The 108,941-nt window shown below is 70.1% G+C and carries 116 protein-coding genes and 1 tRNA gene (2 of these 117 only partly in view); 60 read left to right on the plus strand and 57 right to left on the minus strand.

Translation table 11 applies throughout. The features are described from left to right. From DVK07_RS04895 to DVK07_RS04905, 3 genes are all read left to right on the plus strand, one after another. Positions 1–628, plus strand: partial view of an RNA-guided endonuclease TnpB family protein gene (locus DVK07_RS04895; protein ID WP_121596019.1) — the final stretch only. The gene continues 635 nt to the left of window position 1, outside the view; only the last 628 of its 1,263 coding nucleotides appear in the window; its start codon lies beyond the left edge, outside the window; the stop codon is at positions 626–628. 125 nt (positions 629–753) lie between these two features. Next, positions 754–1,020: an AbrB/MazE/SpoVT family DNA-binding domain-containing protein gene (locus DVK07_RS04900; RefSeq protein WP_121596020.1), complete on the plus strand. Its 267-nt coding sequence runs from the start codon at positions 754–756 to the stop codon at positions 1,018–1,020. Positions 1,021–1,023: 3 nt separating this feature from the next. Further along, positions 1,024–1,377: a type II toxin-antitoxin system PemK/MazF family toxin gene (locus tag DVK07_RS04905; RefSeq protein WP_049908936.1), complete on the plus strand. Its 354-nt coding sequence runs from the start codon at positions 1,024–1,026 to the stop codon at positions 1,375–1,377. Here DVK07_RS04905 and DVK07_RS04910 read toward each other — a convergent pair. The 5 genes from DVK07_RS04910 to DVK07_RS04930 form a co-directional block, all read right to left on the minus strand. Then, positions 1,374–1,667: a chorismate mutase gene (locus tag DVK07_RS04910; RefSeq protein WP_004596730.1), complete on the minus strand. Its 294-nt coding sequence runs from the start codon at positions 1,665–1,667 to the stop codon at positions 1,374–1,376. The genes DVK07_RS04905 and DVK07_RS04910 overlap by 4 nt on opposite strands. 41 nt (positions 1,668–1,708) lie before the next feature. Further along, positions 1,709–2,608, minus strand: coding sequence for a shikimate kinase (locus tag DVK07_RS04915; RefSeq protein ID WP_121596021.1), 900 nt, complete (start codon positions 2,606–2,608; stop codon positions 1,709–1,711). A 92-nt stretch (positions 2,609–2,700) separates the two neighbouring features. After that, entirely contained in the window at positions 2,701–3,339 is a 639-nt protein-coding gene (locus tag DVK07_RS04920; protein ID WP_199719418.1) for a hypothetical protein, read from the minus strand. Beyond that, entirely contained in the window at positions 3,336–3,797 is a 462-nt protein-coding gene (locus tag DVK07_RS04925) for a hypothetical protein (protein WP_121596022.1), read from the minus strand. The genes DVK07_RS04920 and DVK07_RS04925 overlap by 4 nt, the downstream gene beginning before the upstream one ends. Then, positions 3,794–5,161: a hypothetical protein gene (locus DVK07_RS04930; RefSeq protein WP_121596023.1), complete on the minus strand. Its 1,368-nt coding sequence runs from the start codon at positions 5,159–5,161 to the stop codon at positions 3,794–3,796. Before DVK07_RS04930 ends, DVK07_RS04925 begins: the two co-directional genes overlap by 4 nt. Positions 5,162–5,339: 178 nt before the next feature. Here DVK07_RS04930 and DVK07_RS04935 point away from each other — a divergent pair, with 178 nt between their 5' ends. The 4 genes from DVK07_RS04935 to DVK07_RS04950 all read left to right on the plus strand — a co-directional run bounded on the left by DVK07_RS04935 (position 5,340) and on the right by DVK07_RS04950 (position 6,640). Continuing rightward, on the plus strand, positions 5,340–5,798 hold the full coding sequence (locus DVK07_RS04935) for a DUF5796 family protein (RefSeq protein WP_017344187.1): 459 nt from the start codon (positions 5,340–5,342) through the stop codon (positions 5,796–5,798). Between the two features lie 19 nt (positions 5,799–5,817). Continuing rightward, entirely contained in the window at positions 5,818–6,057 is a 240-nt protein-coding gene (locus tag DVK07_RS04940; protein ID WP_121596024.1) for a hypothetical protein, read from the plus strand. 81 nt (positions 6,058–6,138) lie between these two features. Then, on the plus strand, positions 6,139–6,510 hold the full coding sequence (locus DVK07_RS04945; protein WP_121596025.1) for a ferredoxin: 372 nt from the start codon (positions 6,139–6,141) through the stop codon (positions 6,508–6,510). A 45-nt stretch (positions 6,511–6,555) separates the two neighbouring features. After that, a tRNA-Leu gene (locus DVK07_RS04950) sits at positions 6,556–6,640 on the plus strand. A gap of 806 nt (positions 6,641–7,446) precedes the next feature. Here the strand turns inward: DVK07_RS04950 and DVK07_RS04955 are convergent. Next, positions 7,447–7,902 carry a MoaD/ThiS family protein gene (locus DVK07_RS04955; RefSeq protein ID WP_121596026.1) on the minus strand — a complete coding sequence of 152 codons (456 nt, stop codon included), beginning with the start codon at positions 7,900–7,902 and terminating at the stop codon, positions 7,447–7,449. A gap of 147 nt (positions 7,903–8,049) precedes the next feature. On the opposite strand from DVK07_RS04955, the gene DVK07_RS04960 reads away from it, so the two are divergent. Further along, positions 8,050–10,338, plus strand: coding sequence for a nitric-oxide reductase large subunit (locus DVK07_RS04960; protein ID WP_121596027.1), 2,289 nt, complete (start codon positions 8,050–8,052; stop codon positions 10,336–10,338). 134 nt (positions 10,339–10,472) lie between these two features. Here the strand turns inward: DVK07_RS04960 and DVK07_RS04965 are convergent, their stop codons facing one another. The 4 genes from DVK07_RS04965 to DVK07_RS04980 all read right to left on the minus strand — a co-directional run bounded on the left by DVK07_RS04965 (position 10,473) and on the right by DVK07_RS04980 (position 14,166). Continuing rightward, positions 10,473–11,918, minus strand: coding sequence for a S8 family serine peptidase (locus tag DVK07_RS04965; RefSeq protein WP_121596028.1), 1,446 nt, complete (start codon positions 11,916–11,918; stop codon positions 10,473–10,475). A 52-nt stretch (positions 11,919–11,970) separates the two neighbouring features. Beyond that, complete coding sequence (locus DVK07_RS04970) at positions 11,971–12,882, minus strand: 1,4-dihydroxy-2-naphthoyl-CoA synthase (protein ID WP_121596029.1); 912 nt, start codon at positions 12,880–12,882, stop codon at positions 11,971–11,973. A 163-nt stretch (positions 12,883–13,045) separates the two neighbouring features. Continuing rightward, complete coding sequence (locus tag DVK07_RS04975; protein WP_004596760.1) at positions 13,046–13,285, minus strand: hypothetical protein; 240 nt, start codon at positions 13,283–13,285, stop codon at positions 13,046–13,048. 107 nt (positions 13,286–13,392) lie between these two features. Continuing rightward, positions 13,393–14,166, minus strand: a complete 774-nt coding sequence (locus DVK07_RS04980; protein ID WP_121596030.1) for a GTP cyclohydrolase III — start codon at positions 14,164–14,166, stop codon at positions 13,393–13,395. A gap of 155 nt (positions 14,167–14,321) precedes the next feature. Here DVK07_RS04980 and DVK07_RS04985 point away from each other — a divergent pair, with 155 nt between their 5' ends. From DVK07_RS04985 to DVK07_RS05020, 8 genes are all read left to right on the plus strand, one after another. After that, a complete protein-coding gene (locus tag DVK07_RS04985) occupies positions 14,322–15,101 on the plus strand; it encodes an HAD-IIA family hydrolase (RefSeq protein ID WP_121596031.1) in 780 nt (259 codons plus the stop codon). A 275-nt stretch (positions 15,102–15,376) separates the two neighbouring features. Beyond that, positions 15,377–16,711 carry a DUF92 domain-containing protein gene (locus DVK07_RS04990; RefSeq protein WP_121596032.1) on the plus strand — a complete coding sequence of 445 codons (1,335 nt, stop codon included), beginning with the start codon at positions 15,377–15,379 and terminating at the stop codon, positions 16,709–16,711. A gap of 1 nt (position 16,712) precedes the next feature. Next, on the plus strand, positions 16,713–17,150 hold the full coding sequence (locus DVK07_RS04995; RefSeq protein WP_121596033.1) for an N-acetyltransferase: 438 nt from the start codon (positions 16,713–16,715) through the stop codon (positions 17,148–17,150). A 70-nt stretch (positions 17,151–17,220) separates the two neighbouring features. Beyond that, entirely contained in the window at positions 17,221–17,604 is a 384-nt protein-coding gene (hisI, locus tag DVK07_RS05000) for a phosphoribosyl-AMP cyclohydrolase (protein ID WP_017344175.1), read from the plus strand. Positions 17,605–17,607: 3 nt separating this feature from the next. Then, on the plus strand, positions 17,608–18,765 hold the full coding sequence (locus DVK07_RS05005; RefSeq protein WP_121596034.1) for a hypothetical protein: 1,158 nt from the start codon (positions 17,608–17,610) through the stop codon (positions 18,763–18,765). An 82-nt stretch (positions 18,766–18,847) separates the two neighbouring features. Continuing rightward, positions 18,848–19,246, plus strand: a complete 399-nt coding sequence (locus DVK07_RS05010; protein WP_121596035.1) for a hypothetical protein — start codon at positions 18,848–18,850, stop codon at positions 19,244–19,246. A 98-nt stretch (positions 19,247–19,344) separates the two neighbouring features. Continuing rightward, positions 19,345–19,872 (plus strand): sugar-specific transcriptional regulator TrmB, encoded by a 528-nt coding sequence (locus DVK07_RS05015; RefSeq protein WP_121596036.1) that lies wholly within the window; start codon positions 19,345–19,347, stop codon positions 19,870–19,872. A 2-nt stretch (positions 19,873–19,874) separates the two neighbouring features. Next, positions 19,875–20,312, plus strand: a complete 438-nt coding sequence (locus tag DVK07_RS05020; protein ID WP_121596037.1) for a hypothetical protein — start codon at positions 19,875–19,877, stop codon at positions 20,310–20,312. 24 nt (positions 20,313–20,336) lie between these two features. Here DVK07_RS05020 and DVK07_RS05025 read toward each other — a convergent pair whose 3' ends face one another. Next, a complete protein-coding gene (locus DVK07_RS05025; RefSeq protein ID WP_121596038.1) occupies positions 20,337–20,888 on the minus strand; it encodes a hypothetical protein in 552 nt (183 codons plus the stop codon). 155 nt (positions 20,889–21,043) lie between these two features. Between DVK07_RS05025 and DVK07_RS05030 the strand changes: the two genes are divergently transcribed. After that, the gene (locus DVK07_RS05030) at positions 21,044–23,782 is read left to right on the plus strand and encodes an AAA domain-containing protein (protein WP_121596039.1); all 2,739 of its coding nucleotides are present in this window, start codon (positions 21,044–21,046) and stop codon (positions 23,780–23,782) included. Positions 23,783–24,242: 460 nt separating this feature from the next. Here the strand turns inward: DVK07_RS05030 and DVK07_RS05035 are convergent, their stop codons facing one another. Continuing rightward, complete coding sequence (locus DVK07_RS05035) at positions 24,243–25,289, minus strand: phosphoribosylaminoimidazolesuccinocarboxamide synthase (RefSeq protein WP_121596040.1); 1,047 nt, start codon at positions 25,287–25,289, stop codon at positions 24,243–24,245. Positions 25,290–25,438: 149 nt separating this feature from the next. On the opposite strand from DVK07_RS05035, the gene DVK07_RS05040 reads away from it, so the two are divergent. After that, entirely contained in the window at positions 25,439–26,110 is a 672-nt protein-coding gene (locus DVK07_RS05040; RefSeq protein ID WP_121596041.1) for a tRNA (cytidine(56)-2'-O)-methyltransferase, read from the plus strand. Positions 26,111–26,116: 6 nt separating this feature from the next. On the opposite strand, the gene DVK07_RS05045 is transcribed toward DVK07_RS05040, so the two are convergent. Beyond that, complete coding sequence (locus tag DVK07_RS05045) at positions 26,117–27,595, minus strand: ATPase domain-containing protein (RefSeq protein ID WP_121596173.1); 1,479 nt, start codon at positions 27,593–27,595, stop codon at positions 26,117–26,119. A gap of 73 nt (positions 27,596–27,668) precedes the next feature. Between DVK07_RS05045 and DVK07_RS05050 the strand changes: the two genes are divergently transcribed. Then, positions 27,669–29,183, plus strand: coding sequence for a PAS domain-containing protein (locus tag DVK07_RS05050; RefSeq protein ID WP_121596042.1), 1,515 nt, complete (start codon positions 27,669–27,671; stop codon positions 29,181–29,183). A 28-nt stretch (positions 29,184–29,211) separates the two neighbouring features. On the opposite strand, the gene DVK07_RS05055 is transcribed toward DVK07_RS05050, so the two are convergent. Then, a complete protein-coding gene (locus tag DVK07_RS05055; RefSeq protein WP_121596043.1) occupies positions 29,212–30,177 on the minus strand; it encodes a hypothetical protein in 966 nt (321 codons plus the stop codon). Between the two features lie 146 nt (positions 30,178–30,323). Here DVK07_RS05055 and DVK07_RS05060 point away from each other — a divergent pair, with 146 nt between their 5' ends. The 5 genes from DVK07_RS05060 (at position 30,324) to DVK07_RS05080 (ending at position 34,539) form a co-directional block, all read left to right on the plus strand. Then, positions 30,324–30,848, plus strand: a complete 525-nt coding sequence (locus DVK07_RS05060; RefSeq protein WP_121596044.1) for a transcription factor — start codon at positions 30,324–30,326, stop codon at positions 30,846–30,848. Next, positions 30,848–31,543 carry a DUF2110 family protein gene (locus tag DVK07_RS05065; RefSeq protein ID WP_121596045.1) on the plus strand — a complete coding sequence of 232 codons (696 nt, stop codon included), beginning with the start codon at positions 30,848–30,850 and terminating at the stop codon, positions 31,541–31,543. Before DVK07_RS05060 ends, DVK07_RS05065 begins: the two co-directional genes overlap by 1 nt. 15 nt (positions 31,544–31,558) lie before the next feature. Beyond that, positions 31,559–32,338 (plus strand): DUF5803 family protein, encoded by a 780-nt coding sequence (locus DVK07_RS05070; RefSeq protein ID WP_121596046.1) that lies wholly within the window; start codon positions 31,559–31,561, stop codon positions 32,336–32,338. Between the two features lie 75 nt (positions 32,339–32,413). Then, a complete protein-coding gene (locus DVK07_RS05075) occupies positions 32,414–33,112 on the plus strand; it encodes a molybdopterin-binding protein (protein WP_121596047.1) in 699 nt (232 codons plus the stop codon). 272 nt (positions 33,113–33,384) lie between these two features. Continuing rightward, entirely contained in the window at positions 33,385–34,539 is a 1,155-nt protein-coding gene (locus tag DVK07_RS05080; RefSeq protein ID WP_121596048.1) for an ATP-NAD kinase family protein, read from the plus strand. 229 nt (positions 34,540–34,768) lie between these two features. Here the strand turns inward: DVK07_RS05080 and DVK07_RS05085 are convergent, their stop codons facing one another. Together DVK07_RS05085 and DVK07_RS05090 are read right to left on the minus strand one after the other, a co-directional pair. Next, positions 34,769–36,460, minus strand: coding sequence for a Na+/H+ antiporter NhaC family protein (locus DVK07_RS05085; protein ID WP_121596174.1), 1,692 nt, complete (start codon positions 36,458–36,460; stop codon positions 34,769–34,771). A 255-nt stretch (positions 36,461–36,715) separates the two neighbouring features. Further along, positions 36,716–37,366, minus strand: a complete 651-nt coding sequence (locus tag DVK07_RS05090) for a LysE family translocator (RefSeq protein WP_017344155.1) — start codon at positions 37,364–37,366, stop codon at positions 36,716–36,718. Positions 37,367–37,787: 421 nt separating this feature from the next. On the opposite strand from DVK07_RS05090, the gene DVK07_RS05100 reads away from it, so the two are divergent. Further along, complete coding sequence (locus DVK07_RS05100; protein WP_017344153.1) at positions 37,788–38,351, plus strand: maltose acetyltransferase domain-containing protein; 564 nt, start codon at positions 37,788–37,790, stop codon at positions 38,349–38,351. 3 nt (positions 38,352–38,354) lie between these two features. Here DVK07_RS05100 and prs read toward each other — a convergent pair whose 3' ends face one another. Then, positions 38,355–39,215: a ribose-phosphate diphosphokinase gene (prs, locus tag DVK07_RS05105; RefSeq protein ID WP_121596050.1), complete on the minus strand. Its 861-nt coding sequence runs from the start codon at positions 39,213–39,215 to the stop codon at positions 38,355–38,357. Between the two features lie 163 nt (positions 39,216–39,378). Here prs and DVK07_RS05110 point away from each other — a divergent pair, with 163 nt between their 5' ends. Both DVK07_RS05110 and DVK07_RS05115 read left to right on the plus strand, forming a co-directional pair. Further along, a complete protein-coding gene (locus DVK07_RS05110) occupies positions 39,379–40,035 on the plus strand; it encodes an HVO_0476 family zinc finger protein (protein ID WP_121596051.1) in 657 nt (218 codons plus the stop codon). 611 nt (positions 40,036–40,646) lie between these two features. Beyond that, complete coding sequence (locus DVK07_RS05115) at positions 40,647–40,997, plus strand: winged helix-turn-helix domain-containing protein (RefSeq protein WP_121596052.1); 351 nt, start codon at positions 40,647–40,649, stop codon at positions 40,995–40,997. 30 nt (positions 40,998–41,027) lie between these two features. Here the strand turns inward: DVK07_RS05115 and DVK07_RS05120 are convergent, their stop codons facing one another. The 6 genes from DVK07_RS05120 to DVK07_RS05145 form a co-directional block, all read right to left on the minus strand. Beyond that, positions 41,028–41,558 carry a hypothetical protein gene (locus tag DVK07_RS05120; RefSeq protein WP_121596053.1) on the minus strand — a complete coding sequence of 177 codons (531 nt, stop codon included), beginning with the start codon at positions 41,556–41,558 and terminating at the stop codon, positions 41,028–41,030. A 284-nt stretch (positions 41,559–41,842) separates the two neighbouring features. Then, complete coding sequence (locus tag DVK07_RS05125; protein WP_121596054.1) at positions 41,843–43,159, minus strand: ABC transporter ATP-binding protein; 1,317 nt, start codon at positions 43,157–43,159, stop codon at positions 41,843–41,845. Then, positions 43,156–44,241, minus strand: a complete 1,086-nt coding sequence (locus DVK07_RS05130) for an ABC transporter ATP-binding protein (RefSeq protein ID WP_121596055.1) — start codon at positions 44,239–44,241, stop codon at positions 43,156–43,158. Before DVK07_RS05130 ends, DVK07_RS05125 begins: the two co-directional genes overlap by 4 nt. Then, positions 44,241–45,320: an ABC transporter permease gene (locus DVK07_RS05135; RefSeq protein ID WP_121596056.1), complete on the minus strand. Its 1,080-nt coding sequence runs from the start codon at positions 45,318–45,320 to the stop codon at positions 44,241–44,243. Before DVK07_RS05135 ends, DVK07_RS05130 begins: the two co-directional genes overlap by 1 nt. A 2-nt stretch (positions 45,321–45,322) precedes the next feature. Next, on the minus strand, positions 45,323–46,273 hold the full coding sequence (locus tag DVK07_RS05140; RefSeq protein ID WP_121596057.1) for an ABC transporter permease: 951 nt from the start codon (positions 46,271–46,273) through the stop codon (positions 45,323–45,325). Between the two features lie 41 nt (positions 46,274–46,314). Continuing rightward, the gene (locus DVK07_RS05145) at positions 46,315–47,961 is read right to left on the minus strand and encodes an ABC transporter substrate-binding protein (protein ID WP_121596058.1); all 1,647 of its coding nucleotides are present in this window, start codon (positions 47,959–47,961) and stop codon (positions 46,315–46,317) included. A 271-nt stretch (positions 47,962–48,232) separates the two neighbouring features. Here DVK07_RS05145 and DVK07_RS05150 point away from each other — a divergent pair, with 271 nt between their 5' ends. From DVK07_RS05150 to DVK07_RS05160, 3 genes are all read left to right on the plus strand, one after another. Beyond that, positions 48,233–48,436 (plus strand): hypothetical protein, encoded by a 204-nt coding sequence (locus DVK07_RS05150; protein ID WP_121596059.1) that lies wholly within the window; start codon positions 48,233–48,235, stop codon positions 48,434–48,436. 94 nt (positions 48,437–48,530) lie between these two features. Beyond that, complete coding sequence (locus DVK07_RS05155) at positions 48,531–50,189, plus strand: gamma-glutamyltransferase family protein (RefSeq protein ID WP_121596060.1); 1,659 nt, start codon at positions 48,531–48,533, stop codon at positions 50,187–50,189. A gap of 210 nt (positions 50,190–50,399) precedes the next feature. Continuing rightward, a complete protein-coding gene (locus DVK07_RS05160; protein ID WP_199719421.1) occupies positions 50,400–51,791 on the plus strand; it encodes an ABC transporter substrate-binding protein in 1,392 nt (463 codons plus the stop codon). 137 nt (positions 51,792–51,928) lie between these two features. Here the strand turns inward: DVK07_RS05160 and DVK07_RS05165 are convergent, their stop codons facing one another. The 5 genes from DVK07_RS05165 to DVK07_RS22610 form a co-directional block, all read right to left on the minus strand. After that, positions 51,929–52,339 carry a DoxX family protein gene (locus DVK07_RS05165; RefSeq protein ID WP_121596061.1) on the minus strand — a complete coding sequence of 137 codons (411 nt, stop codon included), beginning with the start codon at positions 52,337–52,339 and terminating at the stop codon, positions 51,929–51,931. Between the two features lie 60 nt (positions 52,340–52,399). Next, positions 52,400–53,266, minus strand: a complete 867-nt coding sequence (locus DVK07_RS05170; protein ID WP_121596062.1) for a hypothetical protein — start codon at positions 53,264–53,266, stop codon at positions 52,400–52,402. 18 nt (positions 53,267–53,284) lie between these two features. Next, positions 53,285–53,878 carry a DJ-1/PfpI family protein gene (locus tag DVK07_RS05175; protein WP_121596063.1) on the minus strand — a complete coding sequence of 198 codons (594 nt, stop codon included), beginning with the start codon at positions 53,876–53,878 and terminating at the stop codon, positions 53,285–53,287. A 172-nt stretch (positions 53,879–54,050) separates the two neighbouring features. Then, positions 54,051–54,962: an acyltransferase gene (locus DVK07_RS05180; RefSeq protein WP_121596064.1), complete on the minus strand. Its 912-nt coding sequence runs from the start codon at positions 54,960–54,962 to the stop codon at positions 54,051–54,053. Between the two features lie 63 nt (positions 54,963–55,025). Continuing rightward, a complete protein-coding gene (locus DVK07_RS22610) occupies positions 55,026–55,202 on the minus strand; it encodes a hypothetical protein (protein WP_158603127.1) in 177 nt (58 codons plus the stop codon). A 145-nt stretch (positions 55,203–55,347) separates the two neighbouring features. Here DVK07_RS22610 and DVK07_RS05185 point away from each other — a divergent pair, with 145 nt between their 5' ends. The 3 genes from DVK07_RS05185 to DVK07_RS05195 all read left to right on the plus strand — a co-directional run bounded on the left by DVK07_RS05185 (position 55,348) and on the right by DVK07_RS05195 (position 57,744). Further along, positions 55,348–56,421, plus strand: coding sequence for an aldo/keto reductase (locus DVK07_RS05185; RefSeq protein ID WP_121596065.1), 1,074 nt, complete (start codon positions 55,348–55,350; stop codon positions 56,419–56,421). Between the two features lie 323 nt (positions 56,422–56,744). Beyond that, positions 56,745–57,485 carry a helix-turn-helix domain-containing protein gene (locus DVK07_RS05190; protein ID WP_121596066.1) on the plus strand — a complete coding sequence of 247 codons (741 nt, stop codon included), beginning with the start codon at positions 56,745–56,747 and terminating at the stop codon, positions 57,483–57,485. Between the two features lie 67 nt (positions 57,486–57,552). Next, on the plus strand, positions 57,553–57,744 hold the full coding sequence (locus tag DVK07_RS05195; protein ID WP_121596067.1) for a hypothetical protein: 192 nt from the start codon (positions 57,553–57,555) through the stop codon (positions 57,742–57,744). Between the two features lie 58 nt (positions 57,745–57,802). On the opposite strand, the gene DVK07_RS05200 is transcribed toward DVK07_RS05195, so the two are convergent. The 3 genes from DVK07_RS05200 to DVK07_RS05210 form a co-directional block, all read right to left on the minus strand. Continuing rightward, complete coding sequence (locus DVK07_RS05200) at positions 57,803–59,194, minus strand: M28 family peptidase (protein ID WP_121596068.1); 1,392 nt, start codon at positions 59,192–59,194, stop codon at positions 57,803–57,805. A gap of 79 nt (positions 59,195–59,273) precedes the next feature. Further along, complete coding sequence (locus DVK07_RS05205) at positions 59,274–59,981, minus strand: DUF2270 domain-containing protein (protein ID WP_121596069.1); 708 nt, start codon at positions 59,979–59,981, stop codon at positions 59,274–59,276. Between the two features lie 74 nt (positions 59,982–60,055). Further along, positions 60,056–60,391 (minus strand): hypothetical protein, encoded by a 336-nt coding sequence (locus DVK07_RS05210; RefSeq protein WP_121596070.1) that lies wholly within the window; start codon positions 60,389–60,391, stop codon positions 60,056–60,058. A gap of 125 nt (positions 60,392–60,516) precedes the next feature. Between DVK07_RS05210 and DVK07_RS05215 the strand changes: the two genes are divergently transcribed. Further along, entirely contained in the window at positions 60,517–62,400 is a 1,884-nt protein-coding gene (locus DVK07_RS05215; RefSeq protein WP_121596071.1) for an ATP-binding protein, read from the plus strand. A gap of 12 nt (positions 62,401–62,412) precedes the next feature. Here the strand turns inward: DVK07_RS05215 and DVK07_RS05220 are convergent, their stop codons facing one another. After that, the gene (locus tag DVK07_RS05220) at positions 62,413–62,823 is read right to left on the minus strand and encodes an RDD family protein (RefSeq protein ID WP_121596072.1); all 411 of its coding nucleotides are present in this window, start codon (positions 62,821–62,823) and stop codon (positions 62,413–62,415) included. A 141-nt stretch (positions 62,824–62,964) separates the two neighbouring features. Between DVK07_RS05220 and DVK07_RS05225 the strand changes: the two genes are divergently transcribed. Beyond that, a complete protein-coding gene (locus tag DVK07_RS05225; protein WP_121596073.1) occupies positions 62,965–63,420 on the plus strand; it encodes a universal stress protein in 456 nt (151 codons plus the stop codon). Positions 63,421–63,445: 25 nt separating this feature from the next. Here DVK07_RS05225 and DVK07_RS05230 read toward each other — a convergent pair whose 3' ends face one another. Continuing rightward, positions 63,446–63,733 carry a transcriptional regulator gene (locus DVK07_RS05230; protein ID WP_121596074.1) on the minus strand — a complete coding sequence of 96 codons (288 nt, stop codon included), beginning with the start codon at positions 63,731–63,733 and terminating at the stop codon, positions 63,446–63,448. Positions 63,734–63,833: 100 nt separating this feature from the next. Here DVK07_RS05230 and DVK07_RS05235 point away from each other — a divergent pair, with 100 nt between their 5' ends. Beyond that, positions 63,834–64,553 (plus strand): DUF4013 domain-containing protein, encoded by a 720-nt coding sequence (locus tag DVK07_RS05235; protein ID WP_121596075.1) that lies wholly within the window; start codon positions 63,834–63,836, stop codon positions 64,551–64,553. Between the two features lie 52 nt (positions 64,554–64,605). On the opposite strand, the gene DVK07_RS05240 is transcribed toward DVK07_RS05235, so the two are convergent. The 4 genes from DVK07_RS05240 to DVK07_RS05255 all read right to left on the minus strand — a co-directional run bounded on the left by DVK07_RS05240 (position 64,606) and on the right by DVK07_RS05255 (position 68,096). After that, positions 64,606–65,082, minus strand: coding sequence for a 50S ribosomal protein L11 (locus DVK07_RS05240; protein WP_004596863.1), 477 nt, complete (start codon positions 65,080–65,082; stop codon positions 64,606–64,608). A gap of 527 nt (positions 65,083–65,609) precedes the next feature. Continuing rightward, the gene (locus tag DVK07_RS05245) at positions 65,610–66,986 is read right to left on the minus strand and encodes an MFS transporter (RefSeq protein WP_121596076.1); all 1,377 of its coding nucleotides are present in this window, start codon (positions 66,984–66,986) and stop codon (positions 65,610–65,612) included. Beyond that, entirely contained in the window at positions 66,983–67,729 is a 747-nt protein-coding gene (locus DVK07_RS05250) for a TetR/AcrR family transcriptional regulator (RefSeq protein ID WP_121596077.1), read from the minus strand. Before DVK07_RS05250 ends, DVK07_RS05245 begins: the two co-directional genes overlap by 4 nt. A 172-nt stretch (positions 67,730–67,901) precedes the next feature. After that, complete coding sequence (locus DVK07_RS05255) at positions 67,902–68,096, minus strand: cold-shock protein (protein ID WP_004596869.1); 195 nt, start codon at positions 68,094–68,096, stop codon at positions 67,902–67,904. A 203-nt stretch (positions 68,097–68,299) separates the two neighbouring features. On the opposite strand from DVK07_RS05255, the gene sdhC reads away from it, so the two are divergent. From sdhC to DVK07_RS05285, 6 genes are all read left to right on the plus strand, one after another. Then, complete coding sequence (sdhC, locus tag DVK07_RS05260; protein ID WP_096395120.1) at positions 68,300–68,725, plus strand: succinate dehydrogenase, cytochrome b556 subunit; 426 nt, start codon at positions 68,300–68,302, stop codon at positions 68,723–68,725. Between the two features lies 1 nt (position 68,726). Next, on the plus strand, positions 68,727–69,098 hold the full coding sequence (locus tag DVK07_RS05265) for a succinate dehydrogenase hydrophobic membrane anchor subunit (protein WP_121596078.1): 372 nt from the start codon (positions 68,727–68,729) through the stop codon (positions 69,096–69,098). Positions 69,099–69,105: 7 nt separating this feature from the next. Further along, positions 69,106–69,996: a succinate dehydrogenase/fumarate reductase iron-sulfur subunit gene (locus DVK07_RS05270; protein ID WP_121596079.1), complete on the plus strand. Its 891-nt coding sequence runs from the start codon at positions 69,106–69,108 to the stop codon at positions 69,994–69,996. A 53-nt stretch (positions 69,997–70,049) separates the two neighbouring features. Then, positions 70,050–71,879, plus strand: coding sequence for an FAD-binding protein (locus DVK07_RS05275; protein WP_121596080.1), 1,830 nt, complete (start codon positions 70,050–70,052; stop codon positions 71,877–71,879). Between the two features lie 304 nt (positions 71,880–72,183). Next, positions 72,184–72,411 carry a hypothetical protein gene (locus DVK07_RS05280; protein ID WP_007345225.1) on the plus strand — a complete coding sequence of 76 codons (228 nt, stop codon included), beginning with the start codon at positions 72,184–72,186 and terminating at the stop codon, positions 72,409–72,411. 68 nt (positions 72,412–72,479) lie between these two features. Continuing rightward, entirely contained in the window at positions 72,480–73,115 is a 636-nt protein-coding gene (locus DVK07_RS05285) for a uracil-DNA glycosylase family protein (RefSeq protein WP_121596081.1), read from the plus strand. Between the two features lie 39 nt (positions 73,116–73,154). Here the strand turns inward: DVK07_RS05285 and DVK07_RS05290 are convergent, their stop codons facing one another. Continuing rightward, positions 73,155–74,330: an NAD-binding protein gene (locus tag DVK07_RS05290; protein WP_121596082.1), complete on the minus strand. Its 1,176-nt coding sequence runs from the start codon at positions 74,328–74,330 to the stop codon at positions 73,155–73,157. A gap of 136 nt (positions 74,331–74,466) precedes the next feature. Here DVK07_RS05290 and DVK07_RS05295 point away from each other — a divergent pair, with 136 nt between their 5' ends. From DVK07_RS05295 to DVK07_RS05310, 4 genes are all read left to right on the plus strand, one after another. Next, entirely contained in the window at positions 74,467–75,735 is a 1,269-nt protein-coding gene (locus tag DVK07_RS05295; protein ID WP_121596083.1) for a potassium channel family protein, read from the plus strand. After that, positions 75,732–77,045, plus strand: coding sequence for a cation:proton antiporter regulatory subunit (locus tag DVK07_RS05300; RefSeq protein WP_121596084.1), 1,314 nt, complete (start codon positions 75,732–75,734; stop codon positions 77,043–77,045). The genes DVK07_RS05295 and DVK07_RS05300 overlap by 4 nt, the downstream gene beginning before the upstream one ends. Before the next feature lie 22 nt (positions 77,046–77,067). After that, positions 77,068–77,340, plus strand: a complete 273-nt coding sequence (locus tag DVK07_RS05305) for a ubiquitin-like small modifier protein 1 (RefSeq protein ID WP_121596085.1) — start codon at positions 77,068–77,070, stop codon at positions 77,338–77,340. A 73-nt stretch (positions 77,341–77,413) separates the two neighbouring features. After that, complete coding sequence (locus DVK07_RS05310) at positions 77,414–78,511, plus strand: deoxyhypusine synthase (protein ID WP_121596086.1); 1,098 nt, start codon at positions 77,414–77,416, stop codon at positions 78,509–78,511. A 486-nt stretch (positions 78,512–78,997) separates the two neighbouring features. On the opposite strand, the gene DVK07_RS05320 is transcribed toward DVK07_RS05310, so the two are convergent. The 5 genes from DVK07_RS05320 to DVK07_RS05345 all read right to left on the minus strand — a co-directional run bounded on the left by DVK07_RS05320 (position 78,998) and on the right by DVK07_RS05345 (position 82,935). Continuing rightward, a complete protein-coding gene (locus DVK07_RS05320) occupies positions 78,998–80,032 on the minus strand; it encodes an LLM class flavin-dependent oxidoreductase (RefSeq protein ID WP_121596088.1) in 1,035 nt (344 codons plus the stop codon). A gap of 427 nt (positions 80,033–80,459) precedes the next feature. Next, on the minus strand, positions 80,460–80,636 hold the full coding sequence (locus DVK07_RS05330; RefSeq protein WP_006112801.1) for a 50S ribosomal protein L37e: 177 nt from the start codon (positions 80,634–80,636) through the stop codon (positions 80,460–80,462). After that, positions 80,633–80,875 (minus strand): LSM domain-containing protein, encoded by a 243-nt coding sequence (locus DVK07_RS05335; RefSeq protein WP_017344111.1) that lies wholly within the window; start codon positions 80,873–80,875, stop codon positions 80,633–80,635. Before DVK07_RS05335 ends, DVK07_RS05330 begins: the two co-directional genes overlap by 4 nt. An 81-nt stretch (positions 80,876–80,956) precedes the next feature. Continuing rightward, positions 80,957–82,288: a hypothetical protein gene (locus DVK07_RS05340; protein ID WP_121596090.1), complete on the minus strand. Its 1,332-nt coding sequence runs from the start codon at positions 82,286–82,288 to the stop codon at positions 80,957–80,959. After that, positions 82,285–82,935 carry a hypothetical protein gene (locus tag DVK07_RS05345; RefSeq protein WP_121596091.1) on the minus strand — a complete coding sequence of 217 codons (651 nt, stop codon included), beginning with the start codon at positions 82,933–82,935 and terminating at the stop codon, positions 82,285–82,287. Before DVK07_RS05345 ends, DVK07_RS05340 begins: the two co-directional genes overlap by 4 nt. Before the next feature lie 287 nt (positions 82,936–83,222). Here DVK07_RS05345 and DVK07_RS05350 point away from each other — a divergent pair, with 287 nt between their 5' ends. The 3 genes from DVK07_RS05350 to DVK07_RS05360 all read left to right on the plus strand — a co-directional run bounded on the left by DVK07_RS05350 (position 83,223) and on the right by DVK07_RS05360 (position 86,633). Next, positions 83,223–84,575 carry a ribonuclease J gene (locus DVK07_RS05350; protein WP_121596176.1) on the plus strand — a complete coding sequence of 451 codons (1,353 nt, stop codon included), beginning with the start codon at positions 83,223–83,225 and terminating at the stop codon, positions 84,573–84,575. Beyond that, positions 84,572–85,618, plus strand: a complete 1,047-nt coding sequence (idsA3, locus tag DVK07_RS05355; RefSeq protein ID WP_121596092.1) for a geranylfarnesyl diphosphate synthase — start codon at positions 84,572–84,574, stop codon at positions 85,616–85,618. The genes DVK07_RS05350 and idsA3 overlap by 4 nt, the downstream gene beginning before the upstream one ends. 100 nt (positions 85,619–85,718) lie before the next feature. Next, positions 85,719–86,633 (plus strand): DMT family transporter, encoded by a 915-nt coding sequence (locus tag DVK07_RS05360; RefSeq protein WP_121596093.1) that lies wholly within the window; start codon positions 85,719–85,721, stop codon positions 86,631–86,633. A gap of 59 nt (positions 86,634–86,692) precedes the next feature. On the opposite strand, the gene DVK07_RS05365 is transcribed toward DVK07_RS05360, so the two are convergent. From DVK07_RS05365 to DVK07_RS05380, 4 genes are all read right to left on the minus strand, one after another. Beyond that, on the minus strand, positions 86,693–87,742 hold the full coding sequence (locus DVK07_RS05365) for a hypothetical protein (RefSeq protein WP_121596094.1): 1,050 nt from the start codon (positions 87,740–87,742) through the stop codon (positions 86,693–86,695). Then, positions 87,739–88,833, minus strand: coding sequence for a S49 family peptidase (locus tag DVK07_RS05370; protein WP_121596095.1), 1,095 nt, complete (start codon positions 88,831–88,833; stop codon positions 87,739–87,741). Before DVK07_RS05370 ends, DVK07_RS05365 begins: the two co-directional genes overlap by 4 nt. Before the next feature lie 100 nt (positions 88,834–88,933). Next, positions 88,934–90,073 carry a hypothetical protein gene (locus DVK07_RS05375; protein WP_121596096.1) on the minus strand — a complete coding sequence of 380 codons (1,140 nt, stop codon included), beginning with the start codon at positions 90,071–90,073 and terminating at the stop codon, positions 88,934–88,936. 83 nt (positions 90,074–90,156) lie between these two features. Further along, positions 90,157–90,624, minus strand: coding sequence for a peroxiredoxin (locus tag DVK07_RS05380; protein ID WP_121596097.1), 468 nt, complete (start codon positions 90,622–90,624; stop codon positions 90,157–90,159). 74 nt (positions 90,625–90,698) lie between these two features. Here DVK07_RS05380 and DVK07_RS05385 point away from each other — a divergent pair, with 74 nt between their 5' ends. Beyond that, positions 90,699–92,750, plus strand: a complete 2,052-nt coding sequence (locus DVK07_RS05385; RefSeq protein WP_121596098.1) for a histidine kinase N-terminal 7TM domain-containing protein — start codon at positions 90,699–90,701, stop codon at positions 92,748–92,750. 6 nt (positions 92,751–92,756) lie between these two features. On the opposite strand, the gene DVK07_RS05390 is transcribed toward DVK07_RS05385, so the two are convergent. Next, positions 92,757–93,089 (minus strand): CGCGG family rSAM-modified RiPP protein, encoded by a 333-nt coding sequence (locus tag DVK07_RS05390; protein ID WP_121596099.1) that lies wholly within the window; start codon positions 93,087–93,089, stop codon positions 92,757–92,759. 130 nt (positions 93,090–93,219) lie between these two features. Here DVK07_RS05390 and DVK07_RS05395 point away from each other — a divergent pair, with 130 nt between their 5' ends. The 4 genes from DVK07_RS05395 (at position 93,220) to DVK07_RS05410 (ending at position 95,458) form a co-directional block, all read left to right on the plus strand. Further along, positions 93,220–93,456 carry a DUF2249 domain-containing protein gene (locus DVK07_RS05395; RefSeq protein ID WP_121596177.1) on the plus strand — a complete coding sequence of 79 codons (237 nt, stop codon included), beginning with the start codon at positions 93,220–93,222 and terminating at the stop codon, positions 93,454–93,456. A gap of 60 nt (positions 93,457–93,516) precedes the next feature. Beyond that, positions 93,517–94,425 (plus strand): type II methionyl aminopeptidase, encoded by a 909-nt coding sequence (gene map, locus DVK07_RS05400; RefSeq protein WP_121596100.1) that lies wholly within the window; start codon positions 93,517–93,519, stop codon positions 94,423–94,425. Further along, positions 94,425–94,976 (plus strand): HIT domain-containing protein, encoded by a 552-nt coding sequence (locus DVK07_RS05405; protein ID WP_121596101.1) that lies wholly within the window; start codon positions 94,425–94,427, stop codon positions 94,974–94,976. The genes map and DVK07_RS05405 overlap by 1 nt, the downstream gene beginning before the upstream one ends. Before the next feature lie 290 nt (positions 94,977–95,266). After that, complete coding sequence (locus DVK07_RS05410) at positions 95,267–95,458, plus strand: hypothetical protein (protein ID WP_121596102.1); 192 nt, start codon at positions 95,267–95,269, stop codon at positions 95,456–95,458. Between the two features lie 113 nt (positions 95,459–95,571). Here DVK07_RS05410 and DVK07_RS05415 read toward each other — a convergent pair whose 3' ends face one another. From DVK07_RS05415 to DVK07_RS05425, 3 genes are all read right to left on the minus strand, one after another. Next, on the minus strand, positions 95,572–96,324 hold the full coding sequence (locus DVK07_RS05415) for a phosphate ABC transporter ATP-binding protein (protein ID WP_121596103.1): 753 nt from the start codon (positions 96,322–96,324) through the stop codon (positions 95,572–95,574). A 106-nt stretch (positions 96,325–96,430) separates the two neighbouring features. After that, positions 96,431–97,144: an ABC transporter permease gene (locus DVK07_RS05420; protein ID WP_121596178.1), complete on the minus strand. Its 714-nt coding sequence runs from the start codon at positions 97,142–97,144 to the stop codon at positions 96,431–96,433. Between the two features lie 71 nt (positions 97,145–97,215). Further along, on the minus strand, positions 97,216–98,211 hold the full coding sequence (locus DVK07_RS05425) for a substrate-binding domain-containing protein (protein WP_121596104.1): 996 nt from the start codon (positions 98,209–98,211) through the stop codon (positions 97,216–97,218). Between the two features lie 104 nt (positions 98,212–98,315). On the opposite strand from DVK07_RS05425, the gene DVK07_RS05430 reads away from it, so the two are divergent. Together DVK07_RS05430 and DVK07_RS05435 are read left to right on the plus strand one after the other, a co-directional pair. Further along, the gene (locus DVK07_RS05430; protein ID WP_121596105.1) at positions 98,316–99,125 is read left to right on the plus strand and encodes an ABC transporter; all 810 of its coding nucleotides are present in this window, start codon (positions 98,316–98,318) and stop codon (positions 99,123–99,125) included. Between the two features lie 91 nt (positions 99,126–99,216). Beyond that, on the plus strand, positions 99,217–100,893 hold the full coding sequence (locus tag DVK07_RS05435) for a tryptophan--tRNA ligase (protein WP_121596106.1): 1,677 nt from the start codon (positions 99,217–99,219) through the stop codon (positions 100,891–100,893). Positions 100,894–101,369: 476 nt separating this feature from the next. Here the strand turns inward: DVK07_RS05435 and DVK07_RS05440 are convergent, their stop codons facing one another. Beyond that, a complete protein-coding gene (locus DVK07_RS05440; protein WP_121596107.1) occupies positions 101,370–101,732 on the minus strand; it encodes a DUF5518 domain-containing protein in 363 nt (120 codons plus the stop codon). A 153-nt stretch (positions 101,733–101,885) separates the two neighbouring features. Between DVK07_RS05440 and DVK07_RS05445 the strand changes: the two genes are divergently transcribed. Further along, on the plus strand, positions 101,886–103,946 hold the full coding sequence (locus DVK07_RS05445) for an ATP-binding protein (protein ID WP_121596108.1): 2,061 nt from the start codon (positions 101,886–101,888) through the stop codon (positions 103,944–103,946). A gap of 36 nt (positions 103,947–103,982) precedes the next feature. Here the strand turns inward: DVK07_RS05445 and DVK07_RS05450 are convergent, their stop codons facing one another. The 3 genes from DVK07_RS05450 to DVK07_RS05460 form a co-directional block, all read right to left on the minus strand. Beyond that, the gene (locus tag DVK07_RS05450) at positions 103,983–104,927 is read right to left on the minus strand and encodes an acetamidase/formamidase family protein (protein ID WP_121596109.1); all 945 of its coding nucleotides are present in this window, start codon (positions 104,925–104,927) and stop codon (positions 103,983–103,985) included. Positions 104,928–105,024: 97 nt separating this feature from the next. Then, positions 105,025–105,873, minus strand: coding sequence for a universal stress protein (locus tag DVK07_RS05455; protein ID WP_121596110.1), 849 nt, complete (start codon positions 105,871–105,873; stop codon positions 105,025–105,027). A 63-nt stretch (positions 105,874–105,936) separates the two neighbouring features. Further along, entirely contained in the window at positions 105,937–106,233 is a 297-nt protein-coding gene (locus tag DVK07_RS05460) for a hypothetical protein (protein WP_121596111.1), read from the minus strand. Between the two features lie 122 nt (positions 106,234–106,355). Here DVK07_RS05460 and DVK07_RS05465 point away from each other — a divergent pair, with 122 nt between their 5' ends. Both DVK07_RS05465 and DVK07_RS05470 read left to right on the plus strand, forming a co-directional pair. Continuing rightward, positions 106,356–106,601, plus strand: coding sequence for a sulfurtransferase TusA family protein (locus DVK07_RS05465; protein WP_004596950.1), 246 nt, complete (start codon positions 106,356–106,358; stop codon positions 106,599–106,601). Between the two features lie 2 nt (positions 106,602–106,603). Continuing rightward, positions 106,604–106,987 (plus strand): DsrE family protein, encoded by a 384-nt coding sequence (locus tag DVK07_RS05470; protein ID WP_004596952.1) that lies wholly within the window; start codon positions 106,604–106,606, stop codon positions 106,985–106,987. A gap of 356 nt (positions 106,988–107,343) precedes the next feature. Here DVK07_RS05470 and DVK07_RS05475 read toward each other — a convergent pair whose 3' ends face one another. Together DVK07_RS05475 and psmA are read right to left on the minus strand one after the other, a co-directional pair. After that, positions 107,344–107,742, minus strand: a complete 399-nt coding sequence (locus tag DVK07_RS05475; protein ID WP_017344090.1) for a helix-turn-helix domain-containing protein — start codon at positions 107,740–107,742, stop codon at positions 107,344–107,346. 118 nt (positions 107,743–107,860) lie between these two features. Further along, entirely contained in the window at positions 107,861–108,673 is an 813-nt protein-coding gene (gene psmA, locus DVK07_RS05480; protein WP_199719423.1) for an archaeal proteasome endopeptidase complex subunit alpha, read from the minus strand. A 231-nt stretch (positions 108,674–108,904) separates the two neighbouring features. Between psmA and DVK07_RS05485 the strand changes: the two genes are divergently transcribed. Then, a protein-coding gene (locus tag DVK07_RS05485; RefSeq protein ID WP_199719425.1) for a hypothetical protein crosses the window boundary here: on the plus strand, positions 108,905–108,941 show its 5' portion. 1,412 nt of this gene lie beyond the right edge of the window; 37 of the gene's 1,449 nt are visible here — the first part of the coding sequence; its start codon is at positions 108,905–108,907; its stop codon lies off the right edge, out of view.

The following is a 108,941-nucleotide window of genomic DNA, read 5'->3' on the forward strand; positions in this document are numbered from 1 at the left end:
CGAATCACTCGACCTCTCCGAAGAACGTGACAGGCTCGAATGGGAGCAACGGAAACTCTCCCGGAAAGAGCGTGGGTCGAACAATTGGGAGAACCAACGTCGGCGTGTCGCTGAGTGCCATCTCGCCATCAAGCGCAAGCGGAATGATTTCCTACACAAACTCTCGAACTACTACGCTCGGGAGTACGAACTGGTTGCCGTCGAAGACCTTGACGTCAAAGAGATGCTCGAATCGCCGCGAAACAGCCGCAACACGGCGTCAGCTGCGTGGACTACTTTCACCGACATGCTCGAAACGAAGTGTGAACGGGAAGGCACGCACTTCGTGGAAGTCGATCCAGATGGCACCACCAAAGAGTGCGCTCAGTGTGGCGTCGAAACCGACAAACCGCTGTGGGTTCGAGAACATTCCTGTCCTGCCTGTGGCTTCGAGGCAGACAGAGACGCAAACGCAGCGTGGAACATTCTCTCTCGCGGACTCACCGAACTAGGAGTGGGTCACTCCGAAGAAACGCCTGTGGAGACTGCGCTCCCTGCGGGAACTACCCCGGTTCCTGTAAAGCGTGTCGTGGAAGCAGGAAGCCCCTGCCTCAAGGAGCCGCCGAAAGCGGCGAGTAGGCAGGGGTAGTTCACGTAGCTGAAATCCAGTGTATCGCACCCTGAACGAAAGTTGCGCACGTCGCCGGTGGTCCCTCCCCTCTCAGCTCCTCTCCGAGCGAAAAGAATTTAGATATGAATAGGATATGAATACTCATGAGCAAGAACGAGGAACGTAAGGTCGGTGAACGAGGGCAAGTCACTCTCCCGAAAGAACTGAGAGAGAAACTGGGTATCCGCGGCGGGGACGAGGTACTGGTCCACGAAGAGGACGGGAAAATCACCATCGAAAAACCGCTGTCTCGTGAGGAACTCGCTGAGGGGTACCGACGACGCGCAGCAGAATCCGAAGCTCTCGCGGAGGAGATGGACGGCGTGTCTCGCGAGGCCGACGAGTACCTCGGTGATGTTCCCGAGTGGTAATCGATGGACGTTCGCCGCGGAGACATCGTCATCGTCGAACTTGACCCGACAGAGGGGTCCGAGCAACGAGGAACACGACCGTGTTTAGTCGTGCAAAACAACGTTGGGAACGAGAACGCGCCGACGACCATCGTCGTTCCGTTTACGACCTCGCGAGGAGACGAACTGTACCCATTCGAGGTACTCGTCTCGGCTGCCGAGTCTCCGCTCCGAGAGGACTCGGTCGCTCTCTGTAGTCAGATTCGCACGGTGTCCATCGAGCATCGTATTAATACCAGTCTCGGCTCAGTGCCGGCGTCCCGTATGGAGGAAGTCGACGAGGCGCTCGAATACAGCCTCGGTCTGAGAGAACTCTAGCGACTCTCCCGTTGCTCCACCTTGTTCAACTCGATCAGCAGCCGGAAGATCGCCTTCACCAGGTTCGCGTCCACGTCGAAGCGCTCGGCGTTCTCGCCGGCGCGCTCCATCACGCGCTCCTCCTGTCCCTCGTCGGTGGTCGGGAGGTCTCGCTCCTCCTTCACGGCCGCTACGGTGTCGGCGACGTACGTCCGGCGGGCGATCAGTTCGACTATCTCGCGGTCGATGTCCTCGATCTCGTGTCGCAGTTCGTCGAGGCTCCGGTCCTCCGCGTTGGGTGTGTCGCTCATTGGTTGGTAGTGGGGTCGGTGAGTTGTTTGGTCGCGGGCGGTCACTCGACGGCCGCGCCGTCGTTTCTGGTCGTCGTTCGCCGCAGCGCTCCGGGGCGGTCGCCCCAGGCGTCGGCGACCGCGTCGAGGTCGGTCTCGGGGTCGGCGGGGTCGGCGACGGCGACGACGCTGGGGCCGGTGCCCGACAGCGACACCGCGGTCGCGTGCGGCATCGCCTCCACCGCGGGGTCGGCGTCGAAGCCGAGCGCGGCCGAGAACGCCAGCCCGTTCACCGTCATCGCCTCGCCGTACCGCGCGTCGAGCGCGAGGTCGGCGACGAGGTCGGCCATCGGCGCCACTGCCTGACAGCGCGCCACGTCGGCGTCGGCGCTGTACGCCCGCTCGGGCGGGGTCCAGACGAGGACCTCCCAGTCGACCGCCTCGCGGCAGCGCAGTTCGTCCGCGTCGTTGTCGGTGACGGTGACGCCGCCGAGCATCGACGCGGTCGCGTCGTCGAACGCGCCCGTGACGGTGACGCCGGCCTCCCGGGCCGCGCGCACGCCGAGCCGGCAGGCCTCCAGACGGGTGACGTCGACCGCGGGGTCGCTTGCGCGGTCGCCATCGCCGACCACGAGTCCGAGCGCGTCGCAGGTCGCGAGGACGGTCGCGTTGGCGGCCGCGCTGGAGCTCTTGAGGCCGGCCGCCAGCGGCACGTCGCTGTCGGTCCGGACGCGACCGCCCTCGCCGTCGCCCCAGCGCTCGGTCGCGAGCGCGACGCAGCGCTCGATCAGGTCGGTGTCGGCGTCGGCGTCCTCGGCGATCTCTCCGTCGACGCCGTCGGCCGCGGGGTCGAGTTCGACCGTCGCGCGCGTCTCGACGTCGATGCCGAACGCCGCGCCCGTGCCGGTCGCGAGCGCGTTCAACACCGTCCCGGCGCCGAGCGCCGCCGCCCGTCCCTCCATGGGTTCACGGCTCGCGAGCGCGGACAAAGAGGTAGCGATCACGGCGAGTCTCTCCCCCGGGACCCCACCCCGATCGCGGCCCCGAACCGCTCTCAGATCGGCTCGGCGCGCCTGACCGCCGCGTCGACCGCGTACCGGTCCGGGTCGGGCCGGACGCCGGTCCGTCGGCTCGGGAAGGTGATCTCGACGGTGAATCGCCGGGGGCGCGAGCCGTCGAACCGGTCGTCGCCGGTGAATCGCTCGGTGTCGTACGCGAACCCGACCGCCTCGCGCTCGTCGGTCCCCGGGGGCGTCGCGTACGCGTCGACCCGGAACTCGACGACGCCGTACTCGAAGCGCCCCGAGTTTTCGACGGTCAAGCGAGCCCGGACGGTCGTCCGTCCCCCGCCCTCGTCCACTCCCAGGACTGTCGCGTCGGTGACGACGAGCCCCGATCCGTCGGGACCGACCTCGTCGGGGGTCGTTTCGCCGCCGCCCGCGTCGCCGTCGGACTCCCCGCCGCCGTCACCGTCTGCGTCGTCGCCGTCCGTGTCGTTACCGCTCGCGCCGTCGCCCGCCTGTCGGGCGTCGGAGCCCTCTTCCTCCGAGGTGACGAGGCAGCCGGCCAGTAGCCCGGCGGCGCCGACCGCGATGACTCCCCGCCGCGACGCGCGACGGGTCGGTCGGTCGGGGCGGTCGGCGTCGCGGGGCTCACCGTCGCGGCGCTCCACGCCCTCCTCGCGGCGGGTCATCGCATCACCGTCCCGAGAACGCCGGTGGACGCGCCGACGGCGCCCGAGACGAACGCGGTCGCGAGCGTCGGGAAGGCGGCGTCCGCGAGCCCGTGCGCCTGTGTCGCGGCGTCGCCCTGCGAGACGACGATCACCGTGACCGCGATCAGCCCGTACGCCAGCGTGCCGAGTCCCGTCCCGAGCCCGCAGGTCGTCGCCGCGGCGACCACGCCGCGGGCGCGCGACCCGACGAGGACGCCGAAGACCCCGGCCAGCGGGACGGCGGCGACGAGGACCGTTGCGGTCACCGCGAGGTACGACTGCGCGACGAACACCGGGCCGAACCGCGCGGTCTCGCCGGTCGCCGCGGTCGCGAGCGCCGCCTCCGCCCAGCCCGTCGCGGCCGCGCCAACGATACCGACGCCGGCGCCGACGAGGGCGAACGCCGCGGCCACGAGACCGATCTGGTTCGCGTTCACGCGCCGGTCACCCACCCGTGCCGTAATCGGCCGTGCCAGCCGACCCGCTCCTCCCACGCGTCGCCGGAGAAGCCGGTCGCGAGCAGGAACTCGCCCGCCCGGACGAGGTAGCCGTACTGGACGCCGGCGTGCTCGTCGAAGCCGTACCGCTCGCCCTCCGCCTCGCGGTGGTAGAACCGGTGCCAGGCGGTCAGGCCGGCGTCGGTCTCGGGCGTCGCCCCGCTGTCCGCCTCGGATCCGTTTCCGCCGTCGGACGAGTTCCCGCTAAAGTCCGAACCGGCGAGCGTCGCCTCGGGGTCGATCGGCGCGCGCCCTTCGGTCGAGCCCTCGTCGAGAACGGTCGAGAGGCGCGATTCGGCGGTCTCGGCGTCCGGGTATCGCTGGACGTGGACCGGGACGCCGTCGAGCTCGCGGGCCCAGCCCTCGAACGCCTCTCGGCGTCGGTTCCCGAGCGACGGACGGTCCGCGAACGCGACGAACAGCTCCTCGACGCGGTCTTCCGGTTGGGGGATCGGACCGAGGCGAGCGCGCAGCTCTCGCCGGCGCTCGGGGCCGAAGGCGTCGCCGTAGATCCGCGGGACCCGGTCGCGGTCGATCCCGTCGCGGTCGTACGGCCGGTGCGCGAACGTCGAGAAGCCGCGGCTCGCGACCGCGAGTTCGACGAGGGTCCCGGTCGTGACGCGCCCGCGCTCCGGGTCGTCCGGCGGAAGCGGCGCCAGCAGTCGCCGGAACAGTCGGTTGTGGATCGGGTTCCGGGAGAACTCCTCCTCGACGTAGATGGAGGTACCAATGCTGGCGAGGCCGGTGCGCATCCTGTCGAGCTCCTCCAGCGCGCGGTCGACGTCGCCCCGGGGTGCGAACTCTCGCAGCGTCTCGACGTGGCGTTCGACCCGGGCGCGGATCCGCGGGCCGGGCGAGAAGTGCGGTTCGAGGGCCTCGGCCGCGCGGGCGGCCGCGGTCTCGCCCGCGGCCGCGACCGCGTCGACCTGTGCGGCCGTGATCTCCGCCTCCTCGTCGACGGTCGCGCGGACCGACCTGACGGTCGAGACCGCGTCGGCTATCGCGTCGCGGTAGGTCGCGACCGCGTCCGGGTACTCGGTCGCGAACCACACCGCGTCGTCGACGACCGCGCGGGTCGCGTCCGCGAGCGCGGCGTTCGCCGCCGGCGGGTCGCCGTCGGTCTGCTCGGGCGGGTCGTCGGGAGGGCCGTCCTCGGGCGGGTCGCCGTCGGGGTCGTCCCCGTCGCCCGGCGCGTCGGCGCCGGCGGAGGCGTCGGGGTACTCGACGCCCTCGACGCCGAGACACCCGGCGGTCCCGACGAGGGCGGCGCCGACGCCTAGAAGCGCCCGTCGCGTCCGTTCCATGACACGCACTCCCCGCGGCAGGAACTTAAATGTGGTACGCCGATTCTCGCGGCTGAGGCCGCCCCGTCACGCACCGTCTCGGTCGGGCCGTCCGCGGGCGCTGTCCGGTGCGCTCGGGCGCACTCCGGCGCGACGGCCGAGCGCGTCCCTTTTGAGGCCGGCACTCCGAGCGTCGCGTATGTCCGCGCCAACGCGCAGCGACGTGCCGCCGACGTCGATCGGGGTCGACCTCCGGGAGGAGGGCGTCGTCGTCGAGTACCTCGACGGCCGGACGACCCTCTACCGGGGCGTCCCCGAGTCCGCCGAGGGATCGGTGACCGCCGGCCCCGGCAAGGAGACCCACGTCCTCGTCACCGACCCCACCGAGACGGAGGGCGTGATGACGTACGTGAACGACTACAAGACCGACGACGAGATCCTCGAAGAGTCCGGGGTCGGCCGCGTCATCGTCGAGGACGGCGAGCGCGACGAGGTGTTCCCGGGAGTGATCGTCGGGCGCGACGGCCAGCGCAACGAGGTCGTCGCCGATCCCGAGGTCGCCGGCGGGCGCGTGTTCGTCTTCGTCGAGGACGGCTGGACCGAGGGGAGCTACGAGATCGTCGAGGGCCCCGAGGACGGCCTCGACGCGCACCGGTGACCGCGCCGCAGTCACGGAAATGAGCCTCGCGAAACCCTGGCGCGACCTCGACCGCTCGACCGTCGGGAGCGCGCCGAACCGCTACGCGCTGTACGAACTCGGCGACGGCGACGGCGACACCGTTGGCTTCGGCACGGGCGTCCTCCGCGACGAGCTGAAGGAGGCGCTCGCGTACGGCGACGCCGCGAAGGTGCGGTGGGAGTTAGCCGACTCACCCGACCACGCCGAGCGGCTGCTCGCGGAACACACCGATGGCTGACCGACGCGTTCTCGCCCGCCTCGGTCCGAGCGGCCGAGAACGACCGACAGACGAAAGGCCCGCGACCGCCGAGGGAGCGACATGAGCGACGAGGCCGACGGCGACGAGGCCGCGACAGACGGCGGCGACGAGGTGCTTCGCGCGAGCGACATCGGCGGCGAGGGGCCGCCGATCGAGGAGAAGCCGTACAAAATCGTCTTCGAGGCGAACAAGTGCTTCGGGGCGGGGAAGTGCGCGGAGGTCGCGGACAACTGGGCGATGGACGTCGTGAGCGGGATGGCGAAGCCGGAGGCGTACTACATCGCCGAGGAGGACCTCGAGGAGAACGTCGCTGCGGCCGAGGCGTGTCCCGCGAAGAAGGACGCCGGCGTGATCCACGTCGTCGACCGGCGGACGGACGAGGAGATCGCGCCGGACCCGCACGGCGACGGGACGCTCTCGGTCGACTGGTAGGCGTTCCGAAAGGGGTTTCACCCCGCCGCCGGTAGCGGAATCCGCGCGGGGGTGGCTGAGCCTGGCCAAAAGCGGCGGACTTAAGATCCGCTCCTGTAGAGGTTCGAGGGTTCGAATCCCTTCCCCCGCATATCGCGGCGCTCACACATCGTGAGCGCCGCGTCTCGGATTAGAAGGGATTCGAACCAGGGAGCGGGAGGTGAGCGAGCGGAGCGAGCGAACGGGAGCGACCGAGGTTCGAATCCCTTCCCCCGCACTCCTGCGGCGGGCGATTCATGAGCGACAGTCGCGGCCATTTATAAATGAACGATGCGGTGGCGCGTGCCTCCGAGCGCCCAACGGGCGCGAGGAGCACGCGCGAGGGAGTCGGTGGTCCGGAGCGAAGCGGAGGACCACCGACGAGGCTGGGGAGGCGTGAGGTGCGGGGCAGTGCCGTGCGGGGCGGGACTCAAAGGGGCAGTCGGGAGGTGGGCGCAGGCGACGCAAGCACCGCAGGGAGCGGAGCGACCGAGGAGCGCAGCGAGCGTGCGCCCACCTCCCAACTGGGGCTTTGGCGGTGTTTGCCGGCGATTTCGGTCGCGTTAAGTTAGTACTCACCTAGCTGCTGTCATGCGATTTTTTGTAGTGTTCTGGAATGTTGTAGCGGATCGTGTTCTGAGGATCAACGAGAAGGAGAACTGAGAAGGCAGATCCAGTTTCTCCCGGAGTTACTACCTATCTTGAGTATATAAATCGGCTTTCCAAAACTCGCGGGATACTCTTGCCGTCTTGCGTTTCTGCTTAACTTAACGCGACCGCGATTTCTTCGCAACCATTTATAAACGAGCGACTGCCTCTTTAGAGGTGTTTGCTACCGATCTCCTCGTAACCAGTTATAAACGAACGCCGGGGGTCTGAGAATATCACCGCGACCCCGGCGACATCGATCCGTCCCGGTCAACAGCAGAACATGAACGGGTAGACCAAGGCGACGCGGTCGCCCGCCTCTAACTTCGTGTCGAAGCCGTTCTCGTTCTCGTTGAAGTGGCCGTTGACGAGGATCCGAGCGTACGCGATGGTCTGCTCGCCGACGGGGTTCTTCGACCACGTACCCGGCAGCTCCTCCGGCGTCGGCGCCCAGCCGCTGTGGGTCGCGTCGGACTCCGACTCCGCGATCAACATGTCCTGGAGCTGCGGATACTCCTCGAACAGCTCGTCTAAGAACGCGCGGAGCGTGTCGCCCGCGAAGGTGTACTCGAACTCGTACACGTCCAGTTCCGTGCGCACGTGGCCGGTACACCGCACGGTGACGGTCGTCTCCGCCTCCGTCGCGGTCGCGTCCGCGGCGTCCGGGCTCGCCTCCGTCTCCGTCTCGGCCGCGGGCGACTCGGCCATCTCGCTGGTCTGGGCCATGTGCGAGCGTACGCGGCCGTGCCGGGTAAGCCGGGTTACGAACATGTTCGCGGGGGCCCCGCCCGACGGTGACGCTTCCGGGCGTCGGGAATCCGACCGAACATGTTGCCGCTAAGCGCATAGGACGTCTCGACGGGACGTTCGCACATGCGACTCACGAGGAAGACGATAGCGAAGGTGATCGTCGCGGCGTTCCTGCTCAACCTCGTCGTGATGGGCGCCGGGGCGTGGTTCGCGTATCAGGAGGCGCCGCCGATACCCGACGAGGTCGTCGGCCCCGACGGCGAGACGGTCGTCACCGCGGCCGAGGTCCAGGACGGGAAGGCGGCGTTCCAGCAGTACGGGCTGATGAACCACGGGTCGATCCTCGGCAACGGGGCGTACTACGGCGAGGACTACACCGCCGAGACGCTGGAGCTGAAGACCGAGCACATGCGCGAGTACTACGCCGACGCCGAGTACGGCGCGGCGTACGAAGAGCTCGACTCGGGACAGCAGTCGCGGATCGACGCGCTCGTCCGCGACGAGCTCGACGCGTCGCACGACGGGAGCGACACCGTCCGGTACTCGGCCGCCGAGCTGTACGCCCACGAGCGGGTGCGCGAGACGTACGTCGAGCGCTACCACGAGGGCGACCACGACCGCGGCGTCCCGGTCGAGATGATCGAGTCCGCGGAGGGGGCGGAGGACTTCGCCGACTTCGCGCTGTGGACCGCGTGGTTCTCGCACACCGACCGGCCGAACGCCGACCACTCGTACACCAACGAGTGGCCCTACGCGCCCGGCGCCGGCAACGACGCGACCGGCTCCGCGATGATCTGGAGCGTGATCGCCATGGTGCTGCTCGTCGGCGCCGCGGGCGCCGCGATCCTCCTTTATAAATCGGTGAAGCTCCCCGAGCCCTCCTCGGAGGGAATTTCGGTGCCCGAGCCGGGCGACGTGAGCGTCTTCCCGAGCCAGCGCGCCGCGCTCCGGTTCATTCCGATCGCGGCGGGGCTGTTCTTGGCGCAGGTCCTGTTGGGCGGCCTGCTCGCGCACTTCTACATCGAGCGGGCCGGGTTCTTCGGGATCGAGCGGATCTTCGGGATACACATCCTCCAGCTGCTCCCCTTCTCCATCGCGAAGACGTGGCACATCGACCTCGGAATCTTATGGATCGCGTCGACGTGGCTCGGCGCCGGGCTGTTCCTCCCGCCGCTGCTCACCGGCCACGAGCCGAAGCGGCAGGGGACGTACGTGAGCGTCCTGCTCGGCGCGCTCGTCGTCGTCGTGGTCGGCGGGATGGGCGGCATCTGGCTCGGCGCGAACGGGTACCTCCCGGGCGAGCTCTGGTGGCTGCTCGGCAACGAGGGGCTCGAATACCTCGAGGTCGGGAAGGTGTGGCAGGCCGGCCTGCTCGCCGGGTTCGTCCTCTGGGCGATCCTCGCGATCCGGGGGCTCAAGCCGCTGCTCGACCGCGAGCCGGCCTACGGGCTCGCGCACATGATCCTCTATGCCGGCGGCTCGATCACCCTGCTGTTCGTCGCCGGCTTCATGTTCACGCCGTCGACGAACATCGCCGTCACGGAGTTCTGGCGCTGGTGGGTCGTCCACATGTGGGTGGAGGGCGCCTTCGAGTTCTTCATCGTCGCCATCATCGGGCTCACCCTCGTCTCCATGAACCTCCTGAGCCGGCGTAGCGCCGAGAAGGCGGTGATGCTCCAGGCGCTTCTCGTGATGGGGACCGGCGTCATCGGCGTCTCGCACCACTACTGGTGGATCGGGATGCCCGACTACTGGGTGCCGATCGGCAGCGTCTTCTCGACGCTGGAGCTGCTGCCGCTGATCTTCATCCTCTACGAGGCGATCGGCCAGTACCGCGCGATGCGCGAGACGGGGTTCCCGTACAAACTGCCGTTCATGTTCATCGTCGCCAGCGGGATCTGGAACTTCGTCGGGGCCGGCGTCCTCGGCTTCTTCATCAACCTCCCGCTGATCAACTACTACGAGCACGGGACGTACCTCACCGTCGGCCACGCGCACGCCGCGATGTTCGGCGCGTTCGGCTTCCTCGCGCTCGGCATGGTGACGTACATGCTCCAGCTGTCGATCGACCCCGAGCGCTGGGACGCCTCCTGGCTCCGCGCGGCGTTCTGGTGTTGGAACGCCGGGCTGGCGCTGATGGTGTTCGTCTCCGTCCTCCCGGTCGGCTTCCTCCAGCTCGACGTCGCGTTCACGGAGAGCTACGCCGCGGCGCGCGGCCTCGCGTTCTACGAGCAAGATATCGTCCAGACGCTATTCTGGGCGCGGCTCCCGGGCGACACGCTGATAATCATCGGGACGGCGGTCTACGTCGCCGACCTGGTCCGCAAGCGGTTCGTCCTCCGCGCCTCCGAGGACGACCCCAGCGTCGACGACATGGCGGTCGCCGAGGGGATCGTCGGGGACGACGACTGACGGTCCCACTCCCGTTTTCGCGAGCCGACGAGAATCAGGAGCGCGGCGGTCCCACCCGGCGCCCGTTTGCCGGCCGAGGGCGCCGCCCGACGCGCGTGGCTCGCACCGATCGCGTTAGGCTCCTCTCGGTCGCGTCACTTCCCCTTCTTTTTCTTGCTTACTTCCCGGACGAGCGCTTCGAGGTCGAGGTGCCCTGCGCCGTGATAGGTCTCTCCCTCCTCGGGGGTGCTGGCGGTCTCCCGGATGAGGGACTCGACCTCGTCGACGGAGGCGTCGGGGCGGAGCGACCGGACGAGCGCGACCGCACCGGTGACCTGTGGCGCCGCCATCGAGGTCCCGGCCTTCCAGCCGTAGGACGCCGTCTGTTCCCCGTCGGGACCGGGGACGTTGACCGTGGAGTAGACGAGGTCGTTGTAGGCGTCCGGGTTGTTCGCGAGCGCCTCCTGATCGACGTTCCCGCCGGCGGCGCTCACGTCCACGGCGGAGCCGTAGTTCGTGTAGAACGCCGGCTCGGTCGTCGGCTCCTCCAGGCGGTTCCCGGTGAGCCACTTGGCCTCGTTGTCGCTGTGCTTGCCGCCCCAGCCGTAGCCGATGGGGCCGGTCGCGCTCACGCCGAAGACGCCGTCGGCCTCCGTCGGGAGGCTGAGGATGTTCTCGGCGTCCATGTCCAGCGAGGAGTTGCCCGCGGAGTTGACGATGACGGTCCCCTGCGAGCGAACGTACTCCGCGACCTGACTGATGATCTGCTCTAAGGCGATCAGGCCCGGGTACTCGACGGTGTCGGCGACCGTGTAGCCGACGCTGTAGTTGATCGCGTCACAGCCGATCTCCGCGGCGTACTCCCAGCCGGCGAGACCGTCGCCCGCGAATCCCTCCTTCCCGGAGAACATCCGGACTGCGACGATCTCGGTGTCCGGCGCCGTGCCGAGCACGCCGCCGGCGGGACCGTCGTTGTCGTTCGTCGCGGCGATCGTGCCCGCGACGTGGGTGCCGTGATTGCCCGCGCCGTTGGGACGGAAGTCGAAACCGTCGCCGGTGATGTTCTTCGAGAGTTCCGCGTTGACGACGCCCTCCAGGTCCGGGTGGCCGTCGTACACGCCGGAGTCGACGACGGCGACGCGGGTCCCCTCGCCCGTCGTCGTGTCGTGGACGAACTTCCCGCCGCCGGGCTTGTCGGTGAGTTCGCCGCTGACCCCCTGCTCGCGCTTGTCCCACTGGTACTCGGTGTTGCTCGGCGCGCCGTCGTGGTTGTGGCTCGCCGAGTCGCCCGCGGCCGACGGTCCCTCGGACTCGACGACCGCCCCGGCCTCGTCGTCGCTGCGGTCGATCTTCACGTCCGGCGCCGTCGCCGTCGGGCTGCCGACGCGGGTCTGATCACCGCGAGCGACCAGCACGTCGGCCGCCGAGAGGTCGTGAATGATCTCCACGTCGTCCGGCACGTCGCTCCGGTCGACCTTCCTGAGGTTGATCAGGAACCGCTCGTCGTCTGTCGACGCCGACACGTTCCCCGTGCCGAACGCGAGGCCGCCGAGTGTTACGCTCGCTCCTTCGAGAAACCGCCGCCTGCTATGCTGTCGCATGGCTTACCCACAGAAGATAGACAATTTACATAATTGTTTTCATACCAGAAAATTAGTAGTGCCACGGATAGTCGCGGAACTGCGGCTCCCGACCTTCCAGGAACGCGTCGCGGCCCTCCTGAGCCTCCTCCGTCATGTACGCGAGCCGGGTCGCCTCGCCGGCGAACACCTGCTGGCCGACCATCCCGTCGTCGGCCATGTTGAACGCGTACTTCAGCATCCGCATCGCGGTCGGCGACTTCCGGGTCATCTCGTCGGCCCACTCGAGGGCCACGTCCTCCAACTCCTCGTGCGGGACGACCTCGTTGACCATCCCCATGTCGGCCGCCTCCTCGGCCGAGTATGTCTTCCCGCGGAAGAAAACCTCGCGGGCCTTCTTCTGGCCGATCTGCTTCGCGAGGTACGCCGAGCCGAACCCGCCGTCGAACGAGCCCACGTCGGGGTCGGTCTGGAGGAACTTCGCGTGCTCCTCGCTGGCGAGCGTCATGTCGCAGACGACGTGCAGCGAGTGGCCGCCGCCGACCGCCCAGCCCGGGACGACCGCGACGACGGGCTTCGGCATGAATCGGATCAGCCGCTGGACCTCGAGGATGTGGAGCCGACCGGCGCGCGCCGAGCGGACGAGGTCGTCGTCGTCGTCGCCCGCCTCGTCGTCGTCGCGGTACTCGTAGCCGGAGCCGCCCCGCACCGACTGGTCGCCGCCCGAGCAGAACGCCCAGCCGCCGTCCTTCTCCGAGGGGCCGTTCCCGGTGAGGAGGACGGTGCCGACGTCCGCCTGCTTGCGCGCGTGATCCAGCGCGGCGTACAGCTCGTCGACCGTTCCCGGTCGGAACGCGTTGCGGACCGCGGGGCGGTCGAAGGCGATCCGGACCGCGGGGACGTCGACGGCGCGGTGATAGGTGATGTCGTCGAACTCGTCGGTGACGGGCTCCCACGCGTCGGGATCGAAGATCTCCGAGACCATGCCGGCTCCTACGTCCGGCCCGCTCATAAACGGCGTCGGATCGAATGAGGAGAAACCGCCGACTCAGTCGGACGCGGCGCCGCCGCGCCGCGCGACGAGGACGGGGAGCCGATCCCAGCGTCTGGGACGGACGCCGGAGTCGCGGCTCGCCCGTCGGGACCCGTCAGTCGTTCTGCGCGTACGCACCCTTCGGGTGCCCCTTGTGCTGGAGGTTGCGGTTGTCGCGCTTCCGCGTCGCCGTCGCGGGGATGACCTCGCGGGTCGGGTCGATCTCCGACCGCGGCATCCCGGTGTAGCCGTGGTCCGGATGCTCGGAGCAGTGTGCCATCGCGTCGTGCGAGCCCTCCCACGGGCCCTCGTCACAGCCGTCCGCCGTACAGACGAACACTATCTCCTCTGACATGCTAACCGGGGGTACCCGGCCGGTGTATAAAAACCTCGCACCGAAATTATCAGATTTGGATCTTCAGTTCCGCGCCATGAGACCGACTGACTGCGCGGCCGGACCCGCTAATCGCCGGCGGCGGGCGCGCCGAACAGCTCGACGCTCGTCCCGTCGTGTCGGCAGTCTTCGAGCGCGTGTTTGGCCGCGAAGCCGGCCTCGTGGGCGGACGGGCCCCGGCCGACGCCGACCTGAAGCTCGATGTCGACGTCGTCTTGCACGTGGGCGACCGCCGACGAGAACGCCGTCTCGGGGAGGTCGGGGCAGACCGCGATGATGTTGTCCCCGCCGACGAAGAAGGAGAGCGCGCCGTGCGCCTCGCGGAGGTGGCGCATCAGCGAGCCGTACGCTCGTTCGATGTTGATGAACGTGTCGAACTCGTTGAGTCGGTCGGTGTACTTGCCGGTCGCGTTGACCACGTCGAAGTGCGCGACCTGGAGGTCCGACCGGTCGGTCTCCGAGAGGTACTCGCCGGCGAGCACCTCGGTCCGGCTCTCGTCCTGCGCGCTGCCCGCGGTCTGGAGCCGCCGGTTCGCCGCTTCGAGCGCGTCCACGGGACGCTCGGCGACGGCGGTCCCGAGGCTCACGCTGACCGGGTAGCGGTTGCCGATCGACTCCTGAAGGGTCGCGTGGGCCGCGCCGTCGACGCCGTTCGTCACCGCGATCATGTTGTCGAAGCGGGTGAAGAAGACGTAGGCGTCGCGGTGGCCGAGGAACTGGGCGACGTCGGCGAACAGCCGCGACTGGAGCGTCTGGAGGTCCATCTCCCGGCGCGGCTCCGGCGTCGTCGTCCACGGCCCGTAGTTGTCGATCTGGACGAGGGTCACCTGAGTCGTCGTCACAGTGAACACCGATACGGAACGCTGCCGCTTTACCCTTCCGTTATCCCGAAGGTGGAACCGGTACCGAGTTCGTGATCGTTCCGTCGGCGCCGGCGGCCGGCTGCCGACCCCTGCCCGGGCGCAACCCCTACGGCCGTGGCGCCCCCACTCGAGGTATGGCATACAGCGGCGCCGTCGTCGACGTCGACGGCACGGTCGTGCGCGGCGACGATCCGATCCCGGGCGCCCCGGCGGGGTACCGGCACCTCCGCGAGGCCGGGGTCGAGCCCCTGTTCGTCTCGAACAATCCGACGAAGGCGCCGCCGGCGTACGTCGACCGCCTCGGCGCGGCGGGGTACGACGTCGACGCCGACCGCGTCTTCACCGCCGGCAGCGTGACGACGCGGTACCTCCGAGAGCATCACGCCGACGACGATCTCCTCTGTGTCGCTGCCCCGGGACTGCTCGACCAGTTCGCCGAGGCCGGCCTCTCGACGACCGACGACGTCGACGCCGCGGACGCCTTGGTCGCCTCCATCGACCGCGAGTTCGACTACGACGACCTCTGTACCGCGCTGTGGGCCTTAGAGCGCGACATCCCGTTCATCGGCACCGACCCCGACGTGGTGATCCCGGCCCCCGAGCGCGACGTGCCCGGGTCGGGCGCCGTGATCAACGCGATCGCGGGCGTCGCCGAGCGCGAGCCAGACGCCGTCCTCGGCAAGCCCTCCGACACCGCGATCGAGATGGTGCGCGAGCGGCTCCCCTACCCCGCCGAGGAGTGTCTCGTCGTCGGCGACCGGCTCGACACGGACGTCGCGCTCGGGGAGCGCGCCGGGATGACGACGGTGCTCGTCCGCTCGGGCGTCACCGACGACGACGACCTCGCCGCGTCCGCGATCGACCCGGACCACGTGATCGACCACCTCGGCGAAATCGACCGCGTCGTCGGCTGAGGACCGCGCAGCGCGCCGTCGATCACGTTCGCCGTGTGGGAAACAGTTATGTACCGCCGAGTGTTCCGCTCGCACATGGGAGTGGTTGACTCACACGAGAGCCGAACCGGGGACGACGAGGAGGACCCGGAGGAGTCCGTCCGCGTGCTGGAGGGACACGCGGTCCAGTTCAACGAGTATCGGTACTGAGAGCGGCGTCGCGGGCGCTTCGGTCCGCGAGCGACCGCCCGACGGCTGTCGGGACCGTTAAGTGGTCGTCGGGGGTAGCCGGAGGTGTGATACGGAGGCTCCGACGCGCGAGCGTCTTCGCCGCGGTGGCCGCGCTCGCGGTCCTCGCGCCGTCGCTCGAGACCGCCGCCGCCGTCCCCTTCTTCGCCGTCGCCGGCGCGGCCTTCTTCGGCGTCCGCGACGGCGAGCTGTTCGAGACGCTGGCGCTGCCCGGCGACCGCGAGGCGGAGCGCCTCTACGGGCTCGTCTCCTTCGCGCTCGCCGGCGCGGGCCTCGCGCTGTTCGCCTCGCTGCCGCGCGCCCCGCTCCCGTACGAGGCGTTCGCGGCCGCGACGCTCGCGGTCGGCGTCGGCCGCCTCGGCCGGACGCTCGTCTCGCGGCGGACGACCGACGAGTTCCCGCTCGTCGCCGGCTACGTCGCCGCCGGGACGGCCGCCGCCCTCGCCGGTCAGATCGCGGTGCGGCTCCAGACCGGCGCCCCCGTCGACGCGGAGACGGTTCCCCTCCTCGTCTTCCTCGCCGCGGCGGCCGCGCTGACGGCGGCGCTCGTCCGCTCGCTCGTGTTCTCCCGGGACGCGCACATCACGACGATCCTCGTCGCGTTCGTGGTCTGGGGCTTCCTCGCTTTGGAACCGACCGTCGGCCCCCTCCTCATCGTCGTCGGCCTCGCGGTGACCGGCGCGCTCGGCTACGTCTCCTTCGCCATCGGCACCGCCTCGGTCGCCGGGATGCTCACCGGCGTCGTCTCGGCGCTGCTCGCGGTCGTCCTCGGCGGCGTCGGCTGGTTCCTCACCCTGATGTCCTTCTACGCGGTCGGCGGCCTCGCCTCGAAGTACCGGTTCGACGAGAAGGCGGCCCGGGGCGTGGCTCAGGAGAACGAGGGCGCCCGCGGCACCGGCAACGTGCTGGCGAACTCCGCGGTCGCGCTCGCGGCCGTGGTCGGCTACGCGGCCGCGCCCCACCTCGCGGTCCCGGCGGCGCCCCTCGGCTTCGCGTTCGCGGGCGCGACGGCGACCGCGATGGCCGACACACTCTCCTCGGAGATCGGCGGCCTCTTCGACGGCCCGCGGCTGGTGACGACGCTCCGCCGCGTCGAGCCCGGCACCGACGGCGCGATCACCTGGCAGGGCGAGCTGGCGGGCCTCTCCGGCGCGCTGCTCGTCGGCGCCCTCGCCGCGGGCGGGACGCCGGTCCTCGACCCGGTAACCCCGGGCGGAATCGCGGCGGGCGGCGCCGTGGTCGCCGCCGGCGTCGCCGGGATGACCGTCGACAGCCTGCTCGGCGCCCTGATCGAGGGCGACCGAGTCGGCAACCAGGCCGTGAACTTCCTCGCGACGCTCGGCGGCGCGGTCGTTGCCGTCGCGCTCTGGGCGGTGGTGTGAGATGACTCGCGAAGAACCCGACCCTCGGGTGCGCCCGGGACGACCGGCCGACGCCGACCGGATCCGCGAGCTCCAGTCGCACCTCCGCCAGCCGAGCCCGGACCTGCTGGAGTACGGGCTCGCGGTGGGCGCCGCCCGCGTGAGCGTCGCCGACGGTCGCGTCGTCGGCTACCTGCTCCCGGTGGACGCCCCGAACCAGCCGGGCGTTCACCTCGCCGAACTGGTCGTCGCGCCCGGCTTCCGGCGCGAGGGGCGCGCCCGCGGGCTCCTCCGCGCGGCCATCGCCGACGCCGACGGCCCGGTGACGCTCCAGGCGCACCCGGACAACGACGCGGCGCTCGCCCTCTACGAGTCGCTCGGCTTCGAGGTCGTCGAGCGGCGGCCGGACGCGTACGCCGACGGCGACGCGCTCGCCTTGCGGCTCGATCCGGACGCGTAGCGGTTCCCCCTCGGCCCCGCGGGCCGCCGCAGGCACAAGGACTATTCGAGCGCCACGCCTCCGGACAGCCATGAGTGACGCCGACGCGGAGGCCGAGCCGATCGACGTCGACTTCGGCGAGAGCGGGTTGGTGCCGGCGGTCGCCCAGGACGCCGACTCCGGCGAGGTGTTGATGCTCGCGTACGTCTCGCCCGAGGCGCTGGCGCGCACCCGCGAGACCGGCGAGGCCCACTACTACTCCCGGTCCCGCGAGGAGATCTGGCACAAGGGAGGTACCTCCGGCCACACCCAGTCGGTCCGGGAGGTCCGGGTCGACTGCGACGCCGACACCCTTCTGTACCTCGTCGACCAGGCTGGCGGGGCCTGCCACACCGGTCACCGCTCGTGTTTCCACCGGACGATAGACGGCGAGCACGTCGGTGAGCGCGTCTTCGACCCCGACGAGGTGTACTGACCGATGGCCGAGGCCGTCACGGAGAGCGACGGCGCCGACCCCGTCGCCGAGGCCGGCGAGGCGGCCGCGCGGCTCCGCGAGCGCTACGACGAGCTCCGCCGGATCGAGTCCCGGATCGACGGCTACGGGCGCGACCGCGTCGAGGCGGCCGCGGACGCCTACCGCCGCGCGCAGCGGGTTCTCGACCGGTTCGAGGAGGACGCGGTCGGCTCGGGCGACTTCGAGTCGTACGTCCGCTTCCGCGGCGAGTTCGGCGACGCGGTCGACGTGGACGACGGCACGCCCGCAGGCGACGCCTTCGAGGCGGCCGACGAGGCGGTCGACAAGCGCCGGCTCTCGGAGTCGGACTTCGCAGCCGCCCGCGAGGCGCTGGAGCCGGCCGGGGAGTTCGTCGACCTCTTAGAGGCGCACGACGACGCGATCGACGACTACCGGGCGGCCCGGAAGGACGCCCGCGAGGCCCGCAAGCGCCTCGACGCCCGGCTCGACGAGCTCCGCGAGATCGCGGAGATGGCCGACGCCGACCTCGGCGCCGACCTCGACCCCCTCGGCGATCCGATCGCGGCGTACGACGAGGCGGTCCGGGAGGCGTTCCGGGAGTTCTTCAAGTCGGCGTCCGCCCGCGAGGTGTTCGACTTCCTCGACCGCGCCGACGGGACCCCGTTCGTCGACGTCGACGTGCCGCCGACGGACCTCGCGGAGTACGTCGAGACGCGCGCGGCCGGCAAGGAGCCGCCTGCGACGCTGCTCGAGTACGCCGACTACACGAACTCCAAGTTGGAGCACTACGTCGACGACCCGGGGGCGCTCCGCACCGCAGTTGCGGTCCACCGGACGTACCTCGAACGCCTCGACGGCGAGCCGCTGACGCTCGACTGGCCGCCGAAGCCGGGCGACGAGCTCGCCTACGAGATCGACGAGCTGGTCCCGCTCGTCGGACGGATCGCGGACGACGAGACCGTCGCGACCCTGCGCTCCGTCCGGGAACTGGCGCGGAGCGACGAGTACGAGCGGCTCCGCCGCGCGGCCGAGGTAAGACACGAGCTCGACGACGAGGACCTGGCCCTGATCGAGCGCGGCGAGGCCGACGACCGCCTCGCCGAGGCCGAGCGGACGCGCTCGCTCGTCGACGACGTGCTGGCGGAGACGGAGCGGGAGTAGGTTCGACTCGGCGCGGTCGGTGACTGGACGCCCGCCGCTCCGGAGTGCGGATTTTTAAGCCCCGTCGCGGCCGAGCGACCGTATGACCAGATTCGACGCCGCGACCGAGGACGAGCGGCTGAAGCTGTTCGCCGACGCCGCGGCCGCGCACCGCGCGCGCTCCGGCGACGTGATGACCGTCGACGTCGACCCCGACAGCGACGACACCGAGGGCGGCGAGGTGCCGCCGTGGATCCAGCTGGCGGGCACCGAGCTCATCATGGACTGTACCGACGAGGAGTTAGACCGCCTGAAGGACCTGCTCTCCGAGTTCCCCGAGTTCCGGATCGACGAGCTCGTCAGCCCCGAGGAGGCCGAGGGGACGAACGCCGTCGTCACCGCGCGGTCGGACGCGAACCGCGTCGCGGGGTTCGTCGAGCGCGCGTTCCGCGAGGTGTACGAGCTCGACGACGAATACCGGGCGTGGGTGACGGCGATCTGACGGCGGCGGATTCGGCCGAGGAGCTGGTACGGTACCGGTAGCGCACAAATATCTGAGCAGTGCGAAGATATTTTGATAACCGGTCCGTACGCGTCGCCATGACCGACTTCGATCCCGCCCCCGATTCAGAGGCGGGCGAGTCGCGGTGGCAGGCGGGGACCGACACGTTCGGTCGCGTCTACGACGCGGTCCTCGGTCTGACGTCGCCGACGGCTTACACCGACGTGGCCGACCTCGCGGACTGCTCGCCGAACGCGGCGAAGAAGCACCTTGACCGGCTGGCGGAGATGGGCGTCGCCCGCGCGAACCGAGAGAGTCGCCCGGCGACGTACGAGCGGAACGAGGGGTACCTCGAATGGCAGGACGCGAGCCGGATCGCGGCCGACCTCTCGGTCGAGGAGATCATCGACCGGGTCGCCGAACTCGAAGCGCGGCGGTCCGAGTACGAGTCGCGGTTCGACGCGGACGACCCGAGCGCCGTCTCCGTGTTCGACGCCGCCGACCACGAGACCGTCCACGAGCGGATGGAGGCGGTGAGCGACTGGCGCCGAGCGATTCGGGACCGCCGGCTCTACGAGCTCGCGCGCCGGCTCGCGGAGAACGACGGACGCCTGATCCCCGCCTGAAGATGGATCCCTCGGAAGGCGATGCGAGGAACGGTTCGACCGGCCCGCCGGACCGACAGACGCTGCGACTGCTCGAACGGCAGTTGATCTCTGACCCACTCGTCGCCGCGACCGAGTTCGAGCCGGACCCGTACGAACCGCGGTCGCTGCGGGCGGTGCTGGACGCGGACCGATATCCCGATCCGGTGACCGCGGCCCGGGTCGACGTCCGGTGGTTCACGACGGACGATTTCTCGATCCACTACGTCGAAGACCGGGGCGACGACCGCTGGGAGTGTCGGTGGGACCGACATCCGAACGCGCACGACGCTCGGGTCCACTTCCACGAGCCGCCGACCGGCGCCGAGGTGTCGCCCCTCGATCTACCGTCGCTCCACCCCCTCGAAGTGTACTCGACGGCGTTCGAAGCGATCGAACGGCGGGTCGAATCGCTGTGGTGAGGGAGGGACGCCGGATTTGGTAACTTAGTGGAAGCCGCGGTCGACGTCGTCCTCGTCGATCAGGTCGTCGAGCTCGCTCGTGAGCAGCTCCTCGGCCTCGTCGAAGGTGTCCGAGAGTTCGTCGAGCTCGTCGGGGCGGCCGTCGAACTCGTACTCCATCGGGCCGAACGCGGGCGACTCGACGGCCTCCATCACGTCCTCGAAGAGGTGGTCGGGGTCGGTGGGCGCCTCGGCGTGGACCTTCAGCGTCTCCGTGAGCCGCGTCGCCATCTCCTCGGCGTGGTCCTCGTCTTCCGGCGCCGACTGAACCGCGAACCGCCCGTCGCTGTCGGCGTCGGGGAGGAGCGGGTCGAGCTCGTCGTCGACCTTGCGGGCGACCTGTGCGCCGACGCCGCGCAGGTCGCGGGGGTTCTTCGCGTACGTCTTCAGGTGGTAGAGGCCGACGCTCGGGTGGCCGAAGTAGAGGTCCTCGCCGAGGCCGCCCTCGCGGGAGCCGGCGACCGCGCGCCAGCCGTCGGGGTCGGTCGAGTCGCTCGCGACGTCCGCGAGGATGTCGTCCCAGTCTCGTACGCGCATGTCGGTCCACTATTTATAAGTGAACCCGCTTGAGCGTGTCGGTGCCGGCGGGGCGGGCGGCGGCGGTGCCGCCGCGCCACGCGCACCGCCGCCGCCCGCCCCGCGCCGACCGCGACCACCGACAGCGTTTTTCGGTGCCGCCGCCGAGCGGGGACGTGAACGTTCGCGGGCCGATCGTCTCCGTCGGGGAGGCGCGGACGGTGTCGACGTCGTACGGCGAGCGCGACCTCCGCGAGGTGCGGGTCCGGCCCGACCGCGGCGCGGGCGACCCGGTCGACGTGACGCTGTGGGGGAAGTGGACGGAGACCGCGGAACACGCGGAGCCGGGGATGGAGCTGCTCGTCACCGACCCGGAAGAAGACGAGTACCGCGGCGAGACGGGGTACGCGACGACCGACGAGTCGTGGGTCGTCCTCCAGCCCGACTTCCTCGTCGACGTGACCGGGATCCGCTCGTGGGTCCAGTGTCCGCGGATGTACTATTTAAATAAGCTCTCCGGGATCCCGCTCAACTACCCGGTCGTCAAGGGGACCATCGTCCACGAGGTGTTCGGGGACTTGCTCCGCGGGATGGAGTTAGAGGAGTCCGTGGAGGACCGCGTCGCCGAGGCGGGGCTCGAACTCGGGCTCCTCGGCTACGAGACGGAGGAGGTGGAAGACGAGGTGCGGCGCAACGCCGCCGCGGTCGAGGGGTGGCTCGCGCAGGGCACCCTGAGCGACGAGGACACGTGGCGCTCGGAGTTCTCGCTCATCTCGCCGACGTTCGGTTTAAAAGGGCGGGCCGACGCGCTCCGGCGCGGCACCCCCGTCGAGCTGAAGACCGGGAAGAACACCAAGCGGGAGCCGCGCTTCCACGACAAGGTCCAGGCCGCCTGCTACGCGCTCATGCTCGACGAGCGCGGCGTCGACCCCGACATCGGCACGCTGCTGTACACGAAGAACACCGCCCTCGATCGCAACGAGGAGTCGGGCGACCTCGCGCCCGCCAAGGAGTTCACGGTCGGGCGGGGCTTCCTTGAGTTCGTCGTGCGCGAGCGCAACGCCCTCGCGGCGATGGAGTGGCGCGCGCTCAACGACCCCGGCGAGCGTCCCACGGTGCCGACGGGGTACGAGGCGGACGCGACCTGCAGCTACTGCTTCGAGCAGGACGCCTGTATGGTCGTCTCCGGGCGGCTCGACCAGGAGTCGAAGGCGGGCCAGATCGGGACGCCGGTGCCCGACGCCGAGCGCGACTACTTCGACCGCTTCTACGTCGCCCTCGAAGAGGAGCGCCGCGAGACCCACGCCGAGTACCGGAAGCTGTGGGAGCAGACGCCCGAGGAGCGCGCCGCGGACGACCGCGCGCTGATCGACCTCGAACCGGTCGCGCAGACCGAGATCGACGACGCCCGCTGGGAGCTGCGCGCGCGGAAGCCCGGCGACGCCGTCTCGAAGCTCCGCGAGGGCGACGTGGCGCTCGCGAGCGACGGCGACCCGGTCTCCGGTCACGCCGAGCTCGGGCGGATCACCGAACTCGGGAAAGGCGAGGTCGTCGTCGAGACGGACGAGCCGGTCGAGCTGCGGCGGCTCGACGTCTACCCCTCCGAGATCTCGGTCGACCGCTCGCTCACCGCGCTCCACGACGCGGTCCTGAAGGGCGACCCCGACCGCAAGGACGTGATCTTCGGCCGCCGGGAACCCGAGTTCCGGGACCAAGCCGAGCGACCGCCGGGCAGCCCCGGGAGTGGCGACTCGAACGACCCGGAGGACTCGGACGACTCGGACGCCTACATCGACAACAACGACGCCCAGAACGAGGCGGTCGAACTCGCGGTCGACGCCGAGGACCTCGCGCTGATCCACGGCCCGCCCGGCACCGGGAAGACGTACACCATCGCCCGGACGATCCGGGCCTTGGTCGCCGAGGGGAACCGGGTGCTCCTCTCGGCGTTCACGAACCGCGCGGTCGACAACGCCCTCGAAGCGCTGCGCGACCAGGGGTTCGAAGAGGTGCTGCGCGTCGGCACCGAGACCGGCGTCCGCGACGACATGCGGGACGTGCGGCTCGTCCAGCGCGGCGAGCCGAACGCGAAGGCCGCGGAGCTGCGGGACGCGCCGGTCGTCGCCGCCACCACCGCGGCCTGCGGCTCCCGCGTCATGCGCGAGTGCGAGTTCGACGTGGCCCTCGTCGACGAGGCCTCGCAGCTCACGGAGCCGGGGACCCACGCCGCGATCAACCTCGCCGACCGGTTCGTCCTCGTCGGCGACCACGAGCAGCTTCCGCCGGTCGTCCGCGCGGAGAACGACCTTCAGACCTCGCTGTTCCAGCGCCTCATCGAGACGTACCCCGACGCGAGCGTCATGCTCGACCGCCAGTACCGGATGAGCCAGCGCATCCAGGCGTTCGCCTCCGCGGAGTTCTACGACGGCGCGCTCCGCCCCGCCACGCCCGAGGTGGCCGGGCAGACCCTCCACGACCTCGGCGTCGACCCCGACGCGCTCGCGCCCGAGCTGACGGGCGGCGTGGGGTTCGTCGATCCCGACGGCGAGCGCGACGGGAACCGGAACGTCCGCGAGGCCGAGCGCGTCGCCGCGGTTGTCGACGCCTACGTCGCCGCGGGCGTCGACCCGGAGGACATCGGCGTCATCGCCCCGTTCCGCGCGCAGGTCGCGGAGGTCGGGCGCCGGACCGACGTGACGGTCGACACCGTCGACCGCTTCCAGGGCTCCTCGAAGGAGGTCATCCTCGTCTCGTTCGTCGCGACCGGCGACCTCGACGGCCCCATCTTCGAGGACCACCGCCGGATAAACGTCGCGCTCACCCGGGCGAAGAAGCAGCTGACGCTCGTCGGCGACGCCGACGCGCTCGGCTCCGACCCGTTCTACGCGCGGATGCTCGACTGGGCGCGGCGGTGAGACGGGCCTCAAGCTGACTCGTTCACACTCGTGAGCAACAGCCCAGACCGCTTATAAATCGATGCGGTGGCGCGTGCCTGCGAGGCCGCGGAGCGGCCGAGCAGCACCGCGCGAGGGAGTCAGTCGCCGGAGCGAAGCGGAGGCGACTGACGAGGCTGGGGAGGTGTGAGGTGCGGTGCGGTCGCGGTCGGGTGGGACTCAAAGGGGCAGTCGCGCGGGCGCCGTAGGCGAGGCAAGCACTGGAAGGAGCGAGCAACGCGAGCGACTGAAGCGCGCAGCGAGCGTACGGCGCCCGCGCGACTGGGGCTTTGGCGGTGTTCACAGTCGATCCGTCATCAGTTGTTTATAAGTGAACGTATGGGGCATTAGACGTGTTTTCCGCCAATTCGTCATCAGCCTTTTATAAGCAAGCGTCGGAGAATTTGGCGGCGTTCGCTGCGGCGCCAGCGGTCGCGTTCTTTTATAAGTCGTCGGCCGCGTCCAGCGCCGCCTCGATCCCCGGAACGTCGAACCACTCGCGGTCGGTGTACGCGTTCGTCCCGGCCGCGTACAGGTCCGAGACGGCCTCGACGACCGCCGTCGGAAGCGGCTCGGGCTCGCGGTCGCAGAGCTCGCGCCAGTCGTCGATGTCGCGGCCCGCGACCGACTCCTTCGCCTCCTTCACGGCGTCGACCCAGTCGGGGTCGTTCGCCTTGTACCACTGGCGGACGACCTCCTTCGAGATGCCGCGACCACCGTACGAAAATCGGTTCTCGTCGAAGGTGCCGACCACGTCCGCGACCCGGAGCTCGCCGTCGACGTAGAGGCACTCGATCTTCCCGTCCTCGTGGACGAATCCGGTCGCCTCGGCGCGCTCGGTGACGACGCGGTTCACGTCGAGCGCGAGCGATTCGAGGGCGTCGACATCCGCGACCCCCGCGATCTCGTCGGCCTCGGCGCGGGTCAGGTACCGGTCCTGCTGCTCGTACTTCGTCGAGAACTCCACGACCGGCTCCGGGAGGTCGGCCGGCTCGTCGGGCCAGTCGCCGTCGGGCCCGCCGAGGTCGTCGAGGCCGAAGTCGGCGGGCTCTCTGCGGCGCCGCAGACTCGACCCGACCGGAACCCGGTTGCGGAAGACGACCTCCAGCGGAACGAGGTAGTTCTCCCCGCCCGCGGCGTGGAACGCGTCGTAGTCGTAGCCGGCGTGGGGGCCCTCGTACGGGAGGTCCGGCACCTGCGTCAGGTCGATGGCCATCTCCGTCGGCGGGGCGCCCGCCTCGTCGAGCGGCACGACATCCCCGGAGTCGGCGTCCGCGACCCCTCGGTAGTGGGTCGGGACCCCCTCGCGCTCCAGCAGTTCGAAGTTGAACGCGCCCATGGTACAGAGGCTCGCGCCCTTGTTCGGGATCGCGTCGGGCATCTGCCCCCAGTCGAACACCGAGTAGGCGTCCGTGAAGACGAACCGCCCCCGACCGAGGCCCTCGGCGGTCGCCGGCTCGTCGACGCGGAACTCCTTGACGCTCGTCATGGCGGATACCGCGACCGCCTCCCACAAGAAGGTTTCAGTTACGTGGTCACCTCGGGGCACCTCGATCCGATTCGATCCACGAGTACGGATCAACACGACCGCGCCCTCGCATCGAAAGCGACACCCGGCTCGCCCGCCCAGCCCGAGGCATGAACGATGCGCGCGAGGTCGTCGTCCTCCGGTACGGCCACCGTCCGGGGCGCGACGACCGCATGACGACGCACGTCGGGCTGACGGCGCGGGCGCTCGGTGCCGACCGGGTGATCTTCCCCGACAACGCCGGCCAGTCGGCGGAGACCGTCCGCGACATCACCGACCGGTTCGGCGGCCCGTTCGCGGTCGAACTCCGGGACGACCAGAAGGCGATCGTCCGAAACTGGAACGGCGTCGTCGTCCACCTCACGATGTACGGCGAGCGCGTCCAAGACGTCGAGGCGGACGTTCGCGAGGCCGTCGGCCTCGACGAGCCCGAGGTGGTCGGGGAGGCGTCGCCGCCGCGCGACCTCCTCGTCGTGGTCGGCGGCGAGAAGGTGCCGTGGGCGCTGTACGAGCGCGCCGACTTCAACGTGGGCGTGACGAACCAGCCGCACTCCGAGGTCGCCGGGCTCGCCGTCTTCCTCGACCGCCTGTTCGAGGGCGCGGAACTCGACCGCGAGTGGGCGGACGCCGACCGCCGCGTGGTCCCGGAGGCGACCGGCAAGACGGTGGTCGACGCGGACGGAGGGCCAGCGGAGGGGAACGGGGACGGTGCCGGGGAGGGGCCGGCGGAGGAGAAGGGAGACGAATCCGAGGGGGCAGGCGGGACGGCCGACCGAGACTGAAGCGCGCTACTCCCCGTCGTTCCGGTCCGCCTCCCGGTCGACGACCTCCGGCGTGCCGCTCAGGATGCCGCGGAACCCGGACATCGGCTCGCCGACGGTGATCCCGTGTTCCGTAATCGCGAACTCGCGGATCGTGCGCTCGAAGTCGCTCGTCCGCTTCTTGAGGACGCCGATCGCCTTCCGGATCTCGCCGTCGACCTCGAGGTGGCGGAGGAAGAGGATGTTGTCGGCGAGGTAGCTGACGTTCTCCATCGTCGCGTGGAACTCGCCCGTGACGTTCCGGGTCTCGTCGACGAAGATCCCCGTCACGCCCGCGTTCTTGAGGTAGCGGCCGAGCGCGTGTATCTGCTGGATCATCTGATCGCCCTCGCCGCGAAGCGTCAGCCGGTAGCCGGCGATGCCGTCGACCATGACGATGTCGGCGCCTTCCGCCTCGACCTCGTCGCGGACCATCCGCGCGAACTCCTGTGGCGACCGCTCTAACGCCTCCACCTCGACCACTTCGAGGGTCCCCCGCTCCATCATCTGGTCCACCGGGATGTTGACGGCCCGCGACCGGGCGAGGAACGTCTCTTTCGTCTCCTCGAACAGGTAGATGACGGAGCGCTCGCCCCGCCCCGCGGCCTCCTTCATGAACTGCGTACTGAGAGTCGTCTTGCCCACGCCGGTCGGCCCGCTCACGATGCTGACGGTGCCGCGCTCTATCCCGCCGTGGAGCAGCTCGTCGACCTCCGGGATGCCGGAGGAGATCTGCTCGAACTCGCCGTCGTCCCCGCGGTACGCCCCGGGCTGGAGCGCGGGGTACGCCTCGATCCCCGACTCGGTGATCCGGTACGCGTGATCGCCGCTCTGGGTCTCGGAGCCGCGGAACTTCGGCACGCGGACCGTCTTGCCGTACGACGCGGCGTCCAGCCGGATCGTCCCGTCGGTGATGAACTCCAGGTCGTCCGTGGGCAGCGACTCGGTGTTCTGGACGGTGAACAGCACCGTCGCGCCTCGGTCTTTTAAAAATCGCATGAACCCGACCACCTGTTTCCGGAACTGGTAGTCGTCGGACAACAGGAAGCGGAGCTGCGTCAGCGGGTCGACGACGACTCGGTCCGGGTCGACCGCTCTGACGCCCTCGACGATGCGGTCGGTCAGCGGCTCCCGCTCGACCTCCGAGGGGGCGAACACCTCGTACGACTCGTCCTCGACGAACGCGTCGGCGCTCGGGCTTAAATCGAGGAACTCGATCGCGTCGGTGTCGAACCCGAGCGCCGCGGCGTTCGCCTTCAGGTCGCGGAGGTCCTCCTCGAGGTTGACGAAGAGCGCCGTCTCCCCCTCGTCGACGCCCTGCTGGAGGAAGTGGAAGCTCAGGATGGTCTTCCCGCTGCCGGCCTGCCCGCGGATCATGTAGCTCCGTTCCGGAACGAGGCCCCCGGACAGCACCTCGTCGAGACCGGCGATGCCGGTCGACGCCCGCTCGGCCGTTGTCGATGTCATACCCGCCCAGTCGGCCGCGACCGTCATATAAATGGGTAGTTCTTAGTGGGTTCCCACCCTCATACGAGTAAAGATGGGTTCGGAGCCGGAGCCGGCTGTCGGTGGCGCCGACAGCCACCGGTCCGTCGATCCCGGCGACGGAGACGCCCGAACCACCGACCGCGGGCGCGGAGAGGCGATGCCCGCGGGCGACGACGCGACGGTCCTCCTCCTGATGGACGCCGACCGCGACCGCGAGCTGCTCGCCGAGGCGCTGGGCGACCGGTACCGGGTCCGGACGGCCGTCGAGCCGTCGGCGCTCGACCGCAAGTTCGACTGCTGTATCCTCGACACGGCCGCCTTCGACGCCGTCGATGGCGCCGTGGACGAGCGCCGCGACCGGGCGGACCCCGCGTTCCTGCCGTTCGTGCTGCTGGTGAGCGAGGGCTCGGGGAGCGGACCGGCCGACCGCGCGTGGGAGCGCGTCGACGACGTCATCGAGCTGCCGGTCGCCCGGCGGGCGCTGCTCACGCGAGTGTCGAACCTAGTCAAGCGGCGGATGACCTCGCTCCGACTCAGGCGGACCGTCGCCGACCTGCGGCTCAAGGAGCGCGCGATGGACGAGGCGCCCGTCGGGATCACCCTCGCGCGGGCGACGGACGGCGACGACAACCCGATGGGGTACATCAACGGCGCGTTCGAGGAGCTGACGGGGTACGGCCAGGGGATGCTCGGCGAGGACTGCCGGTTCCTTCAGGGACCGGACAGCTCGGACGAGACGCGGGCGGAGATCCGGACCGGGATCGACGAGGAACGGCCGGTCGACGTGGACGTCCTCAACTACCGGAAGAGCGGACAGAAGTTCTGGAACCGCCTCCAGATAGAACCCCTCCGGAACGAGTCGGGCGATGTCACGCACTTCGTCGGGTTCCAGGCGGACATCACCGAGCGGAAGATCCGCGAGCGACGGTTAGAGGTAATGGCGCGGGTGCTCAACCACAACCTCCGGAACAAGATGAACCTCATCTCGGGGTACGCGGACCTGCTCCGGAACGACCCCGACGAGGAGTCGCGGCGCCGGGCGCTCGACGTGATCACCGAGACGGCCGCGGACCTCACCGGAATCGCGTCCGCCGTCCAGACCGTCGACGAGACGGTCTCCGCGCCCCCGCTCGACGCCCCGCTCGACCTCCGCGACGAGCTGATCGAGCTCCGGAACCGGATCCGCAGCCGCTACCCGGACGCCGAGGTGACCCTCTCGCTCCCGGACGACGACCCGATCGAGGCGACGGTCGTCGGGCTCCCCGTCGCCGTGGCGGAAGCGGTCGAGAACGCCGTGAAGCACAACGACGACCCGTCGCCGTCGGTCGAGGTGCGCGTCGAGCGCAGTCCGCCGGGATGGGTCGCGATCGAGGTCGAGGACGACGGCCCCGGGATCCCGGACCACGAGACGCAGGTGTTAGTGGCGGGCGAGACGTCGCTGACCCACGCCGACCGGCTCGGCATCTGGCTCATGTACTGGGTCGTGGCGAAGGCGGGCGGCGAGTTCGACGTCGACACCGCGGAGAACGGGACGACGATCCGGATCGAAGTGCCGGTCGATCCCTGATCGGGGGTCGAGCCCGCCCCGTGACGCGCTACAGCGCTCGCTTCGAGCGGAGCCGCGCGAGCCGCGTCCGCGCCTCCTGCCGGCTCGTCCCGCGCACCCGACCCGTCTCGGCGTCGGCCATGGAGACGAAGGAGAGGCGGTCGAGGAGGGGCGGCCAGTCGCCGGCGCCCGCGGCGTCGCCGGCGAACGCGACCGCGTTGCCGAGCCCCTCGCGCTCCTCGGTCCCGGCCCGCGCGACCAGCGCGTCCGCGGCGCGGCGCCCGCCGGCCACGGCGAGCCGGTCGCCGACCGTCGCGGGGACCCACGCCGGGAGGAGGAGCAGCCAGCACAGGACGCCGGCGGCCGCGTACGCCCACGACGGGACGCGCTCGCGGTCCGGCTCGTACCCGTGGATCCGGTTGACGCGTCGGTCCGCGGCGGTGCGGTCGCCGCGCCGCCCCACGAGCAGCGTCGCGAGCAGCGCCGCGGTCTCGACGGCCGCCAGCGCCGGGAGCGTCGCGGTCGTGAGCAGCGCCTGCCGCGTCCGCAGCCGGACGAGCGCGTGGCGCAGCGCGGCGTCGCGGTCGGCCTTCGGGAGGGCGAGCAGGCGCGTCGAGACGACGAGCCGTGCCCCCCGGTAGCCGTCCGTGACGGCGACGTTCGCGGCGTCGGCGCGGACCGCGGTCACCTCGGGCGCGTCGACGCCGACCTCGGCCGCGAGCGACTCGACGCGGTCGGCGACGAAGTCGGCGCGGCGGTCGTCGAGGTCGGCGGCGGGGAGCCGCGCGATCCGCCTGTCGACGAGGACCGGGCCGAGCGTCGCCGAAGCAGCGGGACCGACGGCGACCGCGGCGAGCAGTCCCCCGGGCGCGCCGAGGGGGACGAGCGCGAGCCCGTTCGGGCCGAGTAGCGCGGCGAGCGGGACCAGCGGGACCGCCGCCAGCACCGCCGGGACCGCGAGGAGCCCGAGGGCGCCGAGCGCGCGTCGCCCCCGTCCGTCCACCGAGTCTGCCATACGGGCGAGTGTGAGCCACGGCGCGTAAAGCTCTGCCGGACCCGCGGGTCGACGGGGGTCCGGAAGGTGAATGCTCCGGCATCGAGCCGCGGCCGCGACCGCGCCTTTCGGAGGTTTTAACCGGATTCCACCACCAGTTTACCGCAATGGCTTTTGAGGATCTACTGAACGACCCCGTCATCCAGAAGTACCTCCACGAGCTGGTGGGACCGACGGGGATGCCGGTCGCGGCCGCGCCCCCCGACGGCGAGGTCACCGACGAGGAGCTGGCCGAGGAGCTCGGCTTAGAGCTCAACGACGTGCGGCGCGCGCTGTTCATCCTGTACGAGAACGACCTGGCGACGTACCGGCGCGTCCGCGACGAGGACTCCGGGTGGCTCACGTACCTGTGGACGTTCCACTACGACAACATCCCGGAGAACCTCCAGGAAGAGATGTACCGGCTGCTCGAGGCCTTAGAGGAGCGCGAGGAGTACGAGCGCACCCACGAGTTCTACCTCTGTGAGGTGTGTTCGATCCGCTTCGAGTTCGGCGAGGCGATGGACTTCGGCTTCGAGTGCCCGGAGTGCGGTTCCCCCCTCGAAGCGATGGACAACGACCGGCTCCGCGACGCGATGGACCAGCGCATCGAGGCGCTGCGCGACGAGCTCAACGCGGACGTGACCGGCTGATGGTCGTCCTCGCAACCAAGTGCTACGTCGAGGGCGACGCCCGCGACCGCGCGCTCGACGGGATGAACTCGCTCGTCGCCAACGACGTCGGCGAGCTCGACGTCGACTGGCAGGTGGGCGTCCGCGACGACGACTTCGTCCAGGTCGACGTGACCGGCGAGGACGCGCCCGTCGCGCGCAACGTCCTCGCGGAGACGTGGGGCGAGGTCGTCGCCCACGACGGCGGACTGGAGGCTGGCGAGGAGTACGTCGGCACCCTCGAGTCGTGGGACGACGTCGGGGTCACCCTCGACGCCGGCGTCGACGTGTTCGTCCCCGCCGACGAGCTGGGGCTCGGCGTCGGCTCGCCGGAGCAGGTCGTCGAGCGGTTCGGCCTCGTCCAGCACCTCCCGATGCGGTTCGTCTACGGCGGCGACGCCGACGACCCGGACGCGGAGCCGACCCGGCTCGCCGACGCCGAGCGCGACCGCCTGTACGACTGGCAGCGCGGCGACGGCCGGGTGAACGTCAACTCCGCGACGCGCGGCGAGACGCGCGCGACGGTGAACCGCGCGGGCCACGCGCAGGACATCGTCACCGTCGAGCGGCTCGGACTCCTCGAACAGAGCATCGTCTGCGCGGAAGGGACTGACCCGCCGGGGTTACTCGCCGCCATCGGCTCGTACCTCCCGGCCGAGATGCGCTGTGTGGTCTAACCAGATCCGAGAACCGTGAACAGACGCTTCGCGCTCGCGGTGGCGGCGATCGCCCTCCTCGCGGTCAGCGCCGGCTGCCTCGGCTACGCGACCGGCGGCGGCGAGGTGACGAACGAGACGCTCGACGCTGAGCCGCCCCGCGAGTACGAGTTCGACACGGACCGGGACGCCGCGTTCACCCTCTCGACGGACGCGAGGTACACCGCCGTGTACGCGGTCGGCGACCGGGAGGAGATCCGGCTGTACGAGCAGACGCCGTACGCGGGCGACCAGCCCCTGGAGTTCGAGGCGTTCCGGTATCGGTACCCCGACGGCGAGGTGATCACGGGCAGCGAGTTCCGCGCCCGCGGCGGCGAGATCGAGCGGACGACCGACGAGACGTGGATCCGGTTCGCGGACGACATGGCGGGCGGGGAAGCGGCGTTCTCGGGCGCCGGGTCGCCGCGCCGGTTCACGATGCGCGCCTACGTCGAGGGGTCGTACGCCGTGACGCTCCCGCCGGGCTTCACCACGGAGTTCCCGATCGTCGGCCACGTGTCGCCGCGTGACCACTCCGTCGAGGCGGTCGGCGACCGCGACCGGATCGTCTGGGACGAGGTGTCGGGCGGCTCGATCGTCGTCCAGTCGTACCGCGAGGGCGACTTAGTGGTGTTCGGCGTCATCCTCGTGATCGGAGCGGTCGCCGCGGTCGCCGGGACGGTCTACTTCCGGCGACAGCTGGAGGCGCTCCGGGAGCGCCGCCGCGACCTCGGTTTGGGCGTCTACGACGACGATGACGACGACGGCTTGCTCTGACGGCCGCGGGCGCGTCGATCCCCGAACGCCGCCCCCGCCGCGGTCCTTTTCTACCGCGCGCCGCTTGAGTCGGGTATGAACGCCGCCGTCGTCACCGTCGGGGACGAACTCCTCGTCGGTGACACCGAGAACACGAACGCCACCTGGCTCTGCGACCGTCTCGACGCGCGGGGCGTCGCCGTCCGGCGCGTGACAGTCGTGCCGGACGAGGTGAGCGAAATCGCGCGCGTCGTCAACGAGTACCACGCCGAGTACGACGCGGTGATCGTCACCGGCGGTCTCGGGCCGACGCACGACGACGTGACGATGGAGGCGGTCGCGGCCGCGTTCGGCCGCGACCTCGTCGAGAACGAGGAGGCGGCCGCGTGGCTCGCCGAGCGCGGGTACAGCGGGAGCGACCTCGCGGCGGAGACGACGCACCTCCCCGCTGACTGCCGGCCGCTGCCGAACGAGGCCGGGGTCGCGCCGGGCGCGGTCGTCGAGTCCGTCTACGTCCTGCCCGGCGTCCCGACGGAGATGAAGGCGATGTTCGAGCTGGTCGCAGACGAGTTCGCGGGGACGCTCACCCACGTGCTCACCGTCGACGTCGACGAGCCGGAGAGCGAGCTGCTGGACCGGTTCGCGTCGCTGCGCGAGCGGTTCGACGTGCGCGTCGGCTCCTACCCGGGCGAGGTCGTGACCGTGAAGATCACCGCCGAGAGCGAGGCGGAGGCCGAACTCGCCGCGGCGTGGATCCGCGAGCACACGGACGCGGTCGAGGAAGAGTCCGCCTGACGGTACAGGTGCGAGCGCTCTGCCTAGCGGTACAGGTACGCGACCCACACGGCGACGAGCGCGAGGCTCGCGAGCAGGACCGCGCCCGCGGTCGCGCTGATCGGCAGCGGCTCCGTCACGGCGGCTTCGAGGATCATGTCTCGGCGTTGTTCTGGGGATGTCTTAAGTATTGATTCTCGCGCGACCCGTCCGTCCGCGGTCGGCCCCGCCGTCGGCGACCCGCGGCTTCCGGACGCGTCCCGTTTAAGAGTCCAGCGCGGTGAACGTCGGGTATGCACGTGGGGATCGTCGTGAATCCGGTCGCCGGCATGGGCGGCCGCGTCGGACTGAAGGGGACCGACGGGAAGGTGGCCGAGGCGGTCGAGCGCGGCGCGGAGCCCCGGGCGCCGGACCGAGCGAAGCGCATGCTCGACCGGCTGGCCGCGGTCGCCCCCGAGACGGAGGTCTCCGTCGCCGCGGACCCGATGGGCGAGTCGATCGTCCGCGAGGCGGGCTTCGGTCCCGTCCGCGTCGTCGACCCCTTCGACGGCGAGGGCTCGGAGTCGACTGTGCCCCCCGAGCCGACGGGGACGACCGCGGCCCACACCGCCGCGGTCGTGCGGGCGTTCGCGGGGAACGACGGGGACGGAGCGGCCGCGGCCGAGACCGAAGCGAGCGGCGGCGACCCCGTCGACATCGTCCTGTTCGTCGGCGGCGACGGCACCGCCGCGGACGTCGCGGCCGCGCTGGAGGGGACGGACGTGCCGATGCTCGGCGTTCCCGCGGGCGTGAAGGTGTACTCCTCCGTCTTCGCCGTCTCGCCGGAGGACGCCGCCGAGGTCGCGGCGTCGTTCTCGCGGACCGAGCGCCGCGAGGTGATGGACATCGACGAGGACGCCTACCGCGAGGGGGAGGTCAACCCGACGCTCCGCGGGGTCGCGCACGTCCCGGTCGCGGACGACCTCCAGTCGTCGAAACAGACCGCGAGCGGGACCGTCGAGTCGCTGGCAGAGGGCGTGGCGGCCGACATCCGCGGTCGCGACGGCGACGGCGTCACCTTCGTTCTCGGCCCGGGGTCGACAGTGGGCGCGATCAAAGACGAGCTCGGCTTCGAGCCGTCCCCGATCGGGGTCGACGTGTGGCGCGACGGCGAGGTGATCGCCTACGACGCGACGGAGGCCGAGATCCTCGACGCGCTCGGCGAGGAGAACGTGATCGTCGTCTCACCCATCGGCGGGCAGGGGTTCGTCTTCGGCCGCGGCAACCCCCAGATCTCGCCGGCCGTGATCCGGCGCTGCGACCTCCGGATCGTCGCCTCGCGCGCGAAGCTCGACGACGTGCGCGCCCTCCGCGTCGACACCGACGACCCCGACCTCGACGACGAGCTCGCGGGGTGGGTCCGCGTCCGCGTCGGGAAGTTCGAGACGCGGATGATGAAGATCGTCTGACCGGGCGGTGTCGTCTCCCGTCGGAGCCGCTTCGGGCGGACAACGCACCGAGACGGCTGTGCGGCGGGCAGGCGGACGGAACGGCTTCGCCGAGAGGGTAGTTCGTCCGACTTGTGACCGCAGCGAGGACGCACCTGCCGGACTATCGCTCGGTAATCGAAGACGTGGACGCGAAGCCGGTGCTGGAAGGCAGCCGGAACGCGGAAAACGGTCAGGGGTCGAGCTCGGTTCAGGTGCCTATCGCGGCGAACGTGAACACGAGCGCGAGGTACGCGGCGACGATGACGACCGCCAACACCGGGACCAGTGAGAAGTGGTTGTGGCTCCCGTTATTGCCGTCGACTTCACCGCGCTCGACGGCGTCAACGTCGACTTCGCCGGATTCGATGGCGTCGGCAGATGGCATTACCTCGGGGAGTCCCTTGCGTCTGGCGTCGAACTTATTGAGGACGAGCACTGCGGCCGCCGTCAGAACGAGCGCTAGTGGCAAGGCGACGTAGGCCGTCTGGAGGCCCAGACCGTATAGTATGAGCACGAACACCGTGACCACCGCGGCAGTTCCCGCGAACGGTATCTGGGTATTGACGTGGTCGATGTGATCAGAGCCCGAGAAGATCGACGACATGACCGTCGTGTCACTGATTGGCGAGCTGTGATCGCCGTAGATGGCGCCGCCGAACAGCACCCCAACGAGTACGGGGAGAATAGAGGGGCCGACCAGTTCATACCCCAGCGGGATTGCCAGGGGGGTCAGAATGGCCATCGTTCCCCAGGAGGTACCGGTCGTGAAGGCCACGAACATCGCCGCGAGGAAGATGATCACCGGGAGAAAGGTCCCGGGAATGCCGCTGCCGACCATCGCGTCGACGATGACCTGCGCGGTGCCGACCCTCTCGGCGGCTAAGCCGATCGACCACGCCAGCACGATAATCGCGATGGCGATGTTCATCGTTTTGAATCCCTGGATGATGGTGTCGCTGGCCGTTTCGAGGTCCATCGTCCGGTAGCCGAGCGCGCCGATAAAGCCGGACACCATGAACGCGAAGGAACCGTACAGCAGACCGAGGGCCACGTCGGTCTCCTGGAACGCCTCCGAGATGCTGACGCCAAGGTTGTGGCCACCACCGAGCCACCACATCGAGACCAGGCTAACGACGAGCAACACCAAGATAGGGCCGAAGAAATTCACGAGCGTCGGATTCTTATCACTGGGTTCGCCGACGTCCTGCGAGACGTCCGACAGCGGCGTCGCGTCCTCCCGAATGGTCCGACCAGTGGAACGCGCCCGCCACTCGGCGTCGAGCATCGGACCGAAGAACCGCTGGGTGATCGCGATGAACCCGACCATGAAGAACGCCATGAAACAGTAGATGTTCCACGGGATGCTCTGGAGGAACAGTCCGAATGGCGTCATCCCGAGTTCCGAGGCAGTGATCGTGGCAGCCTCGAAGCCGGCGATAATCATCGATACCTGATACCCGATCCAAGACGACACCGGCCCGAACGTCGCCACGGGCGAGGTCGTCGAGTCGAGCGCGTAGGCGTGCATCTCTCGGGAGGAGCGGTTCTCCTGAGCGAGATCCCGCGTGGCGTTGCCCGTGACAATCGTGCTGGTGTATGAGCTGAAGAAGATGAACACCCCGATGAGCCAGGTGAGGATCTGCGACTCGCGGGCGCTGTCGACTCGGTCGCCGATCCACTGCTCCAGTGCCAGAATGCCCCCAGAGCGGTGAATGAACGCCGCACCCGCCCCCATGAACATGATGAGGATGATGAACTTCGTGTTGAACGGCGACCGAAACACCTCAACGAGCCAGTCCATAGTGAGTGCTGTCGCGGCGATAGGATTCCACCCGGCCACGATCATCGCACCGATCCAGACGCCGGCGAACAGGGACACTAACACCTGCCGTGTCGTCATCGCCAGTACGATCGCGAGAAGTGGCGGTGCCAACGCCAACAGACCGTAAGTTGTGGTGGTCACAGACAGGATTGAATATTGGTCCATGAAAAATATTCGTATATATCTACAACGGCTTCCGTGAGATACCGGAATATCCTGAACGCTCCTCGGTCGAAATACATCATAATTCGAGTTCGCTCTGGCCGTGCGAGAGACTGAGCGAAGGTCTCGCGCGCTGAGGCCGTGCGAATAGGATTGTCAAGAGTTTCGGGGTTACGTTCCGGGCTGCTTCTCGGTTAGCAGTTTCAGCCCGAACCCGATCAGTACGCTACCGCTCGCGTACTGGATGAATCTAGAAACCGTCTCGGAGTCAACGATAATGTGCCGTACCCGACTGGCGAACGCGACCACGATCAGGAGGTACAGGACGCTGAGAGTGGCGTAGGTCAGCCCCAGAATCGACATCTGGAGAGATACGCTTGCGGTCCGAGAGATGAACTGCGGGAAGAACGCGAGGACGAAGACGGCAACCTTCGGATTGGAGACGTTGATCGTCACTGCTTGCCTGTATGAGCGTCTAAGCGAGGAGTTCGTTTCTGAGATGGTATTCCGAATCTCGAACTCCTCGTCGTGTCGGAACGCCTGAACGCCCAGGTAGACGAGATAGGCGACGCCGAGGTACTTCACGACGGTGTATGTAAGCGCCGAGGTTCGGAGGATCGCGGCTAATCCGAGTACCGCTGCCGTCGTGTGAACGAGGATTCCTGTGGCCGTTCCGCACGCGGCGGCCGCCCCGGCATAGCGCCCGCGACGGAGACTCTCCGTCAAGGTGTATATCGTATCCGGGCCGGGAGAAAGAATGACCACTATCGCCGCCGAAACAAACGTGACAAGGGTTGTGTGGTCAAAAACGAGTACGTTCATTTAAAAGAGGCCACTACGGGATTTTCAGCCCGACAATACGGGATGATTTCCTGTCAAAACCGTCAACGCGGAGTGGGGATCTGTATTCAGCACAGATATGCTATCGGCTACCGCAGATTTCAACGAAGCCGAATAAAAAGCGTTTGATCCTCCCACGACCTCGGGGAGCAGTCTGCTTTGTCGATTCCGACGACGACACGGCTACCGCAGTATCTGAGGGAGTGATTGTTCGTGTCTCGGTCGACGAAGCGTAGACCGATCAGTTCGGTAGCCCCGAGCTTCGTACCTCCCTGCTGGGACTCCGTCAGGAGATAGCGGTAGACCATAGTCGTCGGACGGCGACACGCGACTCGATTTATAAACGCCGACCGTTGACGCCGCCGACAGACAGCCCTTTGTCGCTCGCTACACCCGGAGTCGTATGGGACGCGAGAAGGAGCGGATGCTCGCCGGTGAGGCGTACGACCCGTCGGCCCCCGAACTCGTCGCCGATCGCCGGCGCGCACGGGACCGCTGCCGGCGGTACAACGACACCGCGCCGACGGAGACCGACCGCCGGGATCGCCTGCTCAGCGAGCTGTTCGGCGACGTCGGAGACGACGCGACGATCCTACCGCCGTTCCGCTGCGACTACGGGTACAACGTCGGCGTCGGCGACGGCTTCTTCGCGAACTACGGCTGCGTCTTCTTAGACGTCGCACCGGTCGCGTTCGGCGAGAACTGTCAGCTCGGGCCGGGCGTCCACGTCTACACCGCGACGCACCCGATCGACCCCGAGGAGCGCGCGGCCGGGCTGGAGTTCGGCGACCCCGTCACTGTCGGCGACGACGTCTGGATCGGGGGCCGGGCGGTGCTCACGCCCGGGGTCGAGGTCGGCGACGGCGCGGTCGTCGCGGCCGGAGCCGTGGTGGTGGACGACGTGCCGGCGCGGACGGTGGTCGGCGGCAACCCGGCCGAGACGATCCGAGAAATCGACGACGAGTGACCTCTACCGCGAGTCCAGCGCGTCGACCACCGCGGGCGCGACGCTGACGACGCTACAGCCGCGCTCGACGGTGTCGGTGCCCACGATCCGGTCGACGCCGGCGGCACGGAGCTTCGTCACCGCGTTGGCCGCGAGGACCGGGTGGACGCAGGCGGTCAGCACCCGCGCGGCGCCGCGGTCGGTGAGGACGGCGACCGACTCGCTCATCGTGGAACCGGTCGCGATGATGTCGTCGACGACGACCACGTCGCGGTCGGCGACCGGCGCGTCGGAGGGCGACACCGCGACGGCGCCCGTCTCGCGGTCGCGGTGCTTCTCGAAGTAGTCCGTCTCGCCGGCGCCGTAGGCGTCGCGGACGGTGGCGGCCGCGTCGATCGCCCCTTCGTCCGGCGCGAGGAAGAGCGGGTCGTCGAGGTCGGCCGGGAGCGGAGCCGCGAGGACGCCCGCGGCGTCGACCGTCTCGGCGGGGACGTCGAAGAAGTCGGCGACGGTCGTCTCGTGGGGGTTGACGAGGACGACGCGGTCGGTCCCGGTCGAGATCGCCCGCGCCATCGCGCGGGCCGAGACCGGCTCGCCGTCGCCGAAGGAGTCGTCCTGGCGCGCGTACCCCATATAGGGGACAACGGTCGTCACGTCCGTCGCGCCGGCCTCGCGGACGGCGTCTTGGAGCTGGAGCAGTTCGACCCACGCCTCGTCGGAGTCGGTCGCGGCGACGATCACGGCCTCGTCGGCGTCGAAGTCGGGCACCGCGGCGAGCCCCTCCCCGTCCGGGAACCGGTCGTATGTCGGGGTGGCGAGCGCCCGGCCCGTCTCCGCGGCGAGCGCGGCCGCGAGCTGCTGCGAGCTGGACCCGGGTACGATCATGGGCGTCCGTTCCGCGGACTCCGGTAAACCAGTTTCCTTACCGCGCGGACCCGGTGGGACGCTCGGCCGCGGAACACACGGCGCCGCCGCGAGCCACGCGAGCGCGACCCACACCGGCCCCACAGGGGCGGATATTTACGGGCGCGGCGGGTACGAGCGCCCAATGAGCGACACCGAAGCCGGCGCGCGCGTCGGACTCCCCTGTCCGTCGTGTTCGCCCGACGAGCCGACCGTCCACGAGGTCCTCAGCCCGGGCGGGCAGGCCACCGTGCGCTGTACCGAGTGCGACCACACGCACAAAACCGAGATACCGGAAGAAGAGACCGTTTCCGTCACGATCGTCGTCTCGCAGGACGGCGACTCCTTCACGACGACGATGGACGTGCCCGCCGAGGGCGACGTCGGCACCGGCGAGGAGTTCGTCGTCGACACGGACGAGGCGCTGATGCAGGTGCGGATCACCGGGATCGAACTCGGCCCGGAGAACCGCGTCGAGGAGGCCGACATCACCGACGTCGAGACGCTGTGGACCCGCGCCGTCGACAACGTCGCGGTCCCCGTCACGCTCCACCCGAAGGACGGCGAAGCGGACCAGACGCGCTCGCTGCGCGTGAACGTCCCCGGCGACTACGAGTTCACCGTCGACGAGACCGTCGAGTTCGGCGAGGAGGAGTTCACCGTCGAGGGGCTCCAGATCCGCGAGGACGCGCCCGAGTACCGCCACGAGAAGCTCGACCACCCCGGCGACCTCGCCTACGCGAAGGACCTCAAGCGGGTGTACGCCCGCGACGAGACGCTCACCGCGTGGTCGGCCTGGTAGAGCGACCGACGCCCCGCCGCGACCGACGCGGTCGGCCCCGACTCGCCGGGCCGGCGATCCTCATACCAACATAAACAATTATGAAGGATACGCTCGTTAGTCGAGTCGTGCCACCCGTAGTACACGACTGACGCACGCTCGACGGCGGGGACGACGGCCGGTCCCGGCGGTCCGAGCACGCGCGAGGCGACCGAGACCGAACCGACGACCGACCGATCGGGTCCATCTTCGAACGCGGCTGACGACGGTGCGACCGATGCCGACGACGGAATCGAAGACCTGCCGACCGCAGCCGAGGCGATCGCGCAGTGTGCGGCGACGTTCGACTCGTCCGACACCCGGCGGATCGCGAACGGGACCGACCGCTGGAACGAGTACGCTGGCTCGTCGCACTGACGGCGCGGCCGGATCCTTTTATTCCACGGCGCGACTACCGACGAGCGGCCGATGACGAACCACCGCTCCGAGCCGGACTCGGCACCCGGCGACGACGAGCCCTATGAGTGCCGAGGCCACGCTTTCCCAGACGCCGCGCACCCGCCCGCCGCGGAGCGGTCACCGTCGTCGCCACTTCCGAAGTTGTCTTTCCGGTCGGGCGTGAACGGGAGGCCATGTCCGACGACTCGACCGACGAGCACACTCGGCTCGTCGACCAGAACGGTCTCACTCGGCTGTTCGCCAACCGCGTTCGCGCGCGGATACTCGTGACGCTGTTTTACGCCGAGGAGCCGCTCCCGGTCCCCCGCATCGCCGAGGTCGCCGGCGTCGACCAGACGGTCGTCCACGAGGCGCTCGACCCGCTCGGCGCGTTCGACGTGATCGAGACGCACCGAGACGGGGAGCGACCGCGCTACGCGGTCGACGCGGACGACGACCTCGCCGCGGCGCTCCTGCGGGTCGCCGAGCTGGCGACGGAGCGGTACCACCGCGAGGACGTGGAGATCCCGGGTCCGGACGAGTAGCCCGCTCCCGACGCGGCGGCCGACGAGCCCTCAGCGGATCCGGACCGTCGTCTCGTCGTACACGCCGGCCGCCTCGGGGTCGGCGACGGTGAGCCCGGCGCCGATCGTGTGTTCGCCCCGCTCGGCCGGCGCCCACGTCCGGTCGTCCGTCTTGAACTGCCCCGACCACGTCCGGTGGAAGCGCCGCCGCTCGCCGCGGTCGAGGACGAGCTGCCCGTCGGTCTCGGGCAGCGGCTCCGGCACGTGCGAGGCGTCCCGGTGCCCGTCGACGTGCCACGTCCACGGGACCGGCGCCCGAGTCCGTACCGTCACGGGGACGGGAAGGGGGTTGCGAACCGTTATCGCGACCGGGACGGGCTCGTCCCGGTCGTACGCGTCGGCGGCCGTCTCGACGGTCACGGAGACGGCTCGGCGGTGAACCCGCTGCGGGAGCAGCCACCGCGAGAGCGACGCGGCCGGCAGGCTCCGCATCGCCCGCGGCTTCTCTCGGTCGTCGGTCGTGTTCGGCCGGAAGGGGTCGTCGTCGTCGCGGTCGACCCCGTCGGCGCGTGATCCGCGCATCTATCGGTCCTTGCCGCGAGCGGGAATAAGTGTGCCGTCGGTCCCCCTCGACGCCCGGAGGTCGACCGGGGGCGGCGACCCGCCCGGCGCTCGGAGGTCGACCGGGGGCGGCGACCCGCCCGGCGCTCGGAGGTCGACCGGGGGCGGCGACCCGCCCGACGCTCGGAGGTCGACCGGGGGCGGCGACCCGCCCGGCGCTCGGAGGTCGACCGGGGGCGGCGACCCGCCCGACGCTCGGAGGTCGACCGGCTGCGGCGACCCGCACGGCTCGACCGGGACCGCGGTCAGTCGTCGACCGGGACGCCGGAGTCGCCGGCGTCGCGGTCGGCCCGCCCGCCGCCGGGTTCGGCCTCGTACGCCGGGTCGAAGAGGTGACACGCGATCCGACCGGCGTCGACGTCTCGGAGCGCCGGCTCGTCGGTGGCACAGGGCGTCTCGAAGGTGTTAAGCGCCGTTTCGGCGGCCTCGAACTCGCCGGCCGCGAGGGACTCGACCGCCTCGGACACCACGCCCTCGGCCTCGGGGTCGGAGAGCGTCTCGGGGACGCCCGTCTCGGCGCGGATCGCGTCCGTCACCGGCCCGTCGGCGGCCTCGGCGAGCGACTCGACCGCGAGCTCGCGGTCGCTGACCTGATGGCGCAGGGACAGCACCGCGCGCCACTCGTCCTGTCCGAACTCGTAGTCGGCCGGTGGGATCACCCTGGGGCAGCGCGTGTGGAACCGACAGCCGGAGGGCGGTCCGATCGGCGAGGGGACCGACCCTTCGAGGAGGATCCGGTCGCCCTCCCACAGCGGGTCCGGCTCCGGGATCGCGGACAGCAGCGCCTCGGTGTAGGGGTGTTGCGGGGCCGTGAACAGCTCCGTCGGCGTCCCGACCTCGGCGATCTTCCCGAGGTACATGACGGCGATCTGGTCGGCGATGTGCTCGACGACCGAGAGGTCGTGCGCGATGAACAGGTACGCGATCCCGAACTCGTCTTGGAGGTCCTCCAAGAGGTTGAGGATCTGCGCCTGGACGGAGACGTCGAGCGCGGAGACGGGCTCGTCGCAGACGATGAAGTCGGGGTCGACTGCCAGCGCGCGGGCGATGCCGATCCGCTGGAGCTGGCCGCCGGAGAACTCGTGCGGATAGCGGCTCGCGTGGGTGGCGTTGAGCCCGACGCGTTCGAGCAGTTCCTTGATCCGCTGGTCCCGCGAGACCGCGTCGTCCTCGATGCCGTGGATGTCGAGCGCCTCGCCGATGATGTCGTTGACCGTCAGGCGGGGGTTGAGGCTCGACTGCGGGTTCTGGAAGATGATCTGCATCTCCTTTCGGAGGTCGCGGAGCTCGTTCGCCGACAGCTCCGTGATGTCGCGCCCTTTGAAGTACACCGACCCGGCCGTCGGCTCGCGCAGCTGGAGCACCGAACGGCCGATGGTGCTTTTCCCGCAGCCGCTCTCCCCGACCAGCCCCAGCGTCTCGCCCTCGCGGATCTCGAAGGAGACGCCGTCGACGGCCTCGACGTCCCGCTGGCGGCCGAGGATGCGGTCGATGAAGTCGGAGTCGGACTTGTAGTACTTCTCTAAGTTCTCGACGCGGAGCAGGGGCTCGCCGTCGCTCACGGCCGCTCCCCCTCCGAGGCGGCGGCCGGATCGTCGCCCGGCCCGCCGGCGTCGCGGACGGTCACCTCGTAGTCGAGCTCGCCGCGGAGTTCGCCGGTGTGCGCGAGGCAGGCCGCGACCTGCGCGTCGCTTTCGATCGGATCGGCCGGCTCGCCGGTTTCGGTCTCGACGAGTTCCGGCTCGGTCCGCGTACAGGCCTCCTCCGCGTACGGGCACCGCGGGTGGAAGTTACACCCCGGCGGCACCTCGATCAGGTCCGGCATCCGGCCCGGGATCGTCTGGAGGCGGTCGCGCTCGTCGCCGATCCGCGGGATCGAGCTCATCAGGCCGACCGTGTACGGGTGTTGCGGGTCGTAGTAGATGTCCTCGACGGGCGCCATCTCCACCGGGTGCCCCGCGTACATCACCATGACGCGGTCGCAGAACTCGGCGACGACGCCGAGGTCGTGGGTGATGAGCTGGATCGCCGTGTCGAACTCGGTCGCGACCTCTTCGAGGAGGTCGAGGATCTGCGCCTCGATGGTGACGTCGAGCGCGGTGGTCGGCTCGTCGGCGATGATCAGGTCCGGGTCACACGAGAGCGCGATCGCGATCACCGCCCGCTGTTGCATCCCGCCGGAGAACTGGTGGGGGTAGTCGGTGTACCGCTCCGCCGCCGAGGGGATTCCCACGGACTCTAAGGTCTCGATCGCACGCTCCTTGGCGGCCGCCTCCCCCAGTCCGAGGTGGTAGCGGATCGCCTCCGATATCTGCTCGCCGACGGTGTACGCCGGGTTGAGCGCGGTCTGGGCGTCCTGGAAGATCATCGCGATCTCGTTGCCGCGCAGGTCGCGGACCTCCTCGTCGCTCATCTCTAAGATGTTCTCGCCTTTGAACCGGATCTCTCCGCTCTCGATGACGCCCGGGTCGTCGAGCAGGCGCATCAGCGCGAGGCTGGTGACGCTCTTCCCGGCGCCGCTCTCGCCGACCACGCCGAACCGCTCGCCCGCCTCGATGCGGTACGAGAGGTCGTTGGTGGCCTTGACGACCCCGTCTTCGGTGTAGAACCGAACGTTGAGGTCCTCGACTTCGAGCATCGCCATCAGCGGAACCCCCCGCTCTGCTGGGTGTCCCCCTGCGGGTCGAACGCGTCGCGGACGCCGTCGCCGACCAGGTTGATCGCCATCACGAACAGGAAGATCGCGAGCCCGGGGAACGCCCCGGCCCACCAGCGCCCGCGGGCGATGGCGTCCTGCTCCACGTTGAGCATGACGCCCCACTCGGCGCTGGCCGGCGAGAGCCCGAGCCCGATGAATCCGAGCGCCGCCGCCGCGAGGACGGTCGTGCCGATGCTGAGCGTCGCCTGAACGATCACCGGCGCCATCGCGTTCGGCAGGATGTGTCGGGTGATGATCGATCGGTCGCGGGAGCCGAGCGCCTTCGCGGCGGTGACGTAGTCGTTCTCCTTGACGCTCAGGATCTCGCCGCGGATGATGCGGGCGTACGGGAGCCAGCCGACGGCGACCAGCGCGAGGATCATCTCCCAGTAGCCGCGGCCGAGGACCGCGATGACCGCGATCGCGAGCACGATGAACGGGAACGCGTAGAGCATGTCGACGAAGCGCATGATGAGCTCGTCGATCTTGCCGCCGTAGTAGCCGGCGATCGAGCCGAGCGGGACGCCGACCAGCAGCGCGACCGCGACCGCGATGAAGCCGATAGAGAGGCTCCAGCGACCGCCGTACATGATACGCGAGAGGATGTCGCGGCCCGCCCAGTCGGTGCCGAACAGGTGGAGGCCGGTGGGCGGCCACGCGAGCGTGTTCTCCAGCGTCGGCTCCGTGTAGCCGGTGATGATGTTCTGTGCCGCCGGGTCGGCCGGGGCCAGCGACAGCGGTTGGATCGTCTGGCCGCCGAGCAGCGGGACGCCCGGCGGCGCCTGGATCGGCCGAGCGAACACCGCGAGCAGCACCATGAACGCGATGACGGCCCCCCCGAACAGCGCGAGGCGGTTCCGCTTGAACCGGAGCCAGGCGAACTCGAGCCGTCCCCGGCCCTCCTTCGCCTGGAGCCCCGGCTCCCACGAGGAGAGCGGGTCGCGCTCCTCGACGCGGTCGACGTCGAAGCCGCTGACCCGTATTCGTCCGCGTTCGGTCGTGGTCGTTGAAGTGTCGGATGACATTGTTAATATCGAATTCGAGGGTCGAGGTACGCGTAGAGCACGTCCGCGAGGAAGTTCGCGAGGATCACCGCGACGCCGATGAGCAACACGATCGCCTGGATCACCGGGAAGTCGCGGTTGCCGACGCGGTCGACGAGCAGGCGCCCGATCCCCGGGTACGCGAAGACGATCTCGACGACGACGGAGCCGCTGATGATGAACGCCACCTGGATCGCGGCCACGGTGACGACCGAGATGAGCGAGTTGCGCAGGACGTGTTTCCGGACGACGCTGCGCTCGGGAAGCCCCTTCGCGCGCGCGGTCCGGACGTAGTCTTTGTCGAGCTCTTCGACCATCGACGAGCGCATCAGCCGCATCATCAGCGCCGTCGATCCCGTCCCGATCGCGATCGCCGGGAGCAGGGTGTACGAGAGCATCTCGACGCTCAACAGGCCCTGATCGGTGGGCGGGAGGACGGGGAAGAGCCCGAGCCCGCTAGCGAACACGAGCAGCAGCATGAGCCCGAGCCAGAAGTTCGGGATCGCGATACCGAGCAGGGCGAACACGCGGCTCACCTGATCGATCTTCGTGTTGCGGTAGTACGCGGCGAGAATACCGGAGGGGATCGCCGTGACGACGGTGACGCCGAACGCCATCACGCCCATCACGAGCGTGTACGGCAGCCGGCTCATGATCTCGTCTATCACCGGGCTCCGCGTGATGATCGAGCGGCCGAAGTCGCCCTGGGCGGCGCTCGTCACCCAGTCGATGTACTGGATGTAGACGGGCTGGTCTAAGCCGTACTCCGCCCGTATCTCGGCCTCGACCGCCGGGTCGAGCTCGGTGAACAGGGTGATGAAGTCGATCGGGTCGCCGGGGATCGCGTGGACCATCCCGAACGTGATGAGCGAGATGCCCAGCAGTAACGGGATGGTGACGAGACCGCGTTTCAGAACGAATCGTTGGAGACTCATCGAGTGGTGTGAATGTGGGGTGGGATGGCGGACTCCGTCCGTTACTCCGCCGGGTAGACGATCTCGTCGAGGTGCGGCTTGTACAGCGTGTTGTACCGGTTACTGGAGTTCGGGTGCGGACTCCACTGGTCGACGGACTCGATGTTCTCGGCGTTCAACACGTCGATCTGGTCGCTCGTCCACATGTTCGCCAGCGGGGCGTCGCGCGCGACGATCTCCTGAATGTCTTGGTAGATCGTCTGGCGGTCGTCGACGTTCACCGTCGTCTGCCCCTGCTGGATGAGCTCGTCCATCTCCTCGTTCTCGTAGAGGTTCCAGTTGAACCCGTCCGGAACGTGCTGATCGGAGGCGAGCAGCTGGGTGATGTGGCCGTCGGGGTCGGAGCCGCCGGTCCAACCGATGCCGACGACGTCGGTGCTCTGTGCGGCCCCCTCGGGGTCGAGCAGGAACGGGACGAGGTCGTCGAACGCCCGCACGTCGAGGCTGGCGTCGAAGTACTCCGTCTGGTCCATCGTCTGCTGGATGATCTCCATCCAGCGCTCGCGGGTGCGGTTGACGTTCGTGATGAACGAGATCTCGAACGGCGCCTCGATCCCCTCCTCCTCGAACGCCTCGCCGATGAGTTCGAGGCCGCGCTCCTCGTCCTCGCCGGTGTACTCGTCGATCAGCGCCTGCTCCTGGTCGGCGTCGAAGTACGCGCCGAGACCGGGACTGATCGGGCCCGCGAGCTCGGTGGCGTTGCCGCCGAAGACGGCCTGGATAACGTCCGCCTTCGGGATGAGGCGGGTCATCCCGCGCCGGAGCTTCTGGTTGGAGAACGGCGACTGCTGGACCGGGTAGGTGATGAAGTCGAACCCGACCGCCTCGGCGGAGACGACCTGTCCGGTCTGGTTCCCCCACTGGTCGAGCTCGAACGGCGCGGCGTTGTCGATCATGTCGAGCTCGCCGTTGGCCATCGCCTCCTCCTGGGAGACCTGCTCGGGGACGACGCGGATGACGACGCGGTCCCACGGCGCCGTACTCGGGTAGTCGTCGCCGTCGTACCAGTAGTCCTCGTAGGGGACGAGGACCGCGCGGTCCTCCTCCTGGAACTCGTCGAGCACCCACGGCCCGGTGCCGAGGGTCTGGGCGGTGAAGTCGTGGTCGTCCTCTTCCGGGCTCTCGCTGATCGCGTCGGTCTTGCTCGTCAGGATCGGCACCGCCGACAGGTCGGCGAGGAACGGGGCGTGGGGCTGGCTGGAGGTGATCTCGACCTCGTAGTCGCCGACCACCTCGACGTTCTCGATGAAGGAGACGTCGGCGTCGTTGGTCGTGCCGCTCGTCCGATTGATCGAGAACGCGACGTCCTCGGCGGTGAACTCGTCGCCGTTGTGGAAGGTGACTCCCTCCCGCAGCGTGAAGTTGTACGTCGTCTCGTCGACCTGCTCGAACTCGCTGGCGAGCTCCCCGCGGTACTCGCTCAGGTCGAACAGCGGCGCGACGAGCCGCTCGTAGGCCATCGTCCCGACGACGGAGTTGGAGGTCGCGTCGGTGATGATCGTCGGGTCGAAGGTGCCGGGGTTCGCGCCGGCGGACGCGACGAACTCGGCCGTGCCGTCGCCGCCGTCGCCGCCGTCGGAGCCGTCACCGCCGTCGCCGCCGTCGCCGCCCGCGCACCCAGCGAGCCCGACTACGCCTGTCCCCCCCATCGCAGCGAGAACCCGGCGGCGAGTGGATGCGGTTCGTTCCGTCGAATCGTCACTATGTGACATAGTATCTAATCATTACCCAGACGGTAAAATCTATCCCATTTATTTCGTTCGGTACTGTCTATGAATTGCCACGGCGAGGGCCGGTCGAGCGGGCGAGCAAAAGCGACGCACCGGCGAGCCGAGGCGACCGTTCGCGAGCCAACGCGACGGAGCGTCCCGGCCCCGATCGGAAGGACCGTTTTTACTGGCCCGGGCGATACCGCTACCCATGGACCACCGCTGTCCGGACTGCGGCGTCACGATGGAGGAAGTGGAGTTCAGCATGGGCGACGCGTGGAACGCGCACGTCAAGACCGGCGAGAAGCGGTCGGGGCTCCTCGGGAAGCTCGGAATGAACGAGCGCAAGGAGCTGACCACCGTCATGTGTCCCGAGTGCGGGCTGGTGCGGCACTACGCCGAGTTCGAGGAGTGAGGCGGGCCGCGTCGGTCTCCGCGCCGACCGCACGGCTCCGACACCGGACAGTTCCGGTCGGGGCTTTATTCACTCGCGCGCCGGACGAGTGCGTATGGAGCCAGACTTAGACCGATTCACGTCGCGCCGATCGACCGTGTACGGCCGGCGCGGCGTGGTGGCGACCAGCCAGCCGCTCGCGAGCGAGGCGGGGATCGAAGTCCTCAGAGAAGGCGGGAACGCGTTCGACGCCGCGGTCGCGACCGCCGCCGCGCTCAACGTCGTCGAGCCCACCTCGACCGGGCTGGGGGGCGACGTGTTCGCGCTGTACCGGACCGCGGACGGCGAGGTCGGCGCGATGCGCTCGTGCGGCGGGGCGCCCGCGGACGCGACGATCGAGAACGTCCGTACCGCGTTGGCGGAGGACGACGACGCCGAGTCGTACTACCCCGACGACGGCGGCTACGCGGTCGACGACGCCGGCGAGGCCGGGATGCCCTTTTACGGCCCGCACGCGGTCACGGTTCCCGGGACGGCGCGCGGCTGGGAGGCGACCGTCGAGGAGTTAGGGCGGCTCACCCTCGCCGACGCGCTCGCGCCGGCGATCCGCTACGCGACCGAGGGGTATCCCGTCTCCGAGGTAATCGCCTCCTACTGGGCGAGCGCCGACGAGCTGTTCACCGACGACCACGCCCGCGAGGCGTTCCTGTTCGACGGCGAGCCGCCGGGCGTCGGGCAGACGGTGACGCTCCCGCGGCTCGGCGAGTCCATGCGGAAGATCGCCGAGGAGGGCGCCGACGTCGTCTACGAGGGCGAGATCGCCGAGGCGATCGCCGACGAGGTCCAGTCGCAGGGCGGGTTCATGACCGTCGACGACCTCGCCGGCTTCGAGGTCGAGTGGCCCGACCCGGTGTCGACGACCTACAACGGCGCCGAGGTGTACGAGCTCCCGCCGAACAACCAGGGACTGATCGCCCTCGAGGCGCTCAACGTCGCGGGCGAGCTCGGCGCGGGCGAGTACGACTACGACTCGCCGGAGCGCGTCCACTACTTCGCCGAGGCGATGAAGCGGGCCTTCCACGACGGCCACCGCTACATCACCGACCCCGAGTACGAGGAGATTCCGCCGCTGGCGTCCGCGGAGTGGGCGACCGAGCGCGCCGCCGGCGTCGGCGCGGCCGCCTCGCACGACGTCTCCTTCGGCGTGCCGAACGCGAACGCCGAGGACGCCGACACCGTCCTCCTCACCGTCGCCGACGACGCGGGCAACGTCGTCTCGTACATCAACTCTCGGTTCGCCGGCTTCGGCTCCGGGCTCGTCGCGGGCGACACCGGCATCGCGCTCCAGAACCGCGGCGCGTCGTTCTCGCTCGACCCGGACCACCCGAACGCGCTCGAACCCGGGAAGCGCCCGTTCCACACGCTCATCCCGGGCGTCGTCCGGTTCGACGAGGACGACTGGGCGGCGTTCGGCGTGATGGGCGGGTACATGCAGCCGCAGGGCCACGTCCAGGTGATCTCGAACATCGTCGACTACGACATGCCGCTCCAGCGCGCGCTCGACGAGCCGCGGTGGCGCTACCGCGAGAGCGGCGAGCTGGGGCTCGAGCCGCACTTCGACGACGACGCCGCGGCGAAGCTGGTCCGGAGGGACCACGACGTGCGGACGCTCTCGCCGGTCATGTTCGGCGGCGCACAGATCGCCCGGAACCGGGACGGGGTCCTCTCGGCCGCCACGGAACCCCGGAAGGACGGGAACGCGCAGGGGTACTGAGACGGGGGGCGACCGCCCCGGACGCAGCCCACCGGTTTTCTATCAGTGAGAGGTCATGACGCCGCGTTCGCCGTCGGCCGCCGATCGGCGAACGGTCGGTAGAGCACGGCTGTACCGAATAAAGCCGAACTGATTCGTCCGAACGCCGTCGCTGTGGTATTTGTGGTCGTGGGTACACTTATAACGACTCGTATGGTATACGCTCACAGAATGACGCGAAGAATCCAGCGACGCGACGTGCTCAAGGGCGCCGGTGCGGCCGGCATCGCGGGGCTCGCCGGCTGTTCGACGGAGAGCGGCGACGGATCGGACGGCGGCGACGGCGGCGACGGATCGGACGGCGGCGACGGTGGCGACGGATCGGACGGAAGCGACGGTGGCGACGGGGGAGACAGCAACAACATCCCTGACGCAGTGATGGTCGTCGGCTTCCCGCAGTCCGGTATCCAGCTGTTCCGCGACTTCTACTCCGAGTTCGCCGACAGCGCGCCCGACCTCGACATCATCGTCCCCGACGGGCTGATCGACGGCGACCTCCCCGGCGAGGTCGACAACGACATGAACAACGTCATCGGCACCGCGCCCTCCGCGGGCGGTCCCGGCGCGGAGTTCTTCACCGAGTCCTATCAGGAGGAGTACGGCGAGGAGCCCGGCGTCTTCACCGCGCAGGCGTACGACGCGATGGCGGTCGAGATCCTCGCGGCGACCGCGGCGGGCGAGAACGACGGCGAGGCGATCCGCGACCGCGTCCGGACCGTCGCCAACCCCGGCGGCGAGGAGTTCGGTCCCGCGGACCTCCCCGAGGCCGTCGAGACGGTCGCCGGGGGCGACCCGGTCCACTACGTGGGCGCGTCCTCGAGCGTCAACTTCGACGTCAACGGCGACATGGCCACCGCGGCCTACGACATCATCGACTTCCAGGACGGCGAGCTCGTCACCCTCGACACCGTCGAGTTCGGGAACGAGCTCTCCGAGGAGGACCGGAACGCGACCGCGGCCGACCCGGTCGGCGTCGACTCGTTCACCGCTCGGATCGGCGTGTTGATGCCGGAGACCGGCGACCTCGGTCCGCTCGGCGCGCCGATCCGCGACGGCGCGCTGCTCGCGGCCACCCAGGTCAACGACGCCGGCATCAACGTCGACGTCGAGACCAGAGTGGAAGACACCCAGACCGACCCGCAGGCCGGCATCTCGGGGGCGAACGCCATCGTCAACGCCGGCTACGGCGCGGTCGTCGGCCCGGCGTCGTCGAACGTCAACCTCCAGGTCGCCGAGCAGGTGTTCATCCCCAACGGCGTCGTCGGCATCTCGCCATCCTCGACCGACCCGAACGTCACGGACCTCGAGGACAACGGCTACATCTTCCGGACCGCGCCCTCCGACCTGCTTCAGGGGCCCGCGATGGCGGACCTCGCCGTGGGCGACAACGTCGGCGCCGAGAGCTCGGCCACGCTGTACCTCAACGACGCCTACGGGCAGTCGTTAGAGGAGGCGTACGTGAACGCCTTCGAGGAGCGCGACGGGACGATCGACCAGCGCGTCTCCTTCGAGCCGAACCAAGCGACGTACACCAGCCAGTGGTCGAGCGTGCTGAACGAGTAGGAGTCCGCCCGAGCCGTTCGCCGATTTTTCGCGCCTTGTGAGCCGCCGCGCTCGTCGACGAGCGGTGGGACTGTGGAGGTCGATCCCGAGAGTTATTTATAAAGTCGATTCGGCGGCGCGTCGCGCCTCGCCGCCGGTCACTCCCTGTACGCCTCGCGCAGGAACACCAGTGCCCCGCCCAGCATCGCGAGGTTGCCGAAGAAGGCGAGCCGCTCGCCGCTCTTGTCGTCCTCGTCGGCGTTCCAGAAGTCGTGTATCGTCGCGGTGACGACGGTCAGGAACGCGACCGCCGCGCCGGTCGCAATTCGGGGGAGGCGCCAGAGCGCGATCCCGAGGCCGGCGACCGCCATCATACCGGACGCGAACGGCGCGGCGACGTCCGGCATCGGGACGCCGGCCGACTCGGCGTACTCGATCGTGTCCTCCATGTCGCGGAAGTCCTCCGAGGCCTGCGCGGCGAGGCCGACGCCGAGCAGGACGCGGCCGAGCCGGGACGGCGCGCCGCGGTCTGCCGCCTCGTCGCTCGTCTCTGGGTCTTCGTCGCTCATACCTCCCGTAACGGCGTCGCGCCTCATAAATCGCGGTGGCGGCGGGAGCGGTGCGCTTCGTCAGATCCCGTCGATCCGCGCCAGCACCCGGCTCGTCGCCGGCGCGTCGAAGGCCATCGGGCGTCGCCACCAGGGGCCCTTCCCGGAGTCGCTCGACAGGTCGGTGACGATCGGGTTCGCCTCGGTGCCCGCGTCCGGCTCGCTCAGCGGGACGACGCGGTCGAAGAGCCCGGACGCGTCTGGGTCGCCGACCGCGACCACGCGGGCGTCGAAGGGATCGCGTTTCAGGTGCGCGTTCGTCGGCGCGGCCGCGGCGGCGGCCGCGCGGTCGACGGTCCCGTCGCCGCCGTCTCCCTCCCCCGCCGAGAGCACGCGCTCGACCCGCATCCCGGCGAAGAGGTACGCGCCCCAGTCGGGCGCGAGGTCGGTATCGACGTCGACCCCTCGCTCGCGGAGCCACGCACCGTCGCGGTCGTCGACGCCCTCGTCGCCCGCGCTCCCGTCGCCGCCTGTGCGCTCGGCGGCGTCGCCGACCTGTTCGCTGCCCGGCCCCACCCAGTCGTGCGGCCGGAGCGTCAGCGTCGCGTAAAAGAGGAGCCAGTCGCCGGGGACGAGGTCAGCGATCCGGCCTGCCTTCACGCCGTACGGGTCGCCGTAGGTCGCCCGTTCGCGGCCGTGAACCCCCGGGAACTCGGGGTCCGCGTGGACGGGCGTCGCTCGTAGATCGTCGGGGATCGCGAACGGGAGGTCGAGGTCGCCGTAGGTCGGCACCGGCTCGTCGACCGCGAACCGATCGCGCGGGAGCGTCGCGGCCGACTCAGGGATCGGGACGTACGCGAACGACCCGTCCGGATAGACGGGGCCGCGGAACCCGGGCTCGTTCGTGTTGGCGGCGACGTTGACGGCGAGTGCGCGGGGCCCGGGCATGCGAAAAAATCGAGCGACTCAGTCCGCCGTCGCGGCGGCCCCCTCGTGTTCGATCTCGGTGCCGAGCAGGTCGAGGAACTGCGCGATCCACTCCGGGTGGTCGGGCCACGCCTGCCCGGTGACGAGGTTGCCGTCGGTCGTCACGCCGTCGACCCACGAGCAGCCGGCGGCCTCGACCTCGGGTCTGACGGCCGGGTACGCCGTCATCTCGTAGCCGTCGAGCACGCCCGCGGCCGCGAGGATCTGCGGGCCGTGACAGATCGACGCGACGGGCTTGTCGGCCTCGAAGAAGTGCCGCACCGCGTCGAGCACCTCGTCGTACCCCCGGAGGTACTCGGGGGCGCGCCCGCCGGGAACGACTAAGGCGTCGTAGTCGGCCGGCTCGACGTCGTCGAAGCCGTGGGTGAGCTCGAAATTGTGCCCGCGCTCCTCTAAGTACGTCTGGTCGCCGCGGAAGTCGTGGATCGCGGTCTTGACCGCGTCGCCCGCCTCCTTCTCCGGGCAGACGGCGTGGACCTCGTGGCCGACCGCCTGAAGCGCCTGAAACGGCACCATGATCTCGTAGTCCTCGCCGAAGTCGCCGACGATCATCAGTATCTGTTGTCCTGTCATGCGAGTAACACCACTCGGTAGTACGCGCTACTGCCCATTAACGGTACTGGGGGCGGGTACCATGGCACGCTCGCTCTCGAAAGCGGCCCTCGTGCCGTCAACCGGACGGCGGACGTGTGGGAGACCGGCGGACGTGTGGGAGACCGGCGGACGTGTGGGAGACCGGCGGGCGTCAGCGGGGTCGGTTCGGCGGCCGGAGGTCCCGCTGAAACTCGTCGAACTGTTCGAGGTCCTCGGGGAGCTCGTACTCGATCTCCCGGTCGTCTTGGTTGTCGGGGAGCCGCCCGTCTTCGAGCTCCTCGGCGGCCTCCTCCCAGCCGGGCTTCACGCGGACGCTGCGCGCGGGCGACCCGACGACGACGTGATGTGGCGGGACGTCGCCCTGAACGACGGAGCGCGCGCCGACGACGCTGTTCTCGCCGACCCGGCAGCCCGCCCTGACCATCGCGTCGTAGGTGACGCGGGCGTCCGCCTCGACGATCGTGTGGAAGTTCCGGACCTCGGTCTGGTCGACGATGTCGTGGTCGTGGCTGTACAGGTGGACGCCGTCGGAGATGGAGGCGCGGTCGCCGATCGTCAGCTTCCCGCGGTCGTCGAGGTGGACGTCGTCGTGGATCACGACGTTGTCGCCCACTTCGATGTTGTGGCCGTAGGTGACGGAGATCCCCTTGAAGAAGCGGCAGTTGTCCCCACACTCGGCGAACAGGTGGTTCCCGAGCATCTGCCGGAAGCGGAGCGCGAACTCGACGTTGTCGGCCATCGGTGTGGCGTCGAACTGGCGCCAGAGCCACTGGAGGTGTTTCGAGCGCTGGAACCGCTCTTCGTCCTTCTCGGCGTAGTACTCCGACTCCAGCGTCGCGTTACACGGGTCGTATCCCTGGAGACGGACGCGCTCGGCGCGCGACACGGACTCGCCGCTCTGCCACGCCTCCCACGCCTCGCGGTCGCCGTGGAGGTCGATCAGCACGTCGCGGACGACCTCGCAGGTGTCCTCGTCCGAGGAGAGCCGCTCGTCCACCTCGTCGATGAACCCTCGGACCCCGGCCTCCGCGCCGTCGGGCAGGGACACGTGTCGCTTTGTCATCGGCCCTCCTTCGTCGCCGTCACTCAAAGGGATTCGGTTGTGCGAACGCGACGCCCGATCCGGTCAGTACAGTTCGGCGTTGACGAACAGGGCGACAACCAGCCCGACGAACAGCACGACGAAGGCCACGACGATTCCGGCGGCCCCGAACGACAGCAACAAGGCGGTGACCGAGACGACGGCGATGACCGCGAGGAGGGCGACGACGGCGTCGAGCCGACGGCGGAGGGCGTCGTCCATGGCCGCCCGGTGGGCGACGAGCGGGTAATATCCAACGGTGCGACGCTGCCGGCCGCACCGCGGTCCGCCGCGGCTGTGGGCCGTCGGTTCCCTCGATCCGAGACCGACCGCGCCCGATAAGTGTCCCGACCGCCAATCGGGACGTATGCGACATCGCGAACTCGGTAACTCGGGCGTCGAGGTCTCGGAGATCGGCTTCGGCGCGTGGGTCGTCGGCACCGACTGGTGGGGCGACCGCTCGGACGAGCAGGCGGTCGGGATGGTCGAGGAGGCGCTCGACGCGGGCGTCACCTACGTCGACACCGGCGACGTGTACGGTCACGGCGACAGCGAGGAGATAATCGGGGAGGCGATCGACGGCCGCCGCGACGAGGTGACGCTGTCGACGAAGATCGGCTACGACTTCTACGACAACCCGCAGGCCGGCCACGGCGAGCTCCCGAAGGAGCTCAACGAGGAGTACCTCACCGAGGCGTTCGAGGCCTCGCTGGACCGCCTCGACACCGACTACGTCGACGTGCTCCAGCTCCACAACGCCGACGTCGACGAGGTGACGCCCGAGGTGCGCGACCTCCTCCGCGAGTGGAAGGAGTCTGGGCGGGTCCGCGCGCTCGGCTGGGCGCTCGGCCCCTCGATCGGCTGGCTCGCCGAGGGCGACGCCGCCGTCGAGTACGAGGAGTTCGACGCGGTCCAGACCGTGTTCAACCTCTTCGAGCAGGAGCCCGGGCGCCACTTCGTGGAGACGATCCGCGAGAGCGACTCGGACACGTCCGTCATCGCGCGCGTCCCGCACTCCTCCGGCCTCCTCAACGAGCAGGTGACGCCCGACACCGTCCTCGAAGACGGCGACCACCGCTCGCACCGCCCGAAGGAGTGGTACGAGACGGGCTGGGAGAAGGTCGACGCGATCCGCTTCCTCGAAGATCCGGAGCACAGCGAGGGGACGCGCACGATGGCGCAGGCCGCGATCCGCTGGCTGCTCGCGCACGACGAGGTCGCCTCCGTCACGCCCACCTTCCGCGACGGCGACGACATCGCCGAGTGGAGCGCCGCCGCGGACGTACCGCCGGTCTCCGACGCCGAGTACGACCGCCTCGAAGAGCTGTACGCCCGCAACTTCGATATCGACCGTGACGACGGCATGGACGTCCTCCGCACCTCCGTCGACGGCGAGGATATCGAGGCCGCCGGCCTCGACAAGCGCGCGGCCTCGTACTGAGCGGCGGGCCCGCCGCCCGCTTCGACGCTGCCCGCTTCGACGTTGCCGTTCGACCCGCCTTTTTCGCCTCGAAACCGCACGGCTGCGAGCGGTTAGTGCGTGTGTGGAACACTTTCACCACGCTCCCGATACCGCCGCGACCGGCGACCGCGCCGCTGGCGACGGTAGGAACGGTGGCTCGGTGGAAACCCGTCGTCACAGGGGGCTCAGTGGGGGTAACCGACTCGTCATCGCCACCACGCCGATCGTTGCGCGGTCGCGGGTATAAATGGCTCGCGACGGGTCCGGAACCCGTTTGAACCTCCGCGCCCTCTGGTTCCTCCATGCGGGAAGTGACGTTCCGGATCCACCACGCGGGGGAGCCGGAGTGCGAGGTGAGCGCGCGCCACCCGGAGGTGCGGTACCGCTCGGTCTCCTCGATGACCGGCAGCGGCCCCGAGCGCAAGCGGATCGCGGAACTCACGGGGCCGCCGGGGGAGATCGAGGCGTTCGTCGAGGAGTTCCGCGAGTTCGACCTCATCGTCTCCGCGGAGCCGCTCGCACCGATCGAGGGAACCCACGCCTACGTCGCGCTGACGATCGACGTCGCGGCGGCCGACTGGGACGGGATCGGCGACCGGTTCTCGCGGATGGGGATCCACTACCGAACGGGGACGACCATCTCGGGCGGGGTGGAGCGCTGGACGGCGTACTTGGAGGACGACGACGACCTCTCGGCGGTGATGCGCGAGCTGGAGCGCGGCGGCAACGAGGTGGAGCTCGCGCGGAACGTGGAGCTCGCCTCGATCGAGCGCTCACCGCAGCTCCCCGCGTCCGGCCTCCTCGACGGACTCACCGACAGACAGCGGGAGGTCCTCGCGACCGCGATCGCCGCGGGCTACTACGACCACGGCGGCGGCGTCGGCGTCGAGGAAGTCGCCGCGGAGCTGGGGCTCGGCTCGACGACGGTGTGGGAACACCTCTCACGGGCCGAGTCGGCGGTGATGAACGCGCTGTTCGACCGGTTCGCCGACGGCGAGCCGGTCGAGGCCGTGCGCGAGACGGACCGGACCGACCGGTCGTGAACCCGACGGAACCGACGTGAACGGGGTCAGACCAACGCTTTTGTAGCTTCGGGACGGACCGCCGCGTATGGACGAGGGAACGGTGACCGTGCCGGACGAGCAGTACGAGCGCCTCGCGGCCCTCGCCGCCGCCCGCGGCGTGAGCCCCGAGACGCAGCTGGCCCGCCTGATCGACGACGCGTACGCCGGGCTCGACGGCGACGGCGACGCGCCCGAGTCGCTCCCGCTCGGCGTCTGCGACGGCTCCGACGAGGAGTAGTGCCGGGTCGATCCGGCGAGGCGCTCGTGAGCCGCCGCGTCGGGCTCGGCCGGGTCGCTCACTCGTCGTAGGGCCACCGCCCGCCCGTCTTCAGCTCCTCGACGTACCCCTCGTCGATCGCGTCGCGGATCGACTCCCGCGAGCGGTGTTCGACCGCCACTTCCCCGGTCGCGAACCGGTAGACGGCCGCAGTCACGAGCGTCGCCATCTCGCGGAGGTCCCGCGAGTCGAGCTTGTCGAGGGTGTCGGCGTGGGTGTGGCCCCAGCCGCGCCCGGACTGGTCGCTGGTCGTCGAGGCCATCACGGCCGGGATCCCCTCCTGGACGAACGCCCACTGGTCGCCGTGCGGCGAGATGGTCTCGCCGGTCGTCAGGGGCGCGTCGAACGCGTCGGCGACGGCCTCGAACGTCGAGCGCATCCCGTCGAACCCGTTCGTCCCGACGCGGAGGTTCCGGGAACTACAGGCGCCGTCGAGGTTGACCACGCAGGCGATCTCCTCTTTCGGGGTCGTCTCCGCGGCGTGGTACGCCCCCCACAGCCCGATCTCTTCGGAGCCGAACGTGACGAGACGTACCCGCGTGTCGAGGTCGCCCTCGACGCCCGCGAGCAGGCGCCCAACCTCCGCAACGAGCGCCGAGCCGGCGCCGTTGTCGTTGGCGCCGTCGCTCACGTCGTGGGCGTCGACGTGCGCGGTGAGGTACACCGCCTCGTCGGTGTCCGGGCCGACCTCCGCGACCGCGTTCACCGAGGTCGTCGGCTCGTTCCGGCAGTCGACGTCGATCGAAACCGTCGGTCGGTCGGCGTCGCCGCTTCCCTCTCCCTCCGCTCCGTCGGCGTCCGCGGCCGCGACGAGCCGCGAGAGCCGGTCGCCGACCTCCTTCGAGACGCCGACCGCCGGGATCGGGCCGGGCCGGTTGTGGTAGCCGATCTCGCCGGTGGGCGGAAGCGCCCCCTCGATGTGGTTCCGGAAGACGAACCCGACCGCGCCGCGCTCCGCGGCCGCGACGTACTTCTCCATCCGGTGGATCCAGCGGTCGTGGCTGTCGGGAGTGCGCGAGGAGGCCATGGCAACCGCGCCCTCCAGCTCCTCTTCCGCGGCCGCGAACTCCTCGTCGGTGCCGTCCCCCACGTCGACGAGCGGGGCCGTCGCCTCGCCGCTCGGCGTGCCCGGCAGCGCGATCACCTCGTGGGAGTTCTCGTGGCGCCGCTCGACCGCGCCCGACACCGCGAGCGACGACTCGCCGCGCCACCAGCCGGGGATCTCGAACTCGTCGAGTCCGGCGTTCCGCAGGCCGGCGTCCTCGAACGCCTCGACGACGCGCTCGGCGCCGCGGCGCTCGCCGGTCGATCCCGCCATGCGATTCCCGATGTCGGTCAGGTCCGTGAGGAGGTCCCATCCGAAGTCGCTCGTCCGCGCGTCGCCGACGACGCGGTCCGGTAGCTCGGTCATACGGTCCGGTCGTGCCCTGGGCGAAAAGGGGTTGCGGGAGCGCGGGTCGCCGCGTCGGGCCTCGGGCGGCCGTCCCGGCTCACTTCCACTCCTCCGCGGCCTCGGCGGCCTGCATCTCGCCCTTGGCCCGCCGCGGCGCCCGCCGCAGGGTCAGCGCCAGCACGACGAGGTAGAACCCGGCGACGGCCGCGAGCACGAGCGCGCCCGGCAGCGCGCCGACCGCGGCCGTCTCGACGACGCCGCTCCCCGGGGGCGTGAACACGGTGAGCCTGACGACCCACGCGGCGATGAGGACGGAGACGAGCGGCGCGTACACCCGCCGGAGGCGCCGCGACACCGCCTCGACGGCCGGCATCTTGATCGTCGGCTCGCGGAGGTCCTCGCTGAGCAGCTCCCGCCAGTTCGACTGTTCGACCCCCTCCGGGTCGAGCGCGTTCGCGAACACGTTCTCCTCTAAGAGCCGCACGCGCGACCGCCAGACGTCGAAGGTCCGGTACCGGCGGGTCTCGATGCCGAGAAACACGCTGAGCATGACGAGCCCGATGAGCAGCACGTAGTGCGGCCGCGACTCGCTGGAGAAGGTCCACGTGAGCAGCGACGCCGTCACCACCACCGCCCAGTTGGTCGTCCGGTCGATGCGGGTCCGCCACGAGCTCGTTCGCCCGAGCTCGCCGCGGTAGGTGTGGGCCATCAGCGAGAGGAGGTCGGAGCGGTCGGTCGCGGCCTCGGCGGCGACCTCGCGCTCCTCCCGGGACTTCGGGTCGAAGTCCTCCGGTGGGTCGGACATACGGACCCGTACCGCGGCGGGACGGGTAAAAAGGGGGGCCGGGCGCGTCCGCCCGGAGTTCGGCGTCGCTGGTCTCAGGCCGGGTCCGCCGCGGACACCTCGATCTCGACGTCGGCGGGGTCGACGCCGATCCGCGCGAACTGCGTCCGGACGTGCTCGCGGGCCGCCGCGACCGCCTGGTCGCGGGTGTCGAACCCGCGGGGCATCGGCTCCTCGAAGGCGACGCGGATCTCCTCGCCGTCGACGACGAGCGGGGAGCCGCCGCTCTCGACCTCGTAGAAGGAGTCGCACACCCACACGTACGGGGCGTCCTCGTTCGGCGCGCCCTTGTACGCGGGCGGCTCCTCGCCGCGCTCGAACACCGTGCCGGTGAGGTCCGTCCCGCCGCCGCTGCCGCGAACGAGTATCATGCCACGGGTACGGGGTCGAGCGGGATAAGGGCCCCGTGACCGGCGCTCCGCGCCCGGTCGGGGGCGGGGCGGCCGCCCGGGGCGCGAGGGCAAACGCTTTCGGCCCGGCGACCGGTGGATCCGCCATGACGCTGGAGGACTTCACCGAGTTCAGCGGTGACGACGACGCCGACGGCCGCGCGGACGAGGTCGACTCCGCGGCCGACGGCGGAAGCGCCGCTGACGCCGACGACGCGCCCGGTGACGCCGCGCGGGCGGACGCGTCGGCGGGCGGGTCCGGGTCCGACGCGCGCGGCGACGCCGAGGACGATTTCACCGCCTACGACGCGACGCCGGCCGGGAGCGACGCGGGGCTCGGCGTCGTGTCGGTGTCACAGGGGCTCCGGGTCGCCGAGGAGGAGGAGGAGACGTCGCTGAAGGCGTTCGTCACGACCGGCAACCGCGAGTCGGTGCGGCTCGGGAAGTACCTCCTGATCCCGTACCCGGACGGCGAGCGGCTGTTCTGCCGGATCACCGGACTGGAGTACGCACAGGAGTTCCAGTCGGACGACGCGACGGAGATTCACGCCCGCCGGCAGATGCGCCGCGACGACTTCGCCGAGCGCGACTACAAGTTCGTCGCCGACCTGGAGCCGATGTCGGTGGTGTACGGCGCGGGCGACGACATGAAACGCCGGATGACGGACCGGGTGCCCAAGCCCGGCGCCGTCGTCGAGGAGGCGGCCGACGACGCCGAGATCAAGACGGGACTGAAGATCCCCGACGACGGCGTCTTCCTCGGCCACCTCTCGGTCGGCGGCGAGAAGGTCCGGACCGCGGCGGAGCCCCCCACGGTCGACTACCGGGTGAAGGACGACTACGCCGACGGCGACCCGCTGGCGTTCCGGCACACGCTCGTCGCCGGCGGCACCGGGTCGGGGAAGACCCACGCCTCGAAGAATGTCCTCCGGCAGTACCTCGATTCGGACCGGACCTATCCGATGGGCGACGGCCGCGAGTCGCGGATGGCGGTCGTCCAGTTCGACCCGCAGGACGAGTACGCGCAGATGCACGACGACAACCCCGACCTCGACGACGCGTTCGCCCGGCGCCTCGAACGGGAGGGGATCGCCCACGGCGGCCACGACGACACCGTCGCCCTCGTCCCGCGAGTCGCGAACGCGACGTACCCCGGCGAGGGGCACCGCGCCGAGCGCGTCGAGTTCACGATCCCCTTCTCGCTGGCGGACGACATGCCGTGGCTGGTCGCCGGGTCCGGGCTCAACGACAACCAGTACCCCGCGCTGTTGACGCTGCTCAACCGTTTCTTCGACGACTACGGTGACTCGGGCACCTACAGCCAGTTCCTCTCGTACCTCGACGACCCGGCGCTCAAAGAGGAGCTCCACGAGAGCGGTCGGGTCCACGAGGCGACGTTCGACGCCGTCAAGCGCCGGGTTCGGGGCGTCCCGAGCGGCGTGTTCGACCAGGACGCGAAGCCGATCACGGAGCTCGACCACACGCTCGTCCGCCCCGGCGGGCTCTCGGTCGTCCCCACCTACCACCTGCCGACCTCCCGGCAGAAGGAGATCGTCGTCCTCGCGGTCGCGGGCCTGCTCGTCGACGACAAGCTCTCGAACGACCCGTCGAGCGACCGGATCAAGGAGACGCCGCTCCTGGTCGGGATGGACGAGGCCCACAACTTCCTCGCCGACGCCGACAACGTTCAGGCCCAAAAGGTCGTCCAGAAGTTCACGGAGGCCGCCAAGCAGGGCCGCAAGGAGCGGCTCGGGCTCTTCCTGATCACGCAGGACCCGCAGGACGTGGCCGAGTCGGTGTTCAAGCAGGTGAACACGAAGATCGTGTTGAACCTCGGCGACGAGGACGCGATCTCCAGCGTCAACATCCCGACGAACCTCGCCGGGAAGGTGCCGTACATGGAGAAGGGGCAGATGGTCGTCTACTCGCCCGACAACTCCGAGCCCGTCGAGCTGATCGGCCTCTCGGAGTGCGTGACGCGGCACGACTGACGGCGGGGCCCGTCAGACCCGCACGACCAGCGTGTCCGCCCACCGGTCGCCGAGCCGCTGGCTGTTCGGCGAGTCGGCGATGAACACGACGCCCGCGAGGATCAACAGCAGCGAGGCGCCGCCGACGATCTTGGTGACGTTCCGGACGACGGCGCCGACGGCGGAGGCCTCGTCGCCGCTCTCGTCGACGACCCTGATCCCGACGACCCACTTCCCGGGCGTGTGCCCCCAGACCGCTTCCGACACGACGTACCAGCCCACCGTGACGAGGAGGAACGCGAGGTCGGCGAGGCCGCCCGAAACGGCCCCGACCGCCAGCGAGACGACGGCGGCGACGGCGAGACCTGCGACCATGTCGATGAGCCACGCGCCGCCGCGGGCACTAACCGACGCTAACTGCGACCGCGCGTACGGGGTGCTCATACGAGTCGGTACACGGGGGCCGGCAAGTGTTTTGTGACGACCGCTCCGTCGCGCGGTCCCCGGATACGCCCCTCGAAGCAGATTGCCGCCGCGTCGGAGTCGTCGTCGGACTTTTTATCCGGTGCGGGCGAACCGCCGCGTATGAGCAAACGCATCCTCGTCGCGGTCGACGGCTCGGAGGAGGCCGCCGAAGCGCTCCGGTTCGCGGCCGCCGAGTGGCCCGAGGCCGACCTCACGGCGCTCCACGTGATCAACCCCGCCGACTCGGCGACGGGCGCCGACGGCGGGTTCCCGGGCGCCTCCGACCAGTGGTACGCGAGCGCCAAGCAGCGCGGCGAGCGGATCCTCTCCGAGGCGGCGGAGGCGGTCGACCGGGAGATCGACACGCGGCTGGAGGTCGGTCGCCCGACGAAGACGATCCTCGCCGTGGCGGGCGGCGAGAAGCCGGTCGGCGAGGAGGACGACGTTCCCGGCGAGCCGTTCGACCACGTCGTGCTGGCGAGTCGCGGCCGGACCGGGCTCTCGCGGGTCCTCCTCGGCAGCGTCGCGGAGGCCGTGGTTCGCCGCGCCGAGGCGCCGGTGACGGTCGTCCGGTGAGTTGAGTCCCGAGAGCGACTCGCCGCTATTCCTCGGCGCGCTCGGCCGCGACCACCTCGCCGACCATCGACCACCCCTCCTCGTCGGGCCCCGAGCGGCCGAGCAGGATCCGCTCGTAGTCGTCGGAGGTGATCAGCCGGAAGTCGGCGTCGCCGTCGGCGTCGGTCCGGACGCCCTCGCCGCGGAACTCCCGCTGGAAGAACTCCGTCGACGAGAACTCGAAGACGCCGGTCTCGCCCGAGTCGAGTTCGAGCCGCACCGCTCGGGGCTGGACGTTGTGGATCCGCTTCGCGATCGGGTGAAGGTCCGGCATACCGGCCGGTCGGGGCGGTCCGAATAAAAGCCGTCGGCTCCGGTCGTCGCGGCCCTACTACTTTAATGCCTCACGGCGCGTCAGGACGGTGAGAATCATCATGTTAGAAGCATCGCTCACCTACCTTCGCGACGGCGACGACGCCGTCACTACCGCCGTCATCGGCGGGCTCCTGCTGCTCGCGAGTCCGCTCATCATCCCCTCGGTCCTGATCTTCGGCTACCTGACGCGCGTCGTGCGGCGCACCGCCGACGGCGACGACGAGCCGCCGGCCTTCGAGGCGTGGGGAGCGCTCTTCGTCGACGGCCTGAAGGCATTCGCCGTCGCGTTCGTCTACTCGCTGCTGCCGCTCGGGGTCCTCGCGGCCGCCGCGTTCGTCGCCCTCGGCGCGTTCGTGGTCGTCCCCGGCGACGGGAGCGTCGGGGCGGGGACGGTCGCGGTCGGGCTGTTCGTCCTCGTCGCGGGCTTCGTCGCCCTGGTCCTGTCGCTCGTCGGGCTCTACGTGACGCCCGCGGCGCTGGCCGCGGTGGCCGACTCGGGGAAGGTCGGCGACGGCTTCGCCCTCGGGACGCTCTGGGGCGTCGTCACGAAGCGGGCGTACGCGACGGGGTGGATCACGGCGGCGGTCGTCGTCCTCGCCGGCGCGCTCGCGATCGGCGTGCTCTCCACCGTCCCGATCCTCGGAACGATAGCGGGCGTGTTCGTCCAGTTCTACGCGCTCGTCGCCGCGGCCGCCATCGTCGGCTGGACGTGGACCGACGTGCGCCCGGTCGCGACCGAACCGCCTGAGCCGGACCCCGCGGAACGGCCCGCGGTGTAACCGGTCGGAATCGAAAACAGCGCTGAAAAGCGGAAACCGCAAGCAGGCGGCGTTACTCGTCGAGGACGTCGTCGTACTCGCCGGCGTCGACGCGGTCGTCGAACGTCCGGGCGTCCTCGCCCTCGATGGTGACGCCGAGGGAGGCGCAGGTGCCGCCGACCTCCTTGGCGGCGGCCTTCGTGTCGTACGCGAGCAGGTCGCTCGACTTCTGCTCGGCGACCGTCTTCACTTGCTCGATCGACATGTCGGCGACGAAGTTCTCTTGGGGCTCGCCGGAGCCGGTCTCGAAGCCGGCCTCGTCCTTGATGAGCTCCGCGGTGGGCGGCACGCCGACCTCGATGGTGAAGGAGCCGTCGTCGTCGTACTCGACGGTGACGGGCACCTCCATGCCGTCGAAGGCAGCGGTCTCGTCGTTGATCTCCGCGACGACGTCCTGGACGTCCACCGGCGTCGGTCCGAGCTCGGGACCGAGCGGCGGGCCGGGGTTGGCCTGCCCGCCGGGGACGAGCGCTTCGATAGTTCCAGCCATGTCCGTACGAACCCGTCGCCGACTTTTAACGGTTGTTCTTTCGGGCAGGGGGAGTCAGCGGTTCGCACACCATAGATATCGGGTAACTGGCGGTGAACCACCCATTCGGCGAGCGACGCTTCTTCAGTACGTGTATATAAAAGATCTCGCGATACCGAATGGAACGCTAACGAATCTCTAGCCGCTCACTTATAAATAGTCGATACCGGGGCGGCCGTGACCACCTCCAAAGCCCCAGTCGCGAGGAGCCCGTACGCTCGCTGCGCTCCTCACTCGGTCGCTACCGCTCCCTCGTTGCGGTGCTTGCGTCGCCTACGGGCTCCTCGCGACTGCCCCTTTGAGTCCCGCCCCGCACCGCACAGCAACCGCACCTCACACCTCCCCAGCCTCGTCGGCCTCCCTGCGGTCGGCCGACTCCCTCGCGCGTGCGACTCGCGGCCTCCGCTTCGCTCCGGCCGCTCGCAGGCACGCGCCAACGGCTCGTTTATTTATAAGTCGTGTCCACACAGGGTCGAAGGCACCCTCGACTACGAGTCGACCACGCTCGCCGGGTCGCTCGAACCCGTCCCGTCCGCGACGCGGCCGGGGAGGAACGTCCCGGTCTCACGGCGGACGCCCAGCAGGAGCACGCCCCCGGCGAGGAGCGGCAGGGCGGCGCAGGCGGCGTATATCGGGGTGAACCCGACCGCCTCGATCAGGGGGAGCGACACCATGGGTCCGAGCCCGCCCCCGACGTCGCCGAGGACGTTGTTCGTCCCCGAGGCGCGCCCCATCCGCTCGTCGGGCGTGAGGTCCGCGAGCAGGGCCATCATCGGGCCGCTCGTCCCGCCCTGTCCGGCGCCGATGAAGACGCAGGCGAGGCCCAAAGAGAGGACCGACCCGGCCCGCGCGAGCAGCAGGAACCCGACGAACGAGACGGCGAGGAACGCCAGCAGGATCGGCGTCCGGGAGTCGCGGGTGTCGGAGACCCGCCCGCCGACGAGCATGAAGAACGCGGCCGAGACGACCGTGCCGGCCATGAACAGCCCGGAGGTGCCCTGCGGGGCGAGGCCGAACAGCGAGATGTCCTCGGCGCCGAGGAACAGCACGAGCGTCGAAAAGAGCGCGCCGATGTACGCGAACATCAGCCCGAAGTTGACTAAGCCGACCGTCACGGCCGGAATCGCTGTGTCGACCTCCCACGGCTTGATCGAATCGTCGGACCGGTCGCCGGTGACGTGCGTCTCCGGGACGTACCGGTACGCGACCACGCTGGCCGTGAGCGCGAACGCGGCGGCGACGGTGAACGCGGCGACGTTGCCCGCGACCGCCGAGACGATCCCGCCGAGCACGAGGCCGGCCGGGAACCCCATCGTTATCCCGCCGCGGACGATCCCCATGTTCGTCCCCCGCGAGCCGCTGTCGGAGAGGTCGGCCGCGATGGTGTACGCGGTCGCGAACACCGCGGCGGAGCCGAGCCCCCAGAGGATCCGCGCGAGCAGGAACCACGTCTCGGGCGCGACGGCGACGCCGATCGGCGCGAACCACTCCTCCGCGCCGACGACGAGGGGGCCGGCCGCGAACGTCGGCAGCGAGGCCGCGAGCGGGCGGAGCGTCTCGGCGGGCGGCATCGCGAGCGCGACGACGTAGCCGAGCGTGGCGACCCCCTCGACGAACAGCCCGACGACGAACGGCGTGCGCGTCCCGTACCGGTCGACGAGGGCGCCGGCCGGCGCGTTCGCGACGAGCCGCACCCACCGGTTCGCGGAGAGGATCGCCCCCACCATGAACGCCGAGATGCCGAGGACCGCGCCGAGGTTCGGTAAGATCGGGAAGACGACGCCGCCGCCGAAGCCGACGAAGAACGTGCTCGCGATCACCGCGAGCAGCACCGGCGGCGGCCGCTCGAACCCGAACCAGGTCATTCGCGGTCGCCCGCCGGCCCGTCGGTCTCCGGCCTTTCGGGCTCCGAGCCGTCGGCGTCGTCGGCGTCAGTTCCCGAACCGTCCGGCTCGCGCCGCAGCTCGTCGATCGCGTCGTCGAGCGGCGGCAGTTCCACCCCGTCGGCGAGCAGCGGCCCGACGGTCCGCCGGAGCGCCGCCTCCGCGACCTCGCGGGTGTACCCCTCGCCCTCGTCGCCGCGCTCGGCGCCCGCGAGCGTGATCTGTCGGGTCCGCGCGCCGTCGAGGGTCGCCACGAGCAGGGCCGCCGTCTCCTCGACGTCGACGTCGCGGAAGACGCCCGCCTCGATGCCGTCCGCGAGGATGTCGGCGACGGTCCCTCGCAGCAGCCGGTCGCTGCGCGCCAGCTGCTCGCGGATCCGCTCGTTGAACGGGCCCTGGGTGCGGAGCTCCAACAGGGCGATGTGGAACGCCTCGCGGTCGGCCTCGTCGGGCGCGAAGACGAACCACCCGACGAACTGGACTAACCGGTCGACGGGCGGGTCGTCGGCGCGGGCGGCGATCCGCTCCTCGGAATCGGAGATGATGTACTCTAAGAAGGCGACGAGCAGGTCCTCCTTCGTGTCGTAGTGGTAGTGGAGCAGCGACTTGCTCTTCGAGCACTCGTCGGCGATGTCCTGCATCGTCAGGTCGGCGTAGCCGTGAGCGCGGAGGGCGCCGTACACCCCGTCCATGATCTCCGTTGCCGCGCTCGGCGTGTCGCTCATTGACTGACCGGTCAGTCAGCGAGCGGTAAATCCCTATCGGTCGGGGCCGTCCGGCGGCGAGTCAGATCGCCGTCGAAGTGACCCGTCGCTCGCGGGGGGACGCGCTCCGGCGCCGCCGCTCGGGGGACGAGAACGGTCGAAAAGCCGATTCGCCTCGGGTGTCGTCGCCGACTTACAGACGGGTGACGTTCGACGCGCGCGGACCCTTGTCCGCCTCCTCGATGTCGAACTCGACTTCCTGACCCTCTTCGAGGTCCGGGCCGCCGACGTCCTCCATGTGGAAGAACACGTCCTCGTCCGCGTCGTCAGTCGAGATGAAACCGTAGCCGCCAGTGTCGTTGAAGAAGTCAACTTCGCCTTTCGCCATTGCGACCGAAGAAGCGGGAGTGGGACATATAAGGCTTCCGCGACGTGCCGCGGCGTGGAACGGCGTCGCACGGGAACGGCGTCGGGCGGGCTCTGCTCGGGGGTGTCCGCCCCGCCCGCGAGAAGCGGCCGAGTTCCGGGACGCAGGAGCGAGCAACGCCGTGTTAGTAACTACTATACGACCCCGGTTCAGAACCGTTAGGTATGAGTCAGTCGTACAATCGAGGCCTCATCGAGGACTTCGGCCGCTGGCGGGAGTTCGAGGCGGGGATGTGGGCGTGGATCTTCCACAAGTTCACGGGATGGGTGCTCATCGGGTACCTGTTCACGCACATCGCCGTGTTGAGTACGGGGATTCCGGCGGCGGGCGCGAGTCAGGCGGCGATCAACGCGGGCACCGACGTGTACACGCAGACGATCGTCTCCTTGGAGGGGCTGCTGCTCGTGCGCCTCTTGGAGGTCGGCCTGCTCGCGGTGGCGGTCTTCCACATGCTCAACGGGACGCGGCTCCTCCTCACGGACCTCGGCATCGGGCTGGACGCACAGGACAAGAGCTTCTACGCGTCGCTAATCTTAACCGGAGCGATCACCGTCGCGTCCGTCCCGACGTTCATCGCGGGGGCGTTCTGAGATGGCCGAGCGCTACTCCTCGTTCCAGTCGGGCGGCCGGATGTGGTTCCTCCAGCGGGTCACGGCGGTCTTCCTGCTGGTGGTGTTGGCGTTCCACTTCTTCCTGCTCCACTTCGTCCACCACGCCGACGAGGTGTCGTTCCTCGCCAGCGCCGGTCGGATGGAGTCGCTGAGCTACTACTCGCTGATGATCCTCTTCCTCGTGACCGCGACGTTCCACGGGGTCAACGGCGTCTACAACGCCCTAGTGAACCAGGGCCTCACCGGCACGAAACGCACCGTGATCAAGTGGACGCTCGTCGCCGCGAGCGTCGTGCTGATCGCGCAGGGAATCCGCACCGCGAACGCGTGGGCGGGCATCGGACTCTACTGAACCGACCATGAGCACGCAAATTCCGAAGCAGACCGAAGAATCGACCGAGACCGACGCCGAGGCGGAGCCCGCCTCGAAGGGCGACGAGCGCCGCGCCGAGAAGCGCCGCCGCGCGGCCGAGCGCCGCGAACAGCGGCAGGCGGAGGAGGCGGAGAAGGCGGCCGCCGACGAGAGCACGGTCGAGCTGAAGGTGTTCCGCTACGACCCGCAGGTCGAGGGGAAACAGGAGCCGCGCTTCGACACGTTCCACGTCCCGTTCACGAAGGGGATGACCGTCCTCGACGCGCTGATGTACGCGCGCGACACGTACGACTCCTCGCTCACGTTCCGCCACTCCTGCCGGCAGGCCGTCTGCGGCTCCGACGCCATGTTCGTCAACGGCGGGCAGAAGCTGGCGTGTAAGACCCAGATATCGGACCTCGACGAGCCGGTCCGGGTCGAGCCGCTCCCGCACGCCGAGGTGACGAAGGACCTCGTCGTCGACATGGAGCACTTCTACGACCAGATGGAGGCCGTCGAGCCGTACTTCCAGACGAACGAGTACCCGGACGGCGAGCTCGAAGAGCAGCGCCAGGACCGGGAGAACCGCGAGAAGATCAAGATGTCCACGCGCTGCATCTGGTGTGGCGCGTGCATGTCCTCGTGTAACATCGCCGCGGGCGACAACGAGTACCTCGGGCCGGCCGCGATCAACAAGGCGTACCGGTTCGCGATGGACGAGCGCGAGGGCGAGGAGATGAAACAGAAGCGGCTCGAGATCATCGAGCAGGAGCACGGCGTCTGGCGGTGCCAGACGCAGTTCTCCTGTACCGAGGTGTGCCCGAAGGACATCCCCCTCACCGAGCACATCCAGGAGCTGAAACGCGAGGCCGTCAAGAACAACCTGAAATTCTGGTAATCCCGACAGACAGTATCAAGGGACTCCGGAACTTACGAAATTACATACCAACAATGCACGAACACGACGTCGTCGTCGTCGGGGCCGGCGGGGCGGGACTCCGGGCGGCGATCGCGGCACAGGAAGCGGGCGCGGACGTGGCGATGGTGTCGAAGCTCCATCCCGTCCGGTCCCACACCGGCGCGGCAGAGGGCGGGATCAACGCGGCGCTGCGCGACGCCGACTCCTGGGAGGACCACGCGTACGACACGATGAAGGGGTCCGACTACCTCGGCGACGCCCCCGCGGTGGAGGCGCTCTGCCAGGAGAGTCCCGAGGAGGTCATCCGCCTCGAACACTGGGGGATGCCGTTCTCTCGCGAGGACGACGGGCGCGTCTCCCAGCGGCCGTTCGGCGGCCTCTCCTTCCCGCGCACGACGTACGCGGGCGCCGAGACCGGCCACCAGATGCTCCACACGATGTACGAGCAGGTGGTCAAACGCGGAATCACGGTGTACGACGAGTGGCACGTGATGGATCTGGCCGTCACCGACGAGGACGACCCCGCGGAGCGGACCTGCCACGGCGTGGTCGCCTACGACATCCAGAGCGGCGAGATCAGCGGCTTCCGCGCCAAGGACGGCGTCATCCTCGCGACCGGCGGGATGGGGCAGGTGTTCGACCACACCACCAACGCGGTGGCGAACACCGGCGACGGGGTCGCGATGGCGTACCGCGCCGGCGTCCCGATGGAGGACATGGAGTTCATCCAGTTCCACCCGACGACGCTGCCGTCGACCGGCGTCCTCATCTCCGAGGGCGTCCGCGGCGAGGGGGGCATCCTCTACAACGAGGACGGCGAGCGGTTCATGTTCGAGCACGGCTACGCGAACAACGACGGCGAGCTCGCCTCCCGCGACGTGGTGTCCCGCGCCGAGCTCACCGAGGTCAACGAGGGCCGCGGCATCGAGGACGAGTACGTCCACCTCGACATGCGGCACCTCGGCGAGGAGCGCATCCTCGACCGCCTGGAGAACATCCTCCACCTCGCGGAGGACTTCGAGGGCGCCGACGGGCTCACGGAGCCGATGCCGGTCAAGCCCGGACAGCACTACGCGATGGGCGGTATCGAGACGAACGAGTTCGGCGAGACCGTCATCGACGGGCTGTACGCCGCCGGCGAGTGCGCCTGCGCCTCCGTCCACGGCGCGAACCGCCTCGGCGGGAACGCCTTACCCGAACTCATCGTCTTCGGCAAGCGGGCCGGCCGCCACGCCGCGGGCGAGGAGATGGGCGAGGCCGAGGTCACGACCGGCCGGTCCAGCGACTGGGAGCCGGCCGACTACGAGTTCGGCGTCGAGGTCGGCGAGACGGACGGCTCGGACCCCGCCGCGGCCGACGGCGGCGCCGTCGCGACCGACGCCGAGAGCGTCGTCGGGGGCGCCGTCGACCGGGCGCAGGAGCGCGTCGACGAGCTGCTCTCGCGGAAGGGTCGCAACCACGCGGAGATCCGCTCCGCGGTCCAGGAGACGATGACGGCGAACGTCAACGTGTTCCGCGAGGAGGGCCGGTTGGAGGAGACGCTCGAGGACCTCCGCGAGGCCCGCGAGGCGTACAAGGACGTCGCGGTGTCGGACCCGTCGCGGACGTTCAACACCGACCTCATCCACACCATCGAGACGCGGAACATCCTCGACCTCGCGGAGGCGCTGACGATGGGCGCGCTCGCCCGCGAGGAGTTCCGGGGCGCCCACTGGCGCAAGGAGCATCAGGAGCGCAAAGACGAGGAGTGGCTGAAGCACACGCTCATCTCGTGGAACGACGGCGAGCCGGAGCTGTGGTACAAGCCCGTCGTCCTCGAGGGCGAGAACAAGACGTACGAGCCGAAGAGCCGCTCGTACTGAGCCGGCCGCCGGCGCTCGGCCGCTCGCGACGTAGTGGGTCCCGGCGCGGACCTTGCTGGGCGCCGTCGCGTCCCGACACGCCCCGCCGCGTCTCGCCCGATCGATCCGGATCGTTCACGATCTCTTATCCGTCGACGGTCGAAACTGGCCGTCGATACGCGTCGATTTTCGGTTCGTCGATCGACGTTGTCCACAGTGATCCCGGATAATTCGGGGGGAAGGAACGCTCTCTGCCCCCTTCCGAGTATTTCGACGAACGTTGAATAGGGGATTTATTATCGTCGAACCCAACGGATCGGACAAGATGCTCGAAACGGAGACCGCGTCCGCGACGGCCCCGTCGCTCCCCCGGGAGCTCCAGTCGCCCCGCGCCAAGCTCGTGTACCTCTACCTGACCACGAACGGCGACGCCACCGTTTCCGAGATGGGCGAGTCGCTCGGGATGAAGAAGCTCTCCCTGTACAGCATCCTGAAGACCCTCCGCAGCGAGGGGCTCGTCGACTGCGACGGCGACTGTTACGTGCCGAACTGACGCGGCGTCTTGTTGCCGCGTCGCGCCCGCGCCGGAGCGTTTAGGGACGCGGAGCGCGCAGGGCCACCGTGGACGCGAACCAGACGGAGTTCGAGAACCCGTTCGCGATGGACACCGACTGCGAGAACTGCGACGAGCTGTGCGGCGCCCGCGACCGCGTCGTCCACGGCTACGGCGACGTCGGCGCCGAGTTCCTCGTGGTCGGGACGGCGCCGACCGAAGCCGCCGAGCGCAACGGCGTCCCCTTCACCGGCGAGGGCGGCGGCGAGCGCGTCCAGTCGATCTTCGGCGACCTCGGCTTCGTCCGGTCGGAGTCGGACGCCGCGGACCCGGACGTCCAGAACCTGTTCTTCACGAACCTGACGCGGTGTCGACACCCGGACCGCGACCCGACGGACCGCGAGGTCGACACCTGCGAGCCGTTCCTCAACGCGGAGATCCGGATGATCAACCCCCAGATCATCGTGCCGGTCGGCGAGCGGCCCCTCCGCGAGCTTGCCGTCGAGTACACGACGCGCCGGCCGGACTCGTTCGACGTCGACGCCGAACACGCGACGACGATCCGCGGGCGCGGGTTCGAGCTGGTGCCGATGAAGGAGCCGGCGGAGATGAGCGACGACGAGGCCGACGCCTTCCGCGACCACATGCGCGAGAACGTGTTGAGCCGGGACTACCGGCAGACGAAGGGGCGACGGAGCCGCTGAGCCGGCGGACCGCCGTTCGCCGCGAGCGCGCAGCGTCGTTCAGTCGTCGAGGTCGACGTCGTCGAGGAGCCCCTCGGTCGCCTCCTTGCTGTCGGCGCCGAACGCACAGTCGACGAGGATGTGCCCGCCAAGCGTCGACGGCGAGATCACCTGATCGGCGCCGGCGCGGCGGAGCTTGTCGACGTTCTCCCGCTGGGTCACCGCCGCGACGATCCGCACGTCCGGGTTGAGCTGGCGGGCGGTGAGGATGGCGAGCGCGTCGCGCGCGTCGTCCTCGGTCGCGGCGACGACCGCGCGGGCGCCGTCGAGGTTGACCCGTTCGAGCGGGTCGACGTCGCTGGGGTCCGCCGTGAAAACCGGGATGTCGCGCTCGGCGAGCCGCCTCGCGGCGGTCTCGTCTGGCGTCACGACGGCGTACTCGACGCCGTCGCGGGCGTCGAGCTCTTCGAGAATCGGTTCCGTCAGGTCCCCGTAGCCGAGCACGAGGACGTGGTCGTCGAGGAGGTCGATCTGTCTGTCTGTCATTTTTCCGAGCGCCTTGGAGAGCTGCGCCTCGATGGCGGGCGTGAGGAGGACCCCGAGCGCCACCGCGAACGCGGCGACGTTCATCACGAGCGAGGAGAGCACGAACAGCTGCGCGATGTCGGCGGCGGCGCCGGCCTCCGGGGTGATGTCCCCGTAGCCGACCGTGGAGGCGGTGACGACGGTGAAGTAGAACGCGTCAACGATCGTCTCGACGTCCCGAAACTGGTCGCGGAGCGCGTAGGTGCCGACCGTCCCGTACGAGAGGGCGGTCACGAGCGCCGCGCCCGCGGCGAGCTGGGTCGGCGACGGGGAGAACGTCCGGTCGAACCGCCCGCGGTTGTAGAGGAGCGCGGGCAGCGAGAGGACGGACAGCGCCACCAGCGGGAACGACAGCACCGACGCCTGCATCAGCCCCTGAATCGCCGTCAGCGGGAGCAACACCGCCGTCGAGTACCACCCGACCCGGTAGCCGTTCTTCAGCGCGAAGCCGCTCCCGAGCATCGAGAAGCCCGTGATCGTCCCCGTGAACCCGACGGTCTGTCGGACGAAGTCGGGGACAAGCGGGGCGAGCGGCCCGGAGACTCCCACCCCCCCGATCTGGGCGAGCCCCGCGAGGATCGACAGCACCGCGACCGCGAACGTCAGGAGGATCGACGCTCGGACGGTCACCCAGTCCCGGGTCAGCTCCATACCCCCGCGTCGCCGAGACCGGACTTAAACCCCGCGAGGCCGGAGCGCTTCCGCTGCGGTTTCGCGTGCCGCGCCCGCCTCTCGCGACGCGATCCCCGCCGACACACGTATAACCGCCCCGCCGGTTGAGGGGCGTATGTCGCTGCCCGTCGAGATCGTCTTCGGCGTCTACCTCGGCGTCATCACCGGAATCGTCCCCGCGCTGGTGGCCGGGACCCTCGGGTTCGTGTTCAAGTACGTGACCGACGTGACGATCCCCGGGCTCGGGGTGGTCGTGCTGTCGCTCGCGATCGCCGGCGTCAACGGCGGGCTCCTCGCGCTCAACGACGAGACGATCCGGCGGTCGGAGCGCGCGCCGGCGATCCTCACGGCGATCGTCGTGGTGTTGATGCTCTCGATGTACGCCCACGCGCAGGGGGACCGGCTCGGCGCCAGCGTCCCCAAACGCATCTCGCTCAAGCAGCTCCGCGACCGGACGCTCTCGACGGACGTGATCGAGCTCGTCGGCGGCCGCGGGCGCGTCTCCGTCGAGGTGGCGGGCGAGGTGAACGACATGGAGGGGTACCCGCCGCTGCCGGCCGACACGCGGACGGCGATCCTCGACGGCGACTGGACGTTCCCCGCTGACCTCCCGCTCGCGGAGCTGGAATCGCGGTTCGCGGAGCGGCTTCAGACTGAGCTCGACCTCGCCGACGTGGCGGTCCGGATCGACGAACGGGCGCGGGCGACGGTCTCGGCCGCGCCGCCCACCGGCGCGCTCTCGAAGCGGGTCCCGGCCGGGAAGCGCGCGGTGTCCGTGTCGGCGCTGGTCCCGACCGGGATCGCCCGCGGCGACGTCGTCCGCGTGATCACGCCCGACCTCGACGTCGAAGGAGCCGTCATCGCCGCCCGGTCCAGCGGGAAGCCGGAACCGGGCGCCGGCGCGGCACCGAAACCCACACCCGCCGCAGGCGACGGCCCGGACCCGGACGACGACGCGCGGACCGACGGCGGCGAGGAGACCGTCGCCGCCCCGCCGGCGGCGACCGCCCCGACCACGACCGGCGGCGAGGGACGCGTGACGCTCGCGCTCGACCGCTCCGAGGCGGCGGACCTCCTCCGCGCCGACCGCGGGCGCGTGCTGGTGCTGTCGCGGGGCACCCGCCGCGAGTACGAGCTCACGGCCCTGCTGCGCCGGGCTGGGAAGCGGTTCCGGAAGGTCTCCGTGATCGCCGGCGGGCCGCTGGACGGCCACACGATCGGCGAGGCCGAGGTCCGCGAGGCGTACGACGTGGCCGTCCTCGCGGCCCGCCACGAGTCATGGACGATCGCGCCCGACGGCTCGCAGTCGCTGTCGGCGGGCGACGACCTGTTCGTCGTCGGGAGCCGAGACGCGCTCGACCGGTTCGCGGAGGTGGCCGCGTGAGCCCCTCGGTCGTCCCGCTTACCGCCCTCGCCGCGGTCGACGTGGGCTTCGCTCGGCCGCGGCAGGCGGCGGTCACGCTCGTCACGTTCGCGGTCGTCGCCACGCTCGTGGCCGGGGGCGCGGCGCTGGCCTACCGCTGGTACTTCCGCACGGAGATCCCCGAGGGGGTGACCGGCCTGCTCGGCGTCTCGGTCGTCGCCTTATACCTCAACACGACCTCGCTGGGGTCGGTCGCGGTCGGCGACAATCCGGCCCTCCTCGCACCCGAGAGCGTCTTCTTCAACCTCGTCTCCCTGGGCGTCGCGGCGGTGACCGCCCCCGTCGGCCGGTACGCGGGCGACCGGCTCGCGGTCGACGTGTTCGCCCTCTCCGGCGCCAAGCAGCTCGAAGGAGAACTGAGCGGGATCGTGCGGGCGGTGGGGCGGTTCACGGCGGTGACGCTCCCCGGAGCCGACGAGATCGGCGACATGGACACGTACGACCCCGCCTCGCCGGAGAAGAAGGCGGAGCTCGCGGAGACGACCCTGCTGTTCCCGCGGAAGCTCTCCGAGGCGGAGCTCCGCGACCGGCTCGTTTCCCGGCTCAAAGACGAGTACGGCGTCGGCTACGTCGACGTCGACCTCGACGCCGACGGGAGCGTCGAGTTCTTCGCGGTCGGCTCCCGGGCCGCGGGGCTCGGCCCGACGCTCGCGCCGGGGTCGGCGGCGGTCGCGGTGTCGGCCGATCCGCCGAACAACGCCACCGTCGGCGACACGGTCCAGCTGTGGCGCGACGACCCGGAGCCGAAGCGCGTCGCGACCGGCGAACTGCGCGGCGTCGCCGGCGACGCCGTCACCGTCGCGCTCGACGAGTCGGACGCCGAACGGCTGACCGACGAGGGCGACTACCGGCTCGTGACGCTCCCCGCGGAGCCGCAGGCGGACCGCGAGTTCGCCTCGCTGCTGCGGAACGCCGACGAGACGATGGCCTCCGTGACCGTCGCGGCCGGGAGCGACCTCGACGGCAGCACCGTCGGCGAGGTCGGCGCCGTCGTCGCCGCGGTCCGCCCGGCGGGTGGGTCCGTCCAGCCGATCCCGCCGCGCGCGTACGCCTTCGGCGCCGGCGACTTAGTGTACCTCGTCGGCAGGCCGGACGCGATACGCCGGTTCGAGACGGCCGCCGCGGCGCCGGGCGAATCGCCCTCGGCGGACGGTACGGCCGGCGCCGCGTCCGCGACCGCGCGCGACGACGAACTCGACGAGGGCGACGTCGACGCCGCGGGCGAGGCCGTCGACGCCACCGCCGATTCCGACGGGACGCAACGCTCTTGAGTCGCCCGCGCGGGGATCCGCCATGGAGTGGAAGCTGTTCGCCGACCTCGCGGAGATCGCGGGCGACCGCGCGGTGACCGTCGACGCGGAGCCGGGCGACACGGTCGGCGACGCGCTCGACGCGCTGTTGGACGCGCACCCGGACCTCCGGGACCGAGTGATGGAGGACGGGACCGTCGCGGACCACATCAACGTCCTGCGGAACGGGCGGAGCGTCCGCCACGACGAGGGGCTCGACGCCACGCTGGAGGCGGGCGACGAGCTCGCGTTGTTCCCGCCGGTGAGCGGCGGGTAGCCGCTCCGTGAGGCCGCGGGCGACCCGCGCTCGGATCGGTCGTTTCAAACGCGCGCCGACCCCACCCGGAGCTATGACCGACAGCGACGACGGGACGCGAGACGACGCGGCGGGTGCCGAGGGCGACCACGGCGACGGCGACGAACACGGCGGCCACCACCCGCACCGCGAGGAGTTCGGCGAGGACCCGGTCGGCCACACGCGCGCGAGCGCCGGGATGACGGTGAGCGAGCTCGTCGACGGCTACGGCGACGCGGGGATCGGCGCGGCGTCTGTCAACGAGGCCGGCGACGTGCTCGCGGAGATGTTCGCGAACGACGACTGTACCGTGTTCCTCTCGCTCGCGGGCGCGATGGTCCCCGCCGGGATGCGCCGCATCGTCGCCGACCTCATCCGCGACGGCTACGTCGACGCGCTCGTGACCACCGGGGCGAACCTCACCCACGACGCCATCGAGGCGATCGGCGGGAAACACCACCACGGGCGCACCCACGACCCCGAGAAGACCCCGCGCGAGCACGACGAGGGGCTCCGCGACGAGGGGGTCGACCGCATCTACAACGTCTACCTCCCGCAGGAGCACTTCGCCGAGTTCGAGGGCCACCTCCGCGAGGAGGTGTTCCCGGCGCTGGAGGCCGACCCTGACGCTGAGGGGAGCGACGCCGTCTCCATCGCGGACCTCACGCGCGAGCTCGGGCGTGCGAACGCCGAGGTGAACGAGCGCGAGGACGTTCCGGAGGGCCCCGGCGTCGCGGCCGCAGCCTACGAGTGCGACGTACCGGTCTACTGCCCGGCGGTCCAAGACTCCGTGTTAGGGCTTCAGGCGTGGATGTACGCCCAGACCGCCGACTTCACGCTCGACGCGCTCGCGGACATGACCGAACTGACCGACCTCGCGTTCGACGCCGACGACGCGGGCTGCCTGCTCGTCGGCGGCGGCGTGCCGAAGAACTTCACGCTCCAGACGATGCTCGTCACGCCGCGCGCGTACGACTACGCCGTCCAGATCACGATGGACCCCGAGGCGACCGGCGGGCTCTCCGGCGCGAGCCTCGAGGAGGCGCGCTCGTGGGGGAAATTAGAGAAGGACGCGCGCAACGCCTCCGTCTACGGCGACGCGACCGTGATGCTCCCGATGCTCGTCGCTGCCGCCCGCGAGCGCGTGGAATAGCGCCACGAGTGCGATTCCGACCGCGTCATCATTTATAAACCGATCCGCGGTGGCGCGTGCCTGCGAGCGGCCGGAGCGAAGCGGAGGCCGCGAGTCGCACGCGCGAGGGAGTCGGCGGCGACCGTCGGGAGCCGCCGACGAGGCTGGGGAGGCGTGAGGTGCGGTCGCGGTGCTGTGCCGGGCGGGACTCAAAGGGGCAGCCGGGAGGACGAAGCACGGCGACGCAAGCACTGGAACGAGGGAGCGTCAGCGACCGAGCGCGCAGCGAGCCGCGCGAGTCCTCCCGGCTGGGGCTTTGGAGGTATCCGCCATCGATCCGTCAGCAGCCATTTATAAGTAAAGGACTGGGGCTTTGGCGGTGTTCGTCACCGATCTGCCAGCAGCCATTTATAAATAATCACCTGAGACTTTGGCGGTGTCCGTCACCGCCGATCGGCTTCTCCACCTAACTGAGCGGTCGAGAACGGCCACCGTCCCGAGACCGACCTATTCCCGCGCGTCCAGATCCGTCGCCTCGGCGAGCAGCGCGTGCGACTCCAAGGCGTCATCGTGGTCCGGCACGGTGTGCTGGATCATCACCTCGTCGACGCCGACGCGGTCGGCCAACTGCTCCAACAGTCCCGAAATCGTCTCCGGACTCCCGGATATCGCCCGCGGCCACTCGTCGTCGTCGAGCGTCGCGGGCGTCGGGTCCGGGGCGCCGCCGAGTTCCGCGACCGCCTCCTCGACGGTCGGCGTCTCGTCGCCAAGCTCCCCGCGCTGCATCCGGCGGAACGTCGCCTCCGCTGGCGCGCGCCGGCGGGCCGCCGCTTCGTCCGTCTCGGCCGCGACCGCGTTGACGGCCACCATCCCGCGCGGCTCGTCCAGCTCCCCGAGCCCGCCCTCGGGGTCGAACGCCTCGCGGTACGCCGCGAACGCGCGCTCGGCGAACCCGGGGCGGATGAACCCCGCGAAGCAGTAGCGCAGCCCCAGTTCGCCCGCGATCTCGCCGCTCGACGGGCTCGATCCCAGCACCCAGGGGACGGCCGGCCCCGAGTCCGACCCCGGCACCGAGAGGTCGCTGTACGGATGCTCGGCGGGGTAGGCATCGCGGAGGTGGTTCACGACCGCGGTGATCCGCTCGCGGTGGTCCTCGTTCGGGTTCTCGACGCGCCGGTCGGTGCCGAGCGCGCGGTCGGACGCGGGCGAGCCGTTCGCGCGGCCCATCCCGAGGTCGACGCGGCCGGGCGCGAGCCCGTCGAGGACGCCGAACGACTCGGCCACCTTGAACGGCGCGTAGTGGTTCGTGAGGACGGCCCCGCTCCCGATCCGGATCGAGTCGGTCGCGCCGGCGAGGCGCCCGAGCAGCACTTCGGGCGTGGTGCCCGCGAGGCGGTCGCCCATCCCGTGGTGTTCGGCGACCCAGAACCGCTCGTAGCCCAGTCGCTCGGCGTGTTTCGCGGCGTCGACGGTGTTCTCGAACGCGTCCGCCGCGGTGCCGCCGCGGGGGACCGGCGAGAGGTCGACGACTGAGAGGTCCATGTCCCGACTCGGCCATCGCCGCGGGAAACGGTTTGGGTCCCGGCGGCGTCGTGGCGAACCGCAAGTATGGATGCTGTGCGGTGGCGCGTGCCTCCGAACGCCCGCAGGGCGTGAGGAGCACGCGCGAGGGACGCGGCGACCGAAGCGAAGCGGAGGGGGCCGCGAGGCTGGGGAGGCGTGAGGCGCGGTTGCCGTGTGGGGCGGGGCAGGACTCAAAGGGGCAGCCGGGAGGCGGGCGCAGACGACGCAAGCACCGCAGGGAGCGAGCAACGCGAGCGACCGAGGAGCACAGCGAGTGTGCGCCCGCCTCCCGGCTGGGGCTTTGGAGGTGTTCGCGGTCGATCCATACTCATTATTTATAAATAAACGACCGTCACACGCGTAGCTACGCGAGTAAAAGCGAGAAGAAACCGAAGAGACCGCGTCGTCAGTTGTCGCCGGTCTTCGACTGCCAGGCGTAGTCGCGCCGGGAGGCGGACTCGCCGAAGCCGCACGAGGAGCAGCGCTCCTTCTTGACGTGGTAGGACTTCTCGCCGCAGCGTCGACACTTCACGTGAACCGTCTTGTTCTTTTTCCCCTGAGAGGGCGTACCTGCGCCGGTCATGCTTTGATGGTGACGACGTTATCGCCGCGTATAATCGTTGTGTCTTCGATCGCGACCGCGAACTCGCCGTCGAGGTCGTCGTCGACGCGGTCGTCCACGTCGGCCTCGGGCTCGATGACGACGTTCATGTGCTGGTCGTAACCGCCGAGGACGCCGTAGTACGTCGTGCCGTCCTTCAGGTGTACCGTCACGGGCTCCTCGAGCGACGCTTCGAGCACGTCGAGGGGTCGTCCACTCATTGTCCGTACCGGCGCCCGTCGCGGTAATAAAAATACCGGGACGCAGGCCCCGAGGCCGGTCGGTTTGACACGAACGTTCCGTCAGTCGTCCCCGACCGGCCCTCGCGCCAGCCGCTCGCGCACGAACGCGGCCGCCGCCGGGACCGCGTTCGCGTACAGCGCGGCGTACACCAGCTCCGCCTGACTCCGCCGGGCCGAGCCGTACCCCTCCTCGATCCGGTCGTCGACGTACCCGATTATCTCCAGCCCGGGTCGGACGAGCCGGGTCGCAAGCGGGTCGCCGCGACCCACGACCTCGCTGACCACCGCTTGCGCTCGGTCCGCGGCCGACCGGACCGACGACTCCGTCGGCACCTCCCGGTGCTCTCCGTCGCGGATCTCGCCGATCGCCGTTCGGTACGCCTCGAGCTCGGCCAGCGCGGTGCCGGCCTCGACCACGGCGATGGCGCAGTCGCCGGTCTCGACCGCTCGCTCGACGTCCTCGACGACCGACTCGGTCCGGAGGTCCCCCGTGGCCACCAGCTCCTGTGCGACTGTCCCGCTCAGGTCCTCGTCGGCGAGCGGCTCCTCGCCGCCGACGCGCTCGCGGACGGTCGACCGCGTCCGGCTCACCGACCCCCGCAACGTCCCGGCGGCCGCGACCAGCGACGCCCATCGCGGGGTCACCCCGTCCTGTCCGTCGAGGTACGCCGCTCGGAGCCCCGCGGCATCGTCCGCGGCCGCTCTCGCGCGCTCGACGCGGCTCACCGCCTCGCCCGCTCGGAAGGGTTCGGCGACCGGATCGTCCGGGTACGTCACGCGGGGCTCGACGTATCCCGCGCACTCCGCGAGCAGCGACTCGACCGGCTCGTACGCCAGCACCGCCGCAGTCGGCGACTCGGCCCGGTACTCCAGCCCCGACGCGAGCGCCCCGCGGTCGCCGCGGACGGCGCGGCGCCGGGCGGCGAGGTCCGGGCCGTCGTCGGTCCCGCTAGCCGCGCGGTACGCGCCGCGGACGGCCGCGGCGTCGTCCCGGCGCCGCCGCCACGCGGAGAGGTCGTCGACCGGCCAGCCGTCGGGAACCTCGGCGTCCGCGCGTCGACGCGCCTGCTCGCGGTCGTCGCCGATCGCCGCGGCGACGCCGGCGTTGGGGAGGTCCGGATCGGTCGGCACGTCGTCGAGCAGCTCGCGCGTCCGCGACTCGTGGGCCTCTGCGAGCGACGCGGGGACGCTCGCCGGGAACGGCGACGCCGGCCACTCGACCGGTCCGACGGCGTCCGACGGGAGCGACGCGGGCGCCTCCGGACGCTCCTCGCCGCCGCCGACCGGAAGCCCCGAACAGCCGGCGAACGCCGCCGCCCCGACCGTCGCGATCCCGGCGAGGAATCCGCGGCGCGAGTTCGACGCCCGACCCGAACCCGAATCGCGAGTCACGCGTCATCACCGTCCGTGCCGGAGGCCGACGCGTTGAAGACGGCCGGGGGTTCCGGCCCCTGACAGGAGCCGCTCATACCGCTGCCGCTCCCGGTCGAGCGCTCGGCGGCGACGGGGAGCCGTATCGCGAACCCGACGGTGTGGGTCTCGTCGGCGCTACACTCGACGTCCGCCGGCCGGTACGCCTCACAGAAGTCGGCGTGGGGGTGGAGGTCGTCGTTCGCGAGCTCGTCCGGCTCGACGGACACGGACCGGAACCGGACCTCCCGACACGCCCGCACGGGCATCGTGAGGAGGTACGCCGACGCCGACTCGAAGTCGGTCGCGGCGAGGAACGTCCGGAGCCGTTCGCCCGCGCGCGTCCCGGCGAAGGTGAGCTCGTCGATATCCGCCGCCGCGACCAACACGCGCCGCGTCTGGCGGCGTTGCGGGGCGCGCTCGTCGGTCGAAAGCGACGGCAGCTCGTCGCCGTCGGCGACCAGCGCGCCGCCGCGCTCGTCGCGCGCCTTCTCCAGTTCGTAGCCGTCGATCGGCCGGTCGCTGCTCGGGTAACTGTTCGACGCGGAGTCGCTGCCGGAACAGCCGGCCAGGGCGGCGATCCCTGACGCGGCCGCGAGGAGGGCTCGGCGGCGGGAAACGTCCGTCATCGGTGGCGATTCGGCCGAGAGCGTGAAACGCTTTGCGGGAACCGACCCCCGCCGCGCCGGACCGCCGAGCCCCCGTTCGGACGCGAACCGGCGCCGCGGAGCCGAACCCGGGAGTTTTTAACGTGCCCGGGAGTACGCCGAGACACCACACTCCCGCGGGACACGGTGAGTCGCGGCGACTCGGCCGTAGCGGGGCCTTCAACGACGCGCGGTAGGACGCAGCGCTGACGGCTCCTTGCGGGGTTTCAGTGACCGACGCCGACAACGGCGTCAGACACGACAACACCATGGAAATCGAAATTGCGACACTCGGCGGTTACGAAGAGGTCGGTCGACAGATGACTGCGGTCCGCGCGGGCGAGGACATCGTCATCTTCGACATGGGCCTGAACCTCAGTAAGGTCCTCATCCACGACAACGTGGAGACCGAGAGCATGCACAGCCTCGACCTGATCGACATGGGCGCCATCCCGGACGACCGGGTCATGAGCGAACTGGAGGGCGACGTTCAGGCGATCGTCCCCACCCACGGCCACCTCGACCACATCGCGGGGATCCCGAAGCTCGCCCACCGCTACGACGCGCCGATCGTCTCCGCGCCGTACACGATCGAGTTGGTCCGCCAGCAGATCGAAGACGAGGGCAAGTTCCAGGTCGACAACGACCTCGTGAAGATGAAGCCGGGCGCCACGATGGCGATCGGCGACTCCGAGCAGGTCGAGATGGAGTTCGTCAACGTCACCCACTCCATCATCGACGCGATCAACCCGGTCCTCCACACGCCCGAGGGCGCGGTCGTCTACGGCCTCGACAAGCGCCTGGACCACGACCCCGTCATCGGCGACCCGATCGACATGGAGCGGTTCCGCGAGATCGGCCGTCAGGACGAGGGCGTCCTCGCGTACATCGAGGACTGTACGAACGCCGGCCGGAAGGGCCGGACCCCCTCCGAGTCGTACGCGAAGAAGCACGTCGAGGACACGCTGAAATCGATGGAGGACTACACGGGCGGCATCGTCGCCACCACGTTCTCCTCCCACATCGCCCGCGTGAAGACCCTCGTCGAGTACGCCCGCGAGATCGGCCGTCAGCCGGTCCTCCTCGGGCGCTCGATGGAGAAGTACTCCGGGACGGCCGAGCGGCTCGACTTCGTCGACTTCCAGGGCGACGTCGGCATGTACGGCCACCGGAAGTCCGTCGACCGCGCGTTCAAGCGGATCATGAAGGAGGGGAAGGGGAACTTCCTCCCCATCGTGACGGGCCACCAGGGCGAGCCGCGCGCGATGCTCACCCGCATGGGCCGCGGCGAGACCCCGTACGAGATCGACGACGGCGACAAGGTCGTCTTCAGCGCGAGCGTCATCCCGGAGCCCACCAACGAGGGCCAGCGCTACCAGAGCGAACAGCTGCTCCGGATGCAGGGTGCGCGCCTCTACGACGACATCCACGTCTCCGGCCACCTCCGCGAGGAGGGCCACTACGAGATGCTCCAGGCGCTCCAGCCCCAGCACCTCATCCCCGGCCACCAGACGCTGGAGGGCCGGTCGCCGTACGTGAACCTCGCGACGTCGCAGGGGTACAAGCTCGGACGTGACGTCCACGTCACGCAGAACGGGTCCACCATCCAGCTCGTCGAATGACGAGCGAGACGAAGGAGGCGCGGGTGCTGGAGGCCATCCGCGAGCGGCGTGAGCTCGTCAACGCCGCTATCGACGAGGAGCTGCCGGTCCAGGAGCCGGAGCGGCTGTACGAGGCGACGCGGTACATCCTCGAAGCGGGCGGGAAGCGGCTCCGCCCGACCGTGACGACGCTCGCCGCGGAGGCGGTCACCGGCACCGAGCCGATGGGCGCCGACTTCCGCGCGTTCCCGTCGCTCGGCGGCGACGACGTCGACGTGATGCGCGCCGCGGTCGCCATCGAGGTGATCCAGTCGTTCACGCTGATCCACGACGACATCATGGACGAGGACGACCTGCGGCGCGGCGTCCCCGCGGTCCACGAGGCGTACGACGTCTCGACGGCGATCCTCGCGGGCGACACGCTCTACTCGAAGGCGTTCGAGTTCATGACCGAGACGGGCGCGGACCCGCAACACGGGCTCGAAGCGATGCGGATGCTCGCGTCGACCTGTACCGAGATCTGCGAGGGGCAGGCGCTCGACGTCGCCTTCGAGAGCCGCGACGACATCCTCCCCGAGGAGTACTTGGAGATGGTCGAGCTGAAGACCGCCGTCCTCTACGGCGCGTCCGCGGCGACGCCAGCGCTCCTGCTCGGCGCCGACGAGGACGTCGTCGACGCCCTCTACCAGTACGGGATCGACTCCGGCCGCGCGTTCCAGATCCAGGACGACGTGCTCGACCTGACCGTCCCCTCGGAGGAGCTCGGCAAGCAGCGCGGCTCCGACCTCGTCGAGGGGAAGGAGACGCTCATTACGCTCCACGCCCGCCAGCAGGGGGTCGACGTCGACGACCTCGTCGACGCCGACACGCCCGCCGAGGTGACCGAGGCGGCCATCGACGACGCGGTCGCGGCCTTAGAGGAGGTCGGCTCCATCGAGTACGCCCGCGACACCGCCGAGGACCTCACCGAGCGCTCGAAGGAACACCTCGAACTGCTCCCCGAGAGCGGCTCCCGGAGCCTGCTCGAGGACCTCGCGGACTACCTCATCGTCCGCGGCTACTGAGCGGACCTTCTTAGCGGGCGATTTTCCGCCCTCCGAGGCGGCACCGGCGGTCCGGGCCGCGACGGACACCGCTTTACCCGCGGCCCGCGTTCGGTCGACCGTGTCACGGTACCGAGACGTCGTCCTGTTTTTCACGCTCGCCCTGCTGTGGGGCGGCTCCTTCGTCGCCATCGAGGTCGGCCTCGACTACTACCCGCCGGTGTTGTACGCCGCCTACCGGTTCGACGTGGCCGCGCTGGCGCTGATATCGTACGTGCTCGTCACGCAGGACGGTCCGTTCCCGCGGACCCGGGGCGACCTCGCCGCGATCGGGTTCAGCGGCGGGCTCTCGGTGGCCGCGAACAACGCCCTGCTGTTCGTCGGCCAGCAGTACACCACGAGCGGCATCGCCTCGATCACCTACAGCCTCGTTCCCATCGCGACCGCGGCGGTCGCGGCCGTCTGGATCGGCGGCGCTGACCTCGATCGTCGCGGCGCGGTCGGCGTCGTCCTCGCGTTCCTCGGCGTGGGGCTCGTCGCCCAGCCGGACCCCGCGAACCTCGGCGGGGGCGTCGCGGTCGGGGTCGGGCTGATCGCGATCGGGGTCATCGCCGTCGCGGTCGGCAGCGTCGGCCTCCGGACCGTGGAGACGTCGTTCTCCAGCGTCGCGCTCACCGGGTGGGCGATGGGGTTCGGCGCGCTCGCCATCCACGCGCTCAGCCTCGGCGTCGGCGAGAGCCAGCGGCTCCCGGCCGTCGCGCCGCGCGCGCTCGTCGCGCTCGCGTTCCTCGGACTGCTCTCGTCGGCGGTGGCGTACACCATCTACTTCACGCTGCTCGACCGGCTCGGCCCCTTCGAGATCAACCTCGTCTCGTACGTCGTTCCGATCGTCGCGACCGTCGCGGGCGCCCTGCTGCTCGCAGAGCCGGTCACGCCGTTCACCGTCGCCGGCTTCGCCGTCATCGTCCTCGGATTCGGACTGTTGAAACGACGCGAAATCGCCGACGCGGCGGCCGGGATCCGGTTCCCGGGATGAAATAGAGGCGTCGCGGCCGCAGCGCGTCGCGCCGCACGGCACCGGGAGACCGCGACCGCCTACGCGGTCGCGTTCCCGGACGGTTCAGGCGGTTCCGGCGGCGTCGCGCCGCCCGGCGGGACCGCGCCGCCCGGCGGAACGCCGCCGGGGCCGGTCGGGCCGAACGACACGTCGGGCTCCTCGCCGGTCACGAGGAAGTCCGCGACGTTGCCGATCAGGACGCCGTTGTCGGCGCGTCCGGCGTTCTCCGGTTCGAGGAAGCTGGAGTCGCCCACCACCGCGAGCGAGTCGCTGCGGACCGCGACGCCGTAGGCGCCGGCCTCCCGGGTCGTCGACAGCCGCGACGTCTCCGCGGTGGTCAGCGTCGTCGAGTCTCCGGCCGCGCCGACGGGCGCGGCGCCGCGCAGGACGACCTGCTCGACGCCCTCCGTCAGCGCCCCCGGCCCGGTCGGCTCGACGAGCACGCTGAGGTAGTTCGCGTCGTTGTTCTCCATGTCGTACACGTAGCCCGCCTCGCCGTAGACGCCGAACGGCGAGCCGAAGTCGGTGAGCGCGCCCGCGCCGCCGGGGTCGCTCGTCACGAGCGTCCGGCCGCCGGCGTCGACGAACGACTCGACGGCGTCGGCGTCGGTCGCCGACAGCGCGCCGGGGCTCGTGGTGACGAACGCGTCCGCGTCCGAGAGCATCGACGGCAGCGGCTCGGCGCTCGTGAGGCCGCCGTAGAACCGGACCTCGTGGCCGTTCTCGACGAGCGCCGCGGTCAGCGGCGCGACGCCGCGCCGGACGCCGCCGAGCGAGCCGATGTCCGCCTCCGCGGGCGCGTCGCCGTCCTCGATCGGCAGGATGGAGGTCCCGCCGCCGAGCCCGGCACCGCCGCTACCGAGGTGGACGACGACCGTGTTCGACGGCTCGGTGCTCTCCATTTCGACCTCGCCGCCCTCGCTGACGGTCTCGGGCTCGACCGCGTCCAGCTGCCAGTGATCGTCCGCGACAGACGCCGTCTCGGGCGGCGCGTCGTCGAGGACGACGCCCCCGACGGCGGCGACGCCGACGACCGCGAGGAAGACCAGCGCGAACGCGCCGACCGTCGTTCGCAGGTCGACGCTCATTCGCCGTCACCTCCGTTCGTCGCGGTCGCGTCGTCGGTCGTCGCGTCCGCCGCGTCGCCGTCCGCGGGTAACCGTCCGGTGTAGCTCGTCATGATCACGTCGTCGCCGACCGTCTCGTCCCACGCCTGCGGCGCGACCGCGAGTATCAGTCCGTCGCCGAACTCCTCTCCGGAGCCCTCGGCGACGACGACCGTGCCGTCGTCTTGTTCCAACAGCGGAATGCCGCCGGGGACGCGGCTCTCGGTGCGGCGCGTGTCGACCGCGTAGTCGTCGATTCCCGCCTCGCTCGCGGCGTCGGCGACCGCGCCGCCGACGAAGCCGAACCGGTCGGCGAAGCCGTTCTCGACCGCCTCGGTGCCGAGGTACGCGTCGGCGTGTGCGATCGCCTCGCGGTCGAGTTCGATCTCGTCGCCGCGCTGTTCGATCACGTTCTCGATGAAGAGGTTCGCGAGCGTCTGTCGGCGCTCGCGCTGGGTGTCCGGGTCGCTGCCGGCCTTGTCCGGGCCGGTCGTCCCCGCGTTGGGTCCGTTCGGTGCCGGCGCGGTGCCGGCGACCCCGACGCTGCCGACCGCCTGCGCGGAGGGCGCGACGTAGATCCGGTCGGCCGGCGCGATCGCGAGGTAGGCCCCCGACGCGCCGAGCGTGTCGACGGCGGCGTACACGGGCATCACCGACGCGGTGCGGTCGACCGCCGCGTACATCCGCTCGCTCTGGGCCGGGAGGCCGCCCCCGCTGTCGACCTCCAAGACGACCGCCTCGATCGAGTCGTTCGTCCGGGCGTCCCGGAGGTTGTCCTCGACGTGTTGGGCCGTCCCCGAGTCGATCGCGCCGTCGATCTCGATCACGGCGACCGTCCCGTCGGGCCCCGTGACGGCGCCGTACACGCCGGGCGCGACGAGCAGCCCCGCGGCCACCGCGAGGATCGCCGCGACCCCGACCGCGTGTCGGGTCTCGATCCGGTCGAGCGGCGACCCGGACGCGTCGTCCGGGGGCGACCGACCGGTCGGCGGCGCCGTTCGATCGGCGGCCCCCGGCGATCGGTCCGTGTTCGCCGCATCGTCGTCGTCCGGCGGGGGCGTCTCCCCGCTCATCGGTCCGTCCTCGGTCGATACCGCTGTCGTAACGTGTTGTCTCTCGTCGTCATCGTGGGTTCGCTCGCGAGTCGGTCACAGGTCGATGCGGTTGCGTCGCTCACGCGTCGGCCACCTCGATCGGGTCGCCGACGGTCCCGTCGAACAGCGAGGCGTGGGCGGCGAAGAGGTCGCTCTCGGCCGCGGCGTCGACGATCACGGTCCGCCCGTGTCGGGTGACGCTCGCGTCCGAGAGCGAGGTCTCGCCCTCGCGGGCGGCCCGCGCTATCGCCTCGGCGGTCTCCCTGTCGAGGCGTCGCGGGTCCGCGACCGCGCCGTACCGCAGCGCGACGCTCGGCTCGCCGGGGTCCGCGCCTCCGGTAGCGGAGTTCTCATCGGTCACGCGGAGCGAGGCCCCGACCGCGCCCGACGCGTCGACCGCGGTGCGGAGCTCGTCGGGCGCGTCGGCGAGCACGCTCCGGAGGTGGTCGCGGGCGTCCGGCCCGAGGTCGACGCACACCGTCGCGTCGCCCCCGAGCAACGAGGGGAGAGGGCCGTAGTTCGCGCTCGTGCCCGCTCGTCGCCGCGCTCCGCCGTCGACGCCTCCACCAATTCCGGCGTCGCGGTGCGCCGCGGCGACGCCGGCGGTCGGGGCGTACGCCGCCACGAGTTCACCGGGGGCCACGGCGACCGCAGACCCGAGGCTCGGCGCCCGGAACCGCGCGAATTCGGAGCCGTCGTCCGCCTCGCGAGTCACCTCGGGGTCGGCGTCGAGCTCGGCGGCCAGCGCGGCCGCGTCGACGTCGCCGACCGCGACGGCGCACCCCTCCGGCCCGTCCGCGGTGAGCGCGGCGCCGCCGGTCGCCTGCCGCACGTCGGCGAGCGACGCGGTCTCGTATCGGTCGAGCAGTCGCCGGAGCCGGCTCCCGACCCCGCTCGGCAGGCCGGTCGCCGTCAGGACCGCGGGGTCGACCCGTCCGGTCACGACGGTGTCGACGGCGTTCGACGCGGCCGCGGCCGGGTCGTACGTCCCGGCGGCGACCGCCGATCGCGGTCCGTCGGCTCCGGCGCCGCGGCCGCTCGTCGAGCCGTCGTCCATCGATTCGCCGCCGCTCGGTCCGGCGCCGGTCGCGGCCGGTCCGACAGCGAGGGTCCCGTCGGGCGGCGGTTCCGAGGTCAGTGCGTCGATCGGTCCGCCGACTCCCAGCCCGGTCGCCGCGAGCGCAGCTAAGCGCTTCGCGAACGTTCGCTTGGAGGGCATCGTTTCACGTGACTCGTGACACGTAATAATACTACCGGGAGACGGCCGTCGGCGGGCCGAGTTCGCCGGCGGCCGGTCCGCCTTCAGTCGTCGAGCGCCTCGATATCGTCGAGGATCTCGACGGCGTGGTCCTCGGGGGAAACGCCCTCGTAAGCCAGAACGACGGTCCCCTCGTCGTCGAGGACGTACGTGTTCCGGAACACGCCGTCGAAGGTGTTGCCGAACATCTGCTTCTCGCCGTAGGAGTCGTACGCGCTCGACACTGCGCCGTCGGGGTCCGAGAGGAGCGTGAAGGGGAGGTCGTACTCGGCGGCGAACGGCCGGAGGTCCGCGACGGGGTCGTCGCTGATCCCGACGACGGCGACGTCGGCCGCCTCGAACGCGCTCCACTCGTCGCGGAAGCCACACGCCTCGGCGGTACAGCCGGGCGTGTCGGCGCGGGGATAGAAGTACACGACCGTGTGACCGGCCGCCGCCGGGTCGACGGTGACCGCCTCGCCGCGGTGGTCGGTGAGCGTGATCTCGGGTGCGGAGTCGCCCGGTTCGAGCATACGGACTCACTCTTCTCAAACGGGTTAGGGGATTCGGTCCCTTTTTACGGGGCTCTCGCATCCTACCGGTATCGATGGCGTGGCAAGCGACGCCGTACACGGCTCCGTTACTCGTCACGACCGTCGCCTCCTTCGCGTTCGCCGCGTACGCGGTCGGGAACCGCTCGCGCGGCGGTCGCGTTCTCCTGTGGAGCTTCGTCGGCGTCGCGGGCACCGCCGGCGTCTGGTCGCTGGCGTACGCGGCCCAGCTGTCGGCGACGTCGCTCGATCTCACGCTGTTTTTCAACCAGTTCGTCTGGCTCGGCTCCGCCGGCTTAGCGGTCGCGTGGCCCGCCTTCGTCCTCTCGTACGTCGACCGGACCGCGTGGCTCAGTCGCCGCCGATTCGCGCTCTTCTGGGTCGTTCCCGCCGCGGTCACGGCCACCGTCTGGACGGTCGGCGTCGACCCCCTCTTCTACGCCGACCCCTCCCTCGTCGACGCCGGCGGCTTCCGGGTCTTAGAGTACGCGCCGACGCCCGCGCTGCTCGGGTTCGTCGGCTACACCTACGCGGTCAACCTGTTCACCTACGCCGTCCTCGGCTACGCCGCCGTCTCCCGCGACGGCGTGTTCCGCCGGCAGGCCGCCGTCCTCTTCGTCGCCGGCGTCGCGCCGCTGGCGCTCGGTGCGGCCGGCATCGCCGGGGTCGTCGGACCGGACAACGGGTTCGTCGACTTCACGCCGATCGCCTTCAGCGGGACCTCGGCGCTCCTGGCGTGGGTCGTGTTCCGGTACCGGCTCCTCGACGTGTCGCCGATCGCCCGCGACGCGGTGTTCGCGAACCTCTCCGACGGCGTCGTCGTCTGCGACGCCGACGGCCGGGTGGTCGACAACAACGACCCGGCCGAGGCGCTGTTCCCGGACGCGAAGGTCGGCGTCCACGCCGACGAGGCGTTCGCGGACGTCCCGACGGTCGCCGACGCGGTGGCGGAGGAGCTGGCCGACGACGAGTTCCGCGTGACTGTCGACGGGGGCGGCGCGCCGCGGTTCCTGACGGTCGACGTCCACGACATCACGGGGCCGGGGACGACCCGCGGCGGGACGGTCCTGCTGTTCCGCGACGTGACCGAGCGGGAGACGCTCCAGCGGCGCTACCGCGCGCTCATCGAGAAGTCGCCGAACGTGATCGCGGTCTGCGGCGAGGACGGACTGCTCCGGTACGTGAGCCCGTCGATAGAGCGGCTGATCGGTCACAAGCCGAACGAGGTCGAGGGACGCCCGGTCATCGACCTGGTCCATCCCGAGGACCGACGCGAGGCGCAGCGGGCCTTCGAGCGCGCCTTCGACAGCGTCGAGCCGCAGTCGCTCACGCATCGGATCGCGTGCGCCGACGGCAGCTGGCGCCGGTTCGAGACGGTGGTCGAGCGGCTGTTCGCCGACACGCGAGAGGTCGTCATCACCGCCACCGACGTCACGGACACCCGGCGGTACGAACAGCGGCTTCAGGTGTTGAACCGGGTGCTGCGACACGACCTGAAGAACGACACCAACGTCATCGGCGGGTACGCGGACCTGCTCCGCGACCACGTCGACGAGGAGGGCGATCCGTACCTCGACATCATCGACCGGAAGGTTCGGACCCTGACCCACCTCAGCGACCAGGCGCGCGAGATCGACGTCGCGCTCCACAGCGACGCCGGACGGACCGAGATCGACCTGGCCGAGCTGGTCGACCGCCTCTGCGAGTCGCTCGAGTCGTCGTTCCCCCACGCGACGGTGACGGTGACCGTCCCCGACTCGGCCGTCGTCTCCGCGGACGAACTGCTCGAGTCGGCGGTCCGAAACGTGTTGGAGAACGCCGTCGTCCACAACGACGGCGACGACCCGCACGTCGAGGCGACGGTCGTCCCCGACGCCGACCGGTTCCGGATCGACGTGGCCGACGACGGCCCGGGGATCCCCCCGGTCGAGCGGACGGTGTTCTCGGAGGCGCGAGAGACGGCGCTCGAACACGCGAGCGGGCTCGGCCTCTGGCTCGTCCACTGGATCGTCACGGAGTCCGGCGGCGACCTCGAGATCGACACCCGCGAGCCGACCGGGACGGTGGTGCGGATGTGGCTTCCGCGGGCGGACAGCGAAAGCGGATAGGTCGGACTATACGTGGACGCGAACGACGTGCCCGCCGCAGCCGCACTGCTCTACGTACTCCCAGTCGACGTCTTCGTCGCCGAACGCGACGTCGAGCGCCGGGAAGAGGTACTCCTCGGGGTGACCGTGGTCGCCGTGGGTGACGAGGTTGACGTGGTTGCCGGCGGCCGTGTGTTCGACCGCCTCGATCGCCTGTCGCACGAGGAGGTCGCGGTCGTCCGCGTGTTCGGGGCCTTCGAGGTTCGCGGACCACGAGTTCTCGTGGACGCGGTCGGTCACCGGGTCCGCGTCGTGGTCGTGGTCTGCGTTGGGATCGTGATCGGACGGTGTGGTCGACATATCGGATCCCACGCGCTCGGACCCCGTACGTCTTCGAGCGAACATGTTCGAGCGGATCGCCGGGGGCCGGACGACCCGCCCGAACGATTTCGGGGGGAACTACATCACCACGGGACGCCACGGCCGATCCATGAGCCCCGACCCGTTCGACGACGCGGACGAGCGGCTGGACGCCCGCGAGATAGACGGCGAACCGTTCGGCGACATCGTGGCCGCGCTCGACGGCCTCGACGATGACGAGTCGCTCTGTCTGGTGAACAGCTTCGAGCCGGTGCCGCTGTACGACGTGTTAGCGGAGCGGGGGTACGCCCACGAGACGGCGAACCCGACGGACGACGAGTGGCACGTGGAGATCACGCGCGCCTGAACGGCGGAGGATCGACCGCCCTCCGCAACCTCTTTGCGCGCGGTCGCCGAACCCGGATCCATGAGTCACGGACCTCTTGACGAGGACGCGGTCGAGAGCTACCGCGAGGCGGGCGCGGTGCTGGTCGAGGCGGTGAACGAGGCCCGCGAGATGGTCGAGCCGGGCCGGACCCACCTCGAGGTCGCCGAGTGGACGGAGGACTTCGTCCGCGAGCAGGGGGCCGGCCTCGCGTTCCCGGTGAACATCAGCGTCGACCCGGAGGCGTCGCACGCCACCCCGAGCCGCGACGACGAGACCGAGTTCGGCGAGGAGATGGTGTGTCTCGACGTCGGCGTCCACGTCGACGGGTACATCGCGGACGCAGCGGTGACGGTCGATCACTCCGGGAACCCGGAGCTCGTCGAGGCCGCCGAGATGGCGCTGGAGGCCGCGCTCGACGAGGCCGGCCCCGGCGTCGAGGTCGGCGTCGTCGGGCAGGCGATCGAGGACGTGATCCGCGGCTACGGCTACACGCCCGTCCTCAACCTCTCGGGCCACGGCGTCGAGCGGTACGACGCCCACACCGGGCCGACGGTGCCGAACCGCGGCGTCGACCGCTCGGTCGAGTTAGAGCCGGGACAGGCGGTCGCGATCGAGCCGTTCGCCACCGACGGTCGCGGGAAGGTGGGCGAGGGGACCGTCGAGGAGATCTTCGAACAGCAGGGCTCCGCGAGCGTGCGCGACCGGCGGGCCCGACAGGCGCTCGAAGAGATCGAGGGGTTCGACGACCTCCCGTTCGCGGCGCGGTGGTTAGAGACGGACCGCGCCGAGATGGCGCTCCGCCGCCTGAAGCAGGCGAACGCGATCAAGGGCTACCCGGTCCTGAAGGAGGACGACGACGCCTTAGTGAGCCAAGCGGAGCACACCCTCCTGGTCACCGAGGACGGCGTCGAGGTGACGACGGCGGGCATCCACGGCTTCGACGACTGATGGACCGGATCTTCGCGCCGTGGCGGATCGAGTGGGTCGAGCGCGACGCCGACCCGATCGACGGCTGTCCGTTCTGCGTGCTCCCCGAGCGCGAGGACGCCCGCGAGGCGCGGATCGTCGCCCGCAGCGAGCGCAACTACGTCCTCCTCAACAACGCGCCGTACAACCCCGGCCACGCGATGGTAATCCCGGACGACCACGTCGAGGACCCGACCGACCTCGACGACGCGACGCTCCTCGACCACGCGCGGCTGAAGGCGGCGACGCTCGCGGCGCTGCGACGCGACATGGACCCCGACGGCGTCAACACCGGGCAGAACCTCGGCGGCGACGCCGCGGGCGGCTCGGTCGACCACCTCCACACGCACGTCGTCCCGCGGTGGAGCGGCGACACGAACTTCATGCCGGTCACCGGCGACACGAAGGTGATCGTGGAGGCGATAGAGCGCACGTACGACCACCTCCACGACGGGTTCGCGGCCGACGACGCGGTCGTCGATTCGGGCGACGCCGACGCGGGCGACGCCGTTGAACTCGACTTCGAGGTCTGAAGCGACGGTGTCGATCGCTTATAAATAACGGTGCGGTGGCGCGTGCCTCCGAGTGGCCGCCGAAGGCGGCCGCGAGGAGCACGCGCGAGGGAGTCGGCGGTCCGGAGCGAAGCGGAGGACCGCCGACGAGGCTGGGGAGGTGTGAGGCGCTGTGCGGTTGCGGTCGGGCGGGACTCAAAGGGGCAGCCGTGAGGGCGGCGCAGGCGACGCAAGCACTGGAAGGAGCGAACGGAGTGAGCGACTGAAGCGCGCAGCGAGCGTGCGCCGCCCTCACGGCTGGGGCTTTGGAGGTGTTCGCCGTCGATCCGCAGTCAGCCATTTATAAGCAAGCGGCTGGGGCTTTGGAGGTGTTCGCCGTCGATCCGCAGTCAGCCATTTATAAACAAGCGGCTGGGGCTTTGGAGGTGTTCGCCGTCGATCCGCAGTCAGCCATTTATAAGCAAGCGGCTGGGGCTTTGGAGGTGTTCTCCGCCGATCCATAGTCGATCATTTATAAACAAAAGACCGTGGCTCCGGAGGTATTCACCGCAGCGTCGTCGATCACCTATCTCGGATCGCCGGGCCCGACTCGGTTCCCGTCACCCCTCAGTATTTATTAGTACACCAGTTCGCCCGAGATGAACTTCCGGGTGCGCTCGTCTGTCGGACTCTCGAAGATCTTCTCCGTCGGACCGATCTCCGAGATGCCGTCGTCGAGCAGCACCGCGACGCGGTCCGCGACGCGCTCGGCCTGGTGCATGTCGTGGGTCGCCACGACGACGCCGATCCCCCTGTCTCTCGCCTCGCCGATCGCCTCCTCGATGACGGCCGTGTTCCGCGGGTCGAGGTCCGAGGTGGGCTCGTCGAGCAGTAGGGCGTCCGGCTCGTACGCCAGCGCGCGGGCGAACGACACGCGCTGGGCCTCGCCGCCAGAGAGCGACTCGGCCGGCTGGTCGACCTTGTCGGTCAGCCCCACGACCTCCAGGGACTCGTCGACCGCGTCGGCGGCGCCGTTCAGCCGGAGGACCGAGGCGAGCCGGTCGCTCCACGAACGCCGGACTCGAAGCCCGTACTCGACGTTTCGCGCGACCGTCCCGTCGAAGAGGCTCGCCTCCTGGAACACCATCCCGACGCGGCGGCGCAGCGCGAGTCGCTCGGTCTCGTCGACCGCCCACGCGTCGGTCCCGTCGAGCGTCACGACACCCTCGTCGGGTTCGAGCGCGAGCGCGAGCGTCCGGAGCAGCGTCGTCTTGCCGACGCCGGAGGGGCCGATCACCGCGACGACCTCCCCGGCGTCGACCTCGATCGAGAGGTCGCGGAACACCGGCTCGTCGCCGTACGACCGCGACACGCCCCTCGCTCGGAGCATCAGTCGGTCACCCCCCGGCGCATCGGTCCCGCATCCCGGCGCATCGGTCCCGCATCCCGGCGCATCGGTCCCGCATCCCGGCGCATCGGTCCCGCATCCCGGCGCATCAGCCCGCCACCCCCCGGTCGCCGAAGCGGACGACGATCGCGTTGACGGTCAACACGAGCGCGACGAGCACCGCGCCGAGCACCATTGCGGTCTCGTACTGGCCCTGCCGGGCTTCGAGCTGGATCGCGGTGGTCAGCGTGCGCGTCTTCGAGATGCCGGACGCGCTCGTGATGTTCCCGCCGACGATGAGCACCGACCCAACCTCGCTGATCGCCCGGCCGAAGCCGGCGAGCACCGCGGTCGCGATCCCGTACCGCGCCTCCTTGACGACGACCAGCGCCACGTCGACGCGCGTCCCGCCGAGGACGCGGGCGGCGTCGCGGACCCCGTCGTCCACGCCGCCCACGGCCGCGAGGCTGATCGCCGTGATCGGGGGCGTGGCGAGGACGAACTGCGACATGATCATCGCCTCGCGGGTGAAGATCAGTTCGAGGGACCCCAGCGGCCCCTGGTTGGAGACCGCGAACAGCACGACCAACCCCACGACCACGCTCGGGAACCCCATCCCGGTGTTGACCACCGACTTCACGAACCCCTTCCCGGGGAAGTCGGCGAGCCCGATCGCGACGGCGGCCGGCACGCTGACGAGCGTGCTCAGCGCCACCGCGGTGAGGCTCACGTACAGCGAGACGAAGATGATGCTCCCGACGTACCCGTCCCTGAACGAGACGTCAAGGAGCGCCGGCGCGAGGCCGGTCGTCGATTCGAGCAGGGCGAACGCCGGGCGCGCGGCCGAGTCGAACAGCGCCGGGCCGAGCTGTGCGGTCGCTGCGAATGGCACGGCTACTCGTCGTCGCTCTCGCTACTCCAACCCTCCGGAACGTACTGCTGGAAGTTCGGGTCCTCGGAGACGGCCTCGGGGAAGAACAGCTGCTCGCCGTTCACCTGATACTCCGAGATGGACTCCTGGACCTCCGGGCTGGTGATCCAGCCAATGTACGCCATCGCGAGGTCGTAGTTGGCGTTGTCGTGGACGCCGGGGTTCACCGCCATGACCCCGTACGGGTTCGCGAGGATCTCCGGGCCGTCCTCGATCGGCCCCTGAACGAGGATCGTCAGGTCGATCTCCGAGCGCTGCGAGATGTAGGTCCCGCGGTCCGACAGCGTGTACGCGCCCTGCTGGTTGGCGATGTTCAGCGCCTCGCCCATCCCGGTACCGGTCTCCTGATACCAGTCGCCGCCGGGCTCGGTGCCGGCCGCCTCCCAGAGGTTCAGCTCCTTCGTGTGCGTCCCGGAGTTGTCGCCCCGGGAGACGAACTGCGCCTGCGCCTCGGCGATCGCCGTCAGCGCCTCCGTCGCGGATCCCATCCCCTCGATCCCCGCCGGGTCGCTTTCGGGCCCGACGATCACGAAGTCGTTGAACATCAGGTCCCGGCGGTTGATCCCGTACCCGTTCCGCATGAACTCGTCTTCGAGTCCGCGGGCGTGGACCATCACGATGTCCGAGTCGCCGTTGCGGGCGGTCTCCAACGCCGCCCCGGTCCCCTGCGCGACGGCGTCGACGGTGACGCCGTACATCTCCTCGAAGTCCGTGTGGATCTCGTCGAGAAGCCCGGTGTCGTAGGTGCTCGTCGTCGTCGTGAGCGTCAGCGTCTCGCCGGCGACGCCGATCGACTCCTCGGCGCCTTCGCCGCCGTCGGTTCCGTTACCCCCGCTTCCGTCGCCGCTCCCCCCGTCGCCTCCGTCCCCGTTGCCGCCGTCCGTCGACGAACAGCCGGCCGTACTCGCGACCGCTCCGGCGCCCAGCGCCGCCACGAACTTCCGTCGTTGTATCGGCATAGATACAACGGCGGGTCGGTCTCATATATAAGTTATGTGCCGCGGCAAGCGACGGGACACAGTCGGTCGAAAACGCCAACACGTCCCGGCCGCAACCGCGGGACATGGGAGAGCCTACCGAACCCGATCCGGACGCGGCGGCGGGGCGCGGCAGCGCCGCGCTCATCGAGGACGGCGTCGAGTTCGACGGCCGGGACGCGGCGCTGCTGCGCGCGGTCGACGCGGCGGGATCGGTCGCGGGCGCGGCCGCGGACCTCGGACGCTCCCGGGCCCGAGCGCTCTCGCGGATCGAGGACTTAGAGGAGGCCTACGGGACGCTCGTCGAGCGGCGCCGCGGCGGCGAAGGCGGCGGGGGGAGCCGGCTCGCCCCGTCCGGCCGCGCGCTCCTCGACCGCTACGACCGGCTTCAGGCCGTCCTCGCGGCGACCGCGGCCGTGCCGGAGACGGTTCTCGACGGCACCGTGACCGCCGTCGACGGCGAGCTCGCGGTCGTCGACACCGCGGTCGGGGAGCTTTCGGGCCTCCACGGCGGAGGCGGCGAGGCCGACGACTCCGGCGACGACCGCGGGACGGTGGCCGTCGGCGACGCGGTCCAAGTTCGAATCGGTGCCGACGCCGTCACCGTCAACGACGCGGACGACGCGGTCGACCCGGACGCGACGAGCGCCCGGAACCGCCTTCCCGGCCGCATCTCGCGCATCGATCCCGGGGAGACGGTGTCGACGGTCCGGATCGCGGTCGGAGCGGCGGCGGGCTCGGGCGGTGCGGACGACGCCGAGGGCGGCTCGGACGGGGTCGCGGTCGCCGCGCTGATCACGGCCGAGAGCATCGACCGACTCGGGCTCGCGCCCGGGGATCCGGTCTCGATCCGGTGGAAGGCGACCGCGACGCGGCTGGTGGCGCACGCGGAGTGACCCGACGCGGGGACCGCCGTCCCCGCCCGACGCGTGCCAACCGCTCCCGCGCAAGCGAACGGTTTTTGCGTCGACCGACGGGAGAGGTGGTATGGACGAGGACACCTCCGAGGGGGCGACGCCGGGCGGCGACGGACGCGAGTCCGACCCCGCCCGCGGGCCGTCGGCGCCCCCCCGGACCGACGGCGGGACCGAGCGCGCGGACGAGCCGACCGAGGACGTCGCGCTCGACCCGTGGGGGTCGGCGTCGGTCGGGGACTACGCGGACCTGTTCGCGGAGTTCGGCATCGAGGCGTTCGACGAGGTCGACGACGACGTGCCCGACCCGCACTACCTGATGCGCCGCGGGGTCATCTTCGGGCACCGCGAGTACGACGCGGTCGCCGAGGCGATGGCGAACGACGAGCCGTTCGCGGCGCTGTCGGGGTTCATGCCCACCGGCGACCCGCACATCGGCCACAAGCTCGTGTTCGACGAGATCATCTGGCACCAGCAGATGGGCGGCGACGCGTTCGGCCTCATCGCCGACCTCGAAGCCCACTCGGCGCGCGGCATGTCGTGGGACGAGATCGACGAGCACGCGCGCAACTACCTCCTCTCCCTGCTCGCGCTCGGCTTCGACGCCGAGGATGGCGAGCTGTACCGGCAGTCCGACAACCGGGCGGTCCAGGACCTCGGCTTCGAGCTGGGGTCGAAGGCGAACTTCTCGGAGTTCGAGGCGATCTACGGCTTCGACGGCGAGACGAACATCTCGCACATGCAGAGCGTGATCACCCAGACCGCGGACATCCTCTACCCCCAGCTCGTCGACGAGCCGAAGCCGACCGTCATCCCGGTCGGCCCCGACCAGGACCCGCACGTCCGGCTCACTCGGGACCTCGCGACCCGGGTGCGCTACTTCAAGGTGACCGAGGCGTTCGCCTCCTTCGAACTCGACGACGAGGAGCGACAGCTCGTCCGGGCGGCCTACGACGCGCTCGCTGCCGGGAGCGGGGACGACGGCGACGGGTCCGACGCCGACGTGCGCTGCGAGGACGCCGCCGAGTGGCTCGCCGACTACGAGCCGCCGGAGAGCGACCGCGAGAGCGTCGACCTCGCGGCCGCGAAGTCGACCGCGCTGGACAAGCTCCGGGCCGGCGGGAAGGAGCCCCTCCGCCCCCGCGTCCGCTTCTTCGACCGCAACGCGACCGACGAGGCGTTCGAGGCGCTGATCGAGGCGGTCGAGGGCGAGAAGCGCGTGTTCGAGGGCCACGTCGACGCCTTCGACCTCACCCGCGACGAGGCCGAGTCGCTGGCTCGGGAGGTCGAGATCGACCACGACGGGTTCGGCTTCCGGCAGCCCTCCTCGATCTACCACCGGTTCATGACCGGGCTCACCGGCGGGAAGATGTCCTCGTCGGTCCCGGCGAGTCACATCTCGCTGCTCGACGACCCCGAGGACGGCTACGACAAGGTGAAGGCCGCTACAACGGGGGGCCGCGACACCGCCGAGGAGCAGCGCGAACTGGGCGGCGAGGCCGACGAGTGCCCCGTCTACGAGCTGTACGCCTACCTGCTCGCGGGCGACGACGACGAGCTGACGAAGGAAGTCTACTCCGAGTGCGTCAACGGCGAGCGCCTCTGCGGCGGCTGTAAGGAGCAGGCCGCCGAGCTGATGCGCGAGTTCCTCGAAGACCACCAGGAGAAGCGCGAGGAGGCCGAGGAACTGCTCGACGACCTCGACATCGACCTCGACTCCGACCGGCGCGGCACCGGCGGCGAGCACTGAGGCGTCTCCATCGGAGCCGCGGGGCAACTCTCACACGCTTTTTTATAAATGAACAGTGCGGTGGCGCGTGCCTGCGAGGCCGCCCTGCGGCCGAGCAGCACGCGCGAGGGAGTCGGCCGACCGAAGCGAAGCGGAGGGAGGCCGACGAGGCTGGGGAGGTGTGAGGTGCGGTGCTGGGTGGGGCGGGCTCGAAGGGGCAGCCGCGAGGACAGCACAGGCGACGCAAGCACCGGAACGAGGGAGCGAACGGAGTGAGCGACCGAGTGAGGAGCGCAGCGAGCGTGCGCTGTCCTCGCGGCTGGGGCTTCGGCGGTGTTCGTCGCCGATCCGCTAGTAATCGTTTATAAGTAAGCGGCTGGGGCTTCGGCGGTGTTCGTCGCCGATCCGCTAGTAATCGTTTATAAGTAAGCGGCTGGGGCTTTGGAGGTGTCCGCCGCCGATCCGCAATCAATTATTTATAAGTACCAGCGACCGACTTACAGCTCGTTTTTCACGTACACGCCCAGAAGTCCGCCGAGCGCGCTCAGTACCACGGAGTAGGCGACGCCGCCCAACACGATGAGGGCGGCGACGAAGACGACCCCGCCGGCCGCGAGACCGACTTCGAGCGGGAACCCGAAGAGCCCCAAGAACGGAAGGATCACCAGCACGAGCAGCAGCAGTCCGACGATCGGGATCGACGCGATCGCGCCGGAGAGCGCGCCGACGCGCAGCCCGTCGTCGCCGTTCAGGTACCCGGCGACGGCGCCGCCGAGGAGGGGTGAGATGCCGGTGAACGAGAGGAGGGCCGACGCGATAGCGCCGACCACCGCGTTGAGGAGGGTGTTCTCGGTGTCCATGCGCGGTTGAACTCCCGGCGGCGACATACGTCTTGCGGACACCGGAGCGCGGCTCGGTCGCGCTCAACGCGACCGACCGGCGCGGCCAGCAGACGAGCGACCGGCCGACGAGCGAGGCGATAGTTTATGGGGCGGGCGCCACCTCTCACGGGTATGAGCGAGGAGGAGACGATCCACGTCGCGGACGTCAGCGAGGGGATCGGCGGCGACGCGACGGCGGACCCCGGCTCCCCGGTCGAACTCCCGGTCGTCGACGTGCTCACCGGCCGGTCATTTATTACGGGAAAAAGCGGGTCCGGCAAGAGCAACACCGCGTCCGTCGTCATCGAGAACCTGCTCGACAGCGGCTTTCCGGTTCTCATCGTGGACACGGACGGGGAATATTACGGTTTAAAGGAAGAATACGAAATCCTTCACGCCGGCGCCGACGACGAGTGCGACATCGTCGTCTCCCCCGAACACGCCGAGAAGCTCGCGAACCTCGCCTTAGAGCAGAACGTTCCGATCATCCTCGACGTCTCCGGCTACCTCGAAGAGGAGACCGCCAACGAGCTCCTCCTCGAAGTCGTCAAACAGCTGTTCGCGAAGGAGAAGCGGCTGAAGAAGCCCTTCCTGCTCGTCATCGAGGAGTGCCACGAGTACATCCCCGAGGGCGGCGGGATGGACGAGACGGGCAAGATGCTGATCAAGGTGGGGAAACGCGGCCGGAAACACGGGCTCGGCATCGTCGGGATCAGCCAGCGCCCCGCGGACGTCAAGAAGGACTTTATCACCCAGTGCGACTGGCTCTGCTGGCACCGGCTCACGTGGGACAACGACACGAAGGTCGTCGGGCGCATCCTCGGCTCGAAGTACGCGAGCGCGGTGGAAGACTTAGGCGACGGCGAGGCGTTCCTGATGACCGACTGGGACGAGTCGATCCGCCGGATCCAATTCCACCGCAAGGAGACGTTCGACGCGGGCGCGACCCCCGGGCTCGACGACTTCGAGCGCCCCGAGCTGAAGTCGGTCTCCAGCGACCTCGTCGGCGAGCTCGAATCCATCTCCGACGAGAAGGAGCGCCGCGAGTCCGAGATCGCGGACCTCAAACAGGAGTTAGAGAAGAAGGACCGGCGGATCGCCGACCTCGAACGCGAGCTGGAGGAGGCCCGCGACCTGAGCGACATGGCCGACCAGTTCGCGCAGGCGCTGCTGGGCAAGGCAGAGGCACCGTACCGCGGCGGCGGCCGGGCCGCGGGCGTCCCTGAGCGACCCGACGCCGGGCGGCCCGACGGCGCCCGCGACGGCGACGACGCGGAGAGCGGCGACCAGTCCGTGCTCAAGTCGTACGACGAGGCGGTCGCCGCGACCGAGAAGCGCGCGCAGGAGGCGGACGAATCGAGTGCCGAGCCCGCAACCGAGTCGGGCGCCTCGGCCGCCGACGGCGGCGCCGAGGTCGACGACAGCGGCGCCGCAGACACCAACGACTCGAACGGTGGCACCGCGGACGCCGACGCCGCGAATGCTGACGCCGCGGACGCCGACGCCGCGGGACCCGCCCCGGAATCCGAGTCGAGCACGCCCGACGACGTCGACCCGGTCACCCGCGACGACGTCGCCGAGAGCGCGCTCCGGTTCGACGACGCGATCGAACTCGGCACCCGAGAGGCCGTCATCGAGGAGCTGCGCTCGCGGATCGAGGCGCTCCCGGAGCTCTCTCGCGGGATGCTCCGCCACTACCGCCGCGAGGGCGCCAGCGACCCCGTTGCGGCCCACATCGACGCCGGCGGCGACGGCGACTCCGGGCACGCGTACAGCCGCCACCGACCGATCCGGCGCGCGGGGCTCATCCGCCACGCCGGCCGCGGCAGCTACGCCTACGCGGTCCCGGACCTCGTCCGCGAGGCGTACGCCGACCGCCTCGACGAGGAACAGGTCGCCGAGATCGTCCGCGCCGTCGAGCGCGTCTTCGTCCCACCCGCCGAGCTGAACTACCCGCCGGACGCCGACCCGTCCGAAGTCGGGGACCGACCCGATGACGGTGTGGGACTCGACGCCGACGACGACGCGGACGCCGACGTCACCGCCAACGGCGGAAGCGCCGACCCCGGTACCGACGCGCCGGACGACGCGGACGCCGACATCGACGAGGTCGAAGCCGACGAGAGCGAGACGGCGACCGATCCCGGCCTGAGCGACGCCGCGCGGCGGTTCGCGGAGCGGTCGGAGCGCTGAGGTCTCGCTGACGCCCTATTTCCCGCTGGCTGCCGGTCAGAACGGCAGCGAGAGGTACTCGCTCGGCACCGCGTTCCGCGCCGTCACCTGCGGGTCGACCACCTGACTGACCTCTAAGCCGCCGACGAGGCTCGAAAAGAGGTACGCGTCGGTGCGCGAGAACCCGTGGTCGTGCGCCAAGAGGTCCAGCATGTCGCCGTTCGCCAATTCGACCGCCTCCTCCATCGTCTCGGCGCTCGCGACCGTCTTCACCGCGTCGTCGGTGTCGAGGAGGGGCCGGTCCGGCGAGACCGCGGGATCCTCGATCACCGAGAGCGTCGCGTCGACCGCGACCGCGATCTCGGCGCCGGTCCCGCACATCTCCCCGTCGGCCATCGCGGCCTTCGCGTCGCCCAGCGCCAGCATCGCGCCCTCCTGGAAGACCGGGAAGTAGACGGTCGTCCCGTCGGTCACGTCGGTCGTGTCGAGGTTGCCGCCGTGGTCGTCGGGCGTGAGCGTCGAGACCGTCTCGCCGCCCGTGGCGACGCCGATCGTCCCGATCACGGGCTCGATGGGCACGTCGATCCCCTCGAAGTCGATCGTCTCCGCGCCGGAGTCGGCGGCGTCACCGCCGGCCGCACCGCCGCTCTCGACCTCGGTGATCCGCGTCGCGGGGTGGTCGATCTCGGGGTCGTCCTGAAGCAGGCCGAACCCGGGCGCGGTGAGCACGCGGCCGCGGTCCTCGGCGACGCGCACGTCTTCGATCTCCACCGCGAGGACGTCGCCGGGGCTCGCGCCGGCCACCGCGATCGGTCCCGTCGCGGCGTTTACCTCCTCCGGAATCGCGTCGAGCAGGTCATCGTCCGCCTGAATTTCGCCGTTCAGACTGTCCACCGTCTCGACCGTCAGCGACTCGCCGTCGGCGGCCTCGTACACCGGGTCCATCTGGGGTCCGAACTCGTACACGTGGCCGTCGCGGTGCGTGATCGTCTCGCGTGTCATCACCTCGTCTTGGACGCGCCGTTGCCAAAAACCTCGGCCGCTGGCACCGGACCGAGTCGCCGCGGCAACGTCACCGCACCGAGTCACCGCGGCAACGTCACCGCGACGGCGTCGCTTCGGGCGGGACGAGCAGGACGTTGTTCGTCCCGCGCGCGACGATCGACTCCGCGGTGCTGCCGAGGAGGAGCCGCCGGAGCCGACTCGTCCCGCGCGCGCCGATGAGCGTCGTCGTCGCGCCCACACGCTCCTCTTCGGCCGTGATCTCCTCGACCGGGTTCCCCGACCTGACGTTGGTCCCGACGTCGAACCCGGTCCGATCGCGGAGGTCCGTCGCCAGTTCCTCCAGCCGCTCCGCGGCGTCCCGCATCGACTCCGTGTCGCCCGGGCCGTCGACGTGGAGCAGGGACGCGCGCTCCGTCGCGCCCGTCAGCGCCGGGAAGAAGTCGAACGCGCGCGCCGCGTTCTCGGAGAAGTCGGTCGCGTACAACACGTCCCGGAACAGGTGTTCCTTCTTGACCGCGTGGCCGTCGGGCGTCTCCTCGATCCGCTCGACGAGCAGGGGTCTGACCGCCGTCCGCGCGACGTTGCGGACGGTTCCGCCGATGAGCCGGTTCCGGAGCGGCGCCTCGCCGCGCGACCCGACGACGATCATGTCGGCGTCGAGGCGCTCGGCCAAGCCGTTGATGCGCCGGTGCGGGGTCCCGCGAGCGACGTGCGTCTCCACGGCGAACCCCGCGCGCTCGAACACGCGCCGCTGCGGGGCGAGCGCCTCGCGGGCGTCGGTGGCGGCGTCCATCCCCGGCAGCCCGCTGGAGACGTTGTCCGGGACGACCGTCAGCAGGTGAACCTCCGTAACGCCGATGTTGTCGAGGCAGTCGAGACAGGTCCGCGGCTCGATCGCCGCCTCGTTCGCGTCCGAGAGGTCCGTCGCGAATACGATACGCATACCTACCCCTTCGTCCCCGACAGTAATATTGTTTTTGTTGTACAATACACGAGGCAGACGGGCTCAGTCGATCGGGTCCGAGGCGGCGGACGGGTCGTGATCGAGCAGCGGCGAGTCGGAGTTCGCACACCCCTCTCGGCCGCAGACGCCGGCGTCGTCGCCCGCGCGCTCGACCCCGGAAGAGAGCCCGCCGATCTCCCAGTCGACGGCGTGGCCCGTCGCGCGCTCGTGCTCGTCGAGCGCGGTCCGCGCCCGGCGGAGCGAGTCGAACGACTCCTCGTACGCGCAGTCGGTACAGCGAACCCGAACGGTCGTCGCCATGGGACCCGCTTCGGCCCCGACGACCGTAAGTGCCGCCATCGGCGCCGGGGCCGACCGATCCGACGTCGGTCGCCGCGGCGGTTCTACCTAGTATTGATTTAGATGCGCAAGATTAAAACCACCACAGATAGTATTGTCTGTTGCGTACAAACAACTGACCCATGAGCACAGAACTCGACATCGCGGAGACCCTGGACGTGAAAGGACTGAGCTGCCCGATGCCCATCGTGAAGACGAAGGGCGCGATAGACGACCTCGCCCCCGGTGAGGTGTTGGAGGTCGTCGCGACCGACCCCGGCAGCGTGAGCGACATCGACGGATGGGCGACCGGTACCGACGGCGTCACGCTCCTCGAACAGGAGGAGGGCGACGACGTGTACACCCACTACGTCCGTAAGGAGGAGTGAGCATGGACGAAATCGGCATCATCATCTCCGACGACGACCCGAAGAACCTCGCGATGGCGACCAACCTCGGCCACGTCGCGCTGACGATGGACACGGACGTGTTCCTCTACTTCACCTTCGACGGGCTGACGCACCTGCTGGAGGGCGAGAAGGACCTCTCTTCGGTCCAGCCGCTCCTCGACGAGGGGATGCCGAACCCCTACGACATGCTCGACCAGCTGATCGCCGACGGCGGTGAGGCGGTCACCTCGGTCGCGTGTACGACCACGCTGGACATGCTCCAGTGGGAGCAGGACGCCATCGACGACGACCTGACGACGCAGTTCGCCGGCGCGGTCACGTTCCTCGAAGCGGCCGACGAGGCCGACCACGTGTTCACGTTCTGAGCGTCGGCGCCGCGTCACTCCCCTCCCCCGGTTTTCCCCGTCACACTCGTCTTCGAAAGCTGTGGGTAAACCGCACACGCGCCCGCTGAAGAGATCTGTCCGGACCGCGAGGAACCGCTCGAAGCGGTACTGCGACCGGAAACGGAGAGCCGCGCGCGACGCCGTCCGAATCGCACCGACCGCCGGAACGAGAGTCTGACCGGTAGCCGACTTCTCCACCGAAGAAACGACGCGATACCGACACCGACACCGACCGCTCGCACGCCGAGTTCCGCGCGTCGGGCCGCGTCACGACCGAACGGTCGGCCGCTGGGTTGGTTCGGTCGGCCGCTGGGGTAGCTCGGTCGGGCGCTCGGTCAGTTCTTGACGGTGGCGCGCTCGGGCTGCTCGTACTTGTCCTCGAACTCGCCGATGAGCTGTCCCATCTTCGCGTACCAGTCGTTGAGCAGCCGCTGCATGTCGTCTGCGATCTGCGACGGGTCCGTCGGCATGTACACGTGGTAGTAGCCACCCTGCTCGTAGTTGATCTGTTCTTTCTGGATGAAGCCGGCCTTGAGGAGCCGCTGAACCGCGCGGTAGGCGGTGGAGCGTTCCCGGTCGACGCGCTCGGCGACCTCGTCGATCGTGAGCGCCTCGTCGGCCGATACGAGCGTCTGGTAGCAGTCCTTGTCCAACTGCTTCAGGCCGTGGAAACACTCGAGTAACCCCTCGCACTCCATGTCCCGTTGGAGCTGTTCGGACATCGAATCGGGCATTTTACAGTGTACGTATGGCGTCCCGGCGCTAAAAGTGTTGTGTGTGAGGTATACAATTCCGCGCACTCGGCCGACGAACGCCGACCGTTAGCCGGTCGAGGGCGTCTGGGCGGGGCCGCTACTCGCCGGCGCCCGCGTCGGTGTCGTCCGCGTCGGTGCCGTCCGCGTCAGTCTCGTCCGCGTCGGTCTCACCGTCCTCCTCGCCGTCCGCGGCGAGGCCCGCCGCCTCGAACGCGGCCTCGACCTCCTCGACCGGGACCGTCCGGAAGCCGTCGGCCTCGGTCACGGTCGCGACCGCGAGGTCCGAGGGCTCGAACTCGTCGTCGTGGGCGGCCAGCGCCGCGACGGCGAGCTCGATGCCGTCCGAAAGCGAGAGGTCGTCGGTCCACTCGTCTTCGAGGTGGCCCTGGATCTCCTGCCGGCCGCCGCCGATGACGGTCGCCTTCCACTCGTTGGGCGTGCCCGAGGGGTCGGCGGCGAACAGGCGCGGCTCGCCGTCGTCGATGCCGCCGATGAGGAGCGCGGCGCCGTAGGGGCGCGTGCCGCCGCGCTGCGTGTTCTCTTGGATGTGGTCGGTGACGAACTTCGTCAGCGTCTCGACGCCGACCGGCTCGCCGTAGCGCAGGCGGTTCCCCTGCGACTGGCGGCGCGCGAGGTCGATCAGCTGGCGGGCGTCGGCGACGTGGCCCGCGCTCGCGGTGCCGACGTGGTCGTCGAGCTTGTGGAGCTTCTCGATGCTCTCGGCCTCCATCAGCGACGAGGAGGGGCGAGACATCGCGACGAAGACGACGCCGTCCGTCGTCCGGACGCCGACGCTCGGCGCGCCGCGCGAGACCGCCTCGCGGGCGTACTCGACCTGGTAGATGCGCCCGTCGGGCGAGAACAGCGACGTGCCGCGGTCGTACGCCTGCTGGTCGTTGTTTCCCATCATCGCCGATCACCCGCTCGCGCGGTGTCGCGTTCGCTCATTACCCTTCCTTACGTCGGGCCGTTGAAAAAGGGTCCGTAACCGGTACGTCTCGGAGCGACCCGGCGGCCGTCGCGCGCGGGCTCCGGCGCCGCGGTCGCCGTCGAGACGCGCCGTCCGGTCCCTCTCGGGAATCGGCGCCACGGGCCCGCTTCCGCCGCCGACGGATATATCCACGGCGGTCGCTTAGGAGATATGACATTGACGCACACAAGAACCACAGCCGCGCTGC

Source organism: Halorubrum sp. Atlit-26R, assembly GCF_003666015.1.
GTDB lineage: Archaea > Halobacteriota > Halobacteria > Halobacteriales > Haloferacaceae > Halorubrum.

What these genes read in the sequence shown, in the direction of transcription:
- DVK07_RS04900 (WP_121596020.1), top strand. Translation starts at nt 754, where the DNA reads ATGAGCAAGAACGAGGAACGTAAGGTCGGTGAACGAGGGCAAGTCACT.
- DVK07_RS04905 (WP_049908936.1), top strand. Translation starts at nt 1,024, where the DNA reads ATGGACGTTCGCCGCGGAGACATCGTCATCGTCGAACTTGACCCGACA.
- DVK07_RS04910 (WP_004596730.1), bottom strand. Translation starts at nt 1,667, where the DNA reads ATGAGCGACACACCCAACGCGGAGGACCGGAGCCTCGACGAACTGCGA.
- DVK07_RS04915 (WP_121596021.1), bottom strand. Translation starts at nt 2,608, where the DNA reads ATGGAGGGACGGGCGGCGGCGCTCGGCGCCGGGACGGTGTTGAACGCG.
- DVK07_RS04920 (WP_199719418.1), bottom strand. Translation starts at nt 3,339, where the DNA reads ATGACCCGCCGCGAGGAGGGCGTGGAGCGCCGCGACGGTGAGCCCCGC.
- DVK07_RS04930 (WP_121596023.1), bottom strand. Translation starts at nt 5,161, where the DNA reads ATGGAACGGACGCGACGGGCGCTTCTAGGCGTCGGCGCCGCCCTCGTC.
- DVK07_RS04935 (WP_017344187.1), top strand. Translation starts at nt 5,340, where the DNA reads ATGTCCGCGCCAACGCGCAGCGACGTGCCGCCGACGTCGATCGGGGTC.
- DVK07_RS04940 (WP_121596024.1), top strand. Translation starts at nt 5,818, where the DNA reads ATGAGCCTCGCGAAACCCTGGCGCGACCTCGACCGCTCGACCGTCGGG.
- DVK07_RS04945 (WP_121596025.1), top strand. Translation starts at nt 6,139, where the DNA reads ATGAGCGACGAGGCCGACGGCGACGAGGCCGCGACAGACGGCGGCGAC.
- DVK07_RS04955 (WP_121596026.1), bottom strand. Translation starts at nt 7,902, where the DNA reads ATGGCCCAGACCAGCGAGATGGCCGAGTCGCCCGCGGCCGAGACGGAG.
- DVK07_RS04960 (WP_121596027.1), top strand. Translation starts at nt 8,050, where the DNA reads ATGCGACTCACGAGGAAGACGATAGCGAAGGTGATCGTCGCGGCGTTC.
- DVK07_RS04965 (WP_121596028.1), bottom strand. Translation starts at nt 11,918, where the DNA reads ATGCGACAGCATAGCAGGCGGCGGTTTCTCGAAGGAGCGAGCGTAACA.
- DVK07_RS04970 (WP_121596029.1), bottom strand. Translation starts at nt 12,882, where the DNA reads ATGGTCTCGGAGATCTTCGATCCCGACGCGTGGGAGCCCGTCACCGAC.
- DVK07_RS04975 (WP_004596760.1), bottom strand. Translation starts at nt 13,285, where the DNA reads ATGTCAGAGGAGATAGTGTTCGTCTGTACGGCGGACGGCTGTGACGAG.
- DVK07_RS04985 (WP_121596031.1), top strand. Translation starts at nt 14,322, where the DNA reads ATGGCATACAGCGGCGCCGTCGTCGACGTCGACGGCACGGTCGTGCGC.
- DVK07_RS04995 (WP_121596033.1), top strand. Translation starts at nt 16,713, where the DNA reads ATGACTCGCGAAGAACCCGACCCTCGGGTGCGCCCGGGACGACCGGCC.
- hisI (WP_017344175.1), top strand. Translation starts at nt 17,221, where the DNA reads ATGAGTGACGCCGACGCGGAGGCCGAGCCGATCGACGTCGACTTCGGC.
- DVK07_RS05005 (WP_121596034.1), top strand. Translation starts at nt 17,608, where the DNA reads ATGGCCGAGGCCGTCACGGAGAGCGACGGCGCCGACCCCGTCGCCGAG.
- DVK07_RS05010 (WP_121596035.1), top strand. Translation starts at nt 18,848, where the DNA reads ATGACCAGATTCGACGCCGCGACCGAGGACGAGCGGCTGAAGCTGTTC.
- DVK07_RS05015 (WP_121596036.1), top strand. Translation starts at nt 19,345, where the DNA reads ATGACCGACTTCGATCCCGCCCCCGATTCAGAGGCGGGCGAGTCGCGG.
- DVK07_RS05020 (WP_121596037.1), top strand. Translation starts at nt 19,875, where the DNA reads ATGGATCCCTCGGAAGGCGATGCGAGGAACGGTTCGACCGGCCCGCCG.
- DVK07_RS05025 (WP_121596038.1), bottom strand. Translation starts at nt 20,888, where the DNA reads ATGCGCGTACGAGACTGGGACGACATCCTCGCGGACGTCGCGAGCGAC.
- DVK07_RS05035 (WP_121596040.1), bottom strand. Translation starts at nt 25,289, where the DNA reads ATGACGAGCGTCAAGGAGTTCCGCGTCGACGAGCCGGCGACCGCCGAG.
- DVK07_RS05040 (WP_121596041.1), top strand. Translation starts at nt 25,439, where the DNA reads ATGAACGATGCGCGCGAGGTCGTCGTCCTCCGGTACGGCCACCGTCCG.
- DVK07_RS05045 (WP_121596173.1), bottom strand. Translation starts at nt 27,595, where the DNA reads ATGACATCGACAACGGCCGAGCGGGCGTCGACCGGCATCGCCGGTCTC.
- DVK07_RS05050 (WP_121596042.1), top strand. Translation starts at nt 27,669, where the DNA reads ATGGGTTCGGAGCCGGAGCCGGCTGTCGGTGGCGCCGACAGCCACCGG.
- DVK07_RS05055 (WP_121596043.1), bottom strand. Translation starts at nt 30,177, where the DNA reads ATGGCAGACTCGGTGGACGGACGGGGGCGACGCGCGCTCGGCGCCCTC.
- DVK07_RS05060 (WP_121596044.1), top strand. Translation starts at nt 30,324, where the DNA reads ATGGCTTTTGAGGATCTACTGAACGACCCCGTCATCCAGAAGTACCTC.
- DVK07_RS05065 (WP_121596045.1), top strand. Translation starts at nt 30,848, where the DNA reads ATGGTCGTCCTCGCAACCAAGTGCTACGTCGAGGGCGACGCCCGCGAC.
- DVK07_RS05075 (WP_121596047.1), top strand. Translation starts at nt 32,414, where the DNA reads ATGAACGCCGCCGTCGTCACCGTCGGGGACGAACTCCTCGTCGGTGAC.
- DVK07_RS05080 (WP_121596048.1), top strand. Translation starts at nt 33,385, where the DNA reads ATGCACGTGGGGATCGTCGTGAATCCGGTCGCCGGCATGGGCGGCCGC.
- DVK07_RS05085 (WP_121596174.1), bottom strand. Translation starts at nt 36,460, where the DNA reads ATGACGACACGGCAGGTGTTAGTGTCCCTGTTCGCCGGCGTCTGGATC.
- DVK07_RS05090 (WP_017344155.1), bottom strand. Translation starts at nt 37,366, where the DNA reads ATGAACGTACTCGTTTTTGACCACACAACCCTTGTCACGTTTGTTTCG.
- DVK07_RS05100 (WP_017344153.1), top strand. Translation starts at nt 37,788, where the DNA reads ATGGGACGCGAGAAGGAGCGGATGCTCGCCGGTGAGGCGTACGACCCG.
- prs (WP_121596050.1), bottom strand. Translation starts at nt 39,215, where the DNA reads ATGATCGTACCCGGGTCCAGCTCGCAGCAGCTCGCGGCCGCGCTCGCC.
- DVK07_RS05110 (WP_121596051.1), top strand. Translation starts at nt 39,379, where the DNA reads ATGAGCGACACCGAAGCCGGCGCGCGCGTCGGACTCCCCTGTCCGTCG.
- DVK07_RS05115 (WP_121596052.1), top strand. Translation starts at nt 40,647, where the DNA reads ATGTCCGACGACTCGACCGACGAGCACACTCGGCTCGTCGACCAGAAC.
- DVK07_RS05120 (WP_121596053.1), bottom strand. Translation starts at nt 41,558, where the DNA reads ATGCGCGGATCACGCGCCGACGGGGTCGACCGCGACGACGACGACCCC.
- DVK07_RS05130 (WP_121596055.1), bottom strand. Translation starts at nt 44,241, where the DNA reads ATGGCGATGCTCGAAGTCGAGGACCTCAACGTTCGGTTCTACACCGAA.
- DVK07_RS05135 (WP_121596056.1), bottom strand. Translation starts at nt 45,320, where the DNA reads ATGTCATCCGACACTTCAACGACCACGACCGAACGCGGACGAATACGG.
- DVK07_RS05140 (WP_121596057.1), bottom strand. Translation starts at nt 46,273, where the DNA reads ATGAGTCTCCAACGATTCGTTCTGAAACGCGGTCTCGTCACCATCCCG.
- DVK07_RS05145 (WP_121596058.1), bottom strand. Translation starts at nt 47,961, where the DNA reads ATGGGGGGGACAGGCGTAGTCGGGCTCGCTGGGTGCGCGGGCGGCGAC.
- DVK07_RS05150 (WP_121596059.1), top strand. Translation starts at nt 48,233, where the DNA reads ATGGACCACCGCTGTCCGGACTGCGGCGTCACGATGGAGGAAGTGGAG.
- DVK07_RS05155 (WP_121596060.1), top strand. Translation starts at nt 48,531, where the DNA reads ATGGAGCCAGACTTAGACCGATTCACGTCGCGCCGATCGACCGTGTAC.
- DVK07_RS05160 (WP_199719421.1), top strand. Translation starts at nt 50,400, where the DNA reads ATGACGCGAAGAATCCAGCGACGCGACGTGCTCAAGGGCGCCGGTGCG.
- DVK07_RS05165 (WP_121596061.1), bottom strand. Translation starts at nt 52,339, where the DNA reads ATGAGCGACGAAGACCCAGAGACGAGCGACGAGGCGGCAGACCGCGGC.
- DVK07_RS05170 (WP_121596062.1), bottom strand. Translation starts at nt 53,266, where the DNA reads ATGCCCGGGCCCCGCGCACTCGCCGTCAACGTCGCCGCCAACACGAAC.
- DVK07_RS05175 (WP_121596063.1), bottom strand. Translation starts at nt 53,878, where the DNA reads ATGACAGGACAACAGATACTGATGATCGTCGGCGACTTCGGCGAGGAC.
- DVK07_RS05180 (WP_121596064.1), bottom strand. Translation starts at nt 54,962, where the DNA reads ATGACAAAGCGACACGTGTCCCTGCCCGACGGCGCGGAGGCCGGGGTC.
- DVK07_RS22610 (WP_158603127.1), bottom strand. Translation starts at nt 55,202, where the DNA reads ATGGACGACGCCCTCCGCCGTCGGCTCGACGCCGTCGTCGCCCTCCTC.
- DVK07_RS05185 (WP_121596065.1), top strand. Translation starts at nt 55,348, where the DNA reads ATGCGACATCGCGAACTCGGTAACTCGGGCGTCGAGGTCTCGGAGATC.
- DVK07_RS05190 (WP_121596066.1), top strand. Translation starts at nt 56,745, where the DNA reads ATGCGGGAAGTGACGTTCCGGATCCACCACGCGGGGGAGCCGGAGTGC.
- DVK07_RS05195 (WP_121596067.1), top strand. Translation starts at nt 57,553, where the DNA reads ATGGACGAGGGAACGGTGACCGTGCCGGACGAGCAGTACGAGCGCCTC.
- DVK07_RS05200 (WP_121596068.1), bottom strand. Translation starts at nt 59,194, where the DNA reads ATGACCGAGCTACCGGACCGCGTCGTCGGCGACGCGCGGACGAGCGAC.
- DVK07_RS05205 (WP_121596069.1), bottom strand. Translation starts at nt 59,981, where the DNA reads ATGTCCGACCCACCGGAGGACTTCGACCCGAAGTCCCGGGAGGAGCGC.
- DVK07_RS05210 (WP_121596070.1), bottom strand. Translation starts at nt 60,391, where the DNA reads ATGATACTCGTTCGCGGCAGCGGCGGCGGGACGGACCTCACCGGCACG.
- DVK07_RS05215 (WP_121596071.1), top strand. Translation starts at nt 60,517, where the DNA reads ATGACGCTGGAGGACTTCACCGAGTTCAGCGGTGACGACGACGCCGAC.
- DVK07_RS05220 (WP_121596072.1), bottom strand. Translation starts at nt 62,823, where the DNA reads ATGAGCACCCCGTACGCGCGGTCGCAGTTAGCGTCGGTTAGTGCCCGC.
- DVK07_RS05225 (WP_121596073.1), top strand. Translation starts at nt 62,965, where the DNA reads ATGAGCAAACGCATCCTCGTCGCGGTCGACGGCTCGGAGGAGGCCGCC.
- DVK07_RS05230 (WP_121596074.1), bottom strand. Translation starts at nt 63,733, where the DNA reads ATGCCGGACCTTCACCCGATCGCGAAGCGGATCCACAACGTCCAGCCC.
- DVK07_RS05235 (WP_121596075.1), top strand. Translation starts at nt 63,834, where the DNA reads ATGTTAGAAGCATCGCTCACCTACCTTCGCGACGGCGACGACGCCGTC.
- DVK07_RS05240 (WP_004596863.1), bottom strand. Translation starts at nt 65,082, where the DNA reads ATGGCTGGAACTATCGAAGCGCTCGTCCCCGGCGGGCAGGCCAACCCC.
- DVK07_RS05245 (WP_121596076.1), bottom strand. Translation starts at nt 66,986, where the DNA reads ATGACCTGGTTCGGGTTCGAGCGGCCGCCGCCGGTGCTGCTCGCGGTG.
- DVK07_RS05250 (WP_121596077.1), bottom strand. Translation starts at nt 67,729, where the DNA reads ATGAGCGACACGCCGAGCGCGGCAACGGAGATCATGGACGGGGTGTAC.
- DVK07_RS05255 (WP_004596869.1), bottom strand. Translation starts at nt 68,096, where the DNA reads ATGGCGAAAGGCGAAGTTGACTTCTTCAACGACACTGGCGGCTACGGT.
- sdhC (WP_096395120.1), top strand. Translation starts at nt 68,300, where the DNA reads ATGAGTCAGTCGTACAATCGAGGCCTCATCGAGGACTTCGGCCGCTGG.
- DVK07_RS05265 (WP_121596078.1), top strand. Translation starts at nt 68,727, where the DNA reads ATGGCCGAGCGCTACTCCTCGTTCCAGTCGGGCGGCCGGATGTGGTTC.
- DVK07_RS05270 (WP_121596079.1), top strand. Translation starts at nt 69,106, where the DNA reads ATGAGCACGCAAATTCCGAAGCAGACCGAAGAATCGACCGAGACCGAC.
- DVK07_RS05275 (WP_121596080.1), top strand. Translation starts at nt 70,050, where the DNA reads ATGCACGAACACGACGTCGTCGTCGTCGGGGCCGGCGGGGCGGGACTC.
- DVK07_RS05280 (WP_007345225.1), top strand. Translation starts at nt 72,184, where the DNA reads ATGCTCGAAACGGAGACCGCGTCCGCGACGGCCCCGTCGCTCCCCCGG.
- DVK07_RS05290 (WP_121596082.1), bottom strand. Translation starts at nt 74,330, where the DNA reads ATGGAGCTGACCCGGGACTGGGTGACCGTCCGAGCGTCGATCCTCCTG.
- DVK07_RS05295 (WP_121596083.1), top strand. Translation starts at nt 74,467, where the DNA reads ATGTCGCTGCCCGTCGAGATCGTCTTCGGCGTCTACCTCGGCGTCATC.
- DVK07_RS05305 (WP_121596085.1), top strand. Translation starts at nt 77,068, where the DNA reads ATGGAGTGGAAGCTGTTCGCCGACCTCGCGGAGATCGCGGGCGACCGC.
- DVK07_RS05310 (WP_121596086.1), top strand. Translation starts at nt 77,414, where the DNA reads ATGACCGACAGCGACGACGGGACGCGAGACGACGCGGCGGGTGCCGAG.
- DVK07_RS05320 (WP_121596088.1), bottom strand. Translation starts at nt 80,032, where the DNA reads ATGGACCTCTCAGTCGTCGACCTCTCGCCGGTCCCCCGCGGCGGCACC.
- DVK07_RS05330 (WP_006112801.1), bottom strand. Translation starts at nt 80,636, where the DNA reads ATGACCGGCGCAGGTACGCCCTCTCAGGGGAAAAAGAACAAGACGGTT.
- DVK07_RS05335 (WP_017344111.1), bottom strand. Translation starts at nt 80,875, where the DNA reads ATGAGTGGACGACCCCTCGACGTGCTCGAAGCGTCGCTCGAGGAGCCC.
- DVK07_RS05345 (WP_121596091.1), bottom strand. Translation starts at nt 82,935, where the DNA reads ATGACGGACGTTTCCCGCCGCCGAGCCCTCCTCGCGGCCGCGTCAGGG.
- DVK07_RS05350 (WP_121596176.1), top strand. Translation starts at nt 83,223, where the DNA reads ATGGAAATCGAAATTGCGACACTCGGCGGTTACGAAGAGGTCGGTCGA.
- idsA3 (WP_121596092.1), top strand. Translation starts at nt 84,572, where the DNA reads ATGACGAGCGAGACGAAGGAGGCGCGGGTGCTGGAGGCCATCCGCGAG.
- DVK07_RS05365 (WP_121596094.1), bottom strand. Translation starts at nt 87,742, where the DNA reads ATGAGCGTCGACCTGCGAACGACGGTCGGCGCGTTCGCGCTGGTCTTC.
- DVK07_RS05370 (WP_121596095.1), bottom strand. Translation starts at nt 88,833, where the DNA reads ATGAGCGGGGAGACGCCCCCGCCGGACGACGACGATGCGGCGAACACG.
- DVK07_RS05375 (WP_121596096.1), bottom strand. Translation starts at nt 90,073, where the DNA reads ATGCCCTCCAAGCGAACGTTCGCGAAGCGCTTAGCTGCGCTCGCGGCG.
- DVK07_RS05380 (WP_121596097.1), bottom strand. Translation starts at nt 90,624, where the DNA reads ATGCTCGAACCGGGCGACTCCGCACCCGAGATCACGCTCACCGACCAC.
- DVK07_RS05385 (WP_121596098.1), top strand. Translation starts at nt 90,699, where the DNA reads ATGGCGTGGCAAGCGACGCCGTACACGGCTCCGTTACTCGTCACGACC.
- DVK07_RS05390 (WP_121596099.1), bottom strand. Translation starts at nt 93,089, where the DNA reads ATGTCGACCACACCGTCCGATCACGATCCCAACGCAGACCACGACCAC.
- DVK07_RS05395 (WP_121596177.1), top strand. Translation starts at nt 93,220, where the DNA reads ATGAGCCCCGACCCGTTCGACGACGCGGACGAGCGGCTGGACGCCCGC.
- map (WP_121596100.1), top strand. Translation starts at nt 93,517, where the DNA reads ATGAGTCACGGACCTCTTGACGAGGACGCGGTCGAGAGCTACCGCGAG.
- DVK07_RS05405 (WP_121596101.1), top strand. Translation starts at nt 94,425, where the DNA reads ATGGACCGGATCTTCGCGCCGTGGCGGATCGAGTGGGTCGAGCGCGAC.
- DVK07_RS05415 (WP_121596103.1), bottom strand. Translation starts at nt 96,324, where the DNA reads ATGCTCCGAGCGAGGGGCGTGTCGCGGTCGTACGGCGACGAGCCGGTG.
- DVK07_RS05425 (WP_121596104.1), bottom strand. Translation starts at nt 98,211, where the DNA reads ATGCCGATACAACGACGGAAGTTCGTGGCGGCGCTGGGCGCCGGAGCG.
- DVK07_RS05430 (WP_121596105.1), top strand. Translation starts at nt 98,316, where the DNA reads ATGGGAGAGCCTACCGAACCCGATCCGGACGCGGCGGCGGGGCGCGGC.
- DVK07_RS05435 (WP_121596106.1), top strand. Translation starts at nt 99,217, where the DNA reads ATGGACGAGGACACCTCCGAGGGGGCGACGCCGGGCGGCGACGGACGC.
- DVK07_RS05440 (WP_121596107.1), bottom strand. Translation starts at nt 101,732, where the DNA reads ATGGACACCGAGAACACCCTCCTCAACGCGGTGGTCGGCGCTATCGCG.
- DVK07_RS05445 (WP_121596108.1), top strand. Translation starts at nt 101,886, where the DNA reads ATGAGCGAGGAGGAGACGATCCACGTCGCGGACGTCAGCGAGGGGATC.
- DVK07_RS05450 (WP_121596109.1), bottom strand. Translation starts at nt 104,927, where the DNA reads ATGACACGCGAGACGATCACGCACCGCGACGGCCACGTGTACGAGTTC.
- DVK07_RS05455 (WP_121596110.1), bottom strand. Translation starts at nt 105,873, where the DNA reads ATGCGTATCGTATTCGCGACGGACCTCTCGGACGCGAACGAGGCGGCG.
- DVK07_RS05460 (WP_121596111.1), bottom strand. Translation starts at nt 106,233, where the DNA reads ATGGCGGCACTTACGGTCGTCGGGGCCGAAGCGGGTCCCATGGCGACG.
- DVK07_RS05465 (WP_004596950.1), top strand. Translation starts at nt 106,356, where the DNA reads ATGAGCACAGAACTCGACATCGCGGAGACCCTGGACGTGAAAGGACTG.
- DVK07_RS05470 (WP_004596952.1), top strand. Translation starts at nt 106,604, where the DNA reads ATGGACGAAATCGGCATCATCATCTCCGACGACGACCCGAAGAACCTC.
- DVK07_RS05475 (WP_017344090.1), bottom strand. Translation starts at nt 107,742, where the DNA reads ATGCCCGATTCGATGTCCGAACAGCTCCAACGGGACATGGAGTGCGAG.
- psmA (WP_199719423.1), bottom strand. Translation starts at nt 108,673, where the DNA reads ATGATGGGAAACAACGACCAGCAGGCGTACGACCGCGGCACGTCGCTG.